Below are 115,343 nucleotides of genomic sequence, written 5' to 3'. Positions count from 1 at the left end.
GTCGTGCGATCATGGTGACATTGACGAAACGACTGACTCATAACCGCTCCATTACCATGTTGAGTTTGACCGCGATTCAGTCATTGGTAGTGACGATCATGGCCATCATCGTTGGCTGGTTCTCACATGAGCCGATTGCTTGGTCGTCATTCACTCAACCTGCTTTTTGGCTGATTAGTTTGTACTTGGTGCTGATGTGTACGCTGTTTGCATTTTTTGCTCAAAACCTTGCCATCAGTCGTACTTCCCCAACGCGTGTTGCGCTACTGATGGGCAGTGAACCGTTATTTGGTGCCTTATTCGCCATGCTGTGGTTAGGGGAGAGCCTTTCTCTAATCCAATGGCTCGGAGCCTTGTTAATCATTGCCAGTGTTATGCGAGTCTCCACTAGTCGTTGAGTGATTATCTTGAATGCAAAAAAAGACCGGCGCGAAGCCGGTCTAACACTTAGAAGGTGATCTTTTAAACGTTATTCCCAAGAGCGTAATAGCGCGTCGTAATCGACGGTTTTGCCCTGAGGTTTTTCGTTGCTAAGCTTCGCTTTCGGCGCGCCTGGTTGGTTCAACCAGTAGGCTTCATCACGAGGCTCGTTTAGTTTTGGTCCACAGTTTTCTTGCACGCCAGCTCGCTCTAAGCGTTGCATGACTTTGTCTTGGGCTTCAGCCAATCCATTTAGAGCTTCTTGTGGTGTGGCTTCGCCTGAGGCTGCTTGAGAAATGTATTGCCACCAAAGCTGAGCTAGCTTTGGATAATCCGGCACGTTGGTACCTGTTGGCGACCATTGCTCACGGGCAGGGCCTTTGTAGAACTCAACCAAACCACCAAGGAATGGCGCTGCTTCTTGCATTTCTGGAGAGTTGATGTCCGACTCACGAATCGGCGTTAACCCAACCAGTGTTTTCTTCAAGGAAACCGTTTTAGACGTGGTGAACTGAGCGTACAGCCAAGCCGCTAGTCGGCGGTCTTCAGGCGTTGAGTTCATGAAGGTCCATGCGCCCACGTCTTGATAGCCTAGTTTCATGCCTTCTTCCCAGTAAGGTCCACGTGGAGAAGGAGCCATACGCCATTTTGGTGTGCCATCTTCGTTTACTACCGGTAGGCCTTTTTGGGTCATATCCGCAGTGAAGGCGGTGTACCAGAAGATTTGCTGAGCCACGTTACCTTGTGCTGGTACTGGACCAGCTTCAGAGAATGTCATGCCTTGTGCTTCTGGTGGCGCATACTGGCGTAACCAATCGACGTATTTCGTTGTTGCATAAACCGCAGCTGGGCCATTAGTAGCACCACCGCGAGAAACACTAGAACCCACAGGGTGACAGTCTTCAACACGAATACCCCATTCATCCACTGGTAAGCCATTTGGCAGGCCTTTGTCACCAGCACCCGCCATAGAGAACCAAGCATCGGTGAAACGCCACCCTAGAGATGGGTCTTTTTTACCGTAGTCCATGTGACCGTAAACTTTTTGACCATCGATCTCGCCTACGTGTTTGGTAAAGAATTCTGCGATGTCTTCGTAAGCGGACCAGTTCACTGGCACACCTAGCTCGTAACCGTAGATTTCTTTAAATTGCTTCTTAAGCTCTGGACGTTGGTACCAGTCATAGCGGAACCAGTATAGGTTCGCAAATTGCTGTGTTGGCAATTGGTAAAGCTTACCATCAGGTCCAGAAGTAAATTTCAAACCAATAAAGTCGTCCAAATCTAGCGTTGGGGACTTAAGGTCTTTATGCTGTTCCATGATGTCTGAAATGGGTACGACTTTTCCGTAACGGAAGTGGGTACCGATCAAGTCGGAGTCATTCACATAAGCGTCATAGATATTTCGGCCAGACTGCATTTGTGTCTGAAGTTTTTCGACCACATCCCCTTCTTGGATTAAGTCATGATTGATCTTAATACCAGTGATTTCAGAGAAGGCTTTCGCCAGAACTTGTGACTCGTATTTGTGAGTAGTCAGCGTTTCCGATGCGACGTTGATTTCCATTCCACGAAAACGTTTTGCTGCTTCAGTGAACCAAGCCATTTCTTTTAATTGCTCAGCTTCTGACAAAGTCGATACAGTAAACTCATTATCTACCCATTTTTGTGCCGCATCAGAATATTGATCGGCCCATGCCGACGCTGACCCTAACGCAACGGCCAATGGGAGCGCAGCTAAAACGAATTTCTTTTTATTGTTGTACATGTTTTACCTCAATGATTAAAGATAGGTATTTCGCTTCCATGCAGGTTCTTCCCTGTACACTCTCACTTAGCCCCAGCGCATTAGGAAGCACATCCAAAGCACGCATAGGGCGGTTGCTACGTAAAGCGAGACATCACTTAACGCAACGAAACCTAGGTGAACAAAGGCACTACTCAGTAGGCCTATAAACAAACGATCACCCCGTGTGGTTTCAATTGGCAAAAAGCCTTTGCGTTCCACACTCGGAGAAATCGCTTGCCAAGTCGTCATCGCGACGAGGATTAAAGCGATGCCAGCAAAAAATGCAGCCGTCGGTAAAGTCCAAGACATCCAAACCATTTTGATACTCCTTAAACTCGGCCTAGGGCGAAGCCCTTAGCCACATGATTTCGAACGAAGTAAATCACTAGAATGCCCGGTACGATGGTCAATACACCCGCCGCTGCAAGTAGCCCCCAATCCATGCCTGAAGCTGATACGGTCCGAGTCATGATGGCGCCGATAGGCTTGGCATCCACGGATGTCAGTGTCCTTGCCAAAAGTAGCTCCACCCAAGAGAACATAAAGCAGAAGAAGGCGGTCACACCGATGCCAGAACGAATCAGTGGCAAGAAGATTTTGACGAAGAATTTCGGGAACGAATAACCGTCAATGTAGGCGGTTTCATCGATCTCACGCGGCACGCCACTCATAAAGCCTTCTAAGATCCAAACCGCCAGTGGCACGTTAAACAAACAGTGCGCTAACGCCACGGCAATATGGGTATCAAATAAGCCAACTGAGGAATACAGCTGGAAGAATGGCAATAGGAATACCGCTGGTGGCGCCATGCGGTTTGACAGTAGCCAAAAGAACATGTGCTTGTCGCCAACGAACTTGTAACGGCTGAAAGCGTAAGCCGCAGGCAGGGCAACCAATAAACTGATCACCATGTTCATCGATACATAGATAATCGAGTTCACATAGCCCATGTACCAAGTTGGATCGCCAAAAATCTTGGCGTAGTTTTCTAGAGTGAAATTCTCAGGAAAGAACGATAACCCACTTAAAATTTCCGTATTGGTTTTAAATGACATGTTAAGGAGCCAGTAAATTGGCATCAGCAACAAAATCAAATACACCGTCATACCGATGCGGCCACGCCACATAGCATGACGTGCTTTGCGTTCAGCTAGGCTGACTACCGGTGCTTGCGGCGCTTGACTTGAGTAAGAGCCTTCAGCAATGGTTTGTTCAGACGAGCGTTGTGTGTTCATGCTTGATGAATTAGACATGCTCACCTCCTATTTGTCTTTTTGCATGTGCATGATGGTGGTGTAAAACACCCAACACACCAGCAAGATGATTAAGAAGTACACCAGCGAGAAAGCAGCGGCTGGGCCTAGGTCGAATTGACCAATGGCTTGCTGTACCAATGACTGGCTTAAGAAGGTTGTTGACGTTCCGGGACCGCCACCGGTTAACACAAACGGCTCGGTGTAAATCATGAACGAATCCATAAAGCGCAATAGCACACCGATAATCAGCACATTGGTTAACTTCGGCAGTTGGATGTAACGGAATACTGCCCAGCGAGACGCTTTATCAATGCGCGCAGCTTGGTAGTACACTTCAGGAATCGCACGAAGACCTGAGTAGCAAAGCAATGCCACCAAAGGTGTCCAGTGCCAAACGTCCATTAGTACCACCGTCAACCAAGCATGCATTGGCTCAGAAGCGTAGTTATAGTTGATCCCCAGCTTCGCCATCATCGCCCCAAAGAGGCCAATGTCCGCGCGGCCAAAGATTTGCCAAATGGTGCCGACCACGTTCCATGGAATCAGTAGCGGGATCGCCACTAAAATCAGTGCCAGCGAGGCCCCTTTACCTTTGGTTGGCATCATCAATGCGACCATAATTCCCAATGGAATTTCGATCAGCAAAATGGTGAACGAAAAGATAAACTGGCGAATCAATGCATCGTGCAAACGCTCGTCCAGCATGACTTGTTTGAACCATTCCGTGCCCACAAAGTAGCGCGTGTAAGGGTCAAAAATGTCTTGTACCGAGTAGTTCACAACCGTCATTAACGGAATGATGGCGGAGAAGGCAACGATCAAAAATACTGGCATTACCAGCCACCATGCCTTGTTGTTTTCGACCTTAGTCATGGGGCACCTCCACTAAATAATCGTTGAGATAAATCTTGGTCCATTGCTCAGGGAAGCTGACAAAGGCTTTGCCTTGGGGCACTTTTTGGTCTTCGCTTAAGCGTGCTTTCATGGACACGCCAGCAAAGGTAAAGGTGAGGATTTTGTAGGTGCCTAAGTCTTCAACGAAGTCCACATCCACTCTGAAGGCATCCACATTTTGTCCGTCCCATACATGAACAAATTCAGGTCGAATTCCAACGGTGGCTGACGTCGCATTGCGTGCTTTAAGCTCGGCCAATAACTTGGGATGAATGTTGAGGGTATGGTCGCCAAAGGTCAGCGCGTCGTCGCCAACTTCCGCTTCTAAAAAGTTCATGCCAGGTGAACCAATAAAGTAACCGACAAAGGTATGAGCCGGGTGCTCGAACAATTCACGAGGCGTACCAAACTGCACTATTTGACCTTGGTACATCACCGCGATTTTGTCGGCAAAGGTAGAGGCCTCCAACTGATCGTGGGTCACATACACCATGGTGATATTGAACTGTTCATGGATTTGCTTGAGCTTGCGACGCAGTTTCCACTTCAATTGTGGATCGATGACGGTGAGTGGCTCGTCAAACAAGATGGCAGACACGTCATCACGTACTAAGCCACGTCCCATGGAGACTTTTTGCTTTTGGTCGGCGGATAGGCCTTTGGCTTTGCGTTTTAACTGATCGGAAAGCTCAAGGATCTCAGCCACTTCCAATACTTTGGAGCGGATTTTATGTTCTGGAACGCCAATGTTGCGCAATGGAAAGGCTAAGTTGTCGTACACCGTCATGGTGTCGTACACCACAGGGAACTGGAACACCTGTGCAATGTTGCGCTCTTCTGGCTTCAGCTCATTGACGCGTTTGCCATCAAACAACACTTCGCCGTCAGAGGGTTCCAGCAAGCCAGAGATGATGTTCAATAGGGTGGATTTGCCACAGCCGGATGGACCAAGAAGTGCGTAAGCGCCCCCTTGATGCCAAACGTGTTGCATTTGGCGAATGGCGTAATCTTCCGGTTTACTCGGTGCATCGCAATAGGTATGGGCCAAGGCATTTAAGGTAATTTCTGCCATGTTAACGTCCTCCTAAACCCGCTGGTGCATGGACAAGGCGACCCGCTTCATTGAAGGCGTACAGCTTGTGTGTGGGGAAATACACTTTGATCTGTTGATCAACGTGATACTCATGTACGCCGGAAAGGTGCAGCACCAAGTCAAAGTGCGGGTTGTGTACATGAAGGAAGGTTTCACTGCCGCTGATTTCCGCTAAATCCACTCGTACCGGAAGCTCTAAATCGTCGTCAGAATGTGGCACTAGACCAATGTGCGAAGCACGCACGCCAAAGCGGTAATTGCCTGGCTCTAAAGGGCGCAAGTCGCTGTTTAACTGGAAGTGAACGCTGTCATCAAAGGTGACTTCGGTATCGCTAACACGACCCGGCACCACGTTGATAGGCGGCTCTGAAAACATTTCTGCGGTGATAATGTCTTTTGGACGGTGATAAACCTCTGCGGTTTCGCCAAATTGCAGCAGCTTGCCTTCGTGCAAAACAGCGGTATTGCCCGCAAGCGCTAGGGCTTCATTAGGTTCTGTCGTGGCATACACGGCAATGCAGTTACGGGCTTTAAACAGTGCGCGTAACTCTTGGCGCAGTTCTTCACGCAGTTTGTAATCGAGGTTCACCAGTGGCTCGTCAAACAGAATGATTTGCGAGTCTTTGACCAGTGCGCGGGCCATGGCAGTACGTTGCTGCTGACCACCTGAAAGTTGCAAGGGTAAGCGATCAAGGTAGGGATCAATACGCAGCATTTCTGCGGTTTCACGAACTCGGCGATCAATTTCTTGGGCCGACATTTTCGCAAGGCGTAACGGTGAAGCGATGTTTTCATACACCGTCATATTGGGATAGTTGATGAACTGTTGGTACACCATAGAGATGTTGCGCTCTCGAACCGGAACACCCGTAACATCCACATTGTTCATCATGATCTTGCCTGATGTCGGGCGATCCAGCCCAGCCATTAGGCGCATTAGCGTTGTTTTACCGGAGAGCGTTCTTCCCAAAAGCACATTAAATGAGCCCGGTTCTAGGGACAGATTGACGTCGTCAATCCAAGTTTCTCCATCAACAACGCGAGACACATTACTCAGCGTCAGTGACATTGTAATTAACCCTTTTTTGTTGTTATGGCCGCCACAATGATGCGGTGTGTAGTCGGCACTGTGTTTTGCTTTGCCTTAAGAGAGTGGCTTGTCGCTTTCCGCAAATGCATAAACTAATCAGTGATCAGTTTTACAATACAAAGCCTGTGCCAATATTGTGTAAGAAATGTTTTTAATTCTTTATCTATATGAAAAATATGACTTTTATATGCTTATGTTAGCTTTAGTTAGAAATGTTCGTTTCTGAATGGTGATTGTTCATATTCGTAAAAAGTGTTCAGTGAACAGTTGCTGTGAACACTTGTGAACAATACTGAGCAATTAAATTGACCTTGTGGTCAGAGGCAAGCAGAATAGCGATTGGCTTGTCGCTCCTTTCGAAATGGAGCACATAATGACGGTAAAAAAAGAACAACAAGAATCGGATGACAGTAAGGCAATGCGCAGCCCTAACGTCAACTTAAATGACGAAGAACACAAGCAGCAGATCGAGGACTCTTGGTATCGGTGCGAACAGTTTGGTCTGGAGCATACTTCTGAGCCGAATTTTGCCACCTTACCGAAAGGTGAACTCAATGATTTACGGGATCAACATCGTAATTTATTAGAGACCACGGAAAACGAGATCATTCCCTATTATGAAAATATTCTAAGCAACTCTGCGTGCATCATAGTCTTGGCGGATCGGCAGGGGCATGTGTTGAACACTTGGGGGCAGGATCGTTTTGGTCGAGGGCATTATCATGGCTTGGTTGAAGGTAATCAGTGGACTGAGCAAGGTGTGGGCACCAACGCAATAGGAACGGCCCTAATCAGTGGTCGTGCCATACAAGTTGGCCGCGATGAACACTACCTGCGCGCCAATCGTTATATGGTGGGATCGGCTTCGCCGATCTATGACACCGGTAATGAGCTACTCGGTGTTCTAGATATCTCTTCTGACGCGTATTTACCCCAAGACCATACATTAGGCATGGTCAAGCTCATGTCCCTTAGCGTTGAGAATCGTCTTATTTTCGCGGCGTTTCAGCAACGCCATTTTATTGTTAGTTTTAATACCAACCTCACCAGTCTCGATAGCCATTGGTCGGGATTATTGGTACTGGATGATCAAGGCACCATTGTTTCTGCTAACCGCCGCGCTGAAATTGTTTTAGCGCGGGACTTATCACTGCTGAATATTTCGCAGATTTTTGACTGTGATATGCGTGAAATCAAAAATCAGCCTTTGCATATGCCCATGAAGCAGCGCGCTTTGGGGCGATTTCAGTTTTATATGAAAGTGTTGCCACCGGTGACGCAGGTGATGAAAGTGCCTGACTACCGCACATCAGGCGGCTATCAAGCCCCGCCGTCGCAACTTGCCAAACCGACCATGCCCAGTAGTATTCCTGATAATGTGATTCCTCTGGATGAACTAGAGCACGGTGATCCACAGGTTAAGCGAGTGGTGAAGCAAGCTCACAAAATTATGGAAAAAGACATTCCAATCTTAATTCATGGGGAAACGGGGGCAGGTAAAGAAATCTTTGTGCGCAGTCTGCACTATCACAGTTCTCGTCATAAAGAGATGTTGGTGGCGGTCAACTGTGCTGCCATCCCATCAGAATTGGTCGAGTCTGAGCTGTTTGGTTACGAAAAGGGCGCCTTTACCGGAGCGCAAAATAAAGGCTCCATTGGCTTGATTAGACGAGCACATAAAGGCACCTTGTTCTTAGATGAAATTGGTGAAATGCCTGCTACGGTGCAATCCAGATTGTTACGAGTGCTACAAGAGCGTGTTGTCACGCCGTTGGGATCGACCGAGGTGTATCCTGTCGATGTGAAGCTGATTTCAGCGACCAACCGAAATTTAAAAGACGAAGTGACGGAAGGGCGATTTAGGCAGGATCTATACTATCGTATATCAGGCCTTAACATTGAATTGCCATCGCTCCGACAGCGCCAAGACAAGCGCAAGTTAATTTCTTACGTTCATGAGCGGTTACGATTAGAGGAGCCGGGACCGGCATTAACAGAGGCGCTACTAGAGCTTCTCGCGGGACACCCTTGGCCTGGCAACATGCGCCAGCTAGTTCATGTATTGAAAGTCGGCATGGCCATGGCGGATGGGGATGAGTTAGAAGAGTGGCATTTGCCGGATGACTTTTTTGATGATTTACAGAGCCCTGTCAATGCTAATGAAAAACAGACAGAGCCAGAGGCATACGATATCTTGATCCCTAAGCTTTTAGAGCAAACTCATGGTAACGTGTCTCAAACGGCTAAATTGGCTGGGGTCAGCCGTAATACTGTGTACAAGTATGCGAAAGAGAAAAATCTTTAAAGAGAAATCTAACGTAACGTTTTAAGGAGAGAGCGATGATTCGAGTGATCTATGAATGGCATGTCAGTCGGGGAAGCCTACAAGAGTTCAGTGAGGCTTGGGAGCAAACCACTGTATTAGTACGTGAGATCTATCAAGGCGCGCACGGTAGTACCTTGTTACAGGATGGTTCTAGGGTAGATCATGTACTGACGATTGCCCGTTGGAATTCAGAAGAAGACTGGCGTAATTTTTGGACATCAGATAATCCGCCTGAAATTATGAAAATGAGTAAGCTAGGAAATTTATTATCCGTCAAAGTGTATGAAGAACTTGGACACTATATTTCCAAGTAAATGTATCTGGTGCTCAGCAGTGATAGGGTAAAACGTGAAGAAGTTTGAGATTTCGAAATGGGCTGCGGTGATGTTAATAACAGCGAGCCTTGGGTTAACAGGGTGTGCCAGCACGGCACCATCAGGCATTTCACTACCGTTGCACCAAGCATGGTTTAATGATCAGGTCATTTATTATGTGACTACGGACGTCTCCGATCAGGAGATGGCTCGTGCCATGGGCGTAAATTATGCACCACGCCTGCGAGACGCTATTCCCAATTATCCTAAGCCGCCACGTCAGAAAACAGTGATTGAAAGGGTCTATGCTTTCCCTAACGGAGAGCAACGCAATATCTTTCCCTCAGCGCCAACCCCGGTTGGCTCAGAAAGCACTGATGTGGCTTACTCGCCCGTTTGGTTGATGTATGCAGTTAAGTGGATAGAACCCAAGCATGCAATAGAGTTAACCTCAGAAGACGCCTTGCTCGATGCAGAAGCCAAAGGCTGGGTGAATATCGAGCGCACTAACATTGTGGTGAACTGTCCAATTGTGCCATCGACTTACGTAAGTCATTGATGGTGCAGAGAGCTTAGAAAGGCGCTTGATTATACAAGCGCCTTTAATGACGTTACTTAAAAGAAATAGAAGCAAGAATACGGCGTTCGCCTTCAAACGGTTGGCGTGCATGCAAAACAGTATGGTTATTGATCCATAAAACATCGCCAGCTTGCCATTTAAAGTTTACGCATAGCTTATCCATGGCCTCTACTAGTTGTTCTAGTGCCATGGCATCCATTGGCTCCCCATCTGCTGTGGTGACGGCTTTTTCACCTTGGTTGCGAGAGTCATTCCAGCCAGTGAATACCGCAACAATAGAATTGAAGAAAGTTTTTTGTTGAGTTTCATCGTCAAAACGAATGCCTGGTAACACGCGAGTTTCTGTGCGCACATCACCGTTTTCTAGCCACTCCCAATTCATGCCCGCTTCGCGCATTTTCTCTTCTGCTTCCTCACGGGTTTTTACATGGAAGGTTTCTTTCCAAGAGCGGCCGATAGCAGATGTGTTGTCCGTTACTTCAGGCATCACGCGAACGTAGCGAACCCCTTGATCTTCAATTTTTTTGGCGAAGTCAGGAGCGATTTCAAAGAATTTTTTGCAGATTTCGCCAGAATGAAGAATGGAGGTTGCGCCACCTTTGGTTGCTGAGGTTTCACAATAAAAGAAGATGTAACCCGGAGGCGTTGGTACTTGCGCCATTTCATGGTGAAACGGGATCTTTTCTGATGCTGGGGACTCATTGGCGGTCACGATACGTGACGCTGTCACCTGTGCACGTGGAGCGGCGCCACCCACATAGGGCATGTTTTGGTAGTCTGTTTGGTCGAGCATTTTCTCGAACTCGTCAGAGTTTTCGACCGGGAAACCACGAAATAATACGGCACCGTGTTTGATCAACAGGTCATGAAGTTCAGCTTTGTTGCTTTCTACCCAATTGAAAAAGTCCATCTTATTGCTTTGAACGTCTGAGTTGTGAGGCGTTACCAGCAATGGAAAATCCAACCCATTTACTTGTTTTTGTTCTTCTAGTTTGGAAATTACCACACTCATATTTACTCCCGATTTAGCTCATCGTGTTGTTAGAGATTCATTTATTGATGTGAATCAATGGTGAATGAATTTTCCTAACTCTAATCATGTGAGGTTTAAAAGTAAATCAATAGTGAATGAATTTTTCCTAAGAAACACCGTACTTGATCATTAGCTATTGATTTACTTGGTTTAATTTTCTGAAATTAATTTACGCGAAAGCGTAACCAGAGTCCGTTATTGTGACCGCTTGGCCGGTTTGTGCAGAGTGTTGAGCGGCTAAGCCGATCACGACAGCTTTCAAGCCATCTTCCACTGTGACGTCAACAGGAGCGTTTTCTGTGATGGCTTTGAAAAAGCCAAGGTGTTGGTAAAAAGTTGAGCCATTATGATCACCTGCATCCAATAAAGTAGGATCCACCGGGATGTCAGACTCGATTGGTCCTTTTGGATCACGTGGGCTGAGAACCACTTTCGGAATGGGAGCTGCACCGAGGGTTTCAGTGGGCCAGAAACGTCCAGGGCCTGGTACGAAGCATTCAAGTTTGGCTTTAGGACCAATAGCACAGATTTCTTCTTGGTAGCGGGAGCCTTCTGCAAACATGTTTAGGTCTAGGCAAGCGCGTTGCCCATCTTCAAAATCTACCACCACAAAGGCGTTATCGATGATGTCTGGTGTCTCGCCGTCGTAGCGTTCTTCCAGGTGGTTGCAATCTTGTCCTGTGGAAGCGTACACGCGCTTCACTTCACCTTGCATCAAAAGGCGCATTAGATCGAAAAAGTGGCAACACTTTTCTACTAGTGTTCCGCCTGTTTGACGATTGAAACGGTTCCAATCGTTCACTTTTTCAAGGAATGGGAAGCGGTGTTCACGAATATTCAGCATCTTCAGAGCGCCAATATCGCCATCTAAAAGCTGTTTGCGGAATTGAGCCACGGGTGGCATGTAGCGGTATTCCATAGCGACCCAAACCGGAGCGGGGTGTTTCGCTGCTGCATCACGGATTTTAGCTACTTGGGCGATATCACTGACCACAGGTTTTTCTACTAAGATCGGTAAGGTGGTGCGCTCAAATAGCTCTAGCAGTTGTTCTGCGTGCTGATAGTTTGGCGTAGCGATGACCAGTGCTTCAAGGTCGAGGTCGGCATTCAGCATATCATCCAGTGTGTCGAAAAAATGTGCGTCAGGCACTAGCTCTCTGCAACGATTTTGCATAGCTTGATTAGGTTCGGTGATCGCGACGACTTGTGCGCCGTCTATCAAAGCCAAGTTTCTGAGGTGTTCTTGCCCCATCATTCCGCAGCCAAGGATGCCATATCGAACGGAATTCCCCATCTTTCTAACCTCTTGTTTTTATTAAATGTTAGTGCCATCGAGCAACGTAACGACACTTGGCTGGGTCATACCATGTAAACGAAAACTCTTCGATATTGCCTTCGTTTGACCAACTTCTACGATGCACCTTTGGCATTGTTGTTTCTGGAGCTAACTCCAGATTGTCCGTCACCCATTTAGGTGCGGGGGCACAATCGACTTCGTCTTCCACTCGACTGATCCAAAAAGAAAAGTTGTCTCGATAATGGAGGTACAGCGATTCGTGTAAATCTTTTGGCTTAAGACTCGGCGCATGGGCGTGTTTAAACCAAATCTGTTCCATCGCAACAAGTTCGCGATTAAGGTAACGAGCACGTTTGATACACCATAGCTTGCCATCGGCTTCAATATTCAGTTGTCGTTTCACAAACTCATCGTCATCCATCGTGACAGACAAAATATCAGCCGTTGGTACTCCGCCACCTTCTAGGGTTTCCAAATGGAAAAATTGGTAAATGGCACGACCGCTCGGAGCGCGTTTCACATAGTTACCAGAGCCTTGGCGGCGCTCCAAAAAGCCATCTTCTTCAAGCTTTTTAAGGGCTTTTCGGAGAGTACCAATGGCAACGCCTAATTTCGCTGCCAGCTCTGCCTCAATCGGTAACCGGTCCCCTGGTAACCAGTGTCCAGCCGCGATCTCGCGGTTCAGTAATTCACTGATTTGGATATAGAGCGGTAGTTGCTTTGTTTTGTTTTTCTTGTCCACTTTTTCACCTACTCCTGCGCAAAAAGTCATCTTATCTTACAAGTCAAACGGCTGTATGTAAGCACTTTAAATAGCCTAAGTGACTGTCTTCGCAGTGTATTCGCCATGAATGTTTATATTGGCGAGTAAGGCATGGGGAAATTTTTAGTAAAATTCATTCACTATTGATTTACATCATTAGAATACACTGTTAGGGTAAATATACAACCTCTCATATCGTTCGCGATTTTTAGCAGTGAGCGGTAGAGAGCAAAAACAAAAACAAAAATTCTGAGCGTTAAGTTAAAGCGAAGAATGCTCAAAATTCGGAGAGACAAACAATGCGAATGGTTCAAGTTGGCAAATCTGATCTACAATTCAGCCGTCTAGTATACGGTGTTTGGCGTTTAGCAGACGCTTCTGATGTCTCTCTGACCCACGTCAGACAGAAAATTGATCTGTGCCTTGATCAGGGTATTACTACTTTCGACCACGCAGATATCTATGGCGACTACGAATGCGAAATGCTATTCGGAAAAGCCCTAGCCCAAGACCCTAGTTTGCGTCCTAAGATGCAGCTTATTTCAAAATGTGACATCGCCCTGATGTCAGAAAAATTCCCAGATCGTCGTGTGAAGTTCTACTACACCAGTGCCGCATACATAAACTCAAGTGTTGAACAAAGTCTCAAAAACCTGCATACGGATTATCTCGATCTGTTATTAATCCACCGTCCCGATCCTTTAATGAATGCCGCTGAAACCGGCGCAGCATTAGATGCGTTAATCGATAGCGGTAAAGTGCGCGCTGTCGGTGTGTCTAACTTTGACGTATGGGATTGGCGTTTACTGCAAGCGAACATGCGTCATCCACTGGCTGCTAACCAAGTGGAAATGAGCTTACTTCAACGTGATGCCTTCACCGATGGCAGCTTAAGTGCCATGCAGTTGGATCAACTTACTCCGATGGCTTGGTCACCTCTAGGTGGCGGTGCCTTGTTTAGTGATACGCCTGAAACTCGTCGCTTGGCCCCTTTATTTGAGCGTTTAGCAAAAGAGCAGGGTGCTTCTTCTGATCACGTCGCTCTTGCTTGGTTGTTGGCACACCCTGCAAATATTTTGCCTGTGGTGGGGACCAATAATCCAGATCGAATCAAAGACCTTTCTAATATTTTAGATATCCAGATTGATCGTGAAACTTGGTTTGAGCTTTGGACCGCGGCGGCGGGTCAGGAAGTCCCTTAAGCAGGGAAGCCCTTAAACAGTTAGACACGATAACAATAACAATAGGTTTTTGAGGGAGTAACACATGGCCATTCTTGGAATGCTGGTGTCCTGCTTTACCACCATCAATTTGCTGCTGAATCGCATAGGTCGCAACATCGCTTGGGTGCTGGTCGCATTGATGATCAGCGTCATTTTGTTACAAGTTTTCTGTCGCTATGTGCTAGGCAATGCCTTGCCATGGCCTGAAGAAGCGGCCCGTGCCTTGATGATCTGGATGATGGCAATGGTGGCAGGGGAAGCCTATCGACGAGGCTCTTTTGTTGCCATCGATATGTTTTTAGCGGCCTTACCAAGCAAGGCTTCCAGCGCGTTGAAGCTATTGCTTCTGTTAATTGCGGGGGCTGTGCTTGTAAAGCTAACGTTCCTTGGTGTGGATTTCTTTGAACGGGCTTCCGCTCTCGTGCAGCATCGATTCACATATCAAGAGCTTGGATTTACCTTGCCATGCCCGTGTGCTTTTTCACCATGTTGTTGGCAAACATAGAGCTTTGCCTGCGTGAAATAGGTTGTTTGTTGGGGCAAAAACAGCACTTTGCCTTGGCAACTGAGGTTCGTGCAGACGCTTCTGCCGAGTAGGTCTGCCGTCTATCTCCAAATGCTTGCTAAGAAGAACAACAATAAAAAGAGACGCAAATTATGTTAGCTCTGTTTTTACCTTTATTTTTAATTCTGCTGTTAATCGGTATGCCAGTATTCTTTGCCATGCTTGCTGCCCCTGGGGTAATGCTCTATGCCACTGGGATGGAGCGGGACATCTCGCTTCTGTTTCGTAATATTTATAACGGCATTGATTCGTTTCCGCTGATGGCCATTCCATTTTTCATGTTAGCGGGTGAGCTCATGAATCGCGGTGGTATCACCATGAATCTGGTTCAGTTTTCTCAAGCCTTCATCGGCCATGTGCGCGGCGGTCTTGCCCACGTCAATGTATTGTCTAGTATGCTGTTCGCGGGCCTATCTGGTTCAGCTGTGGCGGATACCTCCGCAATTGGTTCTATGATGATCCCCGCCATGGAAAAGAACGGCTACAGTCGTAAGTTTGCCACGGCCATCACCGCCGCTTCATCGGTCATTGGTCCCATTATTCCTCCTTCTGGCATCATGATTATCTATGCATACACCATGGAAGTGTCTGTGGCCGCATTGTTTGCTGCGGGGATCGTGCCCGGCATCATGATTGGCGGTGGCTTGATGATTATGATTGCACTCATGGCGAAGAAATACGATTTCCCAGTAGCCGGGCCAAAATCCACCTGGAAAGAGCGTGGTACTGCCACGCGCAATGCGGTGTTTCCGTTATTAGCTCCAGTCATCATTTTAGGCGGTATTATTGGCGGTATTTTTACGCCTACCGAAGCATCGGCTATTGCCACAGCGTATGCTCTGATCATCAGCGTCTGGGTGATGAAAACGGTTAAATTATCGGATTTACCGAGTGTGTTTATCAAAGGGGCGCAAGGGTCTGCTGTAGTGCTGCTACTGGTGGGCTCTGCCATTGCCTTTAAAACGGTCGTTAGTCTTTCTCATAGTGCCGAAATGTTGGCGGGATGGGTGCTAACAATCAGTGAAAACCCGCTGATGCTGCTGTTCCTGATCAACATTTTACTATTCATCGTTGGCATGTTTCTCGATGCGGGTCCAGCGATCATCATCCTAGGCCCTATCCTCGGGCCAATCTTTATTAATCTTGGTATCGACCCAGTTCACTTTGCCATCATTATGAGCGTGAACTTGACCGTAGGTTTGGCAACACCGCCAATGGGCTTGGTGCTTTTTGTCGCCTCCAGTGTATCTGGTGAGCGCATTGAAACCATCTCCAAAGCAATTCTGCCGTTCTTGGCAGTGGAGATCCTTGTGATTTTCTTAGTAACGTTTTTCCCATCTCTATCCATGACCGTGCCACGTTTATTAGGCTTGGTTGCAGGGTAGGCCAAACGCAAAGCAAAACCCTTAAAGAGGACTATTGAATGTTCACGAAAAGAAAAATAAATAATGTGGTTGCCGCGACGTTAATCGGTGCTGGAGTGATGTTGAGTGGCTTCACTTATGCGGCAGACTTTAATCTTCGTGCGGTTGCAAATTCAAACGAAAACGACGAAGACTACGATGGCCTGGTGGTTTTCAAAGATTTTGTCGAGTCACACTCAAATGGCAAAATCGCGGTTGATATCTACATGGGAACTCAGCTTTGTGGCAATGGTGTCGAGTGTCTTGAAGCGTTGGAGTATGGTTCTGTCGATGTCTATATTTCCACTTCTGGCGGCGCTTCGGCCATGTACCCATATGTTCAAGTCTTAGATTTGCCCTACGTATTGCGCGATGACCGCATTGCTGAAGAGGTTTTCACGGGAGACTTCACTCGCCAGCTACGCGCCCAAATTTTAGAGGACTCGAATGATACAGTACGTCTAATGACTATCGGTAATACTGGTGGGTGGCGCAATTTTGCTAACACCCAACACACAGTGAAAACACCTGAGGATTTAAAAGGGCTGAAAATTCGCACGGTTGTTTCTGACTTGCCACAAGAATTGGTACGTTCGCTTGGCGCCAGTCCTACACCGATTCCATGGCCTGAGCTGTTTACTTCGTTCCAAACTGGTGTAGTGGAAGGCTCCAAAAATGGTATCACTGACATCATGGGAATGAAATTTACTGATGCTGGATTGAAATACGTTACGTTGGATGGCCATGCGTACATGTCTGCTCTTTGGTACATGAATAACGAAGTGTTCCAAGACATGCCTGAAGATCTCCGTCGCGTGGTAGTGGATGGTTTCTCAGCATTACAGCAGGCAACTTTCGCTTCACCAAAACGTAAATCCATTGCCGCTTACAAAGCCTTTGCTGAGGCTGGTGGTGAGTTGTATGTACCATCTGCAGAAGAAAAAGCACAGTTCGCTGAAGCCGCTAAGCCTGTTTACACTTGGTTCCAAGAAAACATCGAGGACGGCGAGAAATGGTTCAACCTGCTCAATAATGCCGCGAAATCCGCCGAGCAAAAAGTGGCAGCAGAATATGATGCCGACTTGAAATAAGCGCCTTTCGTTCTTCTATGTAAGAGGCGGATCCACCGCCTCTTTCTCCTTTGACAACTCTATTGATTGACTGAATGGGGACATCATGTTCAACCCAATGAGGATCTTTGCGCCCAAAATTCCTGGTATCATGTTGGCTATCGTTATGGGACTGTCTGCCGCCTTTTTAAGTGAGCACTATGGCGCACCTGTTATGTTGATGGCATTGCTATTAGGTATGAGCTTTAACTTTATGGCGGACGAAGAGAAAACCTGTTCGGGTTTAGAGTTTACTGCGTCCACATTGCTGCGAACCGGTGTGGCGCTACTTGGAGCCAGAATCACCATCAGCTCCCTGACGGATTTTGGTTGGCCTGTTTTATTGTGTACAGGGCTGTTGGTGTTGGCAGTGATTATGATGGGTGTTGTTGCCGGGAAACTATTGAAGTTACCGGAAAACATGGGACTGTTAGCTGGCTGCGCAGTAGCGATTTGTGGGGCATCGGCAACGGCCGCTGTCGCATCCGTGCTACCTAAGAATGACAACACTAATCGTTCAGTGGTCTTTACCATTGTAGGGATTACCGCCATGAGCACGACGGCCATGATTGTGTACCCGATGATTGCCAACTGGATTGGCTTAGATGAGCGTCAAACCGGGTTCTTCTTAGGCGCAACCATTCATGATGTGGCCCAAGTGGTCGGGGCTGGCTACGGTGTTTCTGAATACACTGGTGATAACGCAACGGTGGTTAAGCTGTTTCGCGTAGCAATGCTCGCGCCGATTGTCTTTGTTTTAGCGCTGATGTTGGCGCGCAAAAGTCAGAATCAAAACGTTACTAAAAAGTTTCCAGTACCACCTTTTCTATTGGTTTTTATTGGCTTAGTGGTTGTGAACACTATGGGGGGGATTCCTGAAATCGTGATCGAATTCTTAGCACATCTGTCTCGCTGGTGCTTAGTGTTCGCCATTGCGGCAATTGGCATGCGAACACGGTTAAATAAACTCAAAGAAGTCGGTATGGCGCCACTGCTTATTCTTGTTGGGGAAACGGTGTTCATGGCGGTCGGCGGCGCTGTTTTGGCGTATTGCTTTATTTAAAACGAGAACTTGACGCACGTTTCGCCAAACGCCTTTTCTTAATAAAAATGCCAATCGTACTTGGCAGATTTTTGATCCTTTGCCTAGACTTTCCTTCCAACGGCTAGTCAAAGGATCTGATCATGCGTGTGCATTCTATTCGAGTCAAAGTAATGCTTCCCATCATATGTTTAGCGGCTATTTTGATGGGATTGTTTGGTTTTATGGTGTTTATGAGTTCGCTTCAGGCTCAAGCAATGCGAACGCAAGCGGAGCATTATTTCGAAGCCATATCTGAAGTACTTAACGCTGACCGAGATATTTACCAAGCGCGATTAGCGCAGGAAAAGTTACTCACCGGCGAAGGGGAGCAAACCAAAAATCTGAAGGATTTTTCTGAGAATGCCCAGCAAGTCTTTGACCGCTTTCAGCTTTACCGAAGTTATCTTGCCGAAGAGCCAGCTGAATTAGTTGAGCCATTTGTTGGCTTTGACGATTTATTTCAAACCTGGCTGCAACAAAGCGAACGTTTGCAATTGAATACTGAGCTGCGGCACCAGCGTACGGCTCAGGAAATGGAGCTTGATCAGCAGTTCACCACCATCCGCGCCATGTTGGATAAAGCCGGGGAAACCCTTAGGGAAAGAACAAGAGCACTCAATGGGGACATCTCGTCTGCAAAATTAGAGCGTTACTTTGAAGCCATCAGCGCTGTTTTAAATGCTGACAGAGACCTTTATCAAGCCCGTTTGGCAGTACAGCATTTACGGAATGGGCTGGAAAACAAAGAAACCGTCTTGAAAGTGTTTCAGGAAAACACGGCCCAGGTAATTGAGCATTTTAATGAGTATCGTATCCACCTAAAAAATGAGCCCCAATGGTTAGAGGAGTATCGTAGTTTTGATGTGCAATTTAATGCTTGGGTTCAAAGTAGTCAGCGTTATATAAGCACCTATTTGCTAGAAGATTCCAACATAGTCCCCCAAGAATTCCTATCCGTAGAGCAAAGCTTTGAAGCCATTCGAGATATGCTAGATCAGGCTGGAGAGAAAGTGCAAAGCTATGCTCGGACGATGGAGCAAAGAACGTCTGAGCAAATACAGACCTATCAAACGGTAGCGATCATAGTAATCGCCATCGCATTTATCGCAGCTCTTATTTTTGGCTACACTGTGCCGTTGGTTTTGACTCGAAATATCGAGCACATTTCCGCACGTATCAAAGAAATAGCTGAAGGCGATGGGGACCTGACCCAACGAATTCATTCCGATTCAAAAGATGAACTGGGGGATCTTGCCAGAGAGTTTGATGGATTTGTCGAAACCTTACGCGCCATGGTGGCGAGTATTGGCGAACAATCAAAATCTCTTGGAGGCGTCACTCACTCTTTAAACGAAGCATCGAACCAAACCAAGGAAATTACACTTTCATTGGCGAACTCGTCGGAGTTCATTGTTAGCGCTGGCCATGAGATGAATATGTCGAATCAAGAAATGGCGGGGGTGGCAACCAATACAGCAAAAGAAGCTTCTGATTCAAATACCCTCACGGAGCAAGGTATTCAAGCAGTGAATCATTCGCAACAGGCCGTATCGGCATTGGTCACTGAAATTGAACAAGCGGAAAATCATGCTAAGCAGCTTGAAGCAAGCTCTGAGGCGATCGCTTCAGTGTTAGAAGTGATACGAAACATTGCCGAGCAAACCAACTTGTTGGCGCTGAATGCTGCTATTGAAGCCGCACGGGCTGGCGAGCAAGGTCGTGGTTTTGCCGTCGTGGCAGACGAAGTCAGAACACTGGCCACGCGAACCCAAGACAGTACGAACGAGATTGAAGTGATGATTGATCAGCTGAAAGAAAGTGTAAAAGCAACCTCTGCTTCTACCAAATCCAGCAGAGAAAATGCGCTAACGACCTCTGAAAACTTTGGTAAAGTCACGGAGGTGTTCCACTCACTGCATCAGTCTTTCGCCAAGGTCGAAGGCATGGCGGCGCAAACGGCCCAAGCAACCAGTGAGCAGTCAAAAGTGGCCAATGAGATGAATGAAAACCTAGTTCACTTAAACTCACAAACAGAAGCTGCCAAACAAGTGGCTCAATTAATCAATGAGCAAGCACGACAGATTTCTTCCTTGTACCAAGCATTAGAAAGCCATGTAGGAAGTTTTAAAGTAACGTGATATATCTCTGCAGTGTATAGCCGGCGCTGCGATACCAGCCCGGCTTTGCTGGCAAATATTCCTGCCGCAATCATCCATCAGCATTAAACCGTTACTGGTCATTAAGGTAACGCAGCTGAGCCTTATATGTCTTTTTCCCGATAGAGAGTCTTCCTAACGCGGTTTCCAGCGTTGATATTCCCAATGGGTTATATATGTGTAAGCAATGCTAACCCTAAAGGATTTCATAGCTATTGAAACTGCTCGTATTGTGGTAGATTGCGCCGCTGTGCTTGTCGGCTAATGAGCCAACTAAGTTCCAATTCTGCCGGATGAAGAATTCAGCAGCAGATCGTATGCACAAGGAAAGGAATGATCGAATGGGTAAAATCATAGTCACGACCATTATCGGCCTCTTTACTGGAATGGCCTATTTATCAGACCCGTTTGGCTGGCTGTTTGGTGGTCTGATAGGGCTTTCGCTAGGGCAGGTCTGGCAGTTATCCGATCGTGTTAAAGGCTTAGAAAGAGAAGTCTCTCGTTTACAAACGAGTGCCCAGATTAAACGACCTGAAGTGGGGACCTCTAGGGAAACACAGACGGCGCCTGTCGCAAAAGCTCCTCTGTCTGATTTACCCAATGCTCAACAGATTACTCCTCGAACTGAAGCCGCTCAAGAAGCTGATCGCTGGCGGGATAAGCGTTTTGCCAAGGATCGCCAAGTCGATAAAGAGGCAAATAGTCTACAATTTTTTAACAAGCTGACTGAGCAGGTGCGCCGCTTCTTTACCCAAGGTAATCCCGTGGTGCGTGTGGGCATGTTGGTGTTGTTTTTTGGTCTGAGCTTTTTAGCTAAATACGCATCCAGTGCAGGTCTGTTCCCAATTGAAATGCGTCTGACAGTCATTGCGCTGATTGCCACTGCACTGTTGGTAATAGGTTGGTTTACCCGAGATCGGCACCATGGTTATGGCCTGATATTGCAGGGTGGAGGTATCGCCGCCTTGTATCTCACCATTTTCGCGGCGGGTAAGTTTTACGACTTGATGTCGACCACCATGACCTTCGGCCTAATGACGGTGATTGTCGTTTTTGGTGTGGCCTTGGCAGTGTTACAAAATGCCCAAGGGCTCGTGACTATGGCGACCATTGGTGGCTTTCTCGCGCCGATACTGACTTCCGATGGCTCAGGTAACCATGTGGCGCTGTTTAGCTTTTACCTGCTACTAAACCTCGGCATCTTGGCGATTGCTTGGTTTAAAGCTTGGCGCTTGCTGAATTGGATCGGTTTCTTATTTACCTTTGTGATCACGTCTCTTTGGAGTGTGCAAAGTTATCAGCCGCAGTTTTACAGCTCGACACAGCCATTTCTGGTGGCCTTCTTTTTACTGTATCTGACGGTCTCAGTGCTGTTCTCCACCAAGCAACCACCGAAACTGACGGGTTTAGTGGATGGCAGTTTGGTGTTTGGTTTACCGATGGTAGCCTTTGGTTTGCAAACTTTATTGCTCAAAGATTCCGAGTATGGCTTGCCGATCAGTGCCGTGATTCTTGCGGCTCTTTATCTTGCGCTGGCAGCGCTTCTAATGAAGAAATATCAGCAGTCCCATCGTTTATTGAGTGAGTGTTTTATCGCGTTAGGGATTATCTTCTTGACCCTTGCCGTCCCTCTGGCACTGGATGCCAGCTGGACCTCGGCCACCTGGTGTATTGAAGCTGCCGGGCTTGTCTGGATTGGCGCACGACAGCAGCGTTGGTTGGCGCGAGCCGCGGGTTATGTGCTTTATATGGCTGGTGCGGTAGCGTTACATGCGAACGGACACTTTTATCTCTCCGGCTTGCAGATAATCGCCGATCAGGTACTGAGCTTAGTTATCTTGGCGCTGGCGGCGTTTTGTATTGGTCTGATTCTGCAACGGCATCGTACCGTATTGACTCACTATGAAATGCCTCTAGAAAGCCTGTCTATTCTGATAGGGCTAGCATGGTGGTATGTGGCGGGAAGTATCAAGATCGTCAATGAGGTGTCCCATGAATACTTATTCTCTGGGATTATCTTGTTTATCTCCTTGTCTTCGGCGGCTTGCCTGCTGCTCAGTCGTCGTTTGCATTGGCCTAATGTATTAAATGCCGCTTACAGTTTGTTGCCGCTCGTGGTGCTCTGGAGCACTGTAAGCTTTGTTGTCTCAATGTTTGATGGCGGTTCGCTGCATCCTTTCCAAAATTTGGGCGGGCTGGCATTTGCTCTATTCGCTGGTGTGCAATATTACTTCCTGTGGCTGAAAGGCAAGCAGCATGCAGAAAGTCCAGCATCGAAATCGACCGAAATACTGGTGAAAGGCTGGCACGCACTCACCGTATGGGGGCTATGGCTGGCTTTAATCTGGGAGGTAAGCTGGTATCAAAACAGACAGCATTGGAGCGATATCACCTCGATACTAGTTTGGTTTGCGGTCTTTGCTGGTCCCTTGTTGTTACTTATGAAGCTGTTAAAGCGCGATATGTGGCCGATGGTACAACATCGCTCCGTTTACAAAGATTGGGTGCCTGTTCCTTTGGTATTAATGCTCTTGCTTTGGTTTTTTGGAGCGAGCGTTAACTCTGGCGCAACTCAATGGTTCCATCTACCGATCCTTAACCCGGTGGATTTGGCTCAATTAGCGCTGGTGATTTTAATGGCCTACGCTGTCCAACAAAATATCATGGCAACTAAGGCCGTTAGACAGGAATTGATCATGTCGGTGCCGCTGGTGCTAGGGTTTGTTTGGCTCAACCTTGTTTTACTTAGGGGCCTGCATCACTTTATTGAGGTCCCTTACAACGCACAGGCGCTGTGGCAATCCGACACGGTACAGATGTCTCTGTCGATATTGTGGAGTCTATGTGCCTTAGTGATCATGAATGTTTCCCGTCGTCAGCAAAGCCGTAATGTATGGCTGCTGGGTGTCAGCGTACTGGGGGTAGTGCTATTAAAGCTTTTTACCATCGATCTACAAGATAGCGGAAACCTAACGCGTATTGTTTCTTTTATGGTGGTAGGCGGGCTCATGTTACTGATCGGTTATTTATCACCGATTCCAAGTCGTGCTCCAACAGAGCCTGAGTCGGATAATCGGGAGCAGTTCTCATGAATAAAATCGCCATGCTCGCAGTGCGATGGTCAGCCTTATGGCTAGGTTTACTTGGTAGCTACACGCTTTTAGCCCAAGATGAGGTTACGGCACTTTATGACATCGAATCTGTCTCTGACTCTGCCGATGTGTATCTGGAAGCATCCTTACCCGCTGAGATCTATCGCTACACGGACAGCGCCCAACTCAAAGACATTGTTGTACTGGATCGCGAAGGCGCGGTGTTGCCATCGCGTATTCGCATGGCCGAGTCAAAGACACAATCTAAGCCGGAAATCATAGCGCTGAATTTTTTCCCTGTGCTGGTCGGCACGCCATTAACTGGAGCCATATTACAAGGAAAAACTCAGCTACAGATTGATAAAGGGTCTATTGCCATCTCCCTAGATCCTAGTAATGTCAAGCTAGCCAAAGATGAATATGTCTATCTAATTGATATGCGTGAACACGAACGCGTACTAAAAGGACTTGAACTGAGTTGGGCGGTCGATCCATCAAGCCAGTATTTAGTGGTTGAGGTCAGTGGCAGCCATGATATGAACCGTTGGCGAAGCCTATCCAGCACCACCTTAGTTCAGCTTCAACAAGGCGAACAAAGCCTAGTGCGCAACAAGATCGACCTCCCGTTAACATCACAGCCATATGAGTTTCTGCGAATTGCGTTCCCAGATCAGCCTGACGTGCAGCCGTTGACGATTCATGCCGAGCCTGTACAAGACGTTACTCAGACACCACTCTTAAGTTGGCAAGTGACCGGCACATTGGCCCAGCAGCAGGATTCACTCATTACGGATGATGGCCCAGTGAGTGCTTGGGAATACCAGCGTGATGATCAAGCGGCCATTCAACAGCTAAGCTTGGATTTCGGTAAAACAACCTTCGGGGATACTGTTCGTCTCTATTCTCGACCCGCTGCGCAGAGTGATTGGCGACAGCGTTACTTAGGTGTTTGGTTTAACGCCAAAGTGGGGGATGTGTGGCAACATAGCAAAGCCATTGAGATAGACGCCAATGCCGATCCCTATTGGCGCCTAGAGCTCAGTAACGGCTTGCAAGACACAGTAACGCCAAAGATAACCCTGCACCACCCGCAACAAATCCTACAATTTATCGCTAATAACAATGGGCCTTATCGCATCGGGAAAACAGCTGAAGTGCCGCAGCAAAATGCGTCAAACAGTGTGTTTAGCCAACTATTAGGGGAGAGCGACGTTGAATGGGCAGCGCTGGGGCTGAAACCGCTGGAAAATATCCGTTTGCCTAAAGCGCAGCAGACTCAGCAGAATTGGATGGACTTAGTGTTTTGGCTAAGCTTGGCCATTGCGGTGATAGTCTTGCTGTTCTTTGCGATCAAGCTATTGCGCCAGCTACCTCAGGAAAACGCTGAGAAATAAACGAAAAAACGGAGCCATGTTTTAAACAAGACTCCGTTTTTTTATGGATAACTCGTGGCTTTGTATTAAGCGTTAAACAGGCTATTAAACAGCTTTAAGCCTTCTTCTTTACCGCCTTTGTTGTACGCATCCAGCAGGGCAGAACCAATAATTGCCACATCGGCTTTGCCTTTTAGCGCGTCCACATGGGCTTTTTCACGGATACCAAACCCCACGCCAATTGGGGCGTTAGTATGCTCATTAATCTCTGCCAGGTAGTCGTCTAACGACTGCTGTTTACCATTGTGGTTCGAGTTACCGGTGACGCCCGAGCGCGCCACACAGTACAAGAATCCGCGCGCTTCACTGGCTAGGAACGCCAAACGATCTTTTGGCGTCACAGGCGTCACTAGCCATACTGGATCAACGCCGTGGGCGTTACAGTACTCGCGCAATTCGCCCGCTTGCTCATACGGTAGATCTGGCAAGATCAAACCAAGAATGTTCTCCTCGGCGCAGCGTTTCACCAGCTTTTCCAAACCGTAGCGGTACATTGGATTCAAATAACTCATCAAGGCAATGCGCGCTTGTGGGAAATCACGACCGAGCTGACCGATGTCTTTTAGGCACTGCTCAACCGTTAAGGTTTGATCGTGCAGGGCACCGTGACAGGCCGCCACGATAGTCGGGCCGTCAGCCACTGGATCAGAGAACGGAAACTGCACTTCGATAAAGTCCGCGCCCGCTTCTAGAAGCGTTGCCATCCAATCCAAACTTTCTTTTACCGATGGGTAGCCGTAAACCACATGCGTCATGGACAAAATCGGCTTTTGCTGACGCTTTTCAGCGATGTATTGTGCTAACTGACTCATGCTTACGCTTCCCCTTGGTTATTGTTTTCTGACAGGTGTTCGTTGTAATCGGCTAGATAATCTTCCAAGAAATCAGGGAAGGTTGCATCGTTCATCGCTTTGGCGATGTTAAAGATGTCTTTATCGCCACGACCTGACAAGTTGATCACGATACGTGACTCTTTTGGCAGATTTGGCGCATCTTTAAACGCACCCGCAAGGGCGTGCGATGATTCCAATGCTGGAATAATGCCTTCTTTTTTCAGCAACAAAGCACACGCTTCTACCACTTCGTCGTCCATGGCATAGGTCATCTGAATGCGACCTTCTTGTGCCAAGTGAGCAATGATGGGGGACACGCCCACGTAATCTAGACCCGCAGCGATAGAATGTGTTTCTTGTAACTGACCGTTTTCATCTTGTAAGAACATGGTTGCAAAACCTTGCGCGATGCCTTTTTGCCCCAAACCGTTCGACAAACGGATCGAGTGTTGGCCTAGCTCAAGACCTTTACCGCCAGCTTCCACGCCGAACATTTCTACTTCTTTTTCCTCTAGGAATGGCAAGAACAAACCACAGGCATTGGAACCGCCACCGACACACGCATATAAGCGATCAGGGTATTGGCCAAACTGCGCCATACTTTGCTCTTTCACTTCTTCACCGATCACCGACTGGAAGAATGCCACCATTTCTGGGAATGGCGCACAACCACAAGTCGTACCGATCAGGTAGTGGCTGTCTTCATGGCTTGAAGACCAGTCACGTAATGCTTCATCTAGGGCGTCGCGCAGTGTCTGCGCGCCTTCTGCTACCGGCACAACCGTCGCGCCCAACTGCTTCATCCAGAATACGTTCGGGTACTGACGTTTCACGTCTTTTGCACCCATGTAAATAGTACATTCCAGGCCTAAACGCGCCGCGATCAACGCCGTCGCTACACCATGCTGACCAGCACCGGTTTCCGCGATCACACGCTTTTTACCCATACGCTTCACCAACAGCGCTTGGCCGATCACGTTGTTCATCTTATGCGCGCCAGACTGATTTAAGTCTTCGCGTTTTAGGTAAATCTGAGCGCCACCGAAGTGATCTGTCAGGTTCTTACAGAAGGTCAACGGCGTAGGGCGGCCAGAATAGTTCTGCCAAGTGTCCTTCAACTCCGCAATAAACGCTGGATCGTTCTTAGCTTCTTCAAAAGCGTGAAGAATTTGCTGCTGGCTAGAGTAGAGAATCTCAGGGATGTAACTCCCGCCAAACTCACCGTAGTAACCATTATTGCTTTGCATGAAAGACTCCTATCGGATGAAACAATGCCTCTTTGGCATCAAAATTAATAACTAAACGATAAAGTAAAATTAATAGAGAAAAAGCCCACCGTCAACCCTTTTTATTTACCATATCGTTTAGTTATTAAGTTCATGCAAAATTCACCCGTAGGAGCGGTCCTCGACCCGCGACCAAACTATCAACCTCCACAACAAACCGAAGTAGCAAAGCTGTAGGACCTCGGTCCCCGAGGGATCAATCTGCTATCTAGGAGATATTTCTAGGCTGCTGATAATCAGCTTCAGCCTCACCAACCGCATTGCTGCGCCATTCCATGCAATTCAATTTGCTTGTGCCTGTCTCGGTTCGTGCCTCACAACCGACGCGTCAGCGCAAATGAAATGCATGGCATACCGCTAAATGGCTCTTGTAGGAGTGAATTTTTCATCTGCCCCCAGTAGCTTGAAAGCATTGAAAGGCAACTATGTGGCTTTTGGGATGTGGACAAAGAACATTTCTGTATACTAGTATCAAGAGGTGGGTAAAGTCACTTGACTAAAGGATACCATCAGGTACTATCTGCGCCCATAAACCTAGGAGGGGATGAATGGCGATTGTTGAACATTTTGCTCAGTATCAGAGCGCTGATGCTGCAAAGAACAAACAAGAACTTAAATATAAATCAACCAATCTAGAAGTACTTGATTTTTCTGAAGAAAGAAGCAAGTTAGAAAAGAAAAAATTTATTAATAAGGCACTAAAACGAGCATCACGCTTGAGTTGGTGAAAGGAAGGGCGAATATTCATATTCGCCCTTTTTTGTTTAAGGAAGACGAAATATGAGCGATTCAGCAGCACTTAACTTAATTCCAGTGGCTAATTCAAATAAAAGCACCAAGAAAAAGGGAAGTATAAACTCTCTTGAGGAAATACGTGGCAGAAGGTCGAATGAACTTGTGATTGGTTTGTGCGGTGCCGTTGGTGCTGGTGTTAAATCCTTGAATGAAACACTTAAAGATTTGTTAATTGAGAAAGGCTATAAAATTGTTTCTATTCGCCTTAGCAAGTTAATTGCAGAAAGCTTTCCAGAAGAAAAAGAAAAACTCTCAAAGTTAGTAGGTTATAAAAGATATACTGAATTTCAAGATAAAGGTGACAATTTAAGAAGGGCTAATACTAATCACTATCTAGCCGAACTAGCAATACAAGAGATTTATACTCAAAGACAAGCTGTTTATGAACAAGAATTTGGTTTCAGTGAAGATGAAGACGAAATCCGTCCAGAAAGAATTGCTTATATATTAGATCAGCTTAAACATCCTGATGAAATCAGCCTTTTAAAAGAAGTTTATGATAGTAGTTTTTATGTTTTGGGCTTGTTACGGACAGAGGCTGAGAGAAAAAAGAATTTAAGAGAAGAGGATATAAGTGTAGAAGATATTTCAACTTTAATGGAGCGAGACCGAAAAGATAGTGGTAATAAAAATGGTCAACAGGTAGAAAAGACGATCCAATTGTCTGATTACTTCATAAAAAATATGGATACAAGAGCTAGTTTAAATAGTTCAGTCGATCGCTTTTTAGAATTAGTACATGGAAGTGGTTTTATTACCCCAACTGTAGACGAAACAGGAATGTATACCGCTTTTTCCGCTTCATTAAGGTCAATCTGTTTATCTCGTCAGGTTGGGGCAGCAATATTTGATACTGAGGGTAATATATTATCTACTGGTTGTAATGATGTACCAAAATCTGGTGGAGGTCTATATTCTTCTGAAGATTTTCAAAATGATAAACGCTGCTACAACAAAGGCGGAAAATGTTACAATGATTCGCATAAAGGAGACTTAGAGCGTCAAATTGCTAGTATCCTTGAGAAGGAAAAGATAGGGAATTCTAAAGAAATAGCGAAATCAATTATAGCAGGCACTAAAGCTGATTCTATTACTGAGTATTCTAGAGCTGTTTATGCAGAAATGGATGCAATTATTTCATTGGCTCGGAACCCGTCTTTGAGCTCAGTTGGTAGAGTATTATATTGCACTACTTACCCATGTCATGGCTGTACGAGGCATATAATTGCGGCTGGTATTAAGCGGGTTGTATATATAGAACCTTACGAAAAAAGCTTAGCGGGTAATTTATATGATGACTCTATTACTACATCTGATAATTTAGATGATAGTAAAATTTGCTTTGAAAACTTTGAGGGTGTTTCCCCAAAAAGATATGTCACTTTCTTTATGCAAGCTAGAGTAAGAAAAGCTAATGGAAAGGCTGTATTTAGAAAAAGTATAGATTCTAATCATGTTGACCACCAGCATATACATGGTTATGTTGATTATGAAGCTAAAATCATTCAAATCTTGGAAGAAAAATCTGTGAGTACCTCAGGGTCAGATGAAAATTAATCTTCATTTGACCTTCGATATTCCCCAAGCAAAACCAATCAAGCCCACATTGCTTGCCTTCGTATGACCACTGTCAATTTCCCTAACCCAATCGCTAGGCATTATAGTTACTCAGTTATTGGGTTAAGGAGAACCCTATGCCAATCATTAGTCGATTTTATGGAATAATCATCGCAATGTACTTTAATGATCATAATCCGCCTCATTTCCATGCCAAATATGCAGGAATGGAAGCGCTATTTGGTTTTGATGGCAGTTTGTTAGAAGGTCAACCCCCCAAGCGTGCTGAATCGTTTGTGCAAGAGTGGATCTCTTTACATCGCCACGAACTTGAGAAAACTGGGAGCGTGCGAGATCGGGGCAGCCTTTGTTAAATATTGTCCCATTGGAGTAAGTTATGCTGCATCTAATAGACGCAAAATATGTATCTGACTACCGTATCTGGGTGTCCTTCGACGACGGCTCTGACGGTGTGGTGAATCTTTCAAACCTTCTAAAAGGGCCTATCTTTGAGCCCCTTAAAGAATTTGATCAGTTTAAGGCTTTTACTGTCGATCCTGAGTTGGAAACGGTGGTTTGGTCGAACGGTGCGGATTTAGCCCCAGAGTTTTTGAAAGCGCATCTAGAACCTAACCATTAGGCTCTCAATCATCGAGTTGGGAAGAAATAGTGCTCAACACTCCCCATCTTCGCTAGTCTTACTTGCTGCTTTGCACAGACCCCTTGAACCCTAAGCATTTTTCGTTTGCATTCATCAAGCTAACTTACTGATCCATTATCACCACGAGTCTTCATAGTGAATGTCTATTGAGGCGATGTGAAAATTAAAGTTTAAAAAGTTATAAGCATATTCTATATTGGAATACAGCGAAGTAACGCAAAACCAATCTATCAAAGAGGTATTCAATATGGCACTACGTATCAATGACACAGTACCTAATCTAGAGCTAGAAACTGATTTAGGTACTTTTAAGCTGCATGACTGGATCGGTGATAGTTGGGCGATTCTCTTTAGTCACCCTAAGGACTTCACACCGGTGTGCACAACAGAGTTCGGCGCTGTAGCGACATTAGCAGCAGAGTGGGAAAAACGTGGTACGAAAGTGATGGGGCTATCTGTTGATGGTGTAGAAGAGCACAAACAGTGGAAGGCTGATATTGAGACCTTCTCTGGTGCGACACCTACTTTCCCAATCATAGCGGACGAATCGTTGGCAGTATCTAAAGCATTAGACATGTTACCAGCTGATGCTTATTTGCCAGATGGACGTACCGCAGCGGACTCAGCGAGTGTTCGTGTCGTCTTTATTATTAGCCCGGATAAAAAGCTTCAGCTTTCCATGTCTTACCCAATGTCAGTTGGTCGTAATTTTGCCGAAGTGCTACGTGCTTTAGACGCATTGCAAACAAGCTACGGAGAACCTGTCGCTATGCCAGCAAATTGGCAGGTGGGTGATGAGGTGATTGTGGCATTATCTTTAAATGATGAGCAGGCTAAAGCCAAATACGGCGAAGTTGACATCAAGCTACCTTACCTACGTACGACTAAGCTCGATAAATAGCTTAGTTGTGGTATTGAAAAAACCGACTTCATATCAGAAGCCGGTTTTTTTGTTTGTATAAAAAGCCGATGCACTTTTGTGATGAGTTCATAAAGCATTTAACAAGCCACTCACTTTTTAAAGTGACTTATAGCTCAGCTTCACCTCAAGTATTCAAAACGTATGGATCGGAATAATCTAGATTACTCGTTAGCTTGGGCACTTGTGACACCGGTTGTTAGTGTCTTTCTGATGGGGTTTCTGTATGGCGCTTTGTACAGCGGTTTGTATCTCGCCTTTGTCGCTTGGTTTGCTGGAAGTAACCTTGGAGCGCTGGCAACCAGCGCCTTGGGATATGGACTCTTTCTCCAATCTGGTTGTGATCTATTTGCTGTTGTTTATTCTGTCATGCTACTACGAATTTAGTCGTCGAGCGTCCCATAAACTTTTACAAGATTCCTAACAATCAGGGTCAGATGCTGAGGTATCCCCACAAATTTAAGCATAACCTTGATTCCGTTTCTTAAGTTGCTGAGCGAGTTGTTTGATGCCCTCTCGCCAGTCATGTTTTGATATCTGGAAGCAAGTCATTACGGCTCGTTTTCCAAGGTAGAAGTGAGACAAGACTCTTCGCCTGCTTATCCTATTCACCTGGAAACGCTTCGCATAGCCTGCCAACTCTATGACTTTGCCTATCAAAACAAGCAAGATCGCAGTAAGAGTTGTGAGTAGAATCAAGTTGATCAGACGCTCTATTTTAAATGTATAACTTAGCTCAAAACCCAAGCCGAATCGGCTACTTTTCATATCTCGAAACCCTTCTTCAATTTGCATTCTTGTTTCATAAGCCTTGACGCATCGCTTCGCAAAAAGACGGTTCACTGAAAGAGAAGACACTAATAACCAAGGCTCTTCTGCTCCTCTTGCTGCGGTGAGTGAAGACAAGGAAGCTCGTCTTTTTCCTTTCTGATTTATAGAATGACGTCCTTTGGGGGAGCTTTTGTAGAGAGCAAACAGGTTGGTGGCCGGACTTGACTGGCGATGTTTAAGCTCAAGACGCTGAGGTTTTTGATTGACGTTTGAGAATAAAGTGGAGATACAACGCCAAGTTTGAAGCGAGAAATCATAGTACTTACGTGGCTTTCTAACTCGACCGACATAATCCCAGCCTTGCTTCACGACTTCCTCTAACCAAGGTGTTTTAAATCCAGCATCCTACAGAAGCAGAAAGAGTTTTAGACGCTTATATTCTGAGTCAGATAAAATTTAAGACAATTTTCATCTGACTCCGCTGGCTTCCGCTAGTGTCGAATAGGCAGTAACTTGATTGCGACCATGATGTTTTGAAAAATACAGTGCTTTGTCTGCTTGAGCTAGTAACAAGTCTATTGTTGTTCCTCGCAGAGGTTTTTCAGTCACCCCCATGCTGGCGGTAAAATAAACAGATGACACGTCATGTGTTAGCTCGATTTGACTGATTTTTTGTCTGAGGCTATCTGCTACATGGAGTGCTTCATATTCTCCAATATCCGGCAAAATCACAGCAAACTCTTCGCCACCTAAACGGCCTATGATGTCGGTCGAGCTAAGACTGCTTTTCAACACGTCTGCAAAGGCTATTAGAGTCTGATCACCCAGCGCATGGCCGTAGGTGTCGTTGAGAGTTTTAAAATTATCTAGGTCAATCATAATCAAGCTAATTGAAAAATGTTGTGTGCCAGCCTGATTGAGTAATTGCTTTCCTGAATCAAAAAATGCACGACGATTGCAGAGTTTAGTCAGTGGGTCGGTATAGGCTAATTGCTCGGCCTTTTCTTTAGCCAGCTCAAGGTCTTGAGTTCGAGCTTTAATTTTCTCGTCTAGTTCTTGGTTTAGCTGCAGTAATTCTAGTTGGTTCTTATTGACCCGTTGAATCATTTGGTTATAACTGTCTTTTAGGATGATCAACTCATTTTCATCTGTCCAGTTAATTGCTAAATCTATTGGTTTCGGTGATTGTGGGTCTTGTCGGTGTATCTTGAGAGTGAATTCTTTTAATGGTTTACCAAGGTATTTATTAATAAAAAAATAAATAATGAACCAGAGCATACAGGTTTTGATAATAGAGTTGATTAAAATAAGGATGAAGCCATATTTTAATCGTTCAAAAACAAGTTGGTCATTTGAATAAAGCGTTACCGTGCCTAATGGTATAGTCTGATCAAACGCTGGTCCTTGGTAATAAATGGGAAACTTGTGGTCGAAAAGAGCTTGAGAGCCTAGTCCCGTGAGAATTTGCTCAGTCGGTAGACCGTTAGGGTCGTAGTATTCAACTTGACGCTGTTCGTTAAACACAGCCCCAATCTGAAAGTCCATTTTTTGGTCGAGAGTGTCTACTTTGATACCTACCACGATGGGGAGATTGTACATACCCTGTAAAATCGATTGCAGTAACTCTTGATTATAGGTCCAAACGGAATCGGAGATTCCCTTGCCGAAGGTAGAGGGTAATGTTTGAATTTCATTATAAAACTCTGTTTTGGTATTTTCATACTCTTTGTAAAGCTGAATCACAGTGACGAGCACGGCCACCAAAAAATACACACCAAAGATCACCAGCAGTAGGTGCAGAGCAATGGATCGGCGGTAATGCTTTAGTAACGATTGCATTTAATAGGCCTTAGTGTTTGTGGAGCGGTTTACTCGGCTTTCCAATCTTGAATACCGTAACGCTCTAGTAGCTTCTGAAGACGTCCATCTTCTCGCATTTTCAGCGTTTCTTCGGACACTATTTTGGCGTATTCAGCGGACTTAGGGTTTTTCGGAGAAAAACTGGTGTAGACACCAATCGTCACGTCAGTCGTACCTGAAACTATGATTTGATTAGCTTTGCCCATTTGCTGGGCTTTATATTGTAAGACGATTTTGTCTTCGATCACTGCAGTCAAGCGACCATTGATAAGCATTTCAAGCAATCTTTCTAAAGGCTTTTCACCCGTGATAGCCAGAACATTTTTTGGGTTTTGGTTTAAGTACGCCATCACAGTCGGATCAACATAGTCATACCCTTTAATGACGCCAATTAACTTTGCCTGCTCAAGCGACTTTTTGCCAGTATAGCGCCAGTTTGAACCTTTAAGACTAAAGAAAGTGGTGTTGCTCTTACCTAGGGCAAAGTCTGGGTAGACAAAATCGGGGGCTTCTTCTCGATAGCAAGCCATGGTTCCATCAAGCTTACCTTCTCTAACCAATTGCAGGCCTCGAGAGTAGGATACTTCAACAAACTCTACGGTATGTCCTTTTGCTTTCAGGGTTTCAATCAGCAAGTCTCCAAGGTAACCCACTTTGCCTTGATTTTGACTAGGGATACAGTCGTAAGGGCACCATTCATCAGTGGCGATTCTCAGAGTATCTGACAAAACAGGAGTAGCAAAAAGAGTAATAAAGCTTATGCATAGTGCACTAAAAGTAAGCGCTTTTAGAACTTGTTTTGTTTGTTCATTTTTCGTTGGCATGACTATCTTCCAGTGCGTTTGGCTTTAAACAGTATATTTGTTTTATGACACGAGTATAGTGTTTGTCATTTCTAGGAGTTCAATGTGGTCAGAGAGTGCTCAGACAACACCTCTATTAGTTACATTGAGCAGGCTCGATATCTTGTCCTTCAATATAGGTAATACCTCCACTTCAAACCATGGGTTTTGCTTAAGCCAGCGGTTATTCCTTGGGCTAGGGTGAGGGAGCGCGAGTTTGCCTTGCTCTAACCAATAGGCCCACCTCTTGACTTGCTCAGTGACCGTACTAGAGTGATTCATATAATAAGCTTGGGCATGGCTTCCAAGCACGATCGTTAGTTCTATCTGAGTCAACTGACTTAGCAAACGCTCATGCCATGTGGCGGCGCATTCCGGTCTGGGTGGTAGATCGCCGGATATCATGTCTTTTTTTACACCACTTTTGAAAAATGAATTGCCAGGGAAGCAAAATCCCATTGGGACAATAGCGACGTGCTTGGCATCATAAAAATCGCTTTTATTCAGTCCTAACCACTCACGAAGGCGGTCGCCGCTGGCATCATCAAATGGCCGACCTGCGTCGTGCGCTTTTCGTCCTGGCGCCTGCCCTACAATTAATAGACGTGCGTCAGGGTGTGCTTGAAGAATGGGCTTAGGAGAAAGGGGCAGCGCTGCAGCACAGATCTGGCAACTAAGTATGGCGCTGTGTAACGGCGAAAAAGATTCCTTGTCCATGAACTTGTGTCCGGTTGAGCATTGATTAAAACGGGTAGGTAACAAAAGCATTGTACCGTTGCGAACTTCAATAAAACATCATCAAGCGCTGTTTGACACTCAACTCGAGCCATCAGGTCCAACACCATTATGTTATTAAAGTCTAATGCAGCAAGGGTTTATATTCGCTAAACTTAATAAGTTAGAATTATGTATGCATTCTGTAAGGATATTGGTAGGGGGCTGATTGAAATCATAAAATAAACATACAAAACAATGATTTGGTGAATTATTTGGCGATTTTGGCGTCCTCTCAAAGGCATTAAAAACCAATCCTTAGAGAAAATAATGAAGAACTACTCACCTGTTAAATTTGTTTTGTTATCCCTTCCTTTTACCTTGACAGCGAACGCGGCGGAGGATTCCGGTGTCCCCGAGATCGTGATTTCACAGCAGCGTGCAGCACTGTCGACAACCTTAGGCACTGGCGCTGGGCCGCAATCCCCACGGGATATCGATCAAACAGCTGGGGCCAATGGCGTTATCTTTAGTCAAGCACCACGCTCGCAGGATATGAATCTGTGTAATATCCATTTACATAAAAATGCAGAGCACAAGGGCAGTGAGTTCACCAAGTATGTAGGCAACGGCGACGGCCATGGTTATGGCACGGGCTATCAATACTCTGGCGAACTCACTGCTGCAGAGTTAAAACCCTTGGCAAAAGCGGTATGTGCCAACAGCCATAGTGCGGTGCAATCGGGTGACACGATCGAAGTGCATTATGTCTATTCCACCGCTCAAGTTCAGCCGGGATTGACATTGGCCGCCTGTGTGCAGAACCCAATCTTGAATCCGCAGCTACGAGTTGAGGGGCAGGTGTTGGTGGCGGTAAATGATAAGAACGCCGCAGACTTTGGGGAGTTGGCTCATTTTGAAACTCTGAATCAGCGTCCGCAAGCGACCAATATCCCAACCGATACGGGCACGCCTGTGCAGTATGCGGGATCAACCACGGGCCCTAGTTACAACGAAAAAGCATCGCCATATCAAGTGACTTGGAGTGTGCGTCCGCAAGTGAAAAAGGTGAATATTGCCTCGCTTGGCAAGTGGTGTGAAGACAATGTTTTTGCAGAAGATCACGCCCATGGCGTGCGTAATCTAGTGACTAATCCCGCACTGTTATCGCCGATTCAGTAGGGCCTTAGTGGGGGAGGTGCAGATTTTGCTCATCTGCCCCAACCATAAACTTCATCATCCCAATGGACAATTTACTCTAATTCATTGTTTGTGATCATGTTTTATTTTGCTATTTTGCGCTGAAATATGCCGTTTTGATCTATTGTTCAAGTTTTAAAATGATTCGCTATGTATTATTGTTTGCATAGTTCTTGCAAGGATGAAGGAAGATATGAGGGAAGGATTGACCATATTGGTGATGAAGGGCGCAAGAGTGGTTGAGTCTTTATTAGAGAAGTATCTAGGTGTGACGAAATCCAACGAACAGTATCGCCACCTTAGCTTAGTGTTGATCTCCATACTGACTTGCACAGGGGTTGCAGCTTTTTTCGCCTTTTATAATTTGGTGATAGATTACTACCCACCACTTTTTTATGTGGATGCCGTCGGTACGTTAATGGGACTGCTCTCACTGTCCGCTTTACTGCTTTTTCGACGTGTTCTTTTGGCATCTTTTATATTGATGTTAATGGTCACCGGGGTCTGTTTGATGGTGATTATGGATCGGAATAATCTAGATTACTCGTTAGCTTGGGCGCTTGTGACACCGGTTGTTAGTGTCTTTCTGATGGGGTTTCTGTATGGCGCCTTGTACAGCGGTTTGTATCTCGCCTTTGTCGCTTGGTTTGCTGGAAGTAACCTTGGAGTATGGCAGCCAGCGTCTTGGGATATGGACTCTTTCTCCAATCTCGTTGTGATCTATTTGCTGTTGTTTATTCTGTCATGCTACTACGAATTTAGTCGTCGAGCGTCCCATAAACTTTTACAAGATTCCAATGAGAAACTGAGAATACAGGCTTTCACAGATGCCCTGACAGGTCTTTATAACCGTCGCTATATGGAGGATTTGCTCCTAAATTCTGATCAAGACTTTTTTATTGCGATGGCAGATATTGATAACTTTAAAAAAGTGAATGACGAATTAGGCCACGATGTTGGTGATGAGGTGCTGATTAGTCTAAGCAAGGTTATGCGCAGTTCGCTTGGCTCCAATGGCATTGTCGGACGTTGGGGAGGAGAAGAGTTTATGATAGTGGTGCATGGGGAGAGTGAAGAAAATTTTACAGGTCAACTTAGCAGCTTGTTAGAAAATATTTCCGGTCATTCATTTGGGATAGGGCGTCCTGTTACTATAAGTCTGGGAGCAGTCCGGCACAGTGCAAAAGGGCATCGAGCTGCTTTACGTTCAGTAGACGAAGCCTTGTATTCAGCAAAAATGTCCGGCAAAAACTGCTATAAGCTCGTTAATTCCATATCGGACTAACGGTGCATGGGAGTTATCGGCGTTATTTAAAATTCTTTTAAGAATGAAACATACACCTTTGTCGTATCTGTGGTCCTTTGATATCACGCGCTGAAGGTGTGAATCTATTCTAGTTTCTTTAAATCCATCATTTACCTCCTTACCGATCGCTCACTTTTCTCCTCAATCCGACATTACCTCTTCATGTAAACTTCAGTTTTAGCGGGGATAATTCATGCTGGCAGTCTCTGTCTTATAGGCAGGACGCATAGATAATGACAGGGGAGTAGAGGATGTATTTATTACTGGTCGAGGACGATTTAGGTCTTGGTAATGTGTTGTTAAAAATTCTAAGTCGAACTTACCGAGTGGATTGGGTACGCAATCTAGCGTCCGCTAAACGTCATTTTCAAGCTGCACATTACGACTTAATTCTGTTGGATTTGGGCTTGCCAGATGGCGATGGCATTGATTGGCTGTTGCAATTACGCCAAGACAATGCGGAGCAACCGGTGTTGATTTTGTCGGCTCGGGATGGCTTGGATGATCGTGTTCAGGGGCTGGATACGGGGGCGGATGATTATTTGGTGAAGCCGTTTGAGCCCGAAGAGCTGCAAGCTAGAATCCGCGTATTGCTGCGCCGTCATAATGGCCGAACACAGGACATGCAGAGCTTTGGTGCGTTGCGTTACGACCAAAAACTCGATCAGTTTACCTTATACGATGAGGCGTTGAGTTTACCACAAAAAGAAGCCCAGTTATTACTCATGCTGCTACAGGCGGGTGGTAATAAAGTCCATCGTGAGCGGTTGTTACAGCGTATTTATGGATTGGGCAATGAGTCAGAATCCAATACCTTGGATGTCCATATCTACGCGCTACGCAAACTGGTCGGTAAAGAGCGTATCGAAACCGTGCGTGGCTTTGGTTATCGCTTGGTCGAGCTGTGATAAAAGAAGGGCTATAACATGACAACTGTACGTTTGAGCATCAAATCCATTGCTTGGGTGTTGGGCATCTCCATGATCGTGTCCAGTCTAATGGGCGTGTTTGTCACCTATTTGGCGGCGGATGAAGAGTTCAACGAAGTGTTAGAAGACGACCTAAAGCAGAATGCTGAGTTGCTCAATGCCATGATTGTTGCCACGCAGGCCACACCTCAAGAATTACAGGCCTTCCTTGAAGAACACATTCGTAAAGACGATGAAGATACCATTTGGGTGACGGTGTATCACCCCGAGTCTGGCTGGCAGGTGAGTAACTTTGATCATCAACGGCCATTAGAAGAGCGCGGCTCAGATTCCCTTGAGGGAGAGTTTAAAGGCTATGGCTGGCATGGTTATCAATACGATGAAGACGGCCTAGTGGTGCAGATGTTTCGTCGAGACGATTTAACGAACGATATCATTGGCGATATTGCCGAAGAGATCACGGCTCCGACATTACTAGGCTCGGCGATCAGCTTATTGTTATTGGTGCTGTTGGTGCGGCTTATTGCCAAACCTTTAACGGCCTTATCAAAGGAGCTGCAACAGCGTCGAGGAGACGATCTGTCACCGTTGGCTTCGACAAGCCATAACCGAGAGATTCAAACCTTAACAGATAACCTTAATCGCCTGATGGCGGAAGTGGATCAAGTCTTAACCCGTGAGCGTCAGTTTGCCAACGATGTGGCCCATGAGTTGCGCACACCGTTAACCACGATCAAGTTGGAATTGTCGTGCCCTGATCCTGACATTCAAGCGATCACGTCTGAAACAGAGCGTGTGAATCGCATTGTGGAGCAGCTGCTGACCTTGGCGCGCCTGGATCAGCATCATTGGCTGCAGCGTTTTGACAAGGTGTTATTGGAGGCGCGGCTAAACAGTATTGCGGATAAGTTCCAACGCCGCTTTGATGCGCAAAATATTCAGCTGTCGATACAAACAGAAGCTGTGAATGTGAAGGGCGATGGCACCTTATTGCAAGTGCTGATTGAGAATCTCTTAAATAATATCTTACGTCACAGTGAGACGGCGGACCGGGTAAATATTGAGCTGACGCCGCAACAGTTAGTCATAGAAGACAATGGCGTAGGCGTATCGCCTGAATTGCTCAATAACCTGCATCGCTCGACCAATCGCTTAGACAGTAAAGGCGAGGGACTAGGACTGGGGGTGACGATTTGCCAGCGGATTGCAGCCATTCATGGGGCAACTTTGCGCTTCGAAGCGGCGCAACCGGGGCTTCGAGTCATACTTTCATTCTCCTAAACACCACTGACCTCGCTAGGACTTCAGGTTAACTTCATGTTGTGACTGTATGATTCATCCTAACAGTCACGCACAAGGAGAAAGACGATGAAAAAACCACTAATGATTTCAGCTCTGGTGATCGCGAGCAGCTTAACCATGGCGCAAGCGGCTTCGAACCCTATGACAGTATCCGCGGCGATGAATGCGTCAGATAACACTCAGGCCGTACTGCAGGGAACCTTAGGCCAATCACTAGGTAATGAGAAATATGAATTCAACGATGCCAGTGGTTCCATGACCATCGAGATTGATCAAGACATTACCCGTCACTTAACGCTAAGCAATGGACAAGCATTGACCTTGTACGGTGAAATTGACCGTGAGCATCATGGTAATGAATTTGAGGTCGATTACCTGACGCTGAATTAATCCTACGCGTTATTCTGACTTTCAAAGCCGCTTTATCGAAGCGGCTTTTTTCACTGAAGGTCAGTCACTCTACCGCAAGCTTTTAAAAAGTAATGGCGGTAGAGTTGATAAAAACGGCTGATATGCTGCGGTTTCTCGCCGGTGTATTGATGTAAAAAGTAGAAATGCCAATCTCTGCCGCGAAGCTCTGGCAGTACTCTTTGGATAGCGCCGCTTTCTACATGAGTTTGAGCGATAAACTCTGGTAGCAGAGCGATGCCCATGTCTAAAAGCGTTGCTTCAAGAGCGGTGATTAAGCTGTTCACTTTAACGCTATGGCGTAGAGAAATGAGCTGCTTATTTTCCAATCGATTATCAAACACTTCTATTTTTGGCCTATGCCATGCGGTGCTAATAAACTGATGCTTGATGAGATCATCAAGCGTTTTGGGAGTACCAAATTGAGCAAGATAGCGAGACGAGGCGCAGAATACTTCCGAAACAGTGCTCACGGGTAATGCTCGATATTCGCAATCTTTGATGTCTCCGCCGAAGACCGCAGCATCGAGATTATGTTCGATAAGATCTTGCCATTTTTCCGTAACAACAATTTCAGGTATCAGACTAGGGAATTCTATACACAATTGTCGGATGGCAGGCATCACCACTTCTTTTTCCGAAAATGGCGGGACAGACACTTTAAATGGCCCACTAGGCTGAGCCTTCACTTGGCTCAGTTCCTTAAATGCCATATTAAGTTGCTCATCTAATATTCGCTGCGGGCAAGCAAAGTCTCGCCCGCCGCGGTCAAAACAACGCCTCGTGTACTGCGTATTAGCAGCTGTTGTCCTAGATCTTGTTCAAGCCGCTTTATCTGCTGACTAATGGCCGATTTACTCAGACCAAGCTTTTTAGCCGCGGCCGTATAGGAACGTTTTGTCGCGACCTCAGCAAAAACAAGCAGAAGCGGAGCAAGTTTTATGTTGTTCATATAGATAAACAGACTGTTAATTTCTAGGTTATTGTTCAATTTAAAGCACGATAATAAGCTACGTCTATTCATTCATCCACACAAGGAAAATACTATGGCTAGCTTTGTTATTGTCGATGCAACCGTGATTAATCCCGAAAAATTAGCAGAATACAGCGCGCAGGCGATGGCGACATTAGAGCTGTTTGGCGGCCGTTTTATTGCCAAGGGCGAAGCGGAAATTTTGCATGGTGAAGCCGCGCACATAAAAAAATCTATTATTGAGTTTCCAGATAAAGAGAGCGCTAGAAATTGGTATAACAGTGAAGCCTATCAACGTCTTGCACCATTACGTGAGCAAGGTATTCAAAGTACTTTTCAGCTTTTATAACGCCTAGTTCGAGATAAAGAACACAGTTAAACCACAAAACCGCAGCCAAACGATTAATACGATGGAGCCAAGACAGAGAAATGATTGTAAAAGCAGTGACATTGCCAACACATAGTGCACTACTTGAGCGCGTTCAGCCTCATGACTTCATCGATTGTTATCGTGTTGCTTCAAACTTAGCACCACGCCAAGCGGCTGATATCATTACCGATTTTCCAGCGTGGGCACGTTTTTTAATTGCGCTTCGAAATGGTCTTACGAAGCCATTTGGTCTTTCGAGTGAAGGGCCTATGGTGGAGGATAAAGTAGGCTTTTTCCCTGTTGAGTCAGACAATGAAAATGAGCTGATCGCTGGGTTCGATGATAAGCATTTAGATTTCAGGGTGACGGTCATGTCTCACCAAGGCTGTGTTTATCTCGCGACTTGGGTTCACACCAATAATCTTGCTGGAAAGCTATATCTAAACGCGATTTTGCCGTTCCATAAGCTAATAGCTCGTGATGCATTAGCCCGTGTTCGACTTGTTGGCTGAGTTCTAGCGCTGGCGAGAATACGCTTAAATCGCTGGGCTAGTCTGGTGCCTTTGCTAGAGTGACGTAATGTAAGCTATTGGAGATCAACTGGCCGGTGAGGCGTTAACCGCATTTTCGGCCAGTTACGATGGGTTGGAACTTACTTATTTAAGGTTGCGCCAGATCTGAGTGAAACACAGTATCAATCAGTCGTCGTCATTGGCGCTTTGAATACGACCAAGGCGTTCTTGTTCCTCTTCAAAGGCTTCTTGAATTTCGACCAAAACAGACTCTACATCTGCCGCTTCGGTTGGTTCATCAAAATGACCTGTTAATACCGTCGTAGGTTTTAGCTTGCCAGACTCATAAATAGCCCAAATCTCTTTGGCATATTTTGTGGTTAAAAGTTCTGGTGCAAATTGGCCGTAATAATCGCGCATATTGTTGATATCTCGCTCTAACATCCATTCCGCATGGTTGTTAGCTACGGCATCAACTGCCTGGGGTAAATCAATAATGACCGGGCCATGCTGGTCTACTAAGACGTTAAATTCGGATAAATCCCCATGAACTAACCCAGCACACAGCATGCGTACTACGTCGCGAATGATTTGTGTGTGATGCTCTAGTGCTTCTTCTCGGGAAAGTTTCACATCGTTTAGACGCGGTGCGACATCGCCGTCCTCGTCTGTGATCAATTCCATTAGCAGCACCCCATCAAAGCAACCATAGGGCTTGGGCACACGGACACCCGCTTGGGCCAATTTGTAGAGTGCATCGACCTCCGCGTTATGCCAGAGTGCTTCTTGTTCTTCACGGCCGTATTTCGAGCCTTTTTCCATCGCCCGAGCTTGACGACTATTACGTACTTTGCGGCCTTCGCGATATTGCACCGCTTGTTTGAAACTGCGTTTATCGGCGTCCTTATACACTTTGGCACAACAAATGTCAGACCCACAGCGGACCATATAGACAGTTGCTTCTTTGCCACTCATAAGTTGGCTGATCACTTCATCGATTAACCCGTCTTCAACAAGCGGTTGTATCCTCTTAGGGGTTTTCATGAGATTCCTTTGGTTTGAGGGGATAGGCGGGGGAGAGTGGAAACTAAAATAGCGGGATTCCTTGCAATAGTAATAAACGATTCATAACGCAAGAGTATCGGACGCCTAGATTGGATATACAAGAGTAAGACAAGAAAACTCTGTTGAAAGAGTGCTTTACTCAATCGGTTACGTCCCCCTGACTTTCTACACGTTGCTAATGTTTGCCAAAAGGGGGATGGCCGAGAGCCTATAAAAAAGAATGGAAGCTCCCCACTAAGGTAAGCTTCCATCTAAATCAGATAAGCGTTACTTGGAGTTCAAGCATACTTTTCGGATATCGCATGGCCCTTTTGGCACGAAAAAATGAATGAGTAGATACACTCCACTGATGCCAATAGCGCTTAGCCAGATATAGCTACCCGTTGGGGAAATCATCGCGAAGAAACCGCAGGCGATCATCAATATACGGCCAAACAAAGAGACTTTTCGTTTGGCAAAGCCTGTTACACCAATGGCCCAAATAGCGGTTGAGAATATAAGTCCAAGTCCTGCAATGGCGATATTGGTATAGCTGCCAACGAATAGTAGAGCATCATCAGAAATAAACGCGAATGGAATTAAAAACGCCACAGCACAGATTTTGAAGGCTTCAAAACTGGTTTTCATTGAGTCAGTACCAGCAATACCGGCCGCCGCAAACGAGGCGAGAGAAACGGGCGGAGTGACCATGGACAGTACACAGAAATACATTACAAAAAAGTGTGACTGTAGCTCGCTGATGCCTAATTCTTTCAGTGCTGGTACATATAAGACCGCGCCGATGATATAAGCGGCCACAGTGGGGAGTCCCATGCCCATGATGATGCAGCCAAGCACGATCAATATTAAAGAAAATACAGACGACCCAGCGCCAACACTGATTAACCCCGACGCGAATTTCAGTGCTAGGTTAGACTGAATGGCAACGGACACGACGATACCGATGGCGATGATTGGCGCGGCAATCTTAGCGGCTTGAACCCCTGACTCAAGCACCATGAGAGGAATGTTCTTTAGATCGTAACGAGTGCTTTTATTAAAAAAAGGAGCCACAAAGCAGGTCACCGTAGACCAAAATACCGCAATCTGAGCGGAGAATCCCATGACCAATCCGCATACCAACACGACTGGCGGCAGCAACATATGTAAGCTGGGCAGAATAGGGTTGATATTTTTGATGTCCTCATCTTTTAGGGTGCCAGAATTTGTTTTCTTGGCATCAAGGCCCGCGAAAACAAATAAAGAAAGATAGAATGCAAGCGCTGGGAAAATACCTGCTAGGGCAATGTTCGAATAAGAGGTTGCCAGCATTTCAGCCATGACAAAGGCTGCAATGCCCATAATTGGGGGCATCAGTTGTCCGCCAGTAGAGGCAATGGCTTCATAAGCCGCCGCTCTTTCTGGTTGAATGCCTGTACGCTTCATCAAAGGGATAGTGAAAACACCTGTCGAGGTGACGTTGGCGACTGCACTCCCAGAAATAGTCCCCATTAGGCTGGAACCAACAATCGCCACTTTGGCACCACCACCGGTGGATTTACCGACCAATTTCACGGCTAAATCAATGAATAATTGGCCGCCACCCACGGAGCTGTAGACCACGCCAAAGACAATAAAGTAGAAAATGAAATTGGTTGAGGTTGCGGTGGTTACGCCCAGTATGCCACTGGTGGTCATACCCAAGATTTCGGACCACTCATACCAGCTGATCTGACTGAATCCCATTTGACCGTTCAGTTGATAGCCGAAAATGCCATAGACCAAAAAAGCCCCAATCACGAGCAATAAAACGTAGCCAACTGTTCGGCGCACGGCTTCCAACAGCAAAACAATCAATATTGAGCAAACAATGACGTCATAGATTTCAATCGGTGAAACGTTCTCGATACGATTCGATAATCTATCTGCTTCTAAGAAGTAATAAACACCGACAATCGCTACCATTGAGAATAACAAAAGTGAAAACAAAGCGTTGAGTTTAGGGGATGTCTGTTTTTTTGAGAAAGGTGTAGCGAAGCAGATGATGGCTAAGCTGATAACCAAATGCGTAGCGCGCTCAACCAATGGCAGCTCGGGATTAAATAGAATCCAGTACTGGAAAACCACTAAAGCTAGTGATAACCAAGCACAAGGATTCAGACAGAATCTGTACAGATTATTCTTCATAGTATTACACCAAATATTTATATTTATTGTTTGGTAATAAGGACGTTTGCTTAAAGTATCCTCATGGCAATAAGCCTATTTCCTTGTAATAACGAATGGCACCAGGATGAAGTGGAATACCATTTTTTTCAGGCAAGGCCGCATCTTCTAATTTGAAGGCTTTCCAAGCTTTAAAGTCTTCACTGAGTCGATCCATATTTTCTACGACTAATTTGGTGATTTTGTAAGCTTTGTCGTCACTCAAATTAGCGTTAGCGATTAAATGAGTTCCGAAATCTCCGCCAATATTCTCACCTGTTTGCGAGTCGAACCATTTGCCATAGGTGCCTTTTGTTAGACCTATTGAAGTAAATGCGGCAATGGCTTTTTCTGACATGTCTAAGAACTCGACATCCCCAGTCAAACTAATTTCAGTGATGGTTGGATGACCTCTTAAAACTGTATCAAAATACAGGTCGACACGTTTATCACGCATCAGTCCCGACATCTGAGAAGAATCCACTTGAATAATGCTACCGCCTTGAGACTCCAGTTTCTTTTTGTCCAAGTCATAAAGAGCAAGAATCGTTTCAACGACGGGCGGGATGTTGGAGCCAGCGGGCTTCATCATGATGTTGATCGGTTTTCCTGAGCTTAAGATGTCATCCAAAGTATGGAAGCCATTTTCGGCCATAAAATCTTTGCGGACAATGGCGCCGATATACACCGGGTTTAAGCCGCCCACAAGTGAGCGTATGTTGGTGGCTTTGCGGCCGTTATACAGCAACATGCCTTCAACAGCCCATTGTGAAGTTGCCACATTAGAAATGGCTAGCTGAGCTTTGCCTGCATCCACCACCATAGGGTTCGCGACACCGCCCCCTCGAGCGAGAATCTCAATATCTAAATCAGAGTCGCTTTCTTCGACCATCTTTTGGATGGCGGCAGCACCGACATACCACCCAGAGCCGACTGGCATTGAGCCTAAACGCAATTTCTCGGCCGAGGCCGAGACTGAGAGGCTGCTTAATACCATTGCAGACAGGAATAGAGAAAACTTGTTACTTATTTTTATCATTGGGTTCTCCTATTCTTCTAGGGTAGATAAACCACCCTAGAAGCTTTATAAGTTTTTTAAAATTTTAGCTATATGAGTACGCCTGTCATTAAATGATGCCCGCTGCTTGCAAGGCTTGTTTAATCTCAACGTCCGCACCTTCAGCCAACGGCAACAAAGGAGAACGTACCGTTGCATGTTCAAGAATGCCACGAGCGACTAGGGCGTGTTTCAACGCAACCGTGCCTTCCATATGCGAACCACGGTGATAAACGTTTTTAGTAACGGGCAAAAGCTTATCATGAATTGCTCGAGCTCTTGGATAGTCCTGAGCTTTACCTGCCTTGATAAGTTCGACTAACAGTTCAGGGGCAACGTTACCGTAACCAACTAGCAATCCATCCACATCAAACATGGTGTGAAGTAAGTATTCGTCGTGACAGCTTAAGATTTGTAAGTCAGGGCGTTCAGCGCGGATGACAGGGATTTCTGTATCCCAGCGTTTCATGTTACGTACACCGTTTTTCATAGCGAACACACCTGGTTGAGCCGCAATATCCAGCTGCGTTTCTAGGTCGTAAGTACATTTTGTCACATCAGGGTATTGGAATAGGATCAAAGGAAGTCCGCTTTCTTCGTAGCAGGTGCGGTATTTATCTTGTGGCGCACCTTTTTGGTAACCAAAACGAAGCCAACCATGTGATGGGTACATTAAGCCTGCTTTTGCGCCGGCTTCAATGGCATTACGACATTCCGCTGCAGCCACCTCAGTACCTTCGCGAGTAATACCGGCGATGATTGGAATGTCATCGTTTACCGATTCAACAAACGCTTCGATGACTTTCATCTGCTCTTTCTCAGATAGGAAAGTACCTTCACCAGCGTGGCCTAGAACAGTCAGACTTTTCACACCGTCAATACTTTTGAGCCATGCTCCTAAGCGTTGAATGGCGTTGTAATCTACTGAACCATCGCGATTAAATGGGGTAACGGGTGCTGGGTTAAGGCCGCGAAGATCTATATCAATTTTGCTCATTCTGAATACCTATCATTATTTTGGATTTATTTTTTTGGGGTTGTTCAAAGAACACACAGAAAGAGTAGGACTTGTTTTGATATGTTAATACTGTAAATATAGTATTTCTGATATGCATTTATTGTATGGGTGGCGATGTGAATTATCTAACATGGAAAACATTTATAGATGTCTGCGAATTGGGCAGTCTAAGTAAAGTTGCAGCGATGTGGGGAACCAGCCAACCTCAAATCAGCCGTCAAATTAAGGCCATCGAGGAAGAATTTAACTGCCAACTCTTTGTTCGCACAGGAAGGGGAGTAGAGTTAACTGATATGGGGCGTCGCTTAGAGCCTGAAATTCGGCGCTGGCTACAGCATACAGAGCAACTTGAGAACAATATTCGAAACAGTAGCGGCCTTCCTATTGGTAAGGTGAAATTGGCGGTTTTGCCTTCTACTGCAGCCCCGTGGTTAAGCGAAGTGTATCGGTTATCAAAGGAGCGCTATCCTGATATCCAATTGGAAGTTAGGGAAGCGCAAGGCAATCAGTTAGAAAGCTGGTTAGAGGAGGGGCGTGTCGATTTAGCCTTACTTTTTAGACATTCAGAGGACAATAGAAGCGGCGACCTGTACTTAAGAGACACCGCGACCTTTCTTGTCGGCCCGCCAAACAGCCCGATTACCGCTCATCCCACGATTGAGTTCAGTCAATTAGATGGACTGCCATTAACCATGTTCTGTCGCCCAAGCAGTTGGCGTGACCGGCTTGACGTGTTAGCACGGCGTTATGATGTGACATTAAACGTAGTGTTAGAGGCCGACTCGCTGTCGTTACAAACACACGCCGTGAAATCGAATGATTGCTATGCCATGCTAGGGGCGTACGCCAGCGAAGCGGCTAAGAAATCCCTAGGATTGTCTATGTCCCGTATTATCGCGCCAGGTATAAAACGCTATTTAGCCTTGGCGATGTCCCCCCATGGCCAAATGACGCTGGCGATTAAGAAGATTCGAGAGCTGGTGAAAGAGGTTGCAGACAAATGTCCTCCGGGCTTTGAGTAAGCCATTCTCCATATGCTTAAGAAGAGTCCTGCTGTTAGACGGATATTGAGAAATGTCTGACTTAGAATGTCTGAGACTGATTTCAGTCGTTATTTTGTGCGCAATGATTTTTTATCTTGTCAAAAAACCATTGCTCAAATTCTACCTCTGGTAGTGGCTTGGAAAAGAAGTAACCCTGAAATATCTGGTATCCCATGCGCCGTAACATTTCCAGTTGATCGATATTTTCAACACCTTCCGCAACAACAGAGAGCCCAAGGTTTTGCCCAATGGACAGTGTCGAAACACTGATTTCTGTATAAATTTTACCGGGTAGATTTAACACAAAAGATCGATCCAGTTTGATTTGAGAGACAGGAATTTTGGCGATTCGGCTGAAGTTTGAGTGACCTATTCCAAAATCATCCAGTGATATTTTTATGCCAGTGCTATGAAGGTTATTGATGCCATCAATCACCAAACTGCAGCATGTTATTTTATTACTCTCTGTGACCTCTATGGTGATCCTATCTGGCGAAATATTATTTTGCTTTAGGATATTTAGAATTCTCTCGTGTGTTTTTATGTCATTGAAGCTCATAGGGGAGAAATTAACAGAGGTGATAGGGACTTCTATGCCCTTAGACTCCCACTTTGTTAATTGTTGGCATACGTGATCAAATATCCAGAGATCTAACTCTGCGATAAAATGGTACTTTTCAGCGAGCGGAATAAAGACATCTGGACTGATTAAAGTGCCTTCATCTTTGTGCCATCTTGTTAATGCTTCCACGCCATATAAACCATTGTTGCTAATGTTGATCTGTGGTTGATAATGAACGGAAAGCTTCCCACTATAAACATCGTGCACTAATTCTTGGATCAGTGTATCGGATGATAGCGATCCGTTTTTTTGAGATGTTGGGATTTGATCAATGAGCTTAACGTTTAAATATTGCTCATTTGAAACTTCTAGTGGCTCTACCCATAATTTTAAATGGGTCGAATTATGATTTTTGTCAGTAAATATAAGGTCGATATCTTCACCAACTTTTTTATGGAACTCGCTAAAGTAAAAATAGCGCTGTTCTGACTCTAGCCATAAACAATTGGAAGGGGGCAAGTAGCGTTTAAGAAAGGGGGAGTAGGTTGCATTCAGTAGTTCGTTACAAAAAACCACAGAATGATTACTATCTAATACAATAAAGCATCTTTTCGTTTCTTGTAACGATTTCCAATCAGTCTCACAATCGCTATCAGTAGTATTCACCAAACTATCCATCAAAATGCTTTACTGCATGCAGAAATATTCACGGTAAGCTGATCTCTGCCTTAGCTAAACGACAAAGATTATCAATATCGCCAATATTGCCTTACGGGCAATAAATGTCAAGCGTTTTGCCCTACTGATTTTGCCTTGATGGCAAAAAATATCGAGTAATTTGCCTTATTGGTTTTGCCGAGAAGGCAAAAAAATACGGATAATCCTGATATGAATATTGGCTACGTTATTAAGGTTTTACGTAAACAGCGTAAAATGACACAAGAGCAGATTGCTCTAGAGGCGGAGATTGCTACCAGCAATGTTTCGCGCATTGAAAAGGGATTACGGCAGCCTTCGCAAAAGGTATTGCTGAAAATCGCTAAGGCACTAGACACCACGCCTTCTACTCTCTATGCCGCGTGTGAACAGCCAATTGCAAGCATCCCTAGTTTTCTAGAGGATCAAACGGCAATGCTATGCCATGAAAGTATGAACCATGTTCATTTGAGCTTTGATGCAAATGATCTGTTGACGCTATTTCATGAGCTATCACCTAGAAATAAAGCTTTACTGCTTGAACAGCTAAAAACACTCCACCGTTGGCAAATGTCGACGGACTTTGGAGCAGAAAGCCACCCTGAAAATCATCACTGCAAAATAAATATTCGTTAACGGGCGATTTGCGGACATTGTAGCCTCTGGAGGATCTGCTTAAATCACAAATGGTTGGCCGATCCTCGACCCGTCTCTAAGTCGATTAGATTCCCGAGGCCCCCAATTAATTTTTCACGGAAGCTCCGCTGGATCGAGCCTTCACTTATGTGGCGATATGTTCGATCAAATGCCGCTTTTCGGTGATGAGGCATTGTCCAACAGAATTGAGTTAAAAGATTTAGTGCTTTTTTACTGCGATAGATCAGTTTTATGGGTATTTGTAATTCCTGAATTATAAAAAATCTTTATTCTACAGTTGTTATATTCAGGTTTTCTAATTTTGTGTTGGTGGTCGGTTTATGTTGATTCGCTTTAGTGTCTTCATTGCCTGCATTTTGATCGGGTTGTTTTCGTTAAACGCTTCCGCAGCAGACAAGAAGATTGCTTATTTAGTATCCGATTTACGTATTCCTTTTTGGAACACCATGTGGCGTGGGGCTGAGTTTCATGCTTTGCAGCTTGGTTATGAGATAAAAGCCTATTCAGCACAGAACAGTGCAAAGTTAGAGTTACAAAATACCGTCGCAGCGCTTCGTTCTGGTGTGGACGGCATTATCCTGTCGCCAACCAATTCCTCTGCGGCGGTGACCATTTTAGGGCTGGCTGCGCAAGCCAACATTCCGGTGGTGATTTCTGACATTGGCACCCAAGGTGGTGAATTTGTTTCTTATATTGAATCCAATAACTATGATGGTGCTTACCAGTTGGGGCAAGCCTTGGCGCAGACTATGTTATCGAACTCTGATTACCAGGGTTCTGTCGGCATTATTGCCATACCGCAACAGCGTAAAAACGGTCAATTACGCACAGAAGGGTTTCTAAAAGCTTTATCCGAAGCCGATATCAAGACCTCCGATATTCGCCAGCAAGTGGATTTTTCTTATACTGAGACATACCAATTCGCCCAGCAATTGATTGTTGAAAACCCGAATATGAAAGCCTTATGGCTACAGGGATCAGACCGTTATCAAGCTGCCTTAGATGGCGTGCGCGACAGTGGTAAAGAAGGTGAGATTTTATTGGTGTGTTTTGATGCTGAGCCTGAGTTTGTTGACATGATTCGCGCGAAAACCCTCGTCGCAGCAGCGATGCAGCAACCCTTTTTAATGGGTGACAAAGCGGTGGATACTTTGCGACAGTATTGGCAAGGTATCAGTGTGCCTAAAATCCAGCAGTTGGATGTGTTAACAGTCTCCGCGCACAATGTAGAGCAATTGTTACCGACAATTAAACACAATGTTTTGGGTTTGATCCAAGATAATTAGAAGTATTGGAAAATGAGCTTGAGAAAAGTCAAATCCGCAAACAAGAAATCCCTATTTCTGATTGTCAGCAGCGCGATCATGCTATTGGTTTCTTTGGTGTTTTGTATCAACTCGGCGTATTTTTATCAAATCCAGAAAGAGCAGCTAGAAGTTGAGATTATCGGGCAGGCGAGTGAAAGTGCTGGGCGTTTAAGTCGAATTCTGTCGCCATTTCTGGAGTCCTATCAAATTCATGAGTACCAAAAACTGGTACAAAGTGAGCTATTGACCCCCAATCACTACGCCTTATCTGCCATCTTGGTAGACGACTTTAATATGGCCAAAATTTTAGGCGAAGCACATTATCTCACCGGTCGGGTGGCTGGAGGAGAAGGTCAAAGTCACGTCTATACTTCAGACAGCTCAGCCGATAAAGCCACTTTAGACAATGCCTATTACGTCAAAGCAACGGATATTCACGCCTCAACGGGGGAGGTGGTTGGTCAATTGTTTGTATACGTCAACGATAAAATACTGCGTAGCAATATCGAAAACCTGTTATTGAACACCGTCGCGGTTACCTTGGCGTTGCTGGTGCTCTTGTTGATTACGCTATATCTGCTGCTGAAAAATATTTTTATTAAGCCTTTGAATCACTTTACTCAAGTAATTGCTGATCGTGGTGAAGATGGTATTCCTCGTGCCACTTTGACGGACTCTTCATACCTTGAGATTGATGCCTTAGTTTCCACGGTCAGAGATATGGTAAACACCATTACTCATACGCAAGGGCACCTTAAACAGGAGCGTTTAGAGTTAGAAAACGTGATTAATGGTACGCGTACAGGCACTTGGTATTGGAATATTCCGTCAGGGAAAACGCATTTTAATGAGCGCTGGGCCAATATGTTGGGCTACACGGTAGAAGAGCTGCGTCCGATATCCATCGAAACGTGGACGAGACTGCTACATCCTGATGATGCTAAGTATTCAGAGCAAGCTCTTAACGCGTATTTTCGCGGAGAGACCGATTTTTATGAATGCGAAGCCCGTATGCGCCATAAAGATGGCCATTGGGTTTGGGTATTAGATCGTGGACAAGTGTTTCAATGGAGTGATCAAGGTGAACCCATTGATATGTTTGGTACCCATCAGGACATCACCGCGAGAAAGCAAAGTGAAGTGGATCTCGCGCTGGCTGCCAGTGTTTACGAGCAGTTGCATGAGGGCATCTTGATCTCCAACGTAGAGGGCAAAATTATCGATGTAAACGAAGCCTTTACCCGTATTACTGGCTACAGTCGTGACGAAGTCATTGGTGAGCGGCCGAATCTTCTTAAGTCCGGTCGCCACGATCGCGACTTCTACGATCAGCTGTGGCAGACCCTGCAGATAGAAGGGGTGTGGACTGGAGAAATTTGGAACAAACGTAAAAATGGCGATGTGTATCCAGAGTTAATTACCATTAGTGCAGTGAAAAATAACGTTGGCGAACTGACCCACTACGTGGCGTTGTTCTCTGACATTACTTCTCTCAAAGAACATGAGTACCAGCTTGAACGTATCGCTCACTATGACAATTTGACGGGGCTACCTAACCGTTTTCTATTTCGTGATCGTTTGCGTGTGGCCATGTCTCAAGCCAAAAATCGCAATGAAAAACTCGCGCTGCTGTTCCTTGATTTGGATGGGTTCAAAGAGGTCAACGACTCTTATGGTCATACCGTAGGAGACCGCTTGTTGGTAGAGCTTGCCCAGAGAATCAGTACCGTCCTGCGTGAAGAAGACACCGTTGCCCGCATCGGTGGCGACGAATTTATCCTAATTTTGCCGAACGTGATGCAAGATAATTCGTTGGAAGGCATGTTGGACACCTTGCTCGACACCATCGCCTTGCCAGCTGAACTAGACGGTCAGTCTGTTGCCGTGACGTCAAGCATAGGGGTGGCGGTCTACCCCGAAGATGAGGATGTTGACGCGGACCAACTGATTCGCCAAGCTGATCAAGCCATGTATGCGGCGAAACTGGCTGGTAAAAATATCTTTCGCTTCTTCGACCCTGCTCACGACCGTTCTATTCGTGGTTTTCATGAAAACATTGCGTGTTTATCTGAGGCGCTTACCGAGCATGAATTCGAACTCTATTATCAGCCCAAGGTAAACTTGGCGAGTCGTGAGGTGGTGGGGTTCGAGGCGCTGATTCGTTGGAATCACCCTGAAAAAGGCGTGTTAACGCCGGGACATTTCCTACCTGATATCGAAGGCAATATGCTAATGGTTGAAATTGGCGCATGGACTATTCGTCAGTCCTTGATGCAGCTGGAGCACTGGCAAAGGTCCGGGCTGTATGCGCCCATTAGCGTCAATATATCGGCCATTCATCTACAGCAGAAAAACTTTATGGACGCGTTAGAAGCTATTTTGTTGGACTTCCCAAGCGTAGAGCCGAAATACCTAGAGTTTGAAGTGCTGGAAACCAGCGCTATCGAAAACATCGAGCAAGTCCAACTGATTATTCGTCATTGTAATGATTTAGGGATTGGCTTTGCCATTGATGACTTTGGCACTGGTTACGCCAGTCTGTCATACTTGCGGAATATCCCTGCGAAAACGATCAAAATTGATCAGAGCTTTGTAAAAAATATGGGAGATGAAAGCGAAGATCGACTGATTTTGGTCGGCGTCATCGGCCTCGCTAAAGCGTTCCGAAAGAGCATCATTGCCGAAGGTTTAGAAGACATGCAATACGCCAACTTGCTGCTGGAGCTAGGGTGTGAGTGCGCCCAAGGCTATGGTATTGCGTATCCAATGCGGGCAGAAGACATACCAGCATGGACCGAAGAGTGGCGCAGTGAAGCGCTGCTAGCACACGGTTATTTCAACTAGACATGTATTAGCTATCTGGCTAAGTGCCGGTCGATGGCAGATATCGGAGAAAATATGTCAGATTGTGGTTGTGGGGCAGAGCAAGCAGAGAGACTTGAGAGGAAAACGCTCATTGCACTGCTGGCGATTAACGCCTTTATGTTTGTCTCAGAGTTGATATTAGGTTGGCTCGCACAATCAACGGGGCTGATTGCAGACTCCTTAGATATGCTGGCAGACGCGACCGTTTATGGACTCTCGCTCTACGTTGTTGGAAGGGGCGTTGCGAAGCAAGCCAAAGCGGCTAGAGTCAGTGGCTATCTACAGATTATTTTGGGCTTTGGTGTTTTGTTCGAGGCTGTAAGGCGCATGGTCTTTGGCAGTGAGCCTCAGAGCACACTAATTATCGTTGTGGGTGCAGTGGCTCTGCTAGCAAACATCATCTGTCTTGTTCTCATATCCAAACATAAAGATGGTGGGGTTCATATGCGAGCTTCATGGATTTTCTCAACCAACGACGTTATTGCAAACCTAGGCGTTATTGTCTCTGGTGTCATGGTTGCCATCATAGGTAGTCGATACCCAGATTTAATTGTCGGTACCCTAATATCAATCGTCGTCATCCGCGGTGGCTTAAGCATACTTAAGGATGCCAGAGAGACAGAATCCACCGAAGTGAGATGACGCAATATTTTAATAAGCGAAACAGTTTCGAGCAGTAGGTATTACTGTAGGAAAGCATCGCCACGGACTCAATTCCTAGGGAAGTGATCAAAGGCGTGATGGACCCCCTCAATCTGTTCAGCAACAACAAATCAGTGGTGTTGCCGATGCAACACATCATCCTGCACGATAATAACCACCAAGTGTGTTTTGCGAGTGAAGATAATTTTATTGCTTATACGCATTGGTTAACTGAGTTCGCTGGGCAGTTTCAGGTTAAAGGCCATGCATGGTTATTTATGACCAACCATGTGCATCTACTCGTAACTCCAATTCGCTCCCACCTATAGTGGCAAGTGAAAAGCGACAGCTCACTCGCCGTGATCTTTAGCATCCTCTTTGCTGTGCTTCTAGGGTATCGACTGGTAGTGAATCGTAAGCGGTTGGTACGTTGATTCGTGTCTTACCGCTCTCCAGCTTAGAGGTTACCCCTTAAATGTCTTGCGCCATGCGCTGGGGGAGACTTGAAACTGCTGCTTGAATTTGTCGCGAAAAGCGCTGGTGGACTGAAAGCCGACCTCTGCGGCAATGCGCTCCACTGATAGGTCGCTTTTCTCTAGCAAACTTTGTGCGTGGTGCAGCTTTTCCGTGATCAACCATTGGCCCACCGACAGCCCCGTCGCTTGCTGAAATTTTCGCGTAAAGGTACGACGGGTCATCGCGACTTGATTAGCAAGCTCATCGAGTGAGTAAGATCGGCTCAAATCTTGTCGCATCCTATCCAACAACTGGTTAATACGCTGATCATTACTGGTCGCCATGGGGCGCTCGATAAATTGCGCTTGCCCACCTTCCCGATGTGGCTGTAACACCATACGACGTGCCACCGTGTTGGCGATATCAGCACCATACACCTTACGTAAGATATGCAAACAGCAGTCCATGCCTGCCGCAACGCCAGCGGAAGTGATCAGACGGTCATTATCGACATACAGAGCGTTGCTATCCATGGTGATTGCAGGGAAGCGCTGCATAAAGTCTTGCTCTAAACCCCAATGGGTCGAGGCGCGTTTACCGTCCAGTAAGCCTGCATAGGCCAGAACATACGCCCCCAAGCATAAGCCAACAACCGTCGAACCGCTTTGATAAGCGCTGTTCAACGCGCCTATCAAAGCCTCGCTTGGGCGCTCTTCATAGCTACGCCAAAAAGGCACAATGATAATGTCTGCGTTGCTTAAATCCGCTAACGAGCCTGTTGTATGGATCTGCATACCTTCTTTCGAAAAGATGGGCCCTTGTTCCGAGGCAACAATAGACACTTCAAACAGACGCCGCTTAAGCATCTCAGAGCCAAATACCAAACACGGCACAGAAATATGAAAGGGGCTGAATTCATTGCACGCGACAATAGCCACTTTGGGTAAGCGCTCCGGTGCAGTAAAGGCTTCAATCATATAGGGCTCCGTGCTTGGGTTCAGACATTGGATCAGAGTGCTTTAATAGGTGAGAGTTTCCCCATCTGCTGGGATCGCCACAAACGCATCAAGCTGATTCAGCTGGGCGTATTCTGCCAGCTCAGAACGACTCAGCAACAAGTGGTTCATGGCTTCTAAATGACTCGCCACAATCTTAGCATGGGGCAATGTCAGATGGGTTTTAAGCACGTCTTCTTTGCCCATAATAATCGGGCCATATTCCAACACATGGGCCCAGCCGACGTTTAAAATCACCACATCTGGCTGGTGCTGTTGCAGGGTAGACTCGATGGCAGGTGTCCAAATCGTATCGCCCGCTAAATAGAGCGACTGCTCCGTAGGATGCGAGAAAATCACACCAGTGACTTCACCCATGCGTGCTGCCATGGCAGGATTTTCAAATAAACGGTCGTAACCGTGTTGGCACTCGGTAGTCGTCAACGTAATGCCACGAAACACCATACCTCCCTCGAATACCTGAACATTCTCAAAGCCTTGCTCGATAAGCGTCTGACGATCCGCCTCGTTTTGCGCCAGCAGTAGTGTATCTTTGGGAATAACTGCTTGCGCCTTAGCGTCCCAATGATCGGGATGTAAATGGGTGAGTAACACAGCATCCACCTGAAGAATGTCTTCGATGGAAAGTGGCAGTGGGGCAGTGGGATTGCGCTGCTCGGAATTCACCGTACCGGGTAAACCAGGATACGCCCCTTGATCGGCCAACATAGGGTCAACTAAAAAACGCACCCCAGCGTAATCGATGTGCAATGTTGCATTGCGTATTTGTGTGATCTTCATAATAGCTCCTGCTTAGACTGTGACTGTTGGAACTATCTTATGGGAGCGACTACGCCACAAACATTGGCCTTAGAGACATAGTTCAACGGAATCGGGCCAAAGTGCCATCCTAGACCACACACTCCGTAGGAGCGGTCTCCGCCCCGCGACCAAACCACAAATCTAGCGTAGCGTTTCCCGGCCACTTTGCTGCGCTATACCATGCAATTCAATTTGCTTGCGCCTGTTTCGTACCTCAACGCGTCAGCGCAAATCAAACGCATGGGAGGAGGCTAATAGGATAAGAAGGCTAATTTTCATCTGACGCTAAAATCTTATGTGTGCATCAAAGAAGCCGCTAACTCCTCAGAATTAGCGGCTTTTTGCTTTCTACCCTTTACTCAGGGACTTATTTCAAAACCTTTGCAATATCGCGCCAGTCGACGATTTTGAAGTTCTGGTTTTCGGTTTTGTATTGGCTATCAATGTTGTACCAATCCTGTGCTAAGAACAGGCCGCTCGGGAATGCTTCGCCTAGGTTTTGTGATACCGCATGGATGCCGTCGGTGTCGGTAGCACCGTCTGTGCCGCGTTCGTCATCGCCGATGATGGCGAAGCTTTTCACGAATTGGCCCTGCTGGTTTAGGTCAAACACGGTATAAGTGTTGTTACCTTGGCTTGAGGCGATCAGCAGGTTTTGCTCTTTGGTTTGGTAAAGGGTTAAACCTTCGATATCGTCGATTAGGTGCTTACCATCGACTTTGGCAAAGATTTTACCTTCTGCATTGCCGTTCTCACGGGCATCAAACGTCCAGATCGCGTGGTCTTCTTCGCCCACATACAGAGTCTGCGTGCGATCATCCACAACACAACCTTCTGGCTGTGATGGCACGTTTAGCGTGCGCACAACGGTGCCTTGAGCTTCGCCATTATGAACGCTGATGCGCCATTGCTCGATTTGACCATCTTTGCCGTTCACGAACACATAAGGCGTACCGTCTTCACCGCGCGACATACATAGACCGTAGACTTCATCGACGCTGGAAAGTAGCTCTGGAGCCTCAGGATGCAACGTGCCTTGAGTGGCGGGCAGTACTTTGATCGGCGTACTAGAGCCATCAATAGTGTACAGCGTAATGGTATTTTTCTTACGGTTTGATGCCGCTGCTAGCGCGATTTGATTGCCATCAGCATCGATTACATCTTGGCGAATATCGACGTTGTTGGGCTTGCCGCCTTCGAGGTATTGGATCTCATTGCCTTGAAGGTCATAAGCCATCAAGCCGCCCTTTTTGTTAGTGGCGATGATTAGGCTGTCTTTGGGGGATTCGGTATTGTACCAAAGGGCTGGATCGTCCGCCGCATCGCCGTGGTTATCCACGGCTTTGGTTTCTGCATGGGCACGTACCAGTTCGACACCCTTGATTTCAAGCTCACGTGGCGACAGGGTATTTTCGGCTTTATAGCCCGAAAGCTGCTCCAGCTCATTCCAAGAAAGCGTTTGATAAACCGACTCGTCTAGCTCGGTATTACCGATCCAAAGCTGCTGAGTAGACGCGCTGACCAGCTTGGCTTCTGCAACACCTGCAATATCAAACTTACCAAGAAATTTATGGCTAACGCGGTCGTACAGCACAAAACCTTGGCCTTCATCGGCGATCACGATGGCGCCTTTGCCATGTGCTTGATAAACGATGTCTAGGTTTTCAATTTCTTCTAAATGACCAAGTGGCTCAACCACATCAAGCAACGCGCGCTCTTTTACGTTCTCAGGGTCGGCACCGTACACCCAGACACCGATGTTTTGTTCTGCCACGTACAAGGTATTGGTCTCATCGTCCATGGCACAACCACTTAGCTCACCGCCCACATTCATAGAGCGAACAAACGTTGGTTTCCCGTTATGCTGGATCGCACTGTCGACCTGCTTGCCATCAAATGCCAGCTTGTATTGCACGAGGTTGCCTGCTTCGTCGTAGCTGGCGACAAACATATCGCCCGAAGTAGCATTTTTTCCTAAACAGACGCCTTCTGGTGTTATCTCTAGCGACAATCGTCCTACTTCGGTTAGCGGTGCATTAGCTTTGCCGTTGATCTGGTAGAACGCGATAGCGTCTTCATCGGGTAAGCCAACGGCTGCAATGTCGATCTTCTTACCATCTTTTGAGCGTAAGCCATAACGCACGTCTGCGCCCAATGCTTCGACATCTTCAATATGCTGAAGCTCTTTGCCTGACGCGTCGTAAACCGCGATGCCATCGCCCTCTAGGGTGCTGATCAATAAAGACTGCTGATCGTCTGCGGATTGCCATACTGCGCTGTCGGCAATGTCTTCATAGCTAGTGGATGTGGTGGCTGCATAGGTGCTGCTGGCAGCAAGTAACGCCGTCGCGAGAAGGGTGTGTTGGAAACGAGGCATAAAGGCTCCTAATCATTAAATAAGGGTTGGTCATAAGAATTAGGGGCACTGTAAAAAGGTTGTGTGGCAGATTTGTGACAGATTTTTCTGACGCTCTTGAAATGAAGCTGATTCGTTTGGTTTTGTAGGATTTTGAGCTTTTTAGCGGCCATTTATCCTCTTTTAAGTGGTTTTTATCATCACTTTTATCGTCCGTTCGGTCTTTTTGGAAGAATATTCACCTCTTTTGTGAGCTGATCGGACTTTGCCTGTCATATAAGTGTCACATGATGCGCGTACAACGTTGCTGTCTTGAGGAGAGCTAAATGATTCGTCGCGTTCGCTACACACTGCTACACACTTATGTTTTTACCAAAATGCTGATGCCACACTGGCCGTGGTTGATCGGCCTACCATTAAGCATGGCGTTTATCGTCTTTTTGAACAAAACCGCCGGTATCGCTATCCCATATATTGATTGGGTTTGGATGGATATTATTGGCGAAGGCGGTTTAGCGCTGTTTATGGTGACATGGATGCTGATTGTGCTGGCGACCCGTGAGCCGGGTTTTATTACCAATTGGATGGCATTTGGCTTCTTATGTCTGTGTGCTTCCAGCTTCCAAGACATGCTGGATGAAATCTATGTGCTACCAGACGCCGTCTCTTGGGATAAATGGATCGAGTCGGCTCCCGTGGGTTTAGTGTCCTTGGTGATCGGATTGATCCTTTGGTATCGCGAACAGCGCCAGCTCAAGAAGTACTTAAATAAACGCTCGGGCGTGCTGCAGAACGATTTGGCGCTGCACGAAGACAGCTTTTTGCCACAATGGTCGGCGTTAGCCAAAGCAGTGCAAGACGTTCCTGCACATCAGCCTACCTTGGTGGTGTTGCGTGTTGCCCCCGAAGTGCGTAGCCAACTGCCATTATCGCTGCAAGATCAAAGCAAATTGCGTTTTTTAATCGCTGAAATGCTACTTTGGAACAGTCCTGATTCTAGCCAAGTTTTTCAACTGACGGGGGAGGGGTACGCTCTTTTATCGGCGGTTCCGGTTTCTCAAGAACAGATCAATGATGTGGTGTTGCTGCTGCGCTCCATGCGCTTTCGTGGCAAAGGTCACAAGCAAGCGACATTGTTAGGAGTGAAATCGCGTACATTGATATTTGAAAATTCCTTGTCCGATTCCGAGCTACGCAGCAAAGTACAAGAGATACAAAGCGACCTCGCCATGACATGCGATGGCATTCAGAACAGCCAGTCGATTGTCAATGTTCATGTGGTGTAATGATGTCTAAGTCTTGGTGTGAGTCCCATGAGGCGACCGTCGTCCCGCAAGCAGGCGTCCTTCAAATGGGCGATGTGGCGCTTCAGCGTGCCATACCGATGGATGTGTTGCTGAATAAAACCAAGCTGTTTGCCACCGACCTACAAAATCCGAATACGCTACTATCCGCGAAACAGCTTGCCCAGCTGTTTCGCAACGCCAGCTTACTATTATCCCGCCCAGATTTACCCTTGGTCATCGGCCAGCAGCTTTTACCCATCAGCCTGCAACACTTTGGTTTAGGGGTTATGCACGCTGCCAACGTGGCGCAGGTGTTGGATTATTTACTGAAAGCACAAAGCCTTTGGTCGCCTCTACTGCATCTGACTGCGCTTAAACACGAAGGCTATTTATCGCTCTATTGGAGCGATGCGGGGGCTCATCTTGACCCAGAGGAATTCACTTTAGCGGTACTGATGGAAATGGAAGCCCTGCGCTCTATATTGCTCTGGTTAGGTATCGACCTGCATGCCTCTGAGTGGGTATTTGAGCTAAAAAGCCTACCCGCGAATACCCTGTCAGAATGTCAAAGCCGTTGGGCCGCCAGCCCTGTAAAAACAGACTGTGAGCGCTTTGCCCTGACTTTACCCAACACATTGCTGCACGAGCCGCTGAAGCAAGCTTCGAGCAGCCTCTTTTATGTTAGTGAACAGCAAGTCGCCCAACTTCCCCTTAGCTTTTTAGGCTATATACAGCAACGTTTACTGCAAGAGATACGCGAGATGCCGTCGTTAGAAACCTTGGCAGACGAAATGGCCATCAGCCCCGCGACCCTCAAACGAAAACTCAAAGCCCACGGCACCAGTTATCAAAAACAAATGGACCAAGCGCGCAGCTTAATGAGCTACCACTACAGCCACAAACTCGGCTACAGCACCGAAAGAGTCGCCGAATCGCTAAACTTCTACGACACCAGCAACTTCCGCCGCGCCATGAAACGCTGGATCCTAGTAGGCTAAACCACATGTACGACCCGACTCTATCGGGGATAAAAAGCCGCTTTGTAGGACTGCGCTGCGCGCGGGATCAATCTGCTTAGTATGAGATAAACCTCTCACTGACCTTTGAACGAGCCAATTGTATTCGGCGACTGGTATATCAATTCTAGTAGTTGGCGGAGGGCTCAAGTTATTAACCTTCGGCTTCCCAAGCTGCTTTGCGGCTCCCTTCCATGCAATTCAATTTGCTTGCGCCTGTTTCGTACCTCAACGCGTCAGCGCAAATCAAACGCATGGAACATCGCTAATTGGCTTTTGTAGGACTGCGCTGTGCGCGGGATCAAACTGCTTAGTATGAGGTAAGCCTTGTACGAGCCGATTGTATTCGGCGATTGGCATATCATTTCTAGTAGTTAGTGGAGGGCGCAGGTTATTAAGCTTCGGCTTCCCAACCTGCTTTGTGGATCTCTCCCATGCAATTCAATTTGCTTGCGCCTGTTTCGTACCTCAACGCGTCAGCGCAAATCAAACGCATGGAACATCGCTAATTGGCTTTTGTAGGAGCGGGCTGTGCCCGCGATCAACCTGCTTAGTATGAGGTAAACCTTGTACGAGTCGATTGTATTCGGCGATTGGCATATCATTTCTAGTAGTTAGTGGAGGGCGCAGGTTATTAAGCTTCGGCTTCCCAACCTGCTTTGTGGCTCTCTCCCATGCAATTCAATTTGCTTGCGCCTGTTTCGTACCTCAACGCGTCAGCGCAAATCAAACGCTTGGGAGGGAGCTAATAGGATCATAGTTTTGCTTGGGAAGGCTAATTTTCATCTGACCCTAAAATCTCGCGACATGGCCACAAATCCAGCTAGGTGCGAGTGAGCTGTGATTTATCTTGGCGATTCTTCTGAGAGTAAAGTGGCAGAACGGCTTCGCATCAAGCTGCCATGGGATAATGGCAGTTAGCGTTAACACATAGTGAGATCAGAGTATAAATACAGATCAGGTCAAAAGGTCTGAGGGAAGCGCTTGCCTTGCTTGTTGAATCAGGCTACAAAAGAGCAAAGAAAGAACCAACATAGCGGCGATCAAAGGTGATCTGAAGCGGCATAGTCCAAACAGACTTTGGTATTAAGCGAGTTATACAACAGGGAAGTCTCACCATGAAAAAAGCAAATCCCCTATATAGACAACGCAGCCGTTCAACAGTGGGTTATAGCCGCAGCTGCGCTGCCGTATAACCCTTAATTGTTAGCCACTCAAGGAGTTATAGTGAAGTTCCAGATACCAAGCAAAAAAACTGGATATTATCCGGAAGTCATTTCACTGCTCATAAACATGGAATGTTCAAATGCTGGACACAGTGAGTTAGGCCTGAATCATCCTGCGGATGTGTTCTATTTCTCATTTTTAGAAGTGATTGATAGCGCGAAGAGGTTGCTGGAAAGATTGAGTAGTGATGCTTTAAAGAGAAAGGAGAACCACGCCTATACACCTGACAATCTCGAGGATTACAGAGTAGATATATTTAATCTTATATTCTTTTCTGCAAATTTCATTGAGGCTTGCCAATCTATCTTAAAGTCGGTGCTAAATAAGGATGAAAGATTTACTAAGGCATCAAGAGAATTTAAAGATCTAACGTCATCTTATCGAGCGCATGTCTCAAAAATAATAAATGAGATAAAGCATAAGCATAGAAGGGTGAGGCCATTTTTATCATCATGGGATGCTAACTTGGTTGTTGGATACTATATAGAGGGTGTTCTCCCAGAAGGCACATTAGGGGCTGATCCACTAATTCATGATGACTTCCATGGAATGAAAACAGGGTTCTCTTTAAATAGAAACATCCCATATCACTTGATTAATACATACTTTGTTTCGAGCGCTCTGAGTAGCGTACTTGTTAAGTATTCGGGATTAGGTAGTAGCGAATGCAATAATTTTAGTTCCGACGAAATAAAAAAATGTTTTGATATGCTTTCAGATTTACCTCTGTTATTTTTTCCAGATGAAATTGAAATGAAAGTGCCTTCGATTAAAAGAAATAAAGCAGAAGGGTTTTCTTTGGAGCTTCCCAGTGGACGTAAGATTGAGAATAGAAGGCCGCATATTATGAACATTTCGCTGTCACAAAGAATTGGCCTTCAAGCCAGAAGTTTTTCTCTGCCATATTTCAGAGGCTAACAAACACATGTTGTCGGACTGGTTTTCCGCTGCGCTTCAAACCAGCCGCAAATGCGAGCGTTGGTGAATGGAGGTCAAAATGTCTTCTGTGCCAAAAAACAAGGATGAATTGGAGTTAGCGATAAACTCAATATTTCCGAAACTCATGGCTGACTATCGTTCAATTCCGGAAAGCAAAGCTCGCAAACCTGGAGTAGAGGGAAACGTCAAAGGTACAGTCATTAGCGTCAGTGATACAGTGGCTTACTTGATTGGTTGGGGAAGACTCGTTCTGAAATGGCATCACTTAAGATCTCAAAGCCAACATGTTAATTTCCCGGAAACGGGTTATAAATGGAACCAGTTAGGTTCACTCGCTGAAAGCTTCTACGAAGAGTATCGTGAGTGGAAATATGATGATTTACTCATTGAGCTTGAGTCTACGGTTAACGAGATACTTTTCCTCATTTCAAGCTTAAGTGACCATGATTTGTATGGTGTTGCGTGGTATGAACAATGGACTTTGGGGCGTATGATTCAGTTTAATACATCATCGCCTATGAAAAATATGCGCACAAAAGTTCGACGTTTCAAACGAGAATTCACATAACAAACAATTTTCGGGTTTTCCAGCAGACGCTACTATTTGAGCGTATACGTTATTTTGCTGTTGCGGGGATAGCGAGCCTCATGACAGATTACAAAATATTCTTCAGATCGCGATAGACATTTTCATGAGCACCCAAAGCCATCTGTTCGAGTGTGACGGTGCCATCTTCGTAACTATAACCAAGCAACGTAAGCTGCTTCACCATGTTAAATTTGTACACCCGAAGGAAGGATAAGTCGCCTTTCTTTTGCTGTCCTAGCAGCGGATCTTCCACCAGTTCTTTGATCGCCTTATCTAGATCCGCTTTTTGATTCTGGTGTAGCTTTTTGACCGCTTTTTTAAACGTGGGGGTTTGAAAAACTTGGGTAATCTTAGCCAAAGCTATATTCCTCAAGCTTTCCAGCTTCTTTCTCCGCTTGGGCAATGATGGCTTGTTTCACGAATTCGTAAGGCAAGTCGGGGTTGTCTTCCATCATTTCACCGATTTTAGCCCAATGCTCAATTTGTTTTGGTGTGGTTCGGTTCAAAGCTTTAGCCATTATAGCCGCTTTATCAACTAAATCTTGGTCGAGTCGAATGCTTGCAGTAGACATAATAAAATCTCCTCTATGAAGTAAGAATTGTAGCGAAGCGCTACAATTGTAGCAATGCGAATCATGTAAATTCTAAATAATGGATAAGGAGGATATTAGGTGTTTTGGATCTTAAAGTGTAGCAACAGGCATTTTTGCAGTGGTTCAAACCTAAAACTCAGCATGATTTAGGGGCAAAATCACGTTCTCTACCGACAGCCCTGTAGAAGTCGTCCATCCAGTTTTAATGGTAGCAATAGTGTGCTGAATTGATGCTGGTTGGCGTATTGGCAGAGGTTTGGCCTTTGTTGATACTCCACATGAAAGACAGCTTTGTTCTGCTGGATAAAGGGCAGCAGGGCGTCGCATTCTTGGTATTCGAGGCATTGTTCGTTGACGGCAAAGTCGAAGTCGTTGACCAGTTCTGGGATCAAGCCGAGGCTGTTTTTGAGGCCAACAGACAGTTCTAATATGTGGGCGCATTGGGCTAAGAAGCGGTTAAATTTGACCTGATCTTGTGCGGTGAGGGCAAAGCCTGAGGCGTTTTGATAGCCGTCGACGTTGTCTGGGTCGACGCCATCGCAGCCTTTTTGCGCTGCGAGTTTGATGCGGTTTTGCATGGTGCGCCAGACTTGCTTGTCACGAATGTCGAGCCAGCGCTCACCCGGCCAGTCATCCAGTGGCTTGCCTATGGCGCTTTTTGGGATCGCAGCGATGTCGTCCCGCCAGTCTTCCACTGAGCCTGCGGAAAAGTAACAGATCACCTTGCGCCCTTGCTGTTGCATGGCCTTGATTTGTGCCGCAGGCGTATCAAATAAGTCCACATCGTAAACTACAACATCGTAGCGAGTGTTCAATATGCCTTGTAATTGTAACTGCCAAGGCGTACCAGCAGATGGTTGATAGCCATTATCCGCCGCGACTGTCGTGAGCGGATACACGGTGAAGCTGAGCAAGGCGGATAGAATGATACGCGCTAGTGGCATGGATTATCCCTGCATGTCTTCAAAGTCACGCTGCGTTTTAAATGCCATTTTCTGTAACAGGCTAGAGAAGAAAGCGAATTGCGTATTTTCTGTTGCTTTATCGCGCAGACTACCTGTTTCCAGCTCGTCATTTACTCGTGATAGGGTTTCATCACGTATCGCTGAGTGCATGTCTGCCAGCGTATTGGTAAAGTCATCAAGAGAGGCTTTATCGCTGGCGGTGCTGCTGCCGCGCATCGTTTCAAAGGACACTAATGTGCTGACAAGATTGCCGACGTCTTGCTTATAACGGTCGAACGTTTTGGCGCTGTAGAGGTTCTCCGACTCATCGCCTTTTTCTGAGTGGCCGTTCACCATATTGGCTCGATCAGGTGTGGCACCTAGCAAAATTCGAGCGCCGCCTACCGCGGTCTCTAGGTCTTTAAAGATGGCAGCACCTTCTAAAGCCACCACGGTGTGACCTTCTTCGATATCAGGGCGTTTGATCAAGGTGACATCATGGTAGCGCCATTGACCAGTGATAGGACGTTTTCATTGCTGCGCAGATTGCTTACTACTTCCAAGGCTTCATCGAGGTTTTTCTTGTCAAAGTTTTCATCTACTTTGCTTTGTAGCATGTCATCTAGGCCGGTTGCGGTGATCTCGATATAAGCGCGTTTATCTGGGTTTGATAAGCCGTTTAACTCGCTGCCCATGGTTTCTAGTTGCTCGTCAGAAAAGTCGTATTGCTCCAACATAGATACCATGCTGGTGATGGAATCTAAGGCAAACTCCCGACTCTGACTTTCTTCATTATCTTTCAATAAGGCTTCATCGCCAAACCAAGCTTGGCCGAAATCTACCTTAACCTGAGAGATGAAGGATGCCATTTTAACCGAATCCGCCATGCTCCCCAGAGCGCTTAGCAGTGATGTTGGAAGGCCGTTGCCCTCTGGACCTGCAAGCTGAGCTAAGCGATTTCCAAGTTCGGTGTCTAGGCCATATACGCTGAGAAGACCCTGTTGCGCATCGTCGCTCATGTGGCCTAATTGATCCGTGAGTGCAGCCGGATCATCGATGGCTACCACGGCCGAAATATAGTTATGCAGGTTGTTGGATGACGTCTCGCTGCGATAGGGAGCATACTTGGCTTTGCTTTGCATTTGACCAAAGACGTTTTGCTCAAAGATGGCAAGATCATCTACGTCTACCTCTGCTGCGTAATCAGCGGATTGTTGTAAGATCGCTTCGCGGTCGCTGGTATCACTGCTTTTTAGTACCTGGACGAACTCTGCGACCTTGTCTTTATAAGAGCGGTCTTCTTCGTTTTGAATGGTGTAGTTCGACGAGGCTGGCAGCACCATGCCTTTAATAGTGGCCGCAAAATCTGCTAGCTCGTCGTCGCTCATGGAAGCCGCCATGTCCAAAAACTCGGGATCAGTTAATACGCCAGCACGCAGGAAATCTCCCATACTGTCTTGATAGAAAAAGTTGCCTGCATTTGCATCGTGTATGGGGCCATCTAAGCGCTCTGCTAGCTCCTTGGCTTTTTCTCTGAGTTCAGGTTGGTTTTGGTATAGGTTGAATGGGTCGCCTTTTGGGCGAATCAAGGCAAAAGATGACCCTTCTAAAGCCTCAGTATCGTTCTGCTGATCGACTAGGGCGGCGCTGACATCGGCTAGTGCATCCTGCATCGTATTGGAAGTGGAAGACGTCAAGGTGGCATCTGCTGCCCGTGAAGTAGAGGCTAGCATTACAGCAGAGTAAGTTGTATTAAGACCGGTGATAGAGAAATGTGCCATGTTTAAAATCCTTTTAAATCAATCTATAGCACCTTAACGGCCTCCTCAGGTAAAACTTAACCGCTAATAATCCTCCGATGTCGCAACATGCTGTTACGATTGGAATACTCTTCATTCAAATGGAAGGGGCGCTCCCTTCTGCTTAATCAGTCATGCATCGCCAAATCACAGTTGACCCGATGCAGATGGCTCAACATAGGCCTGTGTACCCCAAAGCGGAACGGTTGATAGGCTGTGCTTGAAACTGCCGTTGGTTTCTTTAGTGGTGTAAGAGACGTACATTAGGGTTTGGTTGTCGGCATCGTAAATACGGCGTACTTTCATGGTTTTAAAGAAGATGCTTTTGGATTTGCTAAACACCACTTCTCCCGATGAGCTCTTATCAATTGAGGCGATCATAGCTGGGGTAATTTCACCCGTTTGACGGCAGGCAATGGAGCTATCGCTTGGGTCAGAAAAGCTCAAATCCGCTTCAATCGATGCTACGTGGCAGGTGACACCGGGGATTTTCTCATCATCCAGCTTGGAGATTTTGATGTCCTTTAAGGTGAACATTCCCAGTGACACATCGCCCACTTCATCATTAGAGCAGCCGACCAGAGCCAGTGCCATACACCCTGATAACAGTAATTTCTTCATTGTGTTTTATCCTTCTTAAAGGCGTTGCAGTAGTGTCCAGTGTATTACTTAAACCAGACCTTGCCACCGATAAATTTAAACGCTGGTGTGCCGCGCACGAGAGTGTCTCGGGCGAACTCTTTCTCGCAGTTTGGGCAATGGCAGGGCATGGTGGTGAAATCTTCGACGATGCGTTCTTTAAAGCATTTGACTAATGCTCCCTTGCCGCCCTTGCGGTATTTGAACAGTTGCGCACCGCAAGCGTTGCAAAAAATATCGACGGTTTTGCTAGGGCCTTTTTTATTGGGTTTTGCCATAAAGTCTTGCTCGTGGTGACGGTCAATCAATTCTGCGCCCATCCTGACGAGTACAGCCGATTCTGTCAATCTTGTGCAAGGGGATGCTTAACAACCTCGACAAGCCAACGCAAATGACGTAAACAAAGGGGCTTACCAAGAGATCTAAGAAAAGAGCAAAGCGATGCAGCGCCCAAGTAAAGAAACCATTAACCAACTGCCGCCCTATGAGGGCTTAGCGTTGGCAGATATTTTGATCATTGAAAACGAACAGGAAGCAGCTCAAGCACTGGATGTGTTGCGTCAACAAGTGAGCGTCGGTTATGACACCGAAAGCAAACCGATCTTTCGCAAGGGCGAAGTGAGCCCAGGGCCAACATTGATCCAGCTGGCGACACCGAGCCAAGGCTTTTTGTTTCCAACGCGATTTCCGGTGGCACTGGAAGCGGCCGCTGAGATCTTGGCGAATCCAAAAATTCAGAAGGTGGGTTTTGGTCTAAAAGACGATAACCGTGAATTACGCGGCAAGCTCGGGATTAGCATTGTTAACACAGAAGACTTATCCATGACCTTAAAGCGTTTGTCTGGCGAAAAGAATGCCATCGGTGCCAGAGCTGGGGTTGCGATGGTGTTAAATGCTCGTCTCGGAAAAGGCGCGCAAAAATCCAATTGGGGCGCGTATCCGCTGAGTGAAAGCCAAATTTTATACGCAGCCAACGATGCTCATTCCGCGATTTGCATTCAACAAGAGATCAAAGGGCACTAAGCCCTTTGATCTTGCTGTGGTTGCAGGCCGTTATAATAAAGTGAAATATAAATTGACGTGGTTAACCGTTGTCTATATATTGAACGCAGCTAGAAACACAGCGTCTTTTTACATCCTCCTTTACGTAGCGTTATTCGTAGTTCTCCGTCCTGTAGTATTTAAAACTTTGTCTTTTTTTCCGCTATTCCGCCCAAAAGGGCACTTATATTTTTATTTACAGGATACATATTATGTCTACTACAATGACTGGCACAGTAAAGTGGTTTAACGAATCTAAAGGTTTTGGTTTCATCGAGCAAAAATCTGGCCCTGATCTATTTGCACACTTCAGCGCTATCGTAAGCTCTGGCTTCAAAACGTTGGCTGATGGCCAAGCAGTTGAGTTCATCGTGACTCAGGGACCAAAAGGTCCGCAAGCTGAAAACATCGTAGCGCTATAATCGAAACCGATTACAGTGTTATAAAAGAAGGGGCTACCGAAAGGTAGCCCTTTTTTTATTTAGAATTTTTATCCACGCTTCTCACCGAATTGCTAGGCAAAGATAGATAACTATGACGATTGCTTTAAAGAATTTACCGACGTCTGAGATCACCTGTGCGACTTGCCGAGCTTGTTGCTGTCGCCTTGAGGTGATGATCATTTCTGATACGGGGGTTCCGCAAGAATATCTTGAGACAGATGAATGGGGAGGAGAAGTGATGGCGCGTTTAGACGATGGCTGGTGCGCAGCACTGAATCGAGATAACTTGATGTGCAATATTTATGAGAACCGCCCATGGATCTGTCGCGAGTTTGAAATGGGGTCTGAAGAATGCATCACTGAGCGCCGCGAAAATTTGTAGTTTAGTATTTAGAGCCTAATGGCTCTTGAGCTTCTATTCTCAAAAATAATGCTCCATTGCTTTATATCTCAGTCGAATATGCTCAATCAGTAGCTTGAGTTTCTTTGGTAATTGGCGAGTGAAAGGGTAGACCGCGTAGATGCCCAGTACTTTACCCACTTGCTGGGGCAGGATATCAATCAATTCACCATTGCGTAGATCGTGGTACACCAAGCAGCGTGGTACATAGGCGATGCCGTGTCCGCCGAGGGCGGCTTTGCGCAATGCGGAGGCATTATCGCTGGAAAAGCAGCCATTGATTTTTAGACTGTAGTTTTCTCCATTGTCACCTTTGAATTGCCATTCATTGGCTCCGTTAGTTTGGTAGGAATACAACAAGCAGTTGTGTTGCAACAGCTGCTCTGGGGTTTCAGGTCGGCCATAGCGTTTGATGTAGCTGGGTGAGGCACAAACAATCCAATGGGAGTCTAAATAGTAGCGCGCGATCAAGCTCGAATCTTCCAAATAGCCGGTTCGAATGACGAGGTCATAACCATCTTTCACTAAGTCGACAAACTGATTATCCAAGGACATGTCTACGGTTAGGCCGGGGTGCATTTGACAAAACTCCGCCACCGCATCCGCGATCAGCAATTCTCCTGAGATAGTCGGGACCGACATCTTGATATGGCCTTTAATCAATTCACCAAAGCCCGCAACCGCATTGGTGGCTTCTTGTGTTGCTAAGGCCACACGCTTGGCTTTTATAAACAGCACTTGTCCCGCTTCGGTAAGCGTCAACTTTCGCGTAGTACGATAGAGCAACTGAACGTTCAGGTGCTGTTCAAGTCGTGCAATGCGTTTACTGACCACTGAGTTGGTCAGGTTATTTTGCTCCGCTGCTTTACTAAAACTGCCCAGTTCTACTACTTGAGCAAACAAAATGAGGTCGTCTGAGTGCATGGCATTATGTAACTTTTGGAAATAATGTTTTTAATTATCGGCATATATTAAGAAAAGATAAACCTTTAGATTCCCCTGCAACAAAAATAAATCAAACATATGAGAGCACTCTGTCTTGCTAGGCTGACGGCACATAAGCCCGTTTTATAGGTATACAGGGGTTCTTTTGAGGAGTTTAAATGAGCGACATTCTGTTAGCCGTTATTGCCTTTATCCCCATCATTGTGGCAGGGGTGTTATTAGTCGGATTAAACTGGCCCGCCAAAAAAGCGATGCCCATCGTCTTGTTGCTGACCATCATTATCGCATTCACCACTTGGGGGATGTCGTTCAACCGTATTCTCGCTTCTGTTCTGCAAGGTCTCGGCATCACGGTTACTGTGCTGTGGATCGTATTCGGTGCCATTTTCCTATTAAACACGCTTAAGCATACGGGCGCGATCACCGCAATTCGTAACGGCTTTACCAATATTTCTCCTGACCGTCGGGTCCAAACCATCATTATTGCTTGGTGTTTTGGTTCGTTTATCGAAGGGGCATCGGGTTTTGGTACGCCTGCAGCAATCGCAGCGCCTTTATTGGTTGCGATCGGTTTCCCTGCATTGGCTGCGGTGATGGTGGGCATGATGATTCAATCAACGCCAGTATCCTTCGGTGCAGTAGGTACGCCCATTATCGTGGGGGTGAACAACGGTCTAGACGTTCACAATATCAGCAACGCTCTAGCGGCAAACGGTGCGACGTGGGAGTTTTATCTACAACAAATCACCACTAATGTGGCGTTAGTGCACGCCCTTGTCGGTACTTTGATTCCTACCTTGATGGCGGTGATGTTGACGCGTTTCTTCGGTAAAAACCGTAGTTGGACAGAAGGTTTGAATATTCTGCCATTTGCCTTGTTTGCCGGCTTAGCCTTCACTGTGCCATACGCGTTGACTGGTATTTTCTTAGGTCCTGAATTCCCATCGTTAGTGGGTGGTTTGGTCAGTCTAGTACTGGTAGTGAGTGCCGCGAAAGCCGGTTTCTTGACGCCAAAAACAGCGTGGGATTTTGAAGCTGAGCAGGCTTGGCCGAATAGCTGGTTAGGCTCGCTTAAAATGGACCTAAAAGAAGAGCCGAGCAAAGCGTCAATGAACCTTGTCAAAGCATGGTTCCCTTATGTGTTGTTAGCGGTAATTTTGGTGATCAGCCGTGTCAGCGTTGAGTTCAAAGCCTTTTTGTTAAGTGTGACGGTCGGTTTCAAAGATATCTTAGGTGAAGTGGGCGTTAGTGCGTCTTTTGCTCCGCTTTATTTGCCGGGCGGCATCTTGGTGTTTACTGCATTGGTGGCGGCGTTGCTACAAGGGAAAGATTTGAATGCCTGTAAAAATGCCTTGGGCGAGTCAACTAAGACGTTGATCGGTGCGGGCTTTGTGTTGGTGTTCACCATTCCGATGGTGCGTATTTTTATTAACTCAGGCGTCAATGCAGCAGACCTAGCCAGCATGCCTGTGACGACCGCTAATGTGGTTGCGGATCTGGTCGGAAATTCTTTCCCAGCGATCAGTGCTGTGATTGGTGCTTTGGGTGCTTTCATCGCCGGTTCTAACACGGTTTCCAACATGATGTTTAGCCAATTCCAATTCGAAGTAGCGCAAGCGTTAAGTGTGTCGAGTGCAGCTGTGATTTCATTGCAAGCGGTGGGGGCGGCAGCCGGTAACATGATTGCTATTCACAACGTGGTGGCGGCCTCTGCAACCGTAGGCTTATTGGGACGCGAAGGGGCGACACTTCGTAAAACCATCCTTCCGACGATGTACTACCTAATCATGACGGGCATTGTCGGCACTGTGATGATCTACGGTCTTCACTTGACCGATGCCTTGATGAATTAATCATTCTTTCTCAATAAAAAATGGGTGAGCAGTTTCACTCACCCAGTACTACCATGGAGCGCTTTTTATGATCATTTCAGCTTCTACTGACTACCGCGCAGCAGCAAAAGCTAAGTTGCCGCCGTTTTTGTTTCACTACATTGATGGGGGGTCTTACGGTGAACATACGATGCGCCGCAATACTGAAGATTTGGCTGACATCGCATTGCGTCAGCGTATCTTAAAAAACATGTCAGACTTGAATCTTGAGTCTGAATTATTTGGTGAAAAGCTGTCTTTGCCCATCGCTTTAGCGCCTGTTGGTTTAACCGGAATGTACGCTCGCCGTGGTGAAGTACAAGCTGCCAAAGCGGCTGAAAACAAGGGGATTCCGTTTACACTTTCGACGGTATCCGTTTGTCCAATCGAAGAGGTTAGTGCGGCGATCAGCCGACCTATTTGGTTCCAGTTGTATGTCCTAAAAGACCGTGGCTTTATGAAAAACGTACTGGAGCGCGCCAAAGCACAAGGCATTAAAAATCTAGTCTTTACCGTGGATATGCCTGTACCAGGGGCTCGTTACCGAGATATGCATTCGGGCATGAGCGGCCCGAATGCGGCCATTCGACGTGTGCTACAAGCTATGACTCATCCTGCTTGGGCATGGGATGTCGGCATTAATGGTAAGCCTCACGACCTTGGCAATATTTCTACCTATCGTGGTGAGCCGACTAAGCTTGAAGACTACATTGGTTGGTTGGGCAAAAACTTTGACCCATCGATTTCTTGGAAAGACTTAGAGTGGATCCGCGATTTCTGGGATGGCCCTATGATCATCAAAGGTATTTTGGATACGGAAGACGCTAAAGACGCGGTGCGTTTTGGTGCCGATGGCATCATCGTGTCAAACCACGGCGGTCGTCAGCTAGACGGTGTACTGTCTTCGGCAAGAGCCTTACCTGAGATTGCTAACGCGGTAAAAGGTGAGATCAAAATCCTTGTGGACTCTGGGATTCGTACCGGCCTAGATGTGGTGCGTATGTTGGCGCTTGGCGCGGACTGCACCTTGCTTGGGCGAGCATTTGTATACGCCTTAGCGACAGCCGGACAAGCGGGCGTAGAAAATGTCCTAGATTTGATTGAGAAAGAAATGCGTGTGGCAATGACGTTAACGGGTGCCAACAGCATTAAAGATTTGAGTACTGACTCTTTGGTTATGGGCTAGCTTTCATTGCTGTAGCGTTCCAAAAGAAAGCCCCTGCTCGCATGAGCTGGGGCTTTCTTGTGTCTATGTGTGATTACTCAAGTAAGGGGGTTAACTCTAGGGGCTTTCTATTACTCAGATTATGGTCGATTTTGGGCAAGATTATAAAATAAATTAGAAATCACTAATTTAGTGTTTTTTTTTGAGTGCGATGCTGTATTAAAAGATATCTATCTTTTTTTTTGCATTATTTTGCTCATCAAACATCTTGGGTCTTGTTTTAATTTGCTGTACTGTAAGGAAATTGTCAGGGAGAGACGATTTCTACGTTTTTTTACTTCGCCATTAGGATATTAGGCGAGTGAAAAATCATCTTATATTTCTCTTTACAAGCCTCAATACCGAATCATTGGGCGCGCCTGATAGAACTTCCCCTTAGTATTTTAAGCCTCTGATTATAGGGCAATATCCTTGAGAAGGAATTAGGATGAATCGTTCAAAACTTTATCGCTCCGTTGCAGTAGTGGTTGCTGCACCTGCATTACTTTCCGGCTGTGCTTCGATGGGAGACACCTCTAAAACCATGATCGGATGTGTGGGTGGTACCTTGTTAGGCAGTGCGATTGGTTATCTAAAAACGGGTGATGCGCGCGGAATTCTAGTCGGCGGTGTTGCTGGTGGTATGATTGGCTGTGGGATTGGTTCCTACTTAGATCATCGCGAAGAAAAACTGAAAAAGCTCGCTGAAGAAAGTGCGTTAAAGCCTGAGTTCGAGCGTATTGTGATGAATGACAAAACTGGAACAGGCTTCTCAAAAGACGCGAGCGATGATGTTATTGCTTCACAGGTTTCTTTAGCGGGTGTTCAGCCTTTATTTGCATCCGGCAAGGCTGTGATCGCAGATCGCAACAAGTTAAAAAGTCTCCAGTACTTTTTAAAAGGTTACGTGGAAGACCTTGCTCCGGGCTCAAAAATCTATGTAGTGGGGCATACAGATAGCTCTGGATCCGCCGCTTACAACCAGCAATTGTCAGAGAAGCGCGCCCGTTTCATTGCCGATCAGTTGGTGGCCGTAGGAGCCGATCCAGACAGTCTCTTGTATGAAGGTGTGGGGGAATCTCAGCCGATTGCTAGTAATGAAACAGAGCTTGGTAAAGCTAGAAACCGCCGCTTTGAACTGATTGACGTGTTTGTTTCTGAAAAGGACAAAGCCAAGAAACTCAATGAAGTATCTGATCAAAAGGTGCTTCAAGTCGCCTCAGCGAAGAAATCACGTATAGAAAATGTAACCAATAATCTACCGACTGCGCAAACGACTAAAACCACAAAACAATCCAAACCAGTCACCCAATTGCCTGAACCAAAAGTGGCGCTTTCACGTCGCAGCACTGATTCGTTAGAGCTTGGCGGTGTTCCCTTGGCAAGCTTTGATGCAGATTATGTTACTGCGGCACTGGGCGAAGCAGAGCAGGACTATGGTTTTTCTATTTTCTCCCAAGCGATTGCTGATGATGCACCGCTACTAGGCAGCTGTGCTTACACTACCCCTGTCGCTCAGTCTTCTTTGAAAGCCTATAGCGGTCGAACAATTGCCGCTACAGAAGTGAAAGTTGCGGACAGTCCGAAGAACTTATATGGCACTACTTGGTTTGGTATGGCGGATAAAACGGGAGTAACACTTGGTCCTGTTGGCATGCGAGAAGACACGCTTGCACCCACTTATACACCTATTCTGAGTTTCTATAAAAACTATGATGGCAGTGCGCTAAAACCTGATTATGAGTACCCAGTCAATGTCGAAACTTACCGCGGAGATAATACGGTATTGGTTCGCATGTATGCCAAAGATGATAACGCCTTAATGAAGTGTACTGATGTGGTGTATTCGTTGGACGGGGCAACGGCCACAAAGGCCAATGCAGTTATCTACCAGCAAGACCGCGATTTAATGGTTAAAGCATTTAAACTTAAATTAGTACAAGGTTAATAAAATGGACTTAATCTCTTTAATATCTGCTTACCGCGATATTTTAATCGTTATCGCTGCCACGCTAGCGATCTTATTTTATATTGCTTACGCCAATTGGGATGCCGTCAAACTTTGGTGGAAAGGCGTTAAGTATCATAATTTCTTATTTGGTAAATTACGTGGATTATCGAAAAATCCAGATGTTAAGGATCGCTGGTTCCATTCTGAGGCGGCGGTCTGCCAAGATTATAATGAGCTTTACAATAAGATTCACAAAGACGGTAACTACTATGAAGCTTGTAAGAAATACCTGTCGATCGTAGGTGAGTCGGGACGTAGACCATTGTCAGCTTTTATGCTGATCGGGCTGTTTGCCGTGTTAGTGTTAGAAGCATGGGGTTTCAGTTACACCATGAGTGGTTTTATCGATCTCAGTGCGTCCGAGAATACCCGTGTGGTGATGACTTGGATCGTGGCGATTGCCTTCGCAGTGATCCTAGCGTTCTTAACTCACTTGATGGGCCATGAAATCTACCGCAATAGCATCTTGGGCAGAATTCGTAACAACTGGAAAGCGGACCATCCTGATACGCGACCGAAAACCCTTGATGCCATTGAGTTTGACTTCGATATCGAAGATTTCTCAGATGACAATAAGCCGAATTACATGCGTCGCCTGTTCCGTTTGGATGTGGATTCTCCTAAGGAAAAGCGCACCTTTACGATTGCTGCTGTGATCGCCATTTTGACGATCGGTGCGATCATTACCTTTGTGCGTATCAAAACTCTAGAAGTGGCACAAACCCAAGATGTGATGTGTATTGCCGGAGAAAGCGCGGTCAGTGGCGCAGGAGCTATGAGCCTAGATGACCTTTACAGCGATACGCCGCCACCGCCACAAGCCGCACAACAGGCTGCCGCAGATGCCCGTGAGCGTGGTGAAAGTGAGATTTGTCAAGCTACCAAAGAAGGTAGCTGGGCGACCTTTGGCATGTTAGCGATCTTGTTCTTAGTACTACAAGCCTTTGCTACGTGGATTTCTTATAAGTTTGGTTTTGTGGGCAAACATTCAAAAACGGCTTGGGAAAGTACACACAAGTACAAAACCAAGAACCAATATGAAATGGCCATGGACAGCATTGCCAATAACATTGCACAACGCGCGCAGAAAACCTTGAGTGAGCTGCAATCTCGTATGGCCAAGAAGCTAAGTGGCGAGACCATGAATAGCAGTGTGGATGTGCTAATTAATACTTCTGCTGGCCGTACTTTCTTGGACTACGTGGAGCACGAAAGTGATCAGTCTCTGGCAAGCCGCAACCGTCGAGCACGAACTACGCTTGATCGTGAAAAAGAGCATTCCAGCATCATGACTCAGGCGACGGCTACTGAACATAGTGTGGCCGAGCAAAGTGTCGCGGAAGCGGTAACGGCTGGGCCGTTATCCGATGAAGAATTAGAGCGTCAGTTGTTGGCCGAAGCGCAAGCTGAAAGTGATGCTGAAATCGAACGTCAATTGCTTGAGGAAGCGCGTCGTCAGAAGCCTGAAACCCCAGAAGAGCAAAAAGCTCGCATCTTGGCCAAGCTACAAGCAGAAGGGAAGTTGTAATGAAAAAAGCACTATTAGTGTGCGTTATGGCCGCTGCTAGCCAGTTTGTTGTCGCACAAGATGCTCGTGACGACATTAAATCTTGCTACGATTATGCACAGATGTCTGAAGTGAAGCCGAGTAAGCCATTGCGCGATATTGTCGTCATGGTGGATCAAACAGTGAATCTTGATAGCACCTTGAAAAAATCGGTGCACCGCCAACTACAACAGCTGGTGACCAAAGGGGATCGAGTACGTGTAGTGTCCTTTTCAGCGAACGCACAAGGTCGCTATACGGATATCAGCTTTGATGGTCAATTTGATCAGGATCTGCCTACAAACGAGCGCAATGCTATGAACCGCACAGCTTTGCGAAAGTTTGATAACTGTATGGAAATGCAGGGTAGCAAAGCGATTGAGCTGGTACACAAACAGTTGAAAGGCTCGTTCCATGACAGTGACCAGATATATCCGAAAACTGAGCTGGTTGGCTCTTTATTGAATGTGGCGGAAGCAGTGTTTGCCGACATAGATTCAGAACGAACCATCTTGATTCTGGTGTCCGATATGTTGGAGAACTCTGATGTGTCGAGTTTTTATAGCCGCGGACATGTGAAAAGCATCGATGCCGAGCAGGAGTTTGCTAAGTACTCTGCTTCGATTCCACAAGGTGCTTTACATAATACGGAGGTGTTTGTGATCGGTGGTGGCTATGTGCAAGGGGGGCAAGCCTACTCTTCTCAAGCGGCGATTCGATCACTAGAAGACTTTTGGCATAAGGTGATTGCTCAAGCGGGCGGGCAGCTAGTGAAATTTGGCTCGCCACAGCTACTCACGGATATTAAATAATTTCACGCTGGTTTTATTAACCACGCAATGCTTATCGCCGCCTTTAGATTGCTCAGTCTATTGGCGGTTTTTTATGTGAAATGGGGCGATTCCAAGGAGCATGGTTTAGCCTATCCAGTACAACTGGTATCCTAGGTGCTTTGTGATGTAACTGAGAAGAAACAATGATTAACGATAATAAGGTGATTGATACGCTTGAGGAGCTGGAAGCATTTCTACTGGCGGTGGAGAGCGGTGGTTTCGGTCTGAATAATGTAGCTGGTGTAGCGTTGGCAACGAATAATTCAGATGGCCGTCCATTTGTTGCGGTGTTGGACGATAATCATCAGTTACTGCTTGGTCGCTGGGTAACGCAAGACGTGTTTGACAACGGCAAAGAGCTAGTGCGTCGCGGCCCCAATAAAATTCATTGAGTAGTGAGTTATGTCTTTACCACCTTGCCCTAAATGCCAATCCGAATATGTTTACCAAGACCAAGCCTTGTTGATCTGCCCTGAGTGCGCCTACGAATGGAATCCAGATCAGCCAGAGGATGATGATACACCTAAGGTACAAGATGCTAATGGCACCTTGTTGTCTGAAGGTGACAAGGTCACCGTAGTAAAAGACTTAAAAGTGAAAGGTAGCTCTATGGTTATTAAGATAGGTACCAAAGCTTTGATTAAACGTATTGTCGATAGCAAAGATCACCAGCTCGATTGCAAGGTTGATGGCGCTGGCGACATGATGGTGACGGCTAAGTTTGTTAAAAAAGCTTAATCCTCTAAAGAGCAACCTTGTGTTGTGATGAAAGGGCCAAGCGGCCCTTTTTTTGTTGCTAGGCGTGGATAGATCAAAGAATTCGATCTATTGGTCACTATTTCTTCGATTTCAATTATGTAAATGGCAAGCAGGTTATTATTTTATCCTCATCTATTAAGAACAGATTAAGAGGGGCTTTCTACTTAATCCATGCATGATTTGAAGATATAGATGGTTTGATGCTGATTTTTGCGTCCTAAATGTGAAAAGTTTTTACGACTTTTGATGAAATAAGAGTAAATAGTCCTGAACTTGCGTAATTGGTACTTTTATCGTCAATTAAGGCGCTTTTAAAGGTTTGAGGGAAGCATTTTGAAACGCATTTATAAGTACTTTTTTTCTGTTTCGCAGGGGTTAATATTATTCACATCGAAACGCGAAACACTCAATAAAAAGTTTCGCCAAACAACCCATTATGTAACAGATTAAAAGGTGAATAATATGAACTTTAAAACTCCAGCACTGATCGCCGCCCTAACTCTAGCCGCTTCTGCTTCTTTTGCTTCTGGCGATGAAAACAACCTGCTAGACAATTACCTAGATGCGCAAGCACACGCTAAAGCATTGTCTGCCCAGCTAGAAACAATGGGAGTTGAATCTAACCCTACTGTTGAGTTTAACTCGCCAGCGACTTTGTCTCAGAAACTAGATGCTTACCAAGAAAAAGTATCTGAACTGCAAGACCAGTTTGATACAGTTCGCACTGCAAACTAATCCATTCAAACGGATGATAGCGCAACAACCTTGATCCCTGATCAAATCGTCGCGTGACCAACAATAGCCCCGATAGTAATCCTATCGGGGCTATTGTGTTACGAGATATGGATTAGGGGATATCGATGGCGGTTTCAAATTTGTCACGCTTCATTGAAATCAAGGTGCGAAACTTACGCACATTCGGATCGGAATACAGTAGCCGATCACACAAAGATTCATAGGCCACCATGTCAGTGGTCACCACCACCAAGACAAAATCCACTTCGCCCGTCACTTGATAGCATTGTTTTACTTCTGGCGTTTCCTGTACTCGCTGTACAAACGCCTGAAATAAGTGCTTATGATCCCGTTCCATAAAGACTTCCACGACCATGTGTAGCATGGGGCCTAGCTTGCTTGGATCAAGTAGTGTGACTTGTCGAGCAATGTAACCTGATTCGGTTAGCCGTTTGACGCGCTTTAGACAAGCAGGCGCGGATAAACCGACAACTTCAGCAAGTTGTAAGTTGGTCAGGCGGCTATCTTGCTGTAATTGGCGCAGGATATTGCGGTCGATCTTATCGAGTTGAGGCATGATTAATTAAATTTTGTTTTTCAAGGCAAAAACAAATTTATCAGTAAGCATTTGCATATAAAAGAGAAATAATTTCTTATGGGTGCCTTACAATGACGGCATTAAAACATTGCATATAAGGTTGTTATGATGCGTTTGCTACGGGAATGCCGCATTTTGATCCAAGAATCGGGTCGAGTCTATTGGACGTTATTAAAGGTGATGATACCGGCGCTATTGATCGTTAAGGCGTTGGATATGCTGGGCGGTGTGGGTGTATTCGGTCAAGCATTATCGCCGATTATGCAGCTCGTCGGTTTGCCGGATGATGTGGGTATCGTTTGGGCGACTTTAATTCTCACCAACATTTATGCGGGGATGTTGGTGTTTTTTAATCTTGGCGTGTCTGAAAACCTGACCGTGGCTCAGGTGACGGTGCTTGGGGTATTGATGTTATTAGCCCACTCGTTACCAGTCGAAGGTGCCATTGCTAAACGTATGGGAGTGAGTTGGCGAGTGACCATTGCTTTGCGTTTTGGTGGTGCTTTGGTGTTAGGGTTTTTGTTGCACCAGTTCTATTCTTACTTTGATTTATTGCAGCAACCGAGCCAATTAATGTGGCAGCCACCGGCGAATCCAGACACCAGCTTTTTGGGCTGGTGTATAGGGCAGGTTAAAACCATGGCTTGGATTTATGTGATTATTTTATCTCTGATGATCATTTTAAAAATTCTGCGAGTACTGGGGATAGAGCGCCTGATGCATGCTTTGCTATATCCCATTCTGCGTATGCTGGGGATTGGCAAAGCGGCAGCGAATGTGGCGGTGATCGGCACCGTACTTGGCCTTACATTTGGTGCAGGTTTATTGATCAAAGAAGCCGAGTCAGGCCATCTGACAAAGCGTGATATATTCCTAACCATTGGCTTTTTGAGTTTGTGTCACAGCGTCATAGAGGACACTATGTTGGTATTGTTATTAGGGGCGGATTTGTCGGGTATTCTCTGGGCACGTTTGGCCTTTGCTTTGTTCACTATTGCTATTTTGGCACGCTTACCCTTTGTCTCAAGACGCTTGGTCGAGACGAACTAAACATCCTAAACGGGAGCTACCACGGCTCCCGTTCTTTTATATTTCCTTGCATATCTCCTCAATAACATTACATAACGCCTTATCATCTTTCATTATAAAAACTTTCGCTTTTTCTGATGACGGCCTTGGTTTTAAAGCGTGCTGAATTATGTTCTAGTATTGCTCTAATTATTGTTCTACTTTCGCAGATAGGATCCTGAGATGAATATTTTAGAGCAGTCAGATGAGCAAATCCGAGAGCTTGCTGACATCATTTGGAGCGATATGGTTACAGGGGCCAATAATAAAGATTGGGAACTGTATTCTAAATATATGCTTGAAGAGTCGGCTGATGAGCAAGCCCGAGCTGCGGTGGAACATCAGTGGCAATATAGCAAGATGTTTACTTCTCTGACACAAGAGCGTGAGTATCTCGGTGTGTTGCGTCAAGACGATCATGTTTTGGTGTTGTGGAAGCAGTGGAGTACTAAGGTCGATGGTGATTTCTTAGTGATGCTATATCTGAAGACCATTGCGGAAGAAGTCAAAGTGATTGGCTCTTGGATTCGTTAACGGACGGGTTCTTGATAACCTTTAATTTGCTTCGCACCGTCCTCAAATAGCTCAAGCGAACTCAGCTTCTATGGGCTAATAGCTCATAAGAATTTAGGACCAGAAAGTCTCATCTAGTAGTCTAGATGGGGCTTTTTTATTAAGTTATTGATTTTTATGTGTTTATAAAATTAGATCTAATATTTTATAGATTTAACTTGAACGATCGTTTAATAAAGGTTACTAATAAAATGTGTTATGACATTTTTATTACAAAAGGAACGTTCACAATGAAGAGCTTGAAAACATGGGTTGGGATGTCTGGGATGTTATTGACGAGCTTGGCTGCGCAGGCGACGGAGCTGGAGCATTGGCCTGAGAATATTGCGAGTCAGCTAAACCAGATGATCGAACAAAATGCAAACTCGGGAGCGTATGCGGTATTTGACATGGATAACACCAGTTATCAGTTTGATATCGAGGAGTCATTGCTACCGTATTTGGAAATGAAAGGTGTTTTGACCCGCGAAACGATGGACCCTTCATTGAAACTGATTCCTTTTAAAGATACGGATACCTACAAAGAAAGCCTAAATAGCTATTATTACCGTCTCTGTGAGATTGATAACCTAGTATGTTATCCGTGGGTAGCGCAGATATTCTCTGGATTCACATTATCTGAATTGAAAGGCTATGTCGATGAAGTCATGGCTTATAAAAAACCAGTGCCGATTACCTATTATGATGGTGACAAAGTGGTGGAGAGTAGCGTTAATCCGCCGATTGTCTTTAAGGGGATGAACGAGCTTTATAATCGACTACAGGAAAATGGCATTGAAGTGTATGTCATGACTGCTGCCAGTGAAGAAATTGTACGCATGATCGCCAGTGACCCGAAATATGGTTACAACGTTAAGCCAGAGAATGTGATTGGCGTAAATATGCTGCTGAAAGATCGAGAAACCGGTGAACTGACCACATCGCGCTTGCAGATTCGTGACGGGGAATACGACCAAGGCGCTAACATGAAGCTGGAATTGACTCCTTATCTGATGAATCCGATGACTTGGTACGAGGGTAAATTGGGCTCTATTACTGGCTGGATTGATCAATGGCGTAAACCTGTATTAGTTGCCGGGGATTCACCGCTGTCAGATGGTTATATGCTGTTTAATGGTACCGATATTGATAAAGGCGGTATGCGTCTTTGGGTAGATCGTAAAGCTAAATATATGAAACAAGTTGAGGAGTGGAAAGCGGATGCGGCGGAACAGCAAGCAGCTTTAGGCCAAGCTGTGACCGCAAATAAAAATTGGCTGGTTGTGAAACCAAGTGATCTGCATTAATGCTTAAGTAGCGCGTTACTTAATACCTACAATGAGCCCCATCAAGAATCCCTTGATGGGGCTTTTCTATGAAAGATCGAATCCTTTGATGATTCTCTATCTACTTCTTCGATTTCAATTATGTAAGTTAACTCGGCGTTATTGTTTCACTGAACCGATTTAAGGATAGATTGAGGTCTACTTTATACTTAGTTTATGCGCGATGATTGTCTGATCATCTTGAAATACTGGTTTTTGGATGCCGAATTTTGAATGGTTTTTGCGATTTTTCATAAAATAAGAGGGGAATTGTTTGGGGTTTACATATTTTCTACTTTTATCGTCAATTAAGGCGAATTCATCAGCTTGAGGGAAGCATTTTGGAACACGGCTTTAGCCCCTTTTTTTCTGGTTTGGAAGCATTAATATTAATTCCATCGAGACGCGAGATACTTAATTAAATAGCTTCAATTAATTAAACCGTTTCGCCAGACAAAACACACAATGTTTAATAGATAAAAGGTGAATATTATGAACTTTAAAACTCCAGCTCTTATCGCAGCCCTAACGCTTACTGCCACTGCATCGTTCGCAGCGAGTGATGATAACAACCTGCTAGATAACTACTTAGATGCGCAAGCACACGCGAAAGCGTTATCTGCACAACTAGAAACAATGGGTGTTGAATCGAATCCTGCAGTTGAATTCAACTCACCTGTGACCTTGTCGCAAAAACTAGACGCTTACCAAGACAAAATCGATTCGCTACAAGCACAGTTTGATGCACACAGCACATCAGTGACTCAAGCAAACTAATGCATTACAACAGCGTATCGCTTAAGCCGAAAAACAACAAAGCCCCGGTAGGTAACTATCGGGGCTTTGTTGTGTTGGGATTAAAAGTTACCCGGTGCGCACTGCAGGCAAGTTAGCCCCAGCTTACGCCATTGTTCCACCACCGCATCGCGATCATCAAATACTATCCAAGGTTCAAAACCATCGGCATGAATGCGTTCAAGCAACTGCTTTTTTACCTCTTCATCAGATACATGGTCCGCATTTAATGGTCTTAGATAGACGCCATCGTATGGAATATTGTTCTGTTGCATCCAAGCTTCGGAATGCTGCTGATGGCTTTCTGGGCGACCTGAGCAGATGAGGATCTTTTCACCGCTATTCTTGAGGATACTTACTAGCTTAAAGACATTTTCGATCACGGGGGCGTCTTTCATATGATCAAAGAAAGGGTCCCATTGCTTCTCCTTACCTAGTACCCAGTCTTTTACAAGAATTGGATCGAATTCGGCTAAGGTGCCATCTAAATCGACGATGACTGCACTGTGTTTCATAATAAATGTCCTCTGTATGGAATAAGTTCCCAGCAATTGGTTTGGTCACGTTTAGGCTGCACGGTGATTGGCTCAATATTGCCAATGCGCGGACCTTTTGGTGTGCCAAATAGGGAATGATGAATAGCTCTGTAAATACCCGAATGAGCAATGATTAAAGGGTGTTCGTACTGCGCTAGGATATGGTTGATCGTATCGATACTGCGCTTATAGAAATCATCCCAAGGTTCACCGTTTTCAGGGGTTGCGAAATAGTCGGTCGCATCAGGAATAGGGCAGCCCTCTAGACAGCCCCAGTCACGCTCCCGAATACCTTTGAATTGTTTTAGCTCATGGCCCGGTACAGCAAGTTTTGCGGTCTGAATGGTACGCGCTAAATCGCTGGTACAAACTGCTGACCAAGATTTATTAAGAAGCTTAGCGGCATTTCTAGCTTGTTGCTCACCAAGCTCCGATAAGTGACTATCTGTACTGCCTCCAATACGTTTAGCGGCGTTAAAGTTACTCTGGGCATGGCGAGCAAAGACAAAGGGTTTTGAGATAAGTTGCATAGCTAAAGTTCAATGATTGAGGTTGCTAGAAGGCTGTCGCCAAGGCGATAGCGCCATTCGTCGATATCTTCAATAGGGCTAAAGAGAGGCACACAGCGCTGACATTGCAGTTGATCCATAACTCGCGCGATGTCTTGGCTGATCGGGTGAACATTCCAGCGTACAAAGTGCGCATTTCCTGCTGCAACGGCTTGTCTTGCGTGAGCGGGAAGGTGTCCGGTATAGATCACGTTGTACTGCTCAGACTGTTTCAATAATCGTCCTGCATCGCCAGAGAAGCCTTCTGGATCACCACATAAGATAATCGGTGCGTGCTCATCAAAAGCTCTAGGCGCAATATTGGCCGCTAGTTTTTTTAGCTCTGAGCAAACCAACTCATCCGAGACTTGAGTGATGTTATGGGGCTGCAGGCAATCATTGCCTAGAACCCAATCCCTAATACCTTGTTGTTCAAACCAACAGGCCATTTCTAATGCGCGCCCACTTTGCGGCACTGGCATCAAGTTAGGTTTTTCTGTTGAGAGGACAGATAAGATATCTTGTTTCGCTTGATCTTGAGTACGATCGTACAAACCATAAGACGCATCTAATAATGCCGTAGCCGCTTTGGGCGGTCGGTCAAACGGAAACAGTTCAGACTCTAGACAGAAGTCCCCGCTGTAAAAGATGCCATCTGCTAGGTCCAAATGTAGCCAAATACCACCAAAAGAGTGACCTGCGCAGCCCGTTTGAACCCGAACACCACTAATTTCTATCGAGCCTCGGTTTGGAAGTCGCTGAATATTCAAGTGCCTAGGCAAATAAGGGATCACTTGCTCCGTTGCAAACACTGGAACCGATGCTGGGACGTCGCTTAATCCACCTATATGGTCCGGATGATCGTGACTGATAACGATTGCATCGACATCTTCAGGGAGCTGCCAACCTTTATCGGAGTGGCCTTCTAGTGAACCGCCAGCATCAAGCAGAAAGTGCACAAGTTGGCCATTTTCTAATTGGGTTTTAACGGAAATAGCTGCTGCGGCCTTCGCGCCAAAGCCACTTAAAACATTAATAGTCGTGGTCATGGGAAGGCTCTAAAGTCCAAGCTTGTTGAATCGATAATTGGCGTGTTTCGCCAATCTCTAACGGCTCCGTATGATAGGCGTGTAGCGTATCGCCATTTTCAAGCACTAAGAAAATATCGTATCGCTCACCACGGAAAATACATTCGCGAACCGTGCCTTGTAACATGTTGGAGGTGGCAGACAAATCAACATGCTGTGGACGCACCAGCATACGACCTTGATGTTCCGTTTGATCATACAGTAGCCCAATCACATCGGTGGATGTCAGCAGTTGGTTGCCAGAAACCGATTGGCAACGCAGGATCGAGCCTTGGCCGATGAAGTTTGCTACCCACTCATTATTGGGACGAGTGTACAAATCTTCAGGGGTGCTCCACTGCATCAGTTGGCCATCTTTTAATACAGCGATTTGATCCGCCAATGCCATCGCTTCGGCTTGGTCATGGGTGACATAGACCATGGTGGCACCGGTGCGGCGATGGAATTCACGGAAAGTGATTTCCATGCTTTCGCGTAAATGACGATCAAGGTTAGCGAGTGGCTCATCAAATAAAATCACATCCGGCTCAGTCACAAGACTACGAGCGAGCGCTACACGCTGGCGTTGACCGCCGCTTAACTGGCTAGGTAAACGATCTTTAAAGTCGTTAAGTTGCACAATATCCAAGGCATCTTGTACTCGACGTTGATAGTTTTGACGATCCACTTTCTGGATTTTCAACGGATAGCCCACGTTTTCCATCACGGTCATATGTGGCCATAGGGCATAGGATTGAAACACCATGCCAAAGTTGCGCTCTTCGGTTGGTAAATGAAATTTCGTGCTTGAAAGGCACTGATCTCCGTGCTGAATATCGCCAGCCGAGACGGTTTCAAAGCCTGCTAACATGCGCAATATTGTTGATTTACCACAACCACTTGGGCCAAGCAGTGCGACAAACTGCCCAGGTTCAATGGTGAGGGAAAGAGCATCGACGACGGTTTTATCGCCGAAAGACTTGCTGACTGCGTTTAAACTGAGTCGTGCCATGGGATTACACCTTTTGGTAAGCGTGGCGCGAGTAAGCTCAGACAGGCCATCAGCGCTGCCACAAGTAAAACAACTAATACGGAAATTGCAGACGCTAGAACGGTGTCACCGCTTTCGTCCAAGTTAAAGATCAATACCCCCAATGTTTCATTACCAGCGCTCCAAAGCAGAGCAGATACCGTTAGCTCATTGACTGAGATAAGAAACACTAGGATGGCGCCAGCAAAAAAGGCGGGTGCTGTCAGCGGCAGAATAATGTGAACCAAACGCTGAATGGCATTGGCGCCTGCTAGTTGTGCTGCCTCTTCTAAAGCCTTGTCCATCTGGGACATGGCGCTATATATCGGTTTTAAGCAGACACTTAAAAAGCATGACAAATAGGCAAGGAAGATAATGCTCATAGAGCCGTAGATGCTAACGCCAAGGATAGGCAGAGGGCGAGCAAACAACAAAATGAAGGCAATGGCCAATACAATCCCAGGAATGGCATAAGGCACCTCGATCAAGCTAGTGGCTAAAATGCGTGCCTTAAGCGGTAGCTTTAGCAAGATGTAGCTAAGTGGTAAGCAAAGACACATCAAGACCACGGAGGCTGCCCCAGCCAACAATAAGCTGTTGCTAAATGCTCTCGTGGTTACACCTTGGTTCGCGAGCATTTCAATGTAGGCGGAGACAGTGAACGTTTGACTGTTCAACGGCATACCTAAAGCGGGAACAAAGGAGCTGACGACAAGAGCTATGCATGGCACCACTAAGATCATCAGTAATATCAGACCAAGAGCACCTTCGGTTGGCGTGCGCCATTTGCCTAAACGAAATGACATATGACTAGAACTATGCCCAACCAACGCGTATTCACTACGTTGTTGTAGCCATTGCTGCAAAATCATTCCGCCCAATACAAGAAACGAAATCAACATGGATAAGCCTGCCACTTCACTCAGCATACCTTGACCAAAGCCAGCCATCTTTTGGTAAATCAGCGTCGGCAGAACTAAATAGTTCACTGGGATGCCAAGCATGGCAGGGATACCAAAATTGCCTAATGATGAAACAAACGCCAGTGCGGCGCCTGCGATTAACGCGCCACGAGTGAGGGGCAAAATGATATCGATCCAAATGGCTTCTTGTGAGGCACGAGCAACTTTAGCCGCTTCAATCAGGTCTTGAGGTAAACAAAGCAGCTGAGTGCGCAACGCAAGAAAGACTAATGGCGCGTTCTGAATGCCCAATAGCAAGGCGATACCTTCTGCTGAGTACATAGGATTTGGGCTGCCCAGTGCAGGGGCAATGCCAAAGGTATTCAAAATAGGGCTGGCTGGACCAAATAGCTGAAGCCAGCTTAGTGCTGTGACTTGCGGTGGAATCATCATCGGCAACATAAACAGAAATACCCAAATTGCCCGAGCACGGATATTCGTTAGGGTGACGATAAAGGCAAATCCTGCGCCTAATACCACGGCGATCAGTGTGCCAAGGCCTGAGGTATAAAAGCTGTTGCGAAACGCTGTCCATGTTTGGCTGCTGCGCATGATTTCACTGAACGGTGACTGCACATCAAATTGCACGCCTTTTAAGGCTTCAACGATGAGCCGTGCACTGGGCAATAGGCTCAGTAAAGCAATCAAGAGAAAAATAGAAAGAGATAGCCAGCGCAGCTGGCTATCGGTGTTGCGTAAGTACATCGTGGATTAGCCTTCAAAAATATCGCTAAAGCGTTGTTTGTTGGCTTCGTTGTTTTCCAATGTTTTTGCCGCATCGAAAGGCATCAGCTTAATGTCTTCACGCGCAGGGAAGCCTTCTGGAACTGGCATATCAGAGCGTGCTGGCAAGTAGCCTTGGTCAAGCACAAGCTGCTGACCTTGTTTGGATAAAACAAAATCTACGAACTTTTTCGCCGCTTCTTGGTTTTTTGAACCTTTCATGATCGCGACCGGCTCTGTCACCATGCTGACACCTGTTTTCGGAAATATGAATTCAAGAGGTGAGCCTTTTTGCGCTTCACGAATGGCAAGAAAATCGACGATCACGCCGTATGGTTTTGTGCCTGAAGACACGGCTTTTAATACGCTACCGTTACCTCCTTGAGCCATGACTTGGTTGTTATGTAGCGCTTCGTAATATGACCAACCAAGGCTTGGTTCATCCGTAAGTGTTGCTAAGTGAATCAGTGCGGCGCCAGAGTAAAGTGGGCTGGGCATAGCGATTTGGTTTTTGTATTCAGGCTTTGCGAAATCCGACCAATCTGTTGGTTTTTCTGGCGCGCGTTGGTGACGCACGATCCCTGTTGTGATCAGTTTAGTGCCGTAGTAATAACCCTCGTTGTGGTAAAGCGATGCATCGTAGTTTGAGCGGTTAGGGCTTAGGTAGGGGGCTAGGTAGCCATCTTTTGCCATGGATTCCATGGTTACGCTATCAGCGATCAACAGTACATCTGGGTTCACCACACCGCTGCTAAGTTCTGCACGAAGCTTTGTCATCAGTTTGGTTGTGCCATCACGTACCCATTCCACATCGATTCCTGGGTTCGCTTTTTCAAATGCATCGACAGTCATTTGTGCGTCTTTATTTGGCTGGCTGGTGTACAGGGTCAGTGTCTCGGCGATGGATAGAGAGGATATAGAAGCCAAAATACTGGTCGTTACTAGCGTTTTTAACATCTTCATTGCAAGCGTTCCTTAAAGAGTGAGTGTTACTGAAACACTACCGCCATACTTTGACACTAAGATGACTATTGCTTTTCGTTTGAAGTGAAGTTGCTTTCGTTTGAAGTTTTTGTATGTAGAGGGGGGATTATGAATCAGCGTCAACTGGATATTATTCAATGGATTAATGCAAATGGCCGTCAGTCCTTACAAGCGGTAGCTGATGCTTTCGCAGTCTCTGTACAAACCATTCGAAGCGATGTGCGCTTATTATCGGAAAAAGGACTAGTATTAAGGAATCATGGGGAAGTGGTTCCGTTTCCGAACCAGGAAAACATCAGTTTTAATCAACGCCAAATTCACAATGCGGAGGGCAAACGACGCATGGCGGAGCTGTGTTTACAGCAGCTTTCAGATTATCAATCGGTCTTTCTAGGCTCTGGGTCCACCGTTGCTGAATTGGCAAAATGTCTGAATGAAAAAGAAAACTTACATGTGATGACTACGAATCTCCATGCGGCGCGTATTATCAGTGAGCAGCCTAATGGTGAGTTAACCGTTGCTGGAGGTAAAGTTCGTAAACGCGATCAGGATATTGTCGGTGCAGATGCGGTACGCTTCTTCCAAAAATATCGGGCGGATGTAGGTGTTTTTTCGGTATCCGCTATCGATAAGCATGGTGTTCTGTTTGACTTCACGGACGATGACATTAGCTCTTTGGAGGCGTTGGTTGATAATTGCCATTACCGGATTTTAATGGTCGACAGTACAAAGTTTGAACGCGCTTCACGTTGTGTTTGGACGCGTTTGAAAGATATTGATTGCTTGATTACGGACTGTCAGCCGCCTGCTTATCTGCAAAGCAAGATCACTTCTTTAGGTGTGAAATTGATCTTTTGATATTTGGTTTTCTGCTCACCAATGACCTTGTCGTAAAAACTAGACGCTTACCAAGACAAAATCGATTCGTTACAAGCTCAGGCTGCTTTATCCGTATATTATTCCACTTATCCTCTTATATCCCCGTTCGTCACTTGATCATGTCCGCTTGTCCGCTTGTCCGCTTTATGGGATCTTTATTTCATGCTTTTAACGAGCATTTTTTAATCCTATGAAACAGACTGAGTGAAATGATATGAAAAATTCTCTATTTACCGTCACTGTAAAATGTGGCTTGCCCATTGTTTTAGCAAGTATTAGCTATGCTTCATATGCTACTGAGTGGAACGCAGATTTGGGGCTTTCTGTATTGGGTGAGCAGAGCCATGTTTACGGCGAGGAAAACAAAGCTGAGATTCGTCCCTATTTGAACCTTGAGTATGGCATGTTCATTGTCGGTCCAGAAGGGCTGGGGGTATCGGGAAAAGTCGGCAATAACGACCAGCTAAGTGCTGTGTTAGTAATGCGTGAATCCGTTATTGATCGCGATGAAAACGAGCTGCTAAAGCACTTCGAGAAACGAGATGATGCTACAGAGCTGGCGTTTCAATGGACTCACTTCACTCCCTTTGTTGATCTCACAGCGGCGTTATCTTCTGATGTATCAGATACCCACGAAGGCTACGAAGCGAAATTTATGCTGTCCAAAAAGCTGGATACAGACGTAGGCGCTTTTATTCCTGCCGTGGCCATTCAGCATCAATCTGAGGAATTAGTCGACTATTACTATGGTGTTCGAGCGGGTGAGGCCACTAGTCGATTTGCGGCTTATAAAGGTAAAGCTGCAACGAATGCGAATGCCTCAATCACGCATGTCTATCCTATTACGACGGAATGGCATGTGGCGACCAGACTTGCCTATGACCACTTAGGAGAAGGAATCAGTGATAGCCCTATTGTTGAGCGCTCTGGTTATTGGAGTGGTGCTATGTCTGTCTTCTACCGATTTTAACCAATGAACACTGACATTCGCATAGACAAAACATCACACTTGCTGGCTGGGACGGCAAGTGTGATGGCGGGCATGTGTTTCTTGTTTGGCATGATCGTATACATCACAGTATTTTCTTTCGGCTCTTATGGCGACATAGGGAAGTCAATCGCGCCACAGCTGACGTTAATGTCCACTTACTCGGCATTAATGTATTTATGGTATTTTGTGATTTACATCGTGTTCGGTGTGGCGTTGATGGTTTTCCAGATTGCCATTAAACCCCATCTTCAGACGGGCTGGTTTGCATCAATAGCCTTGGTATTCGGCTATTTTTGGTCTGGGCTTACGATTGCAAGCGGAATGTTAGCCAATATCGGTACTCACATGGTTTTAGAGCTTATGGAGGTAAATCAAGAACTTGCTATTTCTCTCTGGTACACATTGCAAATGCTGATCAATGGAATAGGTGGGGGGAATGAGTTAGTGGGGGGGATTTGGTTGCTTTTGTTAGGGCTGAGTTATAAAGCGGATCTTATCATTGAGCGCTGGTTAAGGGCTGTTGCAATCGTGTTTGGCGGTATTGGTCTATTCACGGCTGTGCCTATTCTTACCGATTTGGGAGAGATTTTTGGCATTGGTAGCATGGTTTGGTTTTTAGTGATGGGCTGTTATCAATTGGGACGATACCGAGGGGGAAAAGCGTATGTTTAAACTACCATTTCGGGCTTTTTGGAGCAGCCACGAATTATTAAAGGATACTTTAACAGTATTAATCTACTGCGCTTTAATTGCCGTTGTAATTTGGATTACCGAAGCGGGTGAGTTCTGGATGACGCTACAGATTTCTTTAGTGTTTGGGGCCGCTTGTTTATCTTGTATTCGTTTGAGTATTTATTACCTTCGGGAGAAGCTTTCAGTACTAGGTGCTACCATTCTTGGTTACTTTGGTGGCGTTATCATCGGTATGGGGTATTTGCTTTACCAAGTTTATGACTCCGTCGATGCGGTACTGAATGCCTCATGGTCAGATTTACTGCTTAAAGTGCTGTTTAGCATGCTTGTGACCTATATCTTTTACAATGCTCATCGACTAAGCCGAAAAGAACGAGAGCTGCAAGAGCAAAAACTGAAAACGCTGATGCAAGAAAAGCAGTTAGCAGAGTCCAACTATCAGATGCTGCAATCACAAATTGAACCTCACTTTTTGTTTAATACCTTAGCGAACATTCAAGTGCTGATTGATATTCGGCCTGATGACGCTAAGCGCATGTTGGATGATCTGACCAGCTTGCTTCGTGTGTCCATGAGTAAGATAAAGCAGCCTCGTATTCAACTAATCGAAGAGCTAGATTTAGTGGCAGCGTATTTATCGATTCAAAAAGTGAGAATGGGAGATCGATTGCGCTTTCATATTCATAAAAAAGGCGATGTTGAACGTATAGAATGCCCTCCGTTTCTGTTACAACCATTGGTTGAAAATGCAATCGTTCATGGCATAGAACCGAGTTTAAAAGGCGGGGAAATCGAAATATCAGTTAAGGTTGAAGAGGAGAATTGCCATGTTTCTATTCTGGATACAGGTCTTGGATTGGCGCCAAATTGGCAAGCGTCAGTCTCGTCAGATAAAAAGCATGGCATTGCTTTGAGAAATATTCGACAGCGTTTGTTTTTGATCTATGGCGACCAAGCTCATTTTGATATAGAGAATGTTTACAACGACCAAAAGCAAGTTTCGGGTTGTCTGGTGACCTTGAGTTGGCCGTTAAGTGACTCCCAACAAAAAATGCTAGGAATGGAGCATGTCACACATTAAAACGGACGGATTGATTCAGGTAATGGTGGTGGATGATGAACCATTACTACGTTTTCATCTGCAGAAATTGTTACAGGGATTATGGGAAGACATTGATCAAATCGTGGCGCTGGGGTCAGGGATAGAGGCCATAAATGTTGTTAAGGAACTCGACATCCATACGATTTTTATGGATATAAAAATGCCGGGGCTAAGCGGTATTGAAACAGCCAAGCAACTTCGAGCGTCTGGTTATCAGGGGAATCTGGTATTTGTCACGGCATACGACGAGCATGCGGTCGCGGCGTTTGAGCATGAAGCGCTAGATTATTTGCTCAAACCCGTTGATGAAAAGCGTCTCTATGAATGCATTCAAAGGTTACAAAAACGCTCGCATACAACGGTTAAATACGAGCTTGATGCGGAGCAGTTAAGCCAGCTACTGCCACAACATTCAAACCCAACACTACAATGGATTAACGCCTCTCGTGGTGAGGCCATCCATGTGATTAAAGTCAGCGATATCAGCTGTTTCATTGCGGAAGATAAATACACAACCGTCGTGACGTTGAGCGGGGAGTACTTGATTAAGAAGTCCATTAAGCAGCTCGTAGAGGAGCTTAATAACAATGAGTTCTGGCGTATTCATCGCTCTGTTGTCGTACAAGTCAGTCATATCGAGCGAGTCAATAAAGACGATAATGGAAATTTAACGGTCTACCTAAAAGACATAAAGAAAACCCTGCCGGTCAGCCGAAATAATATGCATCTGTTTAAACAGATGTGATGCCGTGTTAGCTGCAACTGGGAATAGCTGAAAAAACAAAAGCCCCGATAGTAAACCTATCGGGGCTTTGTTGTTTGGTTAGGGACGAAATTATAGGCGTGCCGCTAGCGCTTTAATGTGGTCAGGACCAATACCACAACAACCGCCGATCAGGGTAGCACCCAGCTCGCACCATTTTTCTGCCCAAACTAGGTAGGACTCGGGTGTGAGGTCTGCGCGGACTTCATCTAAGCCATCGTTGGCGGTGGCGTCTTTGGGTTGTGGTGGGAAGGCGTTAGCGTAGGCGCCGATTGCCATCTCTTTGTTCAGCGCTGCTAATGTTTGTTTTGTCACCGTAATGGCGTCAGCAATGATTTCTGGCTGACAGCAGTTAAATAGAATGCCATCTACGCCCGCTGCGACCATCGCCTTTACACCGTCTACTACGGTTTCACCTGAACGTAGACATGGTTCTGTAGTCGGTTCTGCATCTTCCAGTGTGAACGACACCCAGTATGGTTTTTTCTCACCGTCTAGCTCGTCCACGAGCTTTTTCATTAACAATGCTTCAGCCAGCAAACTTTGGGTTTCGTTTAGCCAAAGGTCCACATGAGGTGCTAAGGCTGTGATCAGAGGACGAGCGATTTCTTCGGCGCGATCTGCTTGATAAAGATCGGCGCGGTAAGAGCCAAACAATGGCGCCAATGAACCTGCAACTTTAACGTCTTTGCCTGTTTCTTCAACGGCTTGGCGAGCAACCTTAGCAGAGTCCACCGCTAGCTCGAAAGCGCGCTGTTTGAATACGTCTTCACCAATATGAAATGGTACTAGGGCATAGCTATTCGTGGTGATTACACGTGAACCTGCTTCGATAAAGGACTTGTGAACATCCTTTACGATTTCTGGGGCTTCCATCATAGCCAAGGCTGACCATTCAGGTTGTTTAAAGGGGGCGCCACGGCGCTCTAGTTCACGGCCCATGCCGCCATCAAGTATGGTGACTGTCGTCATAATGCAGTTTTCCGATTGGTTGAAAATCGGCACATTTTAGCGAGGCTGATCTAGAAATAAAATCGAATTCATTATTTTTGGTAGGTCAAAAAGGCTTTTTTGTGCCTATAATGACTAACAGATAACAAAAAATAGCCCTACCCATTAAAAAAAATGGGTCTTAGACCCTGATCCTGTCGATACTACTCTTTTCTTCTTTTCGGTATATTGTGTCACCCTTTAGTTCACGGCTTAATGCTTGGTGTTTCTGCTCTAGGCATGGACTTACAACAAAACAAATGAATGAGGAATGACATGAAACTAGGTTTCAAAAAAGCGCTAGCGGGCTTAGTTGTGGCAAGTTCTGTACTAGGCAGTACAGTTGTTAATGCGGCGAATTCAGCAATCGATGGCATCATGTCGAGCGGCGAGTTAAAAGTATGCTTTGAAGCTGGCTACATTCCTTTTGAAATGAAAACCAAAGATGACCGCTTTATCGGTTTCGATATCGATATTTCTAAGCATATGGCTCATGCCATGGGGGTTAAATTTGTTCCAGTCAACACGGCTTGGGACGGCATCATTCCTGCTTTACAAACCGGTAAATGTGACATCATCAATGGCGGTATGGGCATTACACCAGAGCGCAACCTGAAAGTATTGTTTGCTGACACTTACCTAGAAATGGGGCAAACGGTGCTGGTGACTCCCGAAGTTGCGGCCCAGATTAAAGACTATCGCGACCTTAATGATCCGAAATACCGTTTGGTATCGCAGATTGGTACAACTGGTGCGATTGCTGCGAAGAAATACTTTCCAAATGCGCAGCTAAATTTGTTTGAAACCTCTGCTGACTCAGTGCTACAAGTGAAAAATGGCAAAGCGGACGCGTTTGTTTATGACTTGCCATACAACGCAATGTACGCAGCGCAGAACAAAGGCGGCGTGGTACATTTAGATCAAGCTTTCACTTACGAACCGCTTGGCTGGGCAATTCGCCAAGACGATGTGAATTTCTTAAACTTCTTGAACAATTACCTAGTGCAAATCAAGAAGGACGGTACTTACGATCGTATTTACGACAAGTGGTTTAACTCGGATGCTTGGGTCGATAGCATTCAGTAAACGCGCTACCGATCTGTCAGTCTGACCAAGAGCCTACGATGTTAGGCTCTTTTTCTATATAAGAGACAACATGCAAACACCATCTAACCGCTGGCTTGGACACGGCTTATATCTCGTTATCATGGCGGCCTTGATCGCTGGGATTTATTTCTCGGGACAAAAAATCAATTACACATGGCATTGGGAGCGTCTGTGGCCCTACGTAATTAATACGGAACCACAGGACATCATTGCACAAACAGATGGCACCGCGGTGGTTAGCGCCTCAGGCCAGTTAAGCATTACGCCCGATTACGGCGGCGCGCCGCAGGTCGTGCCGGACTATGACAAGCTGGTGGCCCGTGATGGAGATTTAATTTTCCAAGGCGATACCATTGCCCGTATCGAAGGTTGGCGCTTTGGTCCGATTGCCGAAGGCCTGTGGGTGACGATTGAGATTTCCTTCCTGTCGCTGATTTTCTCGATCTTGCTTGGTGTGGTGTTTGGTTTGATGCGGGTGGCCCATGGTCAGGTATGGCGCAATTTGGCCGTGACTTATGTGGAGATCATTCGTGGTACACCGCTGCTGGTGCAGATCTTTATTGTCTACTTCTTCATTGGCACTGTCTTCGATTTGGATCGTTTTACCGCAGGGGTGGCAGCTTTGTCGATTTTTACCGGTGCTTATGTGGCGGAAATCGTGCGTGGCGGTATTCAATCTGTGCCTCCTGGGCAAATGGAAGCCGCGCGTTCGTTAGGTATGAATTATGCCCAAGCCATGGCTTATGTGGTGATGCCTCAGGCAATCAAGCGTACCTTGCCGCCGTTGGCGGGGCAGTTTATTAACCTAATCAAAGACTCGTCCTTGGTGTCGGTGATTTCCATTACAGATCTGACCAAAGCTGGTCGTGAAGTTGTGAGCGGTAGTTTTGCTCCTTTTGAAGTGTGGTTTACTGTTGCGGCTTTGTATTTAGTGGTGACGGGTGGATTATCTTGGGCCATTCAGCGTTTAGAAAAGAGGTTAGCGGCCAGTGACTAATCAAGCACAAAAGCAGGTATTAATCGCAGCGCGCGATGTAAACAAAATCTTTGAAAATGGCTGTCACGCACTTAAAAATGTCTCACTGGACATCCACCGTGGTGAAGTGGTGGTGATTATTGGTCCAAGCGGTTCGGGAAAATCGACTTTTCTGCGTACGTTAAATCAATTGGAAACCATCTCATCGGGTCATATCAAAATTGATGGTATCGACTTAGTGGATAAGAACACCAATATCAATAAGCTGCGTGAAGAAGTCGGCATGGTGTTCCAATCGTTTAATTTGTTTCCGCACAAAACAGCCCTTGGTAATGTGATGCTGGCACCGTTAAAAGTGCTCAAACGAGACAAAGCTGAGGTTGAGCAAGAGGCCAAAGATTTATTGTACCGTGTGGGATTGCATGACCGTATGCAGAGCTACCCGTCACGTTTGTCGGGAGGCCAGCAGCAGCGTGTGGCGATTGCTCGTTCGTTGGCCATGAAGCCTAAAGCCCTGTTGTTTGATGAACCTACCAGCGCCCTCGACCCAGAGATGGTTGGAGAAGTGCTCGACGTGATGAAAGGCCTCGCTAAAGAGGGCATGACCATGGTGGTGGTGACCCATGAAATGGGCTTTGCCCGAGAAGTCGCCGACCGAGTGGTATTTATGGAAGAGGGGGAGCTCGTCCTCGAAGAATCACCAGAGCGCTTCTTTAATTCTGAACACCCACGCTTGCAACGTTTTCTAGGTCAGGTACTCTAAGCGCCTTTCTATCAGAAACGGTCGGCGCTTGGGTGCTTAGATGAATGAGAAAACACTTCCCCCATTAAATTGGTTACGCACCTTTGAAGTCTCTGCGCGCAGCTTAAACTTTACCAAAGCCGCGCAGGAACTGCATTTAACTCAAGGTGCGGTGAGCCAGCAGATTCGTTTATTAGAGCGCCATTTAGGGGTGTCCTTGTTCAAGCGTTTACCTCGAGGACTCACGCTGACCGACGAGGGCATGTCTTATTTGCCAGTAGTGCAAGATTCTATTTCTCGTTTGGCCGCTGCGACCAATGAGTTGTTCAATTCGGATAAACGCACTCCGGTAAAAATTCGCGGCAGTTTGTCCTTTTTTGTCCATTGGTTGGCGCCGCGTTTGGCGGAGTTTAACCAACAGCACCCTAATATCGACATTCGATATATCAGCTCTCTTTGGGTGAAAGACACGGATGCGGACGATGATTTTGAAATTCGTTGGGGCAACGGCCAATGGCCGGGCTATGTGTCACAGCGCTTAAGTTGGGATACGCTATTTCCTGTCTGCTCGCCAGAGCTTATGGAACGCGAAGCGATTGAAAGTCCTCGTGATTTAGCTAAAACCACCTTGCTGCATGTCCTCGGCTACGAAGAGGGCTGGGGCTACTGGCTGTCGATGATTAACGAAGAGAGTGTTGACCCTTCCCGCGGCATGCAACTGGATACCTTGCTGGCGTCATTGCGTCTAGCAGAGCTTGGTGTAGGGGTGGCATTGGCTCGCTCTTCCATGGTGGAAGATATGCTTGCCGATGGCCGTTTAATTGAATTGTTCGATAAACGTATTCCCGCCAGTGAGTCGTTTTATTTGGTGCGAAAATCCGGCACCGATTTATCTCCTGAAGCCGTATTGTTTTTTAACTGGTTAGAGCGTCAAAGCCGCATAAACTAGTGGCTGCGAAAATCAACGCATTACTTAAGAGAGCCTTGTTATGACAATCGGACGTCAGCGATTTCGTGTATTCCAAAGTGTGTTTCCTATCGAACGTGCGCAGCTGCCTCGGGACGTGCTGGCAGGGCTAACGCTGGCGGCATTAGCGATCCCTGAGGTGATGGGCTACACCCAGATTGCGGGTGTTCCCGTCGTCGTAGGTTTGTATACCATGCTTCTGCCTATGTTTTTATTTGCCATGTTTGGTTCATCGCGGCAGTTGGTGGTGGGCGCGGATTCCGCTACGGCGGCTATGTTAGCCACGGCTTTGGCAGGCATCGCCGTGTCTGGTTCGGATGAATATTTAAGCATGGCGTCCACACTGGCGTTAATCGTTGGCGGCATGTTGTTACTGGCACGTATTTTAAATTTGGGCGTGTTGGCTAACTTTTTGTCTCGTACAGTATTAATCGGCTTTTTGAGTGGGGTGGGCATTCAAGTGGCCGTAGGGCAGGTACCAGGCATGCTAGGTATTCACAGTGACGGTTTGAGTTCCATTACCCATTTGCTGTTGCATTGGCCAACGCTTGAGACGCTGAATGTACACACCTTAGTTGTGTCGTTATCTACCTTGATTGCCGTGGTTGGGATGCATTTAGTTTCGAAGCGTTTTCCGGGGGCCTTGGTAGCGGTTATCGGGGCTATTTTCGCAAGCTGGTTGTTTCAGTTAGAAGAATTCGATATTGCTCTGGTGGGCAGTGTACCGAGTGGCTTACCGAGTCTGCAGTTTCCATTATTTAACTTAACGTGGGAGCAGTTCACGCATTTGCTACCCACTGCGTTTGCTATGGTTATGGTGATTTTGGCGCAAAGCTCAGCCACCTCGCGTGCTTATGCAGCGCGTCATCAAGAAACGGTGAACGATAACCAAGATTTAGTTGGTTTGGGATTGGCCAATATCGGTGCGGCCGTGTCTGGCGCTTTTGTGGTGAATGGCAGCCCAACCAAAACGCAAATGGTCGACGGTGCCGGAGGGCGTAGTCAGTTAGCGCATTTGATTACCGCACTCATTGTTCTACTCATGTTGGTGTTGTTTACTGAGCCGTTAGCCTATTTACCTCATGCAACCTTGGCCAGCATTGTCTTTTTAATTGGCTTCGAGCTAATCGATATTAAAGGCTTACGTAAGGTGCTTTATGAACGCCCTTGGGAGTTTTGGGTATCGGTCGTGACCATGGTTGCGGTGGTGGTGTTAGGCGTGCAATTGGGGATTTTGGTTGCCATAGCATTATCGCTTTTAGTGCATACACGACATGGCTATCGCCCAGTGAACAGTGTGGTGATTTCCAATGGTCATGGGCGTTGGCGTGCTGTGCCGCTGAATAACAACGCGCAGTTAATGCCGGGATTACAGGTATACCGTTTTACTCATGGTATGTATTACGCCAATGCCTCGTTGATGAGTCGCGAAGTCCTGTATTTGGTAAACAGTGCCCGCCCGTCCTTAGAGTGGTTTTGCATTGATGCGGCGGCTGTGGATGATGTGGATTATACGGCGGCGCAAACTCTGGTTACCTTATCCTATGAGTTACGTAAGTTAGGGGTTCGTTTGGTGTTTGCAGAAGTTACGGATCGTGTACGTTATGGTATGGATCGTTCTGGGATTACCCAAGCGGTTGGTGAAGAGGCCTATTTCAGTTCCGTATCCGATGTGGTTGAAGCCTTTTCTGAGCGCCCTCATAACATACCGGTATCGTTGAGTTGATACCGGTGATGTGAGTGAGGACCTGTTTTAAACATGCAGAATACGCATGTATCCGGCAATATCGACTCTAAAGTTTGTGGTTTGTTCGAGATGATCGCGCATCCCTTCAAGCGCTTCCGGCTCCCCGTGGATTAGATAAATTTGTGTGCCTGCTTTGAGCTCAGATGCTTTGAGCCATTGTTCAATATCGACATAGTCGGCGTGTCCAGATAGCGCATCCATACTCTCAACTGATGCTCTGATTTGAATCCATTCACCGTGTAGTTTGACACTGTCGGCGCCGCCCACCATTTTTGCACCTCGTGTACCACCAGATTGATAACCGGCGAACAGCACCGAGGTTTTAGGGTCGCTGAGATGGCGTTTGAAGTGGTGCAGAATGCGTCCACCAGTGGCCATACCACTGCCAGCAATGATGATGTGTGGGTAAGTCAGTTCGTCCAAGGCTTTAGATTCATCCACTTCACGGGTGTAGTGGATGGCTTGGCACATATGATTGGCTTGCTCTACGGTCAGCTTATGCAAGGCAGCGTGTTCGCAATAGAGTTCTGACACGTTAATGGCCATGGGGCTGTCGAGGTAAATAGGGATAGGAGGGATACGCCCTTCCTGCATCATACTAAGCAGCATATGCTGTAGTACCTGCGCTCGACCAACGGCAAACGATGGGATCAATAACACGCCGCCGCGCTTGGCGGTGCGTACGACCATATCCGCGAGCTGTTCATAAGGATCGTCCTGTGAATGGCGACGATCACCGTAGGTTGATTCCAACATTAACAAATCTAGTTCGGGCAGCGGCTTCGGTGGGTAGTTGAGGATGTCATCAGGACGTCCCACATCTCCTGAAAAACCGATGCGCTTACCTTCGGCCTCAATAATAACACTGCCTGCACCGAGGATATGTCCCGCCGGCTGCAGATGGAAGCGAATGTCGCCAACTTGTACTTGCTCTTCAAACTCAATGCCTTGGAATAATTGCATGGAAGCTTCGGCGGTCGCGCGGTCGTACAGCGGCTCAGGGTTTTCATGGCGACTGAGCTTATGCTTGCCGTAAAAACGTGCGTCTTCTTCTTGTAAGTGACCGCTATCAGCTAACAGGATCTTGCATAAATCTCGAGTAGCGTGGTGGGTAAAGACTGGTCCACGATAGCCTTTTTTATACAGTACGGGGACATAGCCTGAATGATCGAGGTGAGCGTGGGTCAGTACCACTGCATCAAGATCATCAATATCAAGCGGTAGAGGTTGTCGGTTACGCTCCCTTAGCCACTTATACCCTTGGAATAACCCACAATCGACTAAAATGCGTGTGGTTTTGGTTTCAATCAAAAATTTAGAACCGGTAACGGTTTCGGTACCACCCAGAAAGATAATCTTCATAACGGCCTCAGACTATTTGAAACGCGGATACTTAAGCGAAAGCTAAACTTAAGTATTACACCTACTTATAGTGCCGTGTCTGTGTTAACAGAGAAAACACTGATCTAGCTCTATATTCCGCATCGTTGCCATAGGATGGACTAGAGCGGGGCTGATATCTTGCATTGATATTTTCTAGTGCACACCCGTTAAGAGATTCTTGAATGAGTATAAAGTTAGCGACGTTAATTCAATCGGCACGTGTTCCGTTTTTAATACTGGCACCTGTGAGTGTGTTTTTAGGCATTTGTACTGCCTATATCAGTGCCGTTGAAATCGATTGGCTTCATGTCGCGTTAGCGGTAGTGGCGGCGTTGTTGGCTCATATCAGCGTCAATGCATTTAATGAATATATGGATTTTCGCTCAGGCTTAGACCTTAAGACTGAGCGTACGCCGTTTAGTGGGGGCAGTGGCGGGTTGGTAGAGAATCCCGCGGCGCTCAACGGTGTTTTAGTCATGGCCTGGGCGACCTTGTTAGGTACTATCGCGATTGGTAGTTACTTTGTCTACCTAAGAGGAGAGGCCTTACTTTGGTTGGGTGCGATAGGCGTCTTGCTGGTGGTGGGCTATACCCCTTGGATTAACCGATCACCCTTATTGTGTTGGCTAGCGCCGGGATTAGGCTTTGGTCCAGTGATGGTGTTAGGAACGCATATCGCGTTAACCGGAGATCTGAATGGCTTAGCCTTGTTGGTATCCTTAGTGCCTTTTATGTTGGCAAATAACTTGTTGCTACTGAATCAGTTTCCAGACATTGACGCTGATCGCGTCAGTGGTCGTCGACACGTTCCCATTATTTATGGCAAATCGGCCAGCCTAGCGCTGTATAGCTTTGGGGTGTTGGTGGCGAGTGTGGCGATTATTATGGGCTGCTTCCTGTCGCTGCTACCGTGGTTGTCATTGCTGGCATTACTGCCTCTATCGTTGGCGATCACTGTGGTGCTCGGTCTAAAGCCACTGCTACGTAAAAGCTCAGCGACGTGGCTGCCATTTCTTGGACGCAATGTGATCATGACCTTAGTGACGCCCCTTATTTTAGGGGTGACGTTGCTACTAGGATAAATCTGTTATTCATAGATTGTGTGAAATACTGTGCGATAATTTAAAAACGTGATTTCTTCATTAAAGCATGGATTTTTATGACCAATGCTAGACGATCATTGACGTCAAATTTATCGAATAGATTGCGAATATGGGATTTAACAGTACGTTCTGAAATATCCATGATCTCAGCAATTTCTTTGTTGTTTTTACCTTGCAATAAGGCATTGGCCGCTTCAGTTTCTCGTGCTGTGAGGTGATGATTCCATTGTTCAGCAGTGGGATCATCATTATTGACATTGTGTACGCCACAAATAAGAGCCCTCATGATGTCATGGCCAATCCAGACGTTACCTTGTTGAATCGTGGTGATCGCTTGCTCAAGGGAAACCAGCGGAATGTCGCTTTCAAGGTATCCTTTTATTCCCATTTTAAATAGCTCGATGGCTTCTGAAGGATTACTTTGATCGACAATAATCAGCACGTAATCATGGTGGCTAATGCACGCTTGGATCTGTTGGCGCTGCGCGGCAAAACTATGCAGGTGAAACAGCGCCACCAAGCTGCCATCGTATTGTTTTGTCAAAACAGAAGCAGTCATCATCTGTTTGCGTTGAAATAGCCAGTGTTTAAAAGTACGTGGTGCGTCGGTATAGATAACGCATGACTCTAAAGCTGTAGCATCGTAGCGGGCTTCAAGATGACTCATTAGGATTCTCTCAAGGCCAGTTCTTTGGTTTTCAAAATAGGTTTCAGCAAGTAATCCAATATGGTGTGTTTACCGACGATAACGTCGACATTTGCCATCATGCCAGGCATAAGATTAAGAGGCTGATCCTCTGCGCCTAGATAGTTTTTCTCAGTACGGATACGTACCAGATAATAACTTTTTCCTTCTCCATCGGTAATAGTGTCTGCAGAAATCTGCTCGACGGTACCGTCTAAGCCGCCATACACGGCAAAATCATAGGCGGTGAACTTAACCTTCGCAGGCAGACCTTTTTTGAGAAAACCTATATCAGATGGCTGTACGCGAGTTTCTAAAACAAGTGAATCTTCGATAGGAACGATCTTTGCCAAATCGCTACCGGGTTGAACCACTTCCCCTAGGGTATTTACTAATAGCTCTGAAATAACGCCGCTCACGGGTGACTTGATATTGGTGCGTTGTACCTTGTCCTCTAACGCCACATTGATATTTTCTAATTGTGAAATGCGGGCTAAGGTTTCATTTAGAGACTCTTGCGCCTCGTTGCGGTTCTTTTGACGTATTTCGGCGATTTTTTGCTTCGTTTCAGCAATCAAAGCGCGATATTTAGGAATCGACTGCTCGATGGAATTAAGTTTGCCAAAGGTATCGTTACGCTCACGACGCGTTTTCAATAAACTTACTTCGGAAGCAAAGCCACGTAACACCAGTGGTTCAGTCATCTCAATTTCTTGATCTAATAGCTGCAGCGAGTTGCGTAATTGATCTAGTTGCTCGCGTGCGTTATCCAGCTCTGTTTGGTGCTGTACGATCTGTTGCTGAATAATACCAATCGCAATCGCTTCCTGCTTTTTACGCTCTAGCAGTAGGTTCTGCTCGCGAATATAAAACTGCTTTTCGAAGTCAGATTCATAGTCTTGTGGTTTTACGAACTCTGCGGTATTAGCTTCCGCTGTTAGTCGTGCAGCTTTGGCTTTCAGAGCTTGCATTTCTAACAGCTTTTCGCTGAACGAGCTGGCAAACTGAGTATTATCAAGCAGGATTAAGGTCTGCTCTTTTTCAACAAGATCGCCAGAAGAAACCAGAATTTCACCGATTATACCCCCTTCAAGGTTCTGCACGATCTGTACCTTGTTAGATGGTACGACTTTTCCAGAGCCGCGTACGATCTTATCTAGCTCAGCCATATTGGCCCAAACGATCAACCACACTACCGCGAATACGATCGTCCAGGTAATCAATGTGGTATAGCGTTTTGGTTGCTCTAAGGTTGCTTGGCTAAGGCTAGATACAAACTCAATATCCTCTTGGGGAAGCATTTGCTTTGGATGTTTTTTGGCCATGGTTAGCTCTCTGATTCTGCACTAGAAGATGTTTTTTGCTGTAGGCTTTTCAATACAGCATTCTTTTCACCGTCGGCCACCAGTTGTCCGTCTTCGATGACCAGAATCCGGTTTACCAAAGCTAGCAGGCTCATTTTATGAGTCACCAGTAAAAAGGTGGTATTCAGCTCAATCTGCTTAAGGTTTTTAAGAAGAGTTAGCTCGGTAGTGCCATCCATAGTATTAGTGGGTTCATCCAATAATAGGAAAGGGGCATCCAACAATAGGGCGCGTGCAATACCAATACTCTGACGCTGTCCGCCAGATAGGTTTTGGCCGTTTTCGCTGATTTGTAAGCCATATCCTGCTGGATGACGCTTAATAAAATCATCTACGCCAGACAGTTTTGCTGCGCGCATAATGACCTCATCTTCAACGTAAGGTGCGCGATAGGCAATGTTTTCTCGCACATCACCACGGAACAAGACCACATCTTGCGGCACATAGTTGATATTACGGCGTAGCTCTGCAGGATCGAGCTGCTGAATATCAATACCGTCAATTAAGATGCTGCCTGAGTCGACCGGATAAAAGCCCATAATTAGCTTTTCAATAGTGGTTTTACCTGAGCCAATGCGTCCAATAATGCCCACCTTTTCATACTTGTCGATTTTAAAAGACAGGTTTTTAAGGGTTGGTTTGGTATCCCCAGGGTAAGTAAAGGTAACATCGACAAATTCGATGCAGCCTGCAAAATTAGGGTGCGTAATAAAGCGCTTATCGGCAGGGCGCTCAATCTCTTTTGCCATCAGGTCATTGAGTGAATAGTAGGCAGTTTTAGTTTGTTGATAGCTGCCAAGCAGTCCCGCAACTTGCCCCATCGGTGAAATGGCCCGTTGGCTTAAAATCACGGTTGCGATCAATCCCCCAAGCGTTAAATCACCATCGGCAATTAAATATACGCCCGTCAATACTACCAATACCGTGCTCATCTGTTGCATGTAACCAGTCATACGTGAGACCGAGCTTTGCAGCATTTTGGACTTTAAACTGGTACGTGATATCTCACCGACGGCCTGTTCCCATTTCCACTGCATTTTCGACTCAACCCCCAAGGACTTTATTGTTGCCATAGTGGAAAGGGACTCGATAAGCACACTGTTTTTTTGATCTTGGGCTTGGTAGGTTGCCTCAATACTACGTTGAATGGGTTTGCGGATGATGAGGCTATAGGCAATCATCAACAAAATAATGATGATCGGTACCCAAACAATTTGTCCTGCAAGGTAGAAAATAGCCGCTAGAAAAATGATCACAAACGGCAAATCTACCAAAGCAGAAATGGCGCTGGAAGTGATGAAGTTACGGATACTATCAAACTCTTTCAGTTTGTTTGCAACGCTGCCCACGGTGCCGGTGCGGTTAGCTTGGGTCAAACCTAAGGTTTGTTCAAACAGCTTAGCGGAAATTAAGACATCACTCTTTTTTGCAGCCGTTTCGAGGAAATGCGTACGCAAATACTTCAGGGCGAAGTCGAACAAATAGATCACACTAATGCCAAGAACCAAGACCCCAAGTGATTCCATAGCATTGTTCGGCACGACGCGGTCGTAGACATTCATCACAAATAAGGGATTGGCTAAGACAAATAAATTGATGATGAAAGATGCCGCGACCACATCACGATACATCGACTTGCTTTGCCAAATAGACGACCAGAACCAATGTTTGTCAGACTGATAATCGACTAATGGTTTAGAGGTGCTGTTATGTTGCTGCACATGACTAAGATAAATGGCATAGCCCAGATACTCTTGCTCCAAAGCATCTAGATCTACTAGCTTCCAGCCGTCTGGTGCCGAGCTATAAATGACCTTCGCTTGACCTGTTTGTTGATGGACCTCCTGTAGCACACAAGCAGCATTGTCTTTGAGTGTCAGGATACACGGCAACACAAGTCGTGGAATCGCTTCAATAGAGCGTTTTTTAAAACTAGCTTTTAAGCCTGCACGCTTGGCGGCACGCTTAAATAGATCAGGTGTGAGCGTGTCATCATTTAAAGGCAAACCAGCAGTTAACGCATCTTTGCTAAAGGGGGTTTGTGCCAGCTTTGTATAGATGGCTAAACACTCTAATAATGGATCATGGGACTCGATGTGTTGAGCATCCTGATCTAGTTGATAGGTAAAAGCTTCACTCATAATGGAATCGGCGTACTGAAGTAATAACCTTGGAAGTAAGTCACACCAGATTGCTGGAAGGCCTTAAGTTGTGTTTCTTTCTCGATCGACATGGCAAACACGTCGATGTCTAGATTACTGGCCACTTCACAAATACTGTTAACATAAGAGCCTGTGCTGTTGTCTACTTCAATCTGATCGCTAAAAGAGGCGTCAAGCTTGATGTAGTCCGGCTGAATCTCTTTAAGATATTGCAGATCTGCAACTTGAATACCAAAACGGTCGATCCCTACTTTAAAGCCGAGTTTTCGCAATGTGTTAAAGATTGCCTTCGCTGTATCTAAATGTTCATAGATAGCAGCCTCGGTAAACTCGAAGGCTAAATTTGCGCCTTGTGCTTGTTGGAATTTAGGCAACAGCTGCTCGAATAGTTCAGCGTGGATAAGCAGTGCTTTACTCAAGTTGATTGAATGATGCGAGCTGCTGTGATGTTTCTGTAGATGAGTGGTGACCAGTTGCAGCACCAATTCATCGATCTTGCTCTGCATATTTAATTGTTCTACGGCTGGCATAAAGTAGGCTGCCGATTGGATCTTGCCATCTTCTGCGACCATACGTACTAACAGCTCACTGTCGTATACGCTGTTATCAATGCCATAAGCTTCTTGCTTGAAGAGTTTAAAGCGCTGATCTACGATGGCTCGGTCGATAAGTGCTTGCCAATCTTTGTTATTGAAGCCGTTATGAGAGTTTTCTTGCTGTAATTGAACCGGTTCATTGCCCGCAATTTCTGCCTGTTGAATTAAAAAATCTAGCTTACTAAAAAGGCTGGACTTTGACTCATTAGGTTCATAGCGTGCGATAGCAGAGGTCAGAGTAATAGGCATATCAGCTAAGTTTAATTCTTGTTGTAGACTACTCGGGTAAGTCAACAACGACTCCACTTTAGAGCGCAAGACGTCAGCTTCAGCGTTGGGCAACACCGCAATGAGTTCGATCCCGTTCAAGCGAGCGAAAATGACATCGTTTAGGGCTAATTCCTGACGGAACTTCTGAGCAATGTGTTTAACCAGTTCATTACCTAGCTGATAGCCGTATTGAGTATTGAGTTCTTTCAATCCGTTAATGCGCAATAGGCAAACACTGCCTTTGGCGCTGGCTTGTTCCGCATCGACAATGCTGTTGAACGTCATGTCGAAATAATGGCGATTATATAGTCCTGTAACACTGTCTTGATAAGCCATCGCGCGGAGCTTTTCTGCTACCTGCGCTTCGCGAGTGAATACCTGCTGTAACTTAGTGACCATACCGTTCATGGCGCCTGCTAACTGACGAAATTCAGTGGTCGCCGGTAGGGGATTTTGCAAAATGTATTCCTTATTAACAATGGCATGGGCTTGTTGCTGAGCTTTGTTAAGAGGACGTAATAAGAAAAGAACCGCTAAATAGGCGCTGCTTAAGAAGATGGCTGCGGCAAATAAGAACCATTGTACTAAGCTTTTAAACACTAACCATAACTCAATGTAGGCATAGCCATCTTGAGCTTGTACTTGAAGCTTGCCAATAGGCATCCAACCTTTTTGGACCACCGCATGAGAGGTTGGGATGTCGATGTCGACTAGTCCTATAAACCAAGCTGGTACATCGATTTGGTCGGAAGGATTAGTACGCATGTAGATGTCGTCGCCATCCATATTTACCAGCTTGATCATTGCAAAATGTCCGCGATCAAAAATCGCATCAATCATGGTTTGAGCGCTTGATGGGTTGTCGGCCACCGCACTCAACGATAAGCCAAGAGAGTTGGCGGTATCGTATGAATGAGATTGCAGCTGCTTTTTCAAAAATGCTTGTGTGGTCGACATATTCAAGCCAAACGTGCCAACTAGCAATACTAGAAGCATGACGCTTATAAAAATCAGAATATTTGACTTAAAACTCATAATGAATCCATTGTTGAGTAACGGTTAAAAGGTCTATTTCAAAATGCCTTGTTGCATGCGATTGATCATTTGCCCCCATAGGTGCATCGAGCTTTCAAAGCCTTGTTTACTCGAAGCCTGTGTTGAGTCACGTAAGTCTTTGGCATTAAAGCTGTAGATCGGGATCAAGTCTGATCTTACGCTCGCCTTGAGCACTCGGTCCGTTAAACTGTCGAGGACCAAGGGCTCTGAAGTTGGTGTTCTAAAGTAGGTTAGCACCATATGAGAACGCTTAATTCGAGTTGCGGTTACATAAGAGAAGTACAGCTTCTTCTCGTCTACACCCATGGCGATCAAGGTGAAATACTTGGCGATCGCAAAGTCCTCAGCATCGCCTTTATCCTTGGCCAAGAGCTCTGCTGGCGTTGACCAGAAATCGTTGACGCCCCAGACTTGTTTATCTTCGGTGTAGGTGACCTTGCTAAAGAAATCATTTACCAAATTGATCTTAAGGCGTTCGGGGCGATTGGAATTCTCAGCGATCAGAGATAGCAGTGCTTGCATGCGTCGTACAGCAAGCACTCCATATTTCTTACTCGCAACATTAATCTCGTTTTGAGAGATTACTTGGGTGGAAGTGGCACTTTGCGCAGGTAAAGTTATAAAAAAGCAAAATATTATCCACTTTACATATCTATGCTTTGATATCACTATATGTATCCATTGCAAAAGCCATTTTAGCATTACTGAGGTGAATGTAGCATTGCACTTTGTGGTAGAACATTTTGCGTCATTACCTCAAGTTCAATACGGCGGTTTTCTTGACGTCCTGTATCGGTAGAGTTATCCGCTATGGGTGAAGAATCACCTTGACCGATAAGGTATATTTGCAAAGGGTCTACATCAGAATGAGTTGTCAAATATTGCTTAACACTTGCAGCTCTATTCCAAGAAAGACGGACATTGTCAATATCACGACCAACACTATCAGTGTGGCCTGTAATTAGAACTATTTCATCTGCTTGTAGATCCTTTAGTGTGCTTAAATCTTTCATTAAGAAAGATTCTTGATCAGGACGAACTACCCAAGAAGCTGTATCAAATACGATATTCACGAGTAAAGAGGTGCGTGGTTGGCAGCCGAACTGATTCACCTCGACACCCATTGGAGTATCTGGACACTGGTCAATATTGTTGGCAATGCCATCATTGTCTGAATCATCAACGATTTTACAGCCATCTACATCCACCTTAGTGCCTAATGGCGTCATTGGACATCGGTCTTTTGTGTCCACAACGCCATCATAATCTGTATCCGCTGCACAGCCTAAAAAGTTTACAGGTGTATTCGCTGGCGTGTTGGGACACTGATCATTTTTATCGTAAATACCATCCTGGTCAGAGTCTAAATCACAACCGATAGTGTTTACTGTCTCAGATAATGCGGTATTTTGGCATTGGTCATAGCGCGTAGTTACACCATCTTGGTCAAGATCAGAGTAAACTTCGTTAATTTCCTTAGTCGATAAATCTTTATTATCAATCTGTGATGAAGGCTTATCTTCAGCCAAAGTAATGCTGCTGGCCAATAGTGCTGCAGTGATTGGTAACCATACAAACTTCATACTAACAGTCCTTTTGATCTACTTAACGCTGTTTACGTCATTAATTCGATGAGTGGCTTTTTCGATTAATTGCTCGGTAATATCATTAGCTAATAATGAAAAAGCGTCCTTTTGAGCTTGTTGTCCATCAGATGAAGCATAAGTTGTTGTACTGCTTAAAGAGTGGAAAGCCTGCGCACTTCTATCTTTAAATTCGAAATCAGCCACTAGCTCGACCTCTCCTTGATCAGAGTAACTGTCGATAAAGTATTCTAAAATTAAAGAAGGTCGACGAGCACTGATATTCAAGCCTTCTGACTTGAGTTCCTGTACTAGTAGAGCTTCAAACTTTTCGGTTTCAGGTGTAAGTGCGTCTAAACTGATCATAAAACTGCTGAACAACTTATTTATTTGAAGATCCATCAACTCAGCCATTCTGTCATTAGCTAGTTTAGGCTGTTCGTCAAAGCGCTCTAGCAGTGCTATTTGTAGTGCTTTACGTTTTTCAATAGAAGGTAGTGCGGGTAATAAGGCCCATAATTGTTCAAGCGCGCTACCACGATAAGTGGCGTGCTTGAACATTGATAAGCGACTATCAGCATTTTCTAAGTCTGCTAGCAATTCATCTTTTGAAGCATTAGCTAAGTAATCGAAGTTGATGTTCATATCCGAACGAACTTGGTTACGTATCTTTGATTCAAATGAGTTTGTAGCTATCTCACCTGCTTTGCGGTGAGACAAGATGCCCTCAGAAAAAATGCTTTGTAAAGTCTGTGAAGATACTTCGACAGAGGTATTTTGATTGGCATCGGTCACCACCTGCTGATTACTACAGGCTGCTAATGCTATGCTGCTAGCAACCAATAAACCAACGAAATGTTTTTTACTTTTCATCATTATAAATCCCTTTATTGGTCGTTCTGAGCTAGGTGGGTATCAGCATTGATAAGATCGTAGCTTAAGTCGAAGCTTGGCAGTAACGTGCCCATCCCTGCCATTACACGGTAATTAGCTTTAAGAAGCTCATATTCGCTGCTGATCAAGTTCTGTGTGGCACTGTAATATTCGTTTTCCGTGTTCAATAGGTCGAGAAGAGTTCGACGACCTAGAGTAAATTGATTACGGTAACCGGTGAGCGTGTCATACGTGAGCTTGATATGCTGCTCAATGTAAGTAAGCTGCTGTTCAACATAGGTTTTTGCATTCCAAGCGTAACGAAGGTTTTCAATGACTTGACGGCGTGTATTATCACGCACTTCATTTGCCTCTTGGTATTCATGCTTGGTTCGGTCCTTATCGGAAGAGTCGCGACCACCACTGTATAGGTTATAGCTTAGGCGCAGCATAGCTTGGAAGTTATGATCTTTACCTTCGATACCGGAAATATCGTGATCAAATGTCTGTTCCACAACTAAGTCGACACTAGGATAATGGAAACGGCTAGCAGCCTTATATTGATACTCTGTTTCCAAAACGTCATTGTTGGCTGTGCGCAAAGTGGGGTGCTCGTTTAAGGCAAGTTCTGTTGCTTTTTCTAATGACTCGGGTAGCTGCTCTTGGAATACAGGCTTAACCAGCATATTGTCTGGGTCACGGCCTAAGACTCGACGAAAGCGGGCTTGTGCATCAAAGTAATTATTCTCTGCGGCAGCATAGTTTGATTCAGCTAAAGCTAGACGAGCGCTTGCCTGATCGACTTCGACTTGATCTCCGATACCTGCATTATTTCGTTGCGTAATCTGCTCAAAAATTTGTTCATGAGTACGCATATTCTCGAGTGCTAATTGGCGGAATTCCTGTTCCTTTAGCAAATCTATGTAAGATTCAATCATCTCAAGAGCAACATCGTTTGCGCGAGCTATAGCGACGAAGGCTTGAGCGTTAGTGCGGTACTCTTGTCGCTTTACTTCATTTACATCGCCAAAACCATTGAATAGGTTTTGTGTTAAAGAAATTGAAGCTTCCTTACGCGTTAAGCCATTCCCTGTATTATCTATACTTTGGTTATCTACTTCTTCATAACCAATCCCTGCGTTCAAGTCAATGCTAGGGAGGTAACCGCTTTTTGAACCGCGTAAATCTGATTGATAAGAGTGGTAGCGTTTAACTTCAGCCCTGAACTCAGGGTTATTAATAACGGCATCGTTTACCGCTGATTCTAAAGTTGTGCCAAAACTGAAACTGGAAAGGCCAAGAGAGGCAACAATGACCGTGTAAGGTAGAGATCTTATGAGCATAATATTCCGTTGCTTCCGTAGATTTTTAAGGGATGCAGATTTAATAATAAAAATGCTTCTTGAGGAAGGGTGAGATATGTTTTTATGTGAAAAAATGTATTTTTTTGTAAGTTATTTTTGATTTTCTGCCCATATGCTTTTTTCTTGTATATCAGTCAGGTGATTATATTTACTGCGCTATGGCGGTGTCGTTAAGGAAGAGAAGAATAATTTTGGTAATGTAACTAAATGTAAGGGATTCACAAATAAAGCCACTATGTCTTTTTGTTATAAATTGCATGTATATTATTTATTTGTTTGCCTTTTCTGTTGGGAATATGACTTTGCATATTTTAATGCGCACCATACTGTCCTTAAGTACATTAGTGCTTCGTTTTAATTTTGTTATATTTCGTCGAAATATATTGTATTTAAAGGACGCTCAATATGGCTGTAGTAGCAGGTAGAATCATTGGGATCAATGGTGAGGTATTAGTTTTAGATACAGAGACGCAGGAGGTACGATCAGTACAAGATGGCTCTGAAATCTTTTTGAATGAGGTTGTTATCACCCAAGAAGGCTCAACTGTTGCAATTGAAACAATTGATGGCAGTACAATTTCCTTGGGAGGCGATACACAGTTTGTTCTGAACAATGATGTCGTTCCTCTACAAAGTCTTGAAAACTTGCCTAATGAGCTGACAGGTCGATTTGAATCATTACAGCGCGCTATTATCGAAGGTCGATTTGAAAGTGTGGACGGTACGCAAATCACGTTGGCAGCAGATCAGCAGCAAGCTATTCAAGCGCAAGCTGAAGTTATAGCGCAGTCTAATCAAATAGAAGACGAGCTAAGCTCTTCAAACCAAGAAGGTGTAGCGGATCAACGTACTGCCGGAGAAGGGCAAGTAACTGCAGGTTACGTGACAGAAACACGTGACGTAGAAACCGAAGTCGAGGCGCAACAGGTCATCAACGACACTCCACAATTTATCATTCCCCAGCCAGAGCCTGAACCAGAACCAGAACCAGAACCAGAACCAGAACCAGAACCAGAACCAGAACCAGAACCAGAACCAGAACCAGAACCAGAACCA

At 45.8% G+C, this 115,343-nt stretch carries 111 protein-coding genes and 1 pseudogene (1 of these 112 running past the window's edge); 62 read left to right on the top strand and 50 right to left on the bottom strand.

What is annotated here, in order from left to right; genetic code table 11:
* Positions 1–398, top strand: the 3' portion of a protein-coding gene (locus ASC49_RS10705; RefSeq protein ID WP_055463232.1) for a DMT family transporter. Its footprint begins 499 nt before the window's first position; 398 of the gene's 897 nt are visible here — the last part of the coding sequence; the start codon falls outside the window, past its left edge; it ends in the stop codon at positions 396–398.
* Between the two features lie 71 nt (positions 399–469).
* Here ASC49_RS10705 and ASC49_RS10700 read toward each other — a convergent pair whose 3' ends face one another.
* From ASC49_RS10700 to ASC49_RS10675, 6 genes are all read right to left on the bottom strand, one after another.
* A complete protein-coding gene (locus tag ASC49_RS10700) occupies positions 470–2,188 on the bottom strand; it encodes an ABC transporter substrate-binding protein (RefSeq protein WP_055463231.1) in 1,719 nt (572 codons plus the stop codon).
* A 66-nt stretch (positions 2,189–2,254) separates the two neighbouring features.
* Positions 2,255–2,527 (bottom strand): DUF2160 domain-containing protein, encoded by a 273-nt coding sequence (locus ASC49_RS10695; protein WP_055463230.1) that lies wholly within the window; start codon positions 2,525–2,527, stop codon positions 2,255–2,257.
* A gap of 11 nt (positions 2,528–2,538) precedes the next feature.
* Entirely contained in the window at positions 2,539–3,336 is a 798-nt protein-coding gene (locus ASC49_RS10690; protein WP_055463373.1) for a carbohydrate ABC transporter permease, read from the bottom strand.
* Positions 3,337–3,471: 135 nt separating this feature from the next.
* Positions 3,472–4,338: a carbohydrate ABC transporter permease gene (locus ASC49_RS10685; RefSeq protein WP_055463229.1), complete on the bottom strand. Its 867-nt coding sequence runs from the start codon at positions 4,336–4,338 to the stop codon at positions 3,472–3,474.
* Entirely contained in the window at positions 4,331–5,431 is a 1,101-nt protein-coding gene (locus tag ASC49_RS10680; protein WP_055463228.1) for an ABC transporter ATP-binding protein, read from the bottom strand. Before ASC49_RS10680 ends, ASC49_RS10685 begins: the two co-directional genes overlap by 8 nt.
* A 1-nt stretch (position 5,432) precedes the next feature.
* Positions 5,433–6,521: an ABC transporter ATP-binding protein gene (locus ASC49_RS10675; protein WP_055463227.1), complete on the bottom strand. Its 1,089-nt coding sequence runs from the start codon at positions 6,519–6,521 to the stop codon at positions 5,433–5,435.
* A 394-nt stretch (positions 6,522–6,915) separates the two neighbouring features.
* Between ASC49_RS10675 and ASC49_RS10670 the strand changes: the two genes are divergently transcribed.
* From ASC49_RS10670 to ASC49_RS10660, 3 genes are read left to right on the top strand one after another with little or no spacing between them, the layout of a single operon-like run.
* Entirely contained in the window at positions 6,916–8,847 is a 1,932-nt protein-coding gene (locus ASC49_RS10670; protein ID WP_082443813.1) for a sigma-54-dependent Fis family transcriptional regulator, read from the top strand.
* A gap of 35 nt (positions 8,848–8,882) precedes the next feature.
* On the top strand, positions 8,883–9,182 hold the full coding sequence (locus tag ASC49_RS10665) for an antibiotic biosynthesis monooxygenase family protein (RefSeq protein ID WP_055463226.1): 300 nt from the start codon (positions 8,883–8,885) through the stop codon (positions 9,180–9,182).
* Between the two features lie 34 nt (positions 9,183–9,216).
* Positions 9,217–9,741: a DUF7482 domain-containing protein gene (locus ASC49_RS10660; protein ID WP_245624692.1), complete on the top strand. Its 525-nt coding sequence runs from the start codon at positions 9,217–9,219 to the stop codon at positions 9,739–9,741.
* A gap of 52 nt (positions 9,742–9,793) precedes the next feature.
* On the opposite strand, the gene ASC49_RS10655 is transcribed toward ASC49_RS10660, so the two are convergent.
* The 3 genes from ASC49_RS10655 to ASC49_RS10645 form a co-directional block, all read right to left on the bottom strand.
* Positions 9,794–10,774: a TauD/TfdA family dioxygenase gene (locus ASC49_RS10655; RefSeq protein WP_055463225.1), complete on the bottom strand. Its 981-nt coding sequence runs from the start codon at positions 10,772–10,774 to the stop codon at positions 9,794–9,796.
* Positions 10,775–10,964: 190 nt separating this feature from the next.
* Complete coding sequence (locus ASC49_RS10650) at positions 10,965–12,089, bottom strand: Gfo/Idh/MocA family protein (protein WP_055463224.1); 1,125 nt, start codon at positions 12,087–12,089, stop codon at positions 10,965–10,967.
* Between the two features lie 28 nt (positions 12,090–12,117).
* Positions 12,118–12,834 (bottom strand): GntR family transcriptional regulator, encoded by a 717-nt coding sequence (locus ASC49_RS10645; RefSeq protein WP_211262052.1) that lies wholly within the window; start codon positions 12,832–12,834, stop codon positions 12,118–12,120.
* A 320-nt stretch (positions 12,835–13,154) separates the two neighbouring features.
* On the opposite strand from ASC49_RS10645, the gene ASC49_RS10640 reads away from it, so the two are divergent.
* The 8 genes from ASC49_RS10640 (at position 13,155) to ASC49_RS10605 (ending at position 24,881) form a co-directional block, all read left to right on the top strand.
* Positions 13,155–14,057 carry an aldo/keto reductase gene (locus ASC49_RS10640; protein WP_055463222.1) on the top strand — a complete coding sequence of 301 codons (903 nt, stop codon included), beginning with the start codon at positions 13,155–13,157 and terminating at the stop codon, positions 14,055–14,057.
* Between the two features lie 64 nt (positions 14,058–14,121).
* Positions 14,122–14,583 carry a TRAP transporter small permease gene (locus ASC49_RS10635; RefSeq protein ID WP_245624691.1) on the top strand — a complete coding sequence of 154 codons (462 nt, stop codon included), beginning with the start codon at positions 14,122–14,124 and terminating at the stop codon, positions 14,581–14,583.
* Positions 14,584–14,735: 152 nt separating this feature from the next.
* On the top strand, positions 14,736–16,028 hold the full coding sequence (locus ASC49_RS10630) for a TRAP transporter large permease (RefSeq protein ID WP_055463221.1): 1,293 nt from the start codon (positions 14,736–14,738) through the stop codon (positions 16,026–16,028).
* 38 nt (positions 16,029–16,066) lie between these two features.
* Complete coding sequence (locus tag ASC49_RS10625) at positions 16,067–17,137, top strand: TRAP transporter substrate-binding protein (protein WP_055463220.1); 1,071 nt, start codon at positions 16,067–16,069, stop codon at positions 17,135–17,137.
* An 85-nt stretch (positions 17,138–17,222) separates the two neighbouring features.
* Positions 17,223–18,218: a YeiH family protein gene (locus ASC49_RS10620; protein WP_055463219.1), complete on the top strand. Its 996-nt coding sequence runs from the start codon at positions 17,223–17,225 to the stop codon at positions 18,216–18,218.
* A gap of 122 nt (positions 18,219–18,340) precedes the next feature.
* Positions 18,341–20,377, top strand: coding sequence for a methyl-accepting chemotaxis protein (locus tag ASC49_RS10615; RefSeq protein WP_055463218.1), 2,037 nt, complete (start codon positions 18,341–18,343; stop codon positions 20,375–20,377).
* A 359-nt stretch (positions 20,378–20,736) separates the two neighbouring features.
* On the top strand, positions 20,737–23,487 hold the full coding sequence (locus ASC49_RS10610; protein ID WP_055463217.1) for a DUF2339 domain-containing protein: 2,751 nt from the start codon (positions 20,737–20,739) through the stop codon (positions 23,485–23,487).
* Positions 23,484–24,881: a DUF3999 family protein gene (locus ASC49_RS10605; RefSeq protein WP_055463216.1), complete on the top strand. Its 1,398-nt coding sequence runs from the start codon at positions 23,484–23,486 to the stop codon at positions 24,879–24,881. The genes ASC49_RS10610 and ASC49_RS10605 overlap by 4 nt, the downstream gene beginning before the upstream one ends.
* Positions 24,882–24,946: 65 nt before the next feature.
* Here the strand turns inward: ASC49_RS10605 and trpA are convergent, their stop codons facing one another.
* Positions 24,947–25,732 carry a tryptophan synthase subunit alpha gene (gene trpA, locus ASC49_RS10600; RefSeq protein WP_055463215.1) on the bottom strand — a complete coding sequence of 262 codons (786 nt, stop codon included), beginning with the start codon at positions 25,730–25,732 and terminating at the stop codon, positions 24,947–24,949.
* Positions 25,733–25,734: 2 nt separating this feature from the next.
* Positions 25,735–27,000, bottom strand: a complete 1,266-nt coding sequence (gene trpB / locus ASC49_RS10595; protein WP_055463214.1) for a tryptophan synthase subunit beta — start codon at positions 26,998–27,000, stop codon at positions 25,735–25,737.
* Between the two features lie 587 nt (positions 27,001–27,587).
* Between trpB and ASC49_RS10590 the strand changes: the two genes are divergently transcribed.
* From ASC49_RS10590 to ASC49_RS10565, 6 genes are all read left to right on the top strand, one after another.
* The gene (locus ASC49_RS10590) at positions 27,588–27,767 is read left to right on the top strand and encodes a hypothetical protein (protein ID WP_055463213.1); all 180 of its coding nucleotides are present in this window, start codon (positions 27,588–27,590) and stop codon (positions 27,765–27,767) included.
* A 52-nt stretch (positions 27,768–27,819) separates the two neighbouring features.
* The gene (locus ASC49_RS10585) at positions 27,820–29,391 is read left to right on the top strand and encodes an anti-phage dCTP deaminase (RefSeq protein WP_072242089.1); all 1,572 of its coding nucleotides are present in this window, start codon (positions 27,820–27,822) and stop codon (positions 29,389–29,391) included.
* 137 nt (positions 29,392–29,528) lie between these two features.
* A complete protein-coding gene (locus ASC49_RS10580) occupies positions 29,529–29,765 on the top strand; it encodes a DUF4160 domain-containing protein (RefSeq protein ID WP_211262051.1) in 237 nt (78 codons plus the stop codon).
* Positions 29,766–29,788: 23 nt separating this feature from the next.
* Positions 29,789–30,031, top strand: coding sequence for a DUF2442 domain-containing protein (locus ASC49_RS10575; protein ID WP_055463212.1), 243 nt, complete (start codon positions 29,789–29,791; stop codon positions 30,029–30,031).
* Between the two features lie 268 nt (positions 30,032–30,299).
* The gene (locus ASC49_RS10570; protein ID WP_055463211.1) at positions 30,300–30,953 is read left to right on the top strand and encodes a peroxiredoxin; all 654 of its coding nucleotides are present in this window, start codon (positions 30,300–30,302) and stop codon (positions 30,951–30,953) included.
* 244 nt (positions 30,954–31,197) lie between these two features.
* Entirely contained in the window at positions 31,198–31,395 is a 198-nt protein-coding gene (locus ASC49_RS10565) for a hypothetical protein (RefSeq protein WP_055463210.1), read from the top strand.
* Between the two features lie 35 nt (positions 31,396–31,430).
* Here ASC49_RS10565 and ASC49_RS10560 read toward each other — a convergent pair.
* The 4 genes and pseudogenes from ASC49_RS10560 to ASC49_RS10545 all read right to left on the bottom strand — a co-directional run.
* Positions 31,431–32,135 (bottom strand): annotated as a pseudogene (locus tag ASC49_RS10560) (transposase); the annotation flags it as partial.
* 75 nt (positions 32,136–32,210) lie between these two features.
* Entirely contained in the window at positions 32,211–33,515 is a 1,305-nt protein-coding gene (locus tag ASC49_RS10555) for a diguanylate cyclase domain-containing protein (RefSeq protein ID WP_162265212.1), read from the bottom strand.
* A gap of 95 nt (positions 33,516–33,610) precedes the next feature.
* Entirely contained in the window at positions 33,611–34,426 is an 816-nt protein-coding gene (locus ASC49_RS10550) for a substrate-binding periplasmic protein (RefSeq protein ID WP_055463207.1), read from the bottom strand.
* 99 nt (positions 34,427–34,525) lie between these two features.
* Positions 34,526–35,161, bottom strand: a complete 636-nt coding sequence (locus ASC49_RS10545) for a uracil-DNA glycosylase family protein (protein WP_055463206.1) — start codon at positions 35,159–35,161, stop codon at positions 34,526–34,528.
* 327 nt (positions 35,162–35,488) lie between these two features.
* On the opposite strand from ASC49_RS10545, the gene ASC49_RS10540 reads away from it, so the two are divergent.
* The 5 genes from ASC49_RS10540 to ASC49_RS10520 all read left to right on the top strand — a co-directional run bounded on the left by ASC49_RS10540 (position 35,489) and on the right by ASC49_RS10520 (position 40,285).
* Positions 35,489–36,340, top strand: a complete 852-nt coding sequence (locus tag ASC49_RS10540; protein WP_055463205.1) for a delta-class carbonic anhydrase — start codon at positions 35,489–35,491, stop codon at positions 36,338–36,340.
* 211 nt (positions 36,341–36,551) lie between these two features.
* Positions 36,552–37,643 (top strand): GGDEF domain-containing protein, encoded by a 1,092-nt coding sequence (locus tag ASC49_RS10535; RefSeq protein WP_055463204.1) that lies wholly within the window; start codon positions 36,552–36,554, stop codon positions 37,641–37,643.
* Positions 37,644–37,915: 272 nt separating this feature from the next.
* Entirely contained in the window at positions 37,916–38,572 is a 657-nt protein-coding gene (locus ASC49_RS10530; RefSeq protein ID WP_055463203.1) for a response regulator, read from the top strand.
* Positions 38,573–38,590: 18 nt separating this feature from the next.
* Positions 38,591–39,874 (top strand): ATP-binding protein, encoded by a 1,284-nt coding sequence (locus ASC49_RS10525; RefSeq protein WP_055463202.1) that lies wholly within the window; start codon positions 38,591–38,593, stop codon positions 39,872–39,874.
* Between the two features lie 87 nt (positions 39,875–39,961).
* Positions 39,962–40,285 carry a NirD/YgiW/YdeI family stress tolerance protein gene (locus ASC49_RS10520; protein WP_055463201.1) on the top strand — a complete coding sequence of 108 codons (324 nt, stop codon included), beginning with the start codon at positions 39,962–39,964 and terminating at the stop codon, positions 40,283–40,285.
* Positions 40,286–40,335: 50 nt separating this feature from the next.
* On the opposite strand, the gene ASC49_RS10515 is transcribed toward ASC49_RS10520, so the two are convergent.
* Entirely contained in the window at positions 40,336–41,016 is a 681-nt protein-coding gene (locus ASC49_RS10515) for a LysR substrate-binding domain-containing protein (RefSeq protein WP_245624690.1), read from the bottom strand.
* Positions 41,017–41,030: 14 nt separating this feature from the next.
* Positions 41,031–41,255 carry a LysR family transcriptional regulator gene (locus ASC49_RS20025; protein WP_245624689.1) on the bottom strand — a complete coding sequence of 75 codons (225 nt, stop codon included), beginning with the start codon at positions 41,253–41,255 and terminating at the stop codon, positions 41,031–41,033.
* Positions 41,256–41,349: 94 nt separating this feature from the next.
* Between ASC49_RS20025 and ASC49_RS10510 the strand changes: the two genes are divergently transcribed.
* Together ASC49_RS10510 and ASC49_RS10505 are read left to right on the top strand one after the other, a co-directional pair.
* A complete protein-coding gene (locus ASC49_RS10510; protein ID WP_055463200.1) occupies positions 41,350–41,625 on the top strand; it encodes a DUF1330 domain-containing protein in 276 nt (91 codons plus the stop codon).
* A gap of 80 nt (positions 41,626–41,705) precedes the next feature.
* Positions 41,706–42,158, top strand: coding sequence for a DUF2867 domain-containing protein (locus ASC49_RS10505; protein ID WP_055463199.1), 453 nt, complete (start codon positions 41,706–41,708; stop codon positions 42,156–42,158).
* A gap of 186 nt (positions 42,159–42,344) precedes the next feature.
* Here the strand turns inward: ASC49_RS10505 and ASC49_RS10500 are convergent, their stop codons facing one another.
* From ASC49_RS10500 to ASC49_RS10485, 4 genes are all read right to left on the bottom strand, one after another.
* Positions 42,345–43,202, bottom strand: a complete 858-nt coding sequence (locus ASC49_RS10500; protein WP_055463198.1) for a PA4780 family RIO1-like protein kinase — start codon at positions 43,200–43,202, stop codon at positions 42,345–42,347.
* A 288-nt stretch (positions 43,203–43,490) separates the two neighbouring features.
* The gene (locus ASC49_RS10495) at positions 43,491–45,389 is read right to left on the bottom strand and encodes a TRAP transporter permease (RefSeq protein ID WP_055463197.1); all 1,899 of its coding nucleotides are present in this window, start codon (positions 45,387–45,389) and stop codon (positions 43,491–43,493) included.
* Between the two features lie 61 nt (positions 45,390–45,450).
* A complete protein-coding gene (locus tag ASC49_RS10490; RefSeq protein ID WP_072242088.1) occupies positions 45,451–46,446 on the bottom strand; it encodes a TAXI family TRAP transporter solute-binding subunit in 996 nt (331 codons plus the stop codon).
* An 88-nt stretch (positions 46,447–46,534) separates the two neighbouring features.
* Positions 46,535–47,461, bottom strand: coding sequence for a dihydrodipicolinate synthase family protein (locus ASC49_RS10485; RefSeq protein ID WP_211262050.1), 927 nt, complete (start codon positions 47,459–47,461; stop codon positions 46,535–46,537).
* Between the two features lie 137 nt (positions 47,462–47,598).
* Here ASC49_RS10485 and ASC49_RS10480 point away from each other — a divergent pair, with 137 nt between their 5' ends.
* On the top strand, positions 47,599–48,504 hold the full coding sequence (locus tag ASC49_RS10480; protein ID WP_055463367.1) for a LysR family transcriptional regulator: 906 nt from the start codon (positions 47,599–47,601) through the stop codon (positions 48,502–48,504).
* An 82-nt stretch (positions 48,505–48,586) separates the two neighbouring features.
* On the opposite strand, the gene ASC49_RS10475 is transcribed toward ASC49_RS10480, so the two are convergent.
* On the bottom strand, positions 48,587–49,753 hold the full coding sequence (locus tag ASC49_RS10475) for an EAL domain-containing protein (RefSeq protein ID WP_162265211.1): 1,167 nt from the start codon (positions 49,751–49,753) through the stop codon (positions 48,587–48,589).
* A gap of 222 nt (positions 49,754–49,975) precedes the next feature.
* Between ASC49_RS10475 and ASC49_RS10470 the strand changes: the two genes are divergently transcribed.
* From ASC49_RS10470 to ASC49_RS10450, 5 genes are all read left to right on the top strand, one after another.
* Positions 49,976–50,419, top strand: coding sequence for a helix-turn-helix domain-containing protein (locus tag ASC49_RS10470; protein WP_072242087.1), 444 nt, complete (start codon positions 49,976–49,978; stop codon positions 50,417–50,419).
* Positions 50,420–50,760: 341 nt separating this feature from the next.
* Positions 50,761–51,726 carry a substrate-binding domain-containing protein gene (locus ASC49_RS10465; RefSeq protein WP_082443809.1) on the top strand — a complete coding sequence of 322 codons (966 nt, stop codon included), beginning with the start codon at positions 50,761–50,763 and terminating at the stop codon, positions 51,724–51,726.
* 12 nt (positions 51,727–51,738) lie between these two features.
* Positions 51,739–54,591 (top strand): putative bifunctional diguanylate cyclase/phosphodiesterase, encoded by a 2,853-nt coding sequence (locus tag ASC49_RS10460; RefSeq protein ID WP_055463195.1) that lies wholly within the window; start codon positions 51,739–51,741, stop codon positions 54,589–54,591.
* 33 nt (positions 54,592–54,624) lie between these two features.
* On the top strand, positions 54,625–55,254 hold the full coding sequence (locus ASC49_RS10455; protein ID WP_245624688.1) for a cation transporter: 630 nt from the start codon (positions 54,625–54,627) through the stop codon (positions 55,252–55,254).
* A 146-nt stretch (positions 55,255–55,400) separates the two neighbouring features.
* Complete coding sequence (locus ASC49_RS10450) at positions 55,401–55,583, top strand: hypothetical protein (protein ID WP_141656832.1); 183 nt, start codon at positions 55,401–55,403, stop codon at positions 55,581–55,583.
* A 135-nt stretch (positions 55,584–55,718) separates the two neighbouring features.
* On the opposite strand, the gene ASC49_RS10445 is transcribed toward ASC49_RS10450, so the two are convergent.
* The 3 genes from ASC49_RS10445 to ASC49_RS10435 all read right to left on the bottom strand — a co-directional run bounded on the left by ASC49_RS10445 (position 55,719) and on the right by ASC49_RS10435 (position 59,904).
* Complete coding sequence (locus ASC49_RS10445; RefSeq protein WP_055463193.1) at positions 55,719–56,687, bottom strand: GlxA family transcriptional regulator; 969 nt, start codon at positions 56,685–56,687, stop codon at positions 55,719–55,721.
* 42 nt (positions 56,688–56,729) lie between these two features.
* The gene (locus tag ASC49_RS10440) at positions 56,730–57,506 is read right to left on the bottom strand and encodes an MBL fold metallo-hydrolase (RefSeq protein ID WP_055463192.1); all 777 of its coding nucleotides are present in this window, start codon (positions 57,504–57,506) and stop codon (positions 56,730–56,732) included.
* Positions 57,507–57,894: 388 nt separating this feature from the next.
* Positions 57,895–59,904: a phytase gene (locus ASC49_RS10435; protein WP_055463191.1), complete on the bottom strand. Its 2,010-nt coding sequence runs from the start codon at positions 59,902–59,904 to the stop codon at positions 57,895–57,897.
* Positions 59,905–60,209: 305 nt separating this feature from the next.
* Between ASC49_RS10435 and ASC49_RS10430 the strand changes: the two genes are divergently transcribed.
* The 4 genes from ASC49_RS10430 (at position 60,210) to ASC49_RS10415 (ending at position 64,919) form a co-directional block, all read left to right on the top strand.
* Entirely contained in the window at positions 60,210–61,169 is a 960-nt protein-coding gene (locus tag ASC49_RS10430; RefSeq protein WP_055463190.1) for a hypothetical protein, read from the top strand.
* Entirely contained in the window at positions 61,169–62,167 is a 999-nt protein-coding gene (locus ASC49_RS10425) for an AraC family transcriptional regulator (RefSeq protein ID WP_162265210.1), read from the top strand. The genes ASC49_RS10430 and ASC49_RS10425 overlap by 1 nt, the downstream gene beginning before the upstream one ends.
* A gap of 1,245 nt (positions 62,168–63,412) precedes the next feature.
* Positions 63,413–64,330 carry a hypothetical protein gene (locus ASC49_RS10420; RefSeq protein ID WP_055463188.1) on the top strand — a complete coding sequence of 306 codons (918 nt, stop codon included), beginning with the start codon at positions 63,413–63,415 and terminating at the stop codon, positions 64,328–64,330.
* A 79-nt stretch (positions 64,331–64,409) separates the two neighbouring features.
* Entirely contained in the window at positions 64,410–64,919 is a 510-nt protein-coding gene (locus ASC49_RS10415) for a ClbS/DfsB family four-helix bundle protein (protein ID WP_055463187.1), read from the top strand.
* Positions 64,920–65,007: 88 nt separating this feature from the next.
* Here ASC49_RS10415 and ASC49_RS10410 read toward each other — a convergent pair whose 3' ends face one another.
* The 7 genes from ASC49_RS10410 to ASC49_RS10380 form a co-directional block, all read right to left on the bottom strand.
* Positions 65,008–65,298 (bottom strand): type II toxin-antitoxin system RelE/ParE family toxin, encoded by a 291-nt coding sequence (locus ASC49_RS10410; protein ID WP_055463186.1) that lies wholly within the window; start codon positions 65,296–65,298, stop codon positions 65,008–65,010.
* Complete coding sequence (locus ASC49_RS10405; protein ID WP_055463185.1) at positions 65,291–65,512, bottom strand: TA system antitoxin ParD family protein; 222 nt, start codon at positions 65,510–65,512, stop codon at positions 65,291–65,293. Before ASC49_RS10405 ends, ASC49_RS10410 begins: the two co-directional genes overlap by 8 nt.
* Before the next feature lie 188 nt (positions 65,513–65,700).
* Positions 65,701–66,477, bottom strand: coding sequence for an endo alpha-1,4 polygalactosaminidase (locus ASC49_RS10400; protein ID WP_055463184.1), 777 nt, complete (start codon positions 66,475–66,477; stop codon positions 65,701–65,703).
* 3 nt (positions 66,478–66,480) lie between these two features.
* Complete coding sequence (locus ASC49_RS10395; protein ID WP_055463183.1) at positions 66,481–66,966, bottom strand: hypothetical protein; 486 nt, start codon at positions 66,964–66,966, stop codon at positions 66,481–66,483.
* Positions 66,963–68,258, bottom strand: a complete 1,296-nt coding sequence (locus tag ASC49_RS10390; RefSeq protein WP_055463182.1) for a hypothetical protein — start codon at positions 68,256–68,258, stop codon at positions 66,963–66,965. Before ASC49_RS10390 ends, ASC49_RS10395 begins: the two co-directional genes overlap by 4 nt.
* Before the next feature lie 165 nt (positions 68,259–68,423).
* Entirely contained in the window at positions 68,424–68,897 is a 474-nt protein-coding gene (locus ASC49_RS10385; protein WP_055463181.1) for a CreA family protein, read from the bottom strand.
* 44 nt (positions 68,898–68,941) lie between these two features.
* The gene (locus tag ASC49_RS10380) at positions 68,942–69,193 is read right to left on the bottom strand and encodes a hypothetical protein (RefSeq protein ID WP_055463364.1); all 252 of its coding nucleotides are present in this window, start codon (positions 69,191–69,193) and stop codon (positions 68,942–68,944) included.
* Between the two features lie 163 nt (positions 69,194–69,356).
* Here ASC49_RS10380 and ASC49_RS10375 point away from each other — a divergent pair, with 163 nt between their 5' ends.
* The 3 genes from ASC49_RS10375 (at position 69,357) to ASC49_RS10365 (ending at position 70,781) form a co-directional block, all read left to right on the top strand.
* On the top strand, positions 69,357–69,938 hold the full coding sequence (locus tag ASC49_RS10375) for a 3'-5' exonuclease (RefSeq protein ID WP_055463180.1): 582 nt from the start codon (positions 69,357–69,359) through the stop codon (positions 69,936–69,938).
* Positions 69,939–70,168: 230 nt separating this feature from the next.
* Positions 70,169–70,378 (top strand): cold-shock protein, encoded by a 210-nt coding sequence (locus tag ASC49_RS10370; protein WP_055463179.1) that lies wholly within the window; start codon positions 70,169–70,171, stop codon positions 70,376–70,378.
* 112 nt (positions 70,379–70,490) lie between these two features.
* Entirely contained in the window at positions 70,491–70,781 is a 291-nt protein-coding gene (locus ASC49_RS10365; protein ID WP_055463178.1) for a YkgJ family cysteine cluster protein, read from the top strand.
* A 39-nt stretch (positions 70,782–70,820) separates the two neighbouring features.
* On the opposite strand, the gene ASC49_RS10360 is transcribed toward ASC49_RS10365, so the two are convergent.
* A complete protein-coding gene (locus ASC49_RS10360) occupies positions 70,821–71,702 on the bottom strand; it encodes a LysR family transcriptional regulator (RefSeq protein WP_245624687.1) in 882 nt (293 codons plus the stop codon).
* A 200-nt stretch (positions 71,703–71,902) separates the two neighbouring features.
* Here ASC49_RS10360 and ASC49_RS10355 point away from each other — a divergent pair, with 200 nt between their 5' ends.
* The 8 genes from ASC49_RS10355 (at position 71,903) to ASC49_RS10320 (ending at position 80,703) form a co-directional block, all read left to right on the top strand.
* Positions 71,903–73,597: an L-lactate permease gene (locus ASC49_RS10355; RefSeq protein WP_055463176.1), complete on the top strand. Its 1,695-nt coding sequence runs from the start codon at positions 71,903–71,905 to the stop codon at positions 73,595–73,597.
* 67 nt (positions 73,598–73,664) lie between these two features.
* Positions 73,665–74,801 (top strand): FMN-dependent L-lactate dehydrogenase LldD, encoded by a 1,137-nt coding sequence (gene lldD / locus ASC49_RS10350; protein ID WP_055463175.1) that lies wholly within the window; start codon positions 73,665–73,667, stop codon positions 74,799–74,801.
* A gap of 466 nt (positions 74,802–75,267) precedes the next feature.
* A complete protein-coding gene (locus ASC49_RS10345; protein ID WP_055463174.1) occupies positions 75,268–76,767 on the top strand; it encodes an OmpA family protein in 1,500 nt (499 codons plus the stop codon).
* 4 nt (positions 76,768–76,771) lie between these two features.
* The gene (locus tag ASC49_RS10340) at positions 76,772–78,358 is read left to right on the top strand and encodes a cell envelope integrity protein TolA (RefSeq protein WP_055463173.1); all 1,587 of its coding nucleotides are present in this window, start codon (positions 76,772–76,774) and stop codon (positions 78,356–78,358) included.
* On the top strand, positions 78,358–79,188 hold the full coding sequence (locus ASC49_RS10335; RefSeq protein WP_055463172.1) for a hypothetical protein: 831 nt from the start codon (positions 78,358–78,360) through the stop codon (positions 79,186–79,188). The genes ASC49_RS10340 and ASC49_RS10335 overlap by 1 nt, the downstream gene beginning before the upstream one ends.
* A gap of 164 nt (positions 79,189–79,352) precedes the next feature.
* Complete coding sequence (locus ASC49_RS10330; RefSeq protein WP_055463171.1) at positions 79,353–79,601, top strand: hypothetical protein; 249 nt, start codon at positions 79,353–79,355, stop codon at positions 79,599–79,601.
* A gap of 10 nt (positions 79,602–79,611) precedes the next feature.
* Entirely contained in the window at positions 79,612–79,947 is a 336-nt protein-coding gene (locus ASC49_RS10325) for a zinc ribbon domain-containing protein YjdM (protein WP_055463170.1), read from the top strand.
* A 483-nt stretch (positions 79,948–80,430) separates the two neighbouring features.
* Positions 80,431–80,703, top strand: coding sequence for a hypothetical protein (locus tag ASC49_RS10320; RefSeq protein WP_055463169.1), 273 nt, complete (start codon positions 80,431–80,433; stop codon positions 80,701–80,703).
* 112 nt (positions 80,704–80,815) lie between these two features.
* On the opposite strand, the gene ASC49_RS10315 is transcribed toward ASC49_RS10320, so the two are convergent.
* Positions 80,816–81,280, bottom strand: coding sequence for an Lrp/AsnC family transcriptional regulator (locus tag ASC49_RS10315; RefSeq protein ID WP_055463168.1), 465 nt, complete (start codon positions 81,278–81,280; stop codon positions 80,816–80,818).
* Positions 81,281–81,406: 126 nt separating this feature from the next.
* On the opposite strand from ASC49_RS10315, the gene ASC49_RS10310 reads away from it, so the two are divergent.
* The 4 genes from ASC49_RS10310 to ASC49_RS10295 all read left to right on the top strand — a co-directional run bounded on the left by ASC49_RS10310 (position 81,407) and on the right by ASC49_RS10295 (position 85,023).
* Positions 81,407–82,351: a hypothetical protein gene (locus ASC49_RS10310; RefSeq protein ID WP_055463167.1), complete on the top strand. Its 945-nt coding sequence runs from the start codon at positions 81,407–81,409 to the stop codon at positions 82,349–82,351.
* A 201-nt stretch (positions 82,352–82,552) separates the two neighbouring features.
* A complete protein-coding gene (locus ASC49_RS10305; protein WP_055463166.1) occupies positions 82,553–82,903 on the top strand; it encodes a hypothetical protein in 351 nt (116 codons plus the stop codon).
* A gap of 269 nt (positions 82,904–83,172) precedes the next feature.
* Positions 83,173–84,228 carry an HAD family hydrolase gene (locus ASC49_RS10300; RefSeq protein WP_055463165.1) on the top strand — a complete coding sequence of 352 codons (1,056 nt, stop codon included), beginning with the start codon at positions 83,173–83,175 and terminating at the stop codon, positions 84,226–84,228.
* A gap of 510 nt (positions 84,229–84,738) precedes the next feature.
* Entirely contained in the window at positions 84,739–85,023 is a 285-nt protein-coding gene (locus tag ASC49_RS10295) for a hypothetical protein (protein ID WP_055463164.1), read from the top strand.
* A gap of 80 nt (positions 85,024–85,103) precedes the next feature.
* On the opposite strand, the gene ASC49_RS10290 is transcribed toward ASC49_RS10295, so the two are convergent.
* The 6 genes from ASC49_RS10290 to ASC49_RS10265 are packed head-to-tail and all read right to left on the bottom strand — an operon-like array spanning position 85,104 to position 90,870.
* The gene (locus ASC49_RS10290; protein ID WP_055463163.1) at positions 85,104–85,556 is read right to left on the bottom strand and encodes a phosphatase domain-containing protein; all 453 of its coding nucleotides are present in this window, start codon (positions 85,554–85,556) and stop codon (positions 85,104–85,106) included.
* Positions 85,553–86,107, bottom strand: a complete 555-nt coding sequence (locus tag ASC49_RS10285) for a histidine phosphatase family protein (protein ID WP_055463162.1) — start codon at positions 86,105–86,107, stop codon at positions 85,553–85,555. The genes ASC49_RS10290 and ASC49_RS10285 overlap by 4 nt, the downstream gene beginning before the upstream one ends.
* A gap of 2 nt (positions 86,108–86,109) precedes the next feature.
* Complete coding sequence (locus ASC49_RS10280) at positions 86,110–87,174, bottom strand: MBL fold metallo-hydrolase (RefSeq protein WP_055463161.1); 1,065 nt, start codon at positions 87,172–87,174, stop codon at positions 86,110–86,112.
* Entirely contained in the window at positions 87,158–88,204 is a 1,047-nt protein-coding gene (locus tag ASC49_RS10275; protein WP_055463160.1) for an ABC transporter ATP-binding protein, read from the bottom strand. Before ASC49_RS10275 ends, ASC49_RS10280 begins: the two co-directional genes overlap by 17 nt.
* Complete coding sequence (locus ASC49_RS10270) at positions 88,186–89,889, bottom strand: ABC transporter permease (RefSeq protein ID WP_055463159.1); 1,704 nt, start codon at positions 89,887–89,889, stop codon at positions 88,186–88,188. Before ASC49_RS10270 ends, ASC49_RS10275 begins: the two co-directional genes overlap by 19 nt.
* A 6-nt stretch (positions 89,890–89,895) precedes the next feature.
* Entirely contained in the window at positions 89,896–90,870 is a 975-nt protein-coding gene (locus ASC49_RS10265; RefSeq protein ID WP_211262049.1) for an ABC transporter substrate-binding protein, read from the bottom strand.
* 129 nt (positions 90,871–90,999) lie between these two features.
* Here ASC49_RS10265 and ASC49_RS10260 point away from each other — a divergent pair, with 129 nt between their 5' ends.
* The 5 genes from ASC49_RS10260 to ASC49_RS10240 all read left to right on the top strand — a co-directional run bounded on the left by ASC49_RS10260 (position 91,000) and on the right by ASC49_RS10240 (position 95,301).
* Positions 91,000–91,749, top strand: coding sequence for a DeoR/GlpR family DNA-binding transcription regulator (locus ASC49_RS10260; protein WP_055463158.1), 750 nt, complete (start codon positions 91,000–91,002; stop codon positions 91,747–91,749).
* A gap of 235 nt (positions 91,750–91,984) precedes the next feature.
* The gene (locus ASC49_RS10255; RefSeq protein ID WP_055463157.1) at positions 91,985–92,740 is read left to right on the top strand and encodes a MipA/OmpV family protein; all 756 of its coding nucleotides are present in this window, start codon (positions 91,985–91,987) and stop codon (positions 92,738–92,740) included.
* 3 nt (positions 92,741–92,743) lie between these two features.
* Positions 92,744–93,433: a hypothetical protein gene (locus ASC49_RS10250; protein WP_055463156.1), complete on the top strand. Its 690-nt coding sequence runs from the start codon at positions 92,744–92,746 to the stop codon at positions 93,431–93,433.
* A complete protein-coding gene (locus ASC49_RS10245; protein WP_055463155.1) occupies positions 93,426–94,535 on the top strand; it encodes a sensor histidine kinase in 1,110 nt (369 codons plus the stop codon). Before ASC49_RS10250 ends, ASC49_RS10245 begins: the two co-directional genes overlap by 8 nt.
* Complete coding sequence (locus tag ASC49_RS10240) at positions 94,522–95,301, top strand: LytR/AlgR family response regulator transcription factor (protein WP_245624686.1); 780 nt, start codon at positions 94,522–94,524, stop codon at positions 95,299–95,301. The genes ASC49_RS10245 and ASC49_RS10240 overlap by 14 nt, the downstream gene beginning before the upstream one ends.
* A 90-nt stretch (positions 95,302–95,391) precedes the next feature.
* Here ASC49_RS10240 and ASC49_RS10235 read toward each other — a convergent pair whose 3' ends face one another.
* Positions 95,392–96,291 (bottom strand): homocysteine S-methyltransferase family protein, encoded by a 900-nt coding sequence (locus ASC49_RS10235; RefSeq protein ID WP_055463154.1) that lies wholly within the window; start codon positions 96,289–96,291, stop codon positions 95,392–95,394.
* 294 nt (positions 96,292–96,585) lie between these two features.
* Between ASC49_RS10235 and ASC49_RS10230 the strand changes: the two genes are divergently transcribed.
* The 5 genes from ASC49_RS10230 (at position 96,586) to ASC49_RS10210 (ending at position 101,827) form a co-directional block, all read left to right on the top strand.
* Entirely contained in the window at positions 96,586–97,395 is an 810-nt protein-coding gene (locus ASC49_RS10230; RefSeq protein WP_055463153.1) for a transporter substrate-binding domain-containing protein, read from the top strand.
* 70 nt (positions 97,396–97,465) lie between these two features.
* A complete protein-coding gene (locus ASC49_RS10225; protein WP_055463152.1) occupies positions 97,466–98,413 on the top strand; it encodes an amino acid ABC transporter permease in 948 nt (315 codons plus the stop codon).
* A complete protein-coding gene (locus ASC49_RS10220) occupies positions 98,406–99,155 on the top strand; it encodes an amino acid ABC transporter ATP-binding protein (RefSeq protein ID WP_055463151.1) in 750 nt (249 codons plus the stop codon). The genes ASC49_RS10225 and ASC49_RS10220 overlap by 8 nt, the downstream gene beginning before the upstream one ends.
* A gap of 40 nt (positions 99,156–99,195) precedes the next feature.
* Positions 99,196–100,083 carry a LysR substrate-binding domain-containing protein gene (locus ASC49_RS10215; protein ID WP_055463150.1) on the top strand — a complete coding sequence of 296 codons (888 nt, stop codon included), beginning with the start codon at positions 99,196–99,198 and terminating at the stop codon, positions 100,081–100,083.
* Positions 100,084–100,123: 40 nt separating this feature from the next.
* Positions 100,124–101,827: a SulP family inorganic anion transporter gene (locus tag ASC49_RS10210; protein WP_055463149.1), complete on the top strand. Its 1,704-nt coding sequence runs from the start codon at positions 100,124–100,126 to the stop codon at positions 101,825–101,827.
* Between the two features lie 27 nt (positions 101,828–101,854).
* Here the strand turns inward: ASC49_RS10210 and ASC49_RS10205 are convergent, their stop codons facing one another.
* The gene (locus tag ASC49_RS10205; protein WP_055463148.1) at positions 101,855–103,210 is read right to left on the bottom strand and encodes an MBL fold metallo-hydrolase; all 1,356 of its coding nucleotides are present in this window, start codon (positions 103,208–103,210) and stop codon (positions 101,855–101,857) included.
* 203 nt (positions 103,211–103,413) lie between these two features.
* On the opposite strand from ASC49_RS10205, the gene ASC49_RS10200 reads away from it, so the two are divergent.
* A complete protein-coding gene (locus ASC49_RS10200) occupies positions 103,414–104,313 on the top strand; it encodes a prenyltransferase (RefSeq protein WP_055463147.1) in 900 nt (299 codons plus the stop codon).
* Positions 104,314–104,353: 40 nt separating this feature from the next.
* Here the strand turns inward: ASC49_RS10200 and ASC49_RS10195 are convergent, their stop codons facing one another.
* From ASC49_RS10195 to ASC49_RS10160, 8 genes are all read right to left on the bottom strand, one after another.
* Positions 104,354–105,001 carry a response regulator transcription factor gene (locus ASC49_RS10195; protein WP_055463146.1) on the bottom strand — a complete coding sequence of 216 codons (648 nt, stop codon included), beginning with the start codon at positions 104,999–105,001 and terminating at the stop codon, positions 104,354–104,356.
* On the bottom strand, positions 105,001–106,344 hold the full coding sequence (locus ASC49_RS10190; RefSeq protein ID WP_055463145.1) for an HlyD family type I secretion periplasmic adaptor subunit: 1,344 nt from the start codon (positions 106,342–106,344) through the stop codon (positions 105,001–105,003). Before ASC49_RS10190 ends, ASC49_RS10195 begins: the two co-directional genes overlap by 1 nt.
* A 2-nt stretch (positions 106,345–106,346) precedes the next feature.
* On the bottom strand, positions 106,347–108,524 hold the full coding sequence (locus ASC49_RS10185; RefSeq protein WP_055463144.1) for a type I secretion system permease/ATPase: 2,178 nt from the start codon (positions 108,522–108,524) through the stop codon (positions 106,347–106,349).
* Positions 108,521–110,446 carry a bifunctional diguanylate cyclase/phosphodiesterase gene (locus ASC49_RS10180; protein WP_055463143.1) on the bottom strand — a complete coding sequence of 642 codons (1,926 nt, stop codon included), beginning with the start codon at positions 110,444–110,446 and terminating at the stop codon, positions 108,521–108,523. The genes ASC49_RS10185 and ASC49_RS10180 overlap by 4 nt, the downstream gene beginning before the upstream one ends.
* Before the next feature lie 33 nt (positions 110,447–110,479).
* Positions 110,480–111,007, bottom strand: coding sequence for a transglutaminase-like cysteine peptidase (locus ASC49_RS10175; RefSeq protein ID WP_162265209.1), 528 nt, complete (start codon positions 111,005–111,007; stop codon positions 110,480–110,482).
* A 161-nt stretch (positions 111,008–111,168) separates the two neighbouring features.
* Positions 111,169–112,050 carry an OmpA family protein gene (locus ASC49_RS10170; RefSeq protein ID WP_055463141.1) on the bottom strand — a complete coding sequence of 294 codons (882 nt, stop codon included), beginning with the start codon at positions 112,048–112,050 and terminating at the stop codon, positions 111,169–111,171.
* Positions 112,051–112,068: 18 nt separating this feature from the next.
* Positions 112,069–112,926 carry a hypothetical protein gene (locus tag ASC49_RS10165; RefSeq protein WP_055463140.1) on the bottom strand — a complete coding sequence of 286 codons (858 nt, stop codon included), beginning with the start codon at positions 112,924–112,926 and terminating at the stop codon, positions 112,069–112,071.
* A gap of 11 nt (positions 112,927–112,937) precedes the next feature.
* Positions 112,938–114,266: a TolC family outer membrane protein gene (locus ASC49_RS10160; protein ID WP_055463139.1), complete on the bottom strand. Its 1,329-nt coding sequence runs from the start codon at positions 114,264–114,266 to the stop codon at positions 112,938–112,940.
* Positions 114,267–114,692: 426 nt separating this feature from the next.
* Between ASC49_RS10160 and ASC49_RS19965 the strand changes: the two genes are divergently transcribed.
* Positions 114,693–115,343 (top strand): hypothetical protein (locus ASC49_RS19965; RefSeq protein ID WP_211262048.1); only part of this gene is annotated, 651 nt, incomplete at its 3' end.

Source organism: Marinomonas fungiae (assembly GCF_001418205.1).
Lineage (GTDB): Bacteria > Pseudomonadota > Gammaproteobacteria > Pseudomonadales > Marinomonadaceae > Marinomonas > Marinomonas fungiae.
Note: the sequence above shows the minus strand (reverse complement) of the source record. Positions and strands in the feature narration are given on the sequence as shown.

Bases quoted from the DNA above. Each gene is read 5' to 3' on its own strand.
- ASC49_RS10700 (WP_055463231.1), bottom strand. From the start codon at position 2,188: ATGTACAACAATAAAAAGAAATTCGTTTTAGCTGCGCTCCCATTGGCC.
- ASC49_RS10695 (WP_055463230.1), bottom strand. From the start codon at position 2,527: ATGGTTTGGATGTCTTGGACTTTACCGACGGCTGCATTTTTTGCTGGC.
- ASC49_RS10690 (WP_055463373.1), bottom strand. From the start codon at position 3,336: ATGTGGCGTGGCCGCATCGGTATGACGGTGTATTTGATTTTGTTGCTG.
- ASC49_RS10685 (WP_055463229.1), bottom strand. From the start codon at position 4,338: ATGACTAAGGTCGAAAACAACAAGGCATGGTGGCTGGTAATGCCAGTA.
- ASC49_RS10680 (WP_055463228.1), bottom strand. From the start codon at position 5,431: ATGGCAGAAATTACCTTAAATGCCTTGGCCCATACCTATTGCGATGCA.
- ASC49_RS10675 (WP_055463227.1), bottom strand. From the start codon at position 6,521: ATGTCACTGACGCTGAGTAATGTGTCTCGCGTTGTTGATGGAGAAACT.
- ASC49_RS10670 (WP_082443813.1), top strand. From the start codon at position 6,916: ATGACGGTAAAAAAAGAACAACAAGAATCGGATGACAGTAAGGCAATG.
- ASC49_RS10665 (WP_055463226.1), top strand. From the start codon at position 8,883: ATGATTCGAGTGATCTATGAATGGCATGTCAGTCGGGGAAGCCTACAA.
- ASC49_RS10655 (WP_055463225.1), bottom strand. From the start codon at position 10,774: ATGAGTGTGGTAATTTCCAAACTAGAAGAACAAAAACAAGTAAATGGG.
- ASC49_RS10650 (WP_055463224.1), bottom strand. From the start codon at position 12,089: ATGGGGAATTCCGTTCGATATGGCATCCTTGGCTGCGGAATGATGGGG.
- ASC49_RS10640 (WP_055463222.1), top strand. From the start codon at position 13,155: ATGCGAATGGTTCAAGTTGGCAAATCTGATCTACAATTCAGCCGTCTA.
- ASC49_RS10635 (WP_245624691.1), top strand. From the start codon at position 14,122: ATGGCCATTCTTGGAATGCTGGTGTCCTGCTTTACCACCATCAATTTG.
- ASC49_RS10630 (WP_055463221.1), top strand. From the start codon at position 14,736: ATGTTAGCTCTGTTTTTACCTTTATTTTTAATTCTGCTGTTAATCGGT.
- ASC49_RS10625 (WP_055463220.1), top strand. From the start codon at position 16,067: ATGTTCACGAAAAGAAAAATAAATAATGTGGTTGCCGCGACGTTAATC.
- ASC49_RS10620 (WP_055463219.1), top strand. From the start codon at position 17,223: ATGTTCAACCCAATGAGGATCTTTGCGCCCAAAATTCCTGGTATCATG.
- ASC49_RS10615 (WP_055463218.1), top strand. From the start codon at position 18,341: ATGCGTGTGCATTCTATTCGAGTCAAAGTAATGCTTCCCATCATATGT.
- ASC49_RS10610 (WP_055463217.1), top strand. From the start codon at position 20,737: ATGGGTAAAATCATAGTCACGACCATTATCGGCCTCTTTACTGGAATG.
- ASC49_RS10605 (WP_055463216.1), top strand. From the start codon at position 23,484: ATGAATAAAATCGCCATGCTCGCAGTGCGATGGTCAGCCTTATGGCTA.
- trpA (WP_055463215.1), bottom strand. From the start codon at position 25,732: ATGAGTCAGTTAGCACAATACATCGCTGAAAAGCGTCAGCAAAAGCCG.
- trpB (WP_055463214.1), bottom strand. From the start codon at position 27,000: ATGCAAAGCAATAATGGTTACTACGGTGAGTTTGGCGGGAGTTACATC.
- ASC49_RS10590 (WP_055463213.1), top strand. From the start codon at position 27,588: ATGGCGATTGTTGAACATTTTGCTCAGTATCAGAGCGCTGATGCTGCA.
- ASC49_RS10585 (WP_072242089.1), top strand. From the start codon at position 27,820: ATGAGCGATTCAGCAGCACTTAACTTAATTCCAGTGGCTAATTCAAAT.
- ASC49_RS10580 (WP_211262051.1), top strand. From the start codon at position 29,529: ATGCCAATCATTAGTCGATTTTATGGAATAATCATCGCAATGTACTTT.
- ASC49_RS10575 (WP_055463212.1), top strand. From the start codon at position 29,789: ATGCTGCATCTAATAGACGCAAAATATGTATCTGACTACCGTATCTGG.
- ASC49_RS10570 (WP_055463211.1), top strand. From the start codon at position 30,300: ATGGCACTACGTATCAATGACACAGTACCTAATCTAGAGCTAGAAACT.
- ASC49_RS10565 (WP_055463210.1), top strand. From the start codon at position 31,198: ATGGCGCTTTGTACAGCGGTTTGTATCTCGCCTTTGTCGCTTGGTTTG.
- ASC49_RS10550 (WP_055463207.1), bottom strand. From the start codon at position 34,426: ATGCCAACGAAAAATGAACAAACAAAACAAGTTCTAAAAGCGCTTACT.
- ASC49_RS10545 (WP_055463206.1), bottom strand. From the start codon at position 35,161: ATGGACAAGGAATCTTTTTCGCCGTTACACAGCGCCATACTTAGTTGC.
- ASC49_RS10540 (WP_055463205.1), top strand. From the start codon at position 35,489: ATGAAGAACTACTCACCTGTTAAATTTGTTTTGTTATCCCTTCCTTTT.
- ASC49_RS10535 (WP_055463204.1), top strand. From the start codon at position 36,552: ATGAGGGAAGGATTGACCATATTGGTGATGAAGGGCGCAAGAGTGGTT.
- ASC49_RS10530 (WP_055463203.1), top strand. From the start codon at position 37,916: ATGTATTTATTACTGGTCGAGGACGATTTAGGTCTTGGTAATGTGTTG.
- ASC49_RS10525 (WP_055463202.1), top strand. From the start codon at position 38,591: ATGACAACTGTACGTTTGAGCATCAAATCCATTGCTTGGGTGTTGGGC.
- ASC49_RS10520 (WP_055463201.1), top strand. From the start codon at position 39,962: ATGAAAAAACCACTAATGATTTCAGCTCTGGTGATCGCGAGCAGCTTA.
- ASC49_RS10515 (WP_245624690.1), bottom strand. From the start codon at position 41,016: ATGGCATTTAAGGAACTGAGCCAAGTGAAGGCTCAGCCTAGTGGGCCA.
- ASC49_RS20025 (WP_245624689.1), bottom strand. From the start codon at position 41,255: ATGAACAACATAAAACTTGCTCCGCTTCTGCTTGTTTTTGCTGAGGTC.
- ASC49_RS10510 (WP_055463200.1), top strand. From the start codon at position 41,350: ATGGCTAGCTTTGTTATTGTCGATGCAACCGTGATTAATCCCGAAAAA.
- ASC49_RS10505 (WP_055463199.1), top strand. From the start codon at position 41,706: ATGATTGTAAAAGCAGTGACATTGCCAACACATAGTGCACTACTTGAG.
- ASC49_RS10500 (WP_055463198.1), bottom strand. From the start codon at position 43,202: ATGAAAACCCCTAAGAGGATACAACCGCTTGTTGAAGACGGGTTAATC.
- ASC49_RS10495 (WP_055463197.1), bottom strand. From the start codon at position 45,389: ATGAAGAATAATCTGTACAGATTCTGTCTGAATCCTTGTGCTTGGTTA.
- ASC49_RS10490 (WP_072242088.1), bottom strand. From the start codon at position 46,446: ATGATAAAAATAAGTAACAAGTTTTCTCTATTCCTGTCTGCAATGGTA.
- ASC49_RS10485 (WP_211262050.1), bottom strand. From the start codon at position 47,461: ATGAGCAAAATTGATATAGATCTTCGCGGCCTTAACCCAGCACCCGTT.
- ASC49_RS10470 (WP_072242087.1), top strand. From the start codon at position 49,976: ATGAATATTGGCTACGTTATTAAGGTTTTACGTAAACAGCGTAAAATG.
- ASC49_RS10465 (WP_082443809.1), top strand. From the start codon at position 50,761: ATGTTGATTCGCTTTAGTGTCTTCATTGCCTGCATTTTGATCGGGTTG.
- ASC49_RS10460 (WP_055463195.1), top strand. From the start codon at position 51,739: ATGAGCTTGAGAAAAGTCAAATCCGCAAACAAGAAATCCCTATTTCTG.
- ASC49_RS10455 (WP_245624688.1), top strand. From the start codon at position 54,625: ATGGCAGATATCGGAGAAAATATGTCAGATTGTGGTTGTGGGGCAGAG.
- ASC49_RS10450 (WP_141656832.1), top strand. From the start codon at position 55,401: ATGCAACACATCATCCTGCACGATAATAACCACCAAGTGTGTTTTGCG.
- ASC49_RS10445 (WP_055463193.1), bottom strand. From the start codon at position 56,687: ATGATTGAAGCCTTTACTGCACCGGAGCGCTTACCCAAAGTGGCTATT.
- ASC49_RS10440 (WP_055463192.1), bottom strand. From the start codon at position 57,506: ATGAAGATCACACAAATACGCAATGCAACATTGCACATCGATTACGCT.
- ASC49_RS10435 (WP_055463191.1), bottom strand. From the start codon at position 59,904: ATGCCTCGTTTCCAACACACCCTTCTCGCGACGGCGTTACTTGCTGCC.
- ASC49_RS10430 (WP_055463190.1), top strand. From the start codon at position 60,210: ATGATTCGTCGCGTTCGCTACACACTGCTACACACTTATGTTTTTACC.
- ASC49_RS10425 (WP_162265210.1), top strand. From the start codon at position 61,169: ATGATGTCTAAGTCTTGGTGTGAGTCCCATGAGGCGACCGTCGTCCCG.
- ASC49_RS10415 (WP_055463187.1), top strand. From the start codon at position 64,410: ATGTCTTCTGTGCCAAAAAACAAGGATGAATTGGAGTTAGCGATAAAC.
- ASC49_RS10405 (WP_055463185.1), bottom strand. From the start codon at position 65,512: ATGTCTACTGCAAGCATTCGACTCGACCAAGATTTAGTTGATAAAGCG.
- ASC49_RS10400 (WP_055463184.1), bottom strand. From the start codon at position 66,477: ATGCCACTAGCGCGTATCATTCTATCCGCCTTGCTCAGCTTCACCGTG.
- ASC49_RS10390 (WP_055463182.1), bottom strand. From the start codon at position 68,258: ATGGCACATTTCTCTATCACCGGTCTTAATACAACTTACTCTGCTGTA.
- ASC49_RS10385 (WP_055463181.1), bottom strand. From the start codon at position 68,897: ATGAAGAAATTACTGTTATCAGGGTGTATGGCACTGGCTCTGGTCGGC.
- ASC49_RS10380 (WP_055463364.1), bottom strand. From the start codon at position 69,193: ATGGCAAAACCCAATAAAAAAGGCCCTAGCAAAACCGTCGATATTTTT.
- ASC49_RS10375 (WP_055463180.1), top strand. From the start codon at position 69,357: ATGCAGCGCCCAAGTAAAGAAACCATTAACCAACTGCCGCCCTATGAG.
- ASC49_RS10370 (WP_055463179.1), top strand. From the start codon at position 70,169: ATGTCTACTACAATGACTGGCACAGTAAAGTGGTTTAACGAATCTAAA.
- ASC49_RS10365 (WP_055463178.1), top strand. From the start codon at position 70,491: ATGACGATTGCTTTAAAGAATTTACCGACGTCTGAGATCACCTGTGCG.
- ASC49_RS10355 (WP_055463176.1), top strand. From the start codon at position 71,903: ATGAGCGACATTCTGTTAGCCGTTATTGCCTTTATCCCCATCATTGTG.
- lldD (WP_055463175.1), top strand. From the start codon at position 73,665: ATGATCATTTCAGCTTCTACTGACTACCGCGCAGCAGCAAAAGCTAAG.
- ASC49_RS10345 (WP_055463174.1), top strand. From the start codon at position 75,268: ATGAATCGTTCAAAACTTTATCGCTCCGTTGCAGTAGTGGTTGCTGCA.
- ASC49_RS10340 (WP_055463173.1), top strand. From the start codon at position 76,772: ATGGACTTAATCTCTTTAATATCTGCTTACCGCGATATTTTAATCGTT.
- ASC49_RS10335 (WP_055463172.1), top strand. From the start codon at position 78,358: ATGAAAAAAGCACTATTAGTGTGCGTTATGGCCGCTGCTAGCCAGTTT.
- ASC49_RS10330 (WP_055463171.1), top strand. From the start codon at position 79,353: ATGATTAACGATAATAAGGTGATTGATACGCTTGAGGAGCTGGAAGCA.
- ASC49_RS10325 (WP_055463170.1), top strand. From the start codon at position 79,612: ATGTCTTTACCACCTTGCCCTAAATGCCAATCCGAATATGTTTACCAA.
- ASC49_RS10320 (WP_055463169.1), top strand. From the start codon at position 80,431: ATGAACTTTAAAACTCCAGCACTGATCGCCGCCCTAACTCTAGCCGCT.
- ASC49_RS10315 (WP_055463168.1), bottom strand. From the start codon at position 81,280: ATGCCTCAACTCGATAAGATCGACCGCAATATCCTGCGCCAATTACAG.
- ASC49_RS10310 (WP_055463167.1), top strand. From the start codon at position 81,407: ATGATGCGTTTGCTACGGGAATGCCGCATTTTGATCCAAGAATCGGGT.
- ASC49_RS10305 (WP_055463166.1), top strand. From the start codon at position 82,553: ATGAATATTTTAGAGCAGTCAGATGAGCAAATCCGAGAGCTTGCTGAC.
- ASC49_RS10300 (WP_055463165.1), top strand. From the start codon at position 83,173: ATGAAGAGCTTGAAAACATGGGTTGGGATGTCTGGGATGTTATTGACG.
- ASC49_RS10295 (WP_055463164.1), top strand. From the start codon at position 84,739: ATGAACTTTAAAACTCCAGCTCTTATCGCAGCCCTAACGCTTACTGCC.
- ASC49_RS10290 (WP_055463163.1), bottom strand. From the start codon at position 85,556: ATGAAACACAGTGCAGTCATCGTCGATTTAGATGGCACCTTAGCCGAA.
- ASC49_RS10285 (WP_055463162.1), bottom strand. From the start codon at position 86,107: ATGCAACTTATCTCAAAACCCTTTGTCTTTGCTCGCCATGCCCAGAGT.
- ASC49_RS10280 (WP_055463161.1), bottom strand. From the start codon at position 87,174: ATGACCACGACTATTAATGTTTTAAGTGGCTTTGGCGCGAAGGCCGCA.
- ASC49_RS10275 (WP_055463160.1), bottom strand. From the start codon at position 88,204: ATGGCACGACTCAGTTTAAACGCAGTCAGCAAGTCTTTCGGCGATAAA.
- ASC49_RS10270 (WP_055463159.1), bottom strand. From the start codon at position 89,889: ATGTACTTACGCAACACCGATAGCCAGCTGCGCTGGCTATCTCTTTCT.
- ASC49_RS10265 (WP_211262049.1), bottom strand. From the start codon at position 90,870: ATGAAGATGTTAAAAACGCTAGTAACGACCAGTATTTTGGCTTCTATA.
- ASC49_RS10260 (WP_055463158.1), top strand. From the start codon at position 91,000: ATGAATCAGCGTCAACTGGATATTATTCAATGGATTAATGCAAATGGC.
- ASC49_RS10255 (WP_055463157.1), top strand. From the start codon at position 91,985: ATGAAAAATTCTCTATTTACCGTCACTGTAAAATGTGGCTTGCCCATT.
- ASC49_RS10250 (WP_055463156.1), top strand. From the start codon at position 92,744: ATGAACACTGACATTCGCATAGACAAAACATCACACTTGCTGGCTGGG.
- ASC49_RS10245 (WP_055463155.1), top strand. From the start codon at position 93,426: ATGTTTAAACTACCATTTCGGGCTTTTTGGAGCAGCCACGAATTATTA.
- ASC49_RS10240 (WP_245624686.1), top strand. From the start codon at position 94,522: ATGTCACACATTAAAACGGACGGATTGATTCAGGTAATGGTGGTGGAT.
- ASC49_RS10235 (WP_055463154.1), bottom strand. From the start codon at position 96,291: ATGACGACAGTCACCATACTTGATGGCGGCATGGGCCGTGAACTAGAG.
- ASC49_RS10230 (WP_055463153.1), top strand. From the start codon at position 96,586: ATGAAACTAGGTTTCAAAAAAGCGCTAGCGGGCTTAGTTGTGGCAAGT.
- ASC49_RS10225 (WP_055463152.1), top strand. From the start codon at position 97,466: ATGCAAACACCATCTAACCGCTGGCTTGGACACGGCTTATATCTCGTT.
- ASC49_RS10215 (WP_055463150.1), top strand. From the start codon at position 99,196: ATGAATGAGAAAACACTTCCCCCATTAAATTGGTTACGCACCTTTGAA.
- ASC49_RS10210 (WP_055463149.1), top strand. From the start codon at position 100,124: ATGACAATCGGACGTCAGCGATTTCGTGTATTCCAAAGTGTGTTTCCT.
- ASC49_RS10205 (WP_055463148.1), bottom strand. From the start codon at position 103,210: ATGAAGATTATCTTTCTGGGTGGTACCGAAACCGTTACCGGTTCTAAA.
- ASC49_RS10200 (WP_055463147.1), top strand. From the start codon at position 103,414: ATGAGTATAAAGTTAGCGACGTTAATTCAATCGGCACGTGTTCCGTTT.
- ASC49_RS10195 (WP_055463146.1), bottom strand. From the start codon at position 105,001: ATGAGTCATCTTGAAGCCCGCTACGATGCTACAGCTTTAGAGTCATGC.
- ASC49_RS10190 (WP_055463145.1), bottom strand. From the start codon at position 106,344: ATGGCCAAAAAACATCCAAAGCAAATGCTTCCCCAAGAGGATATTGAG.
- ASC49_RS10185 (WP_055463144.1), bottom strand. From the start codon at position 108,524: ATGAGTGAAGCTTTTACCTATCAACTAGATCAGGATGCTCAACACATC.
- ASC49_RS10180 (WP_055463143.1), bottom strand. From the start codon at position 110,446: ATGAGTTTTAAGTCAAATATTCTGATTTTTATAAGCGTCATGCTTCTA.
- ASC49_RS10170 (WP_055463141.1), bottom strand. From the start codon at position 112,050: ATGAAGTTTGTATGGTTACCAATCACTGCAGCACTATTGGCCAGCAGC.
- ASC49_RS10165 (WP_055463140.1), bottom strand. From the start codon at position 112,926: ATGATGAAAAGTAAAAAACATTTCGTTGGTTTATTGGTTGCTAGCAGC.
- ASC49_RS10160 (WP_055463139.1), bottom strand. From the start codon at position 114,266: ATGCTCATAAGATCTCTACCTTACACGGTCATTGTTGCCTCTCTTGGC.